Raw genomic sequence first — 113017 nt, 5'->3', positions numbered from 1 at the left:
GCGCAAGCACCGCATCCGCGTTCTCGCGGGTGACAAGGTGACGGTGGAAATGACCCCGTACGACCTGACCAAGGGTCGCATCACGTTCCGCTTCAAATAAGATCGTCCACGCCTTTGTGTGGTTTTGATCGCGAAGGAAAAGGGACGTCTGCGCCTTGATCGGTCACATTCCCTTGATTCTGGCCTCCGCTTCGCCCCGACGCGTTGAGCTTTTGGCGCAGATCGGCGTGACGCCCGACCAGATCTTGCCCGCGCATGTGGATGAGGTCGCGTTGAAAGATGAGCGCCCCATCGACATGGCGCGCCGTCTGGCCGACGCGAAAGCCCAAGAAATTCAAAAACAGCATCCCAACGCCTGCGTCATCGGCGCCGACACTGTCGTCTCGGTGGGGCGGCGCATTCTCGGCAAGGCCGAGGACGAAGCCCAGGCGCGGGCGTACCTATCATTGCTGTCGGGACGCAGCCACCGGGTGATCGGCGGCTTGGCGATCTTGGCGCCCGGCGGCGTCAAAGTGGTCAAGGCGATTACCACCAAGGTCGATTTCAAACGTCTCAGTGTGCAAGAAATCGACGGCTACATTGCGTCCGACGAGTGGCACGACAAGGCCGGCGCCTACGCCATTCAGGGCCGTGCCGGCGCGTTCGTCAAATCCATCAACGGTTCGTACGCCAACGTTGTCGGTCTGGCGATCCACGAGGTCGCCAACGCCCTCAAGGGCCTCGGCGTTCATCCTGCGGGCTTGATATAGGGGGCGGGCTTGATGGACAGCTTGATCGTTCGTGTGCGCCCCGGAGAAACGCGCATCGCACGCGCCGATGCGGACGGGCGGCTCAAGGATTTCGCCATTTACCGTGAACAAAACGCAGGCTTGGTCGGCGACGTGTTTTTGGGCCGAATAAAGAAAGTCATTCCCGCCATGGAAGCCGCATTCGTCGACATCGGCGCGGAGCGTGACGGATTTTTGGCGCTACCCGAAGCCCGGCCCCAACCCCATATGGGCGGTGGCGAAGCGCCGCGCGACCGGATTTCCGACTACGTTCACGAAGGCGAAGCCGTGCTGGTGCAGGTGCTGGCCTCGGCGCGCGACAGCAAGGGGCCGAAACTGACGCGGAGGGTGAACGTCACCGGGGCGTTTTTGGTCCTGACGCCGAATGATCCGGGCATTCGTGTATCCAAGCGCATCCGCGACGACGCGGAACGCAACCGCCTGCGTGCCGTGCTCACCGGGCTGTTGAACGGCCGTGAGGGCTGCGTGGTGCGCTCCGGCGCCGAAGGGGCGGGGCAGAAGACCTTGCAGGGCGAAATCGGCCTGCTGCGGGTGCGTTGGGCGGATATGCTGGCGCACGCCGAGCAACAGACACCGCCCGCGTTGGTCAGCGGCGACGTCCCCCCGGCGATCCAATTTCTCACCGAAAACGGCCACGGCGGTCTGAGCAAGATCGTCGTCGACGATGCGCCGACGGCAAAAAAGCTGGAAGCGGAGTTGAGTAAGCTCGAGGCGTTGCCTTCAGGCGGCGTTCAGCGCCATCCCGGCAGTGCCGACGTGTTTGAAAGCGAAGGCATTGCCGACGAGGTCGCGGGCTTGATGAACGCCCAGGTGCGCTTGCCCGGCGGCGGTTCGTTGATCATCGAAGAAACCGCGGCTGTGACCACCATCGACGTCAATGTCGGCGGCGCCGGGGGCGGCGGCGGTCGTGCGGGCGACGTCGCGCTGGCCACCAATCTGGATGCAATGAAAGAGACCGCACGGCAGATGCGTTTGCGCAATCTCGCCGGTTTGATCGTCATCGACATCGTCAGTATGACCGGTAAAGACGGGCCGGGGCGGGTGGTGACGGCATTGAAAGAGGCCTTGGCGCAAGATCCTGCCAGCCCACAGGTTTTGGGCACCACCCGGGGCGGATTGCTGGAAGTGACCCGCCCGCGCCGTCGTCCGCCGTTGTCGACGCAGTTGATGGCACCGTGCCCGGTGTGCGGAACGGGGCGTGCCGAAGCGCCGCTGTCGGTGGGCTATCGGGCGTTGGACCGGGTGTTGGCGGAAGTCTGGGCGCAGCCGTCGCTGATTCCCGCGTTGAGACTCCACCCCAGCATCGCGCGGGCATTGAAGGATGAGGGCCAAGCGGCGCTCGATGACATGGAAAACAAATTGGGCCAACCCTTGGAACTGGTCCCCGACGACAAGCTCGGTCACGGCCAATTTCGGGTCGAACCGGCCCAGAGGTGAGAGTATGAACGACGACAAGGTGGTTGAGTTGAAAGTGGTGAAAAAGGCCGCAAAGTGCCCGATTTGCACCAAACCGGCCGTGGAATCCTACCGCCCGTTTTGTTCCAAACGATGCGCCGATATCGATTTGGGCAAGTGGCTTGGCGAAGACTATCGCATCCCCACCGAGGAAGTTCCGGGCGCCGACGGCCCGTTTGGCGACGACGAGGTGTAAAAGACTGAAAAAAGGTGCATTCCAGTGCTGGACAGAGGCGTCGGAATTTCCTATAAACCGGGCCTCACCAACGCACAGGGACTTCGGCCCCGGTGACCATATGCCCAGGTAGCTCAGTTGGTAGAGCAGCGGATTGAAAATCCGCGTGTCGGTGGTTCAAATCCGCCCCTGGGCACCATTATTCTAAACCCCCGAGATTTATTTCTCGGGGGTTTTCTTTTGAAAAGATGGATGTGTGCCCAGAGGGGGCTTGATGCTCTGTTGAGGATCATGTGGCTTCGGCACGTTACGGGGAAATGTCCCCAAGCCAATTCAATTGGCGGGCAATTCAATCCAGAACGTGCTGCCTACGTTGATTTGGCTTTCAAAGCCAATGCTTCCGCCCATGGCTTCCACCAGTTGTTTGGTCACGGTGAGTCCCACCCCAGTGCCGGCAATGACGCTATTTTCCTGTCCCAGGCGCTCAAAGGGCTCGAAGACTTTATGGTGTAGCTCTTCTGCAATGCCGTGGCCATTATCGGAAACCTCGAACCGCACCATACCGCCTTTCGGGCCTGTTACTGCGATGGTCACATGGCCATCTTCACGATTGTATTTTACGGCGTTGGACATGAGGTTCAACATGACCTGTTTCAGGCGCATAGTGTCGGCGCGTACCTCTCCCGTATAGGACAGGTCGGTCGATAACGAGATTTTGCTGTGTTCGGCCTGGGGCTGAATAAACGAAACGCAGTCTTGTATCAAAAGCGGAACTTTGATGTCCGACAGGTGAAGATCAAGTCGTCCGGTTTCGATGCGCGCCAAATCCAATATCTGTTCAATAAGTTCGAGCAGATGCCGGCCACCTTTGAGAATTTGGGCCACGCCTTGCTTTTGAGAAGGAGATAATGGTGGGTTGTGGTCGAGCTCAAGGATCTGGCCGAACCCGAGGATGGAGTTCAAAGGCGTTCGCAGCTCGTGGCTCATCGAAGAGAGGAATTCAGATTTTGCGGAGTTTGCCTTTTCCGCTTCCAGGCGCGCACGTTGCAATTCAGCCGTCCTGACTTCAACGAGTTCCTGGATCAATTTTTGCCGACCTGTAACGATCATAGTCAAGACGGAGACCATTGCCGACAGCAGCACCATTGCCAGGAAAATGAACCAAGACGCCGAGGATGCGTGTTCAGCAAAAAAGTCGGAGTTGGGGCGAACGGTTAAGACCCATTTGCGCCCGGGCACGCTCAGGTCTTGGGTCCAGAGGGTAACGCCAAAGTCCTTTGATCTCTGATCCAGCTTGTGCGTTCTGAGCTTATGCTCTTCCGAAGTTTCACGGGGATACAGCAGTTCCGATCCCGGTTCGGAGCTGCTATCCGTTAAAGAGATATCGAGATGCTCGTGTCTGCCGTTGTGCAACACATCATTGACGATCGTGCCAATGCTGTAAACGCCGGTAATATATCCTAATAACCGATTTTGCCTGTCGGTTATGCCCTGTGGGGCGGGCCCTTGACCAAAAAAGGGCATGAATACCAACACACCGAATTGCTTGGCGGTCTCCTGCACCAACGTGATGCGCCCGGTTGTCATCGCTTCGCCGGTGTCTCTGGCCGTATCCAGTGCTTTTCTACGTGCCACATTCGATCCCACGTCAAATCCAAGGGCGAGGCGATTCTGTGCCAACGGCTCTATGTAGGATACGACAATATGATCCGGCCGTACGGATGCAGGAACAAGGTCGCCATTTGCGTTGCGTTCGGTAATCGCGAAACCCGGTGCCAGCGGGTCTTTCATCCTGCGCACAAAGGCGCTTACATCGTCTTCGCGTACAATTTCGTTCCACGAAATTGCGCGCAGGCCGGGGTAATCCTCCAAAATGCCCCACGTGATATTCCGGAAATCGACTCGGTTGATAATGCCAAAATTGTGGAAAATGTCCCGAACCCGATCCAATCCGGAAAGTGAGTCCTGAAGCGATCTTTCGAGTGTCTGTGTGACGGACTGGGCATGATTTTGGAAGACCAGTTCGACTCGCTTTTGCTCCAGCGACTTGGCGGTTTCGTACACTGCGACCGAAAGGGACAGCATGATGGTCGAAGTAATCAAAACCGCGATGAAGCGGTTTCTCGTGGTTTCCTTATGGGGGGACCAGAACAAGACAATGATCGGCGCAATGACCACGACGCCAAGTGTATCGCCCAACCACCAGATCGCGGCAATCCGGACAACATCGTCCTGAGAGATGATGCCGAAGCCCCATAATGCAATACTGCCGGTCGCGGCATTGATGACGCATGCAAGGGCACCGCCCAGTGCAAAAAAGCGGAAAACATCTTGTTCCCGTTCCAGGCGTGTTGGGAAACCGATAAAGCGTTTGATTAAAAACAGACCCATGAGAGCCTGTGCTGTGGCACCGAGGCCAATGGCGGCACTTAATGTATGGTTCGTGAACGCAAAGGGATCGCCAACGAGAAGGTTGTTCAAGTAAGAACCCAGAAACACCCCGACCGAGGCGACCGGTCCCCGTATCAATACGGAGCCAAGCGCCAATCCCGCAGCCGGCCAGATGGGGGATGCATACCCTGCTCCAGACGCGACGTAAAGGGCAAGACGACCGAGGATAAGATATGCTGTGCCAACAGACAGTACGACAAACAGAAGCTTTAGGACGCCAAGATTTTGCGGCGAAAATGTAGCTTGCTCAGCTTCTGATCGTTTATCAAACATTATGCCCGCTCTTTTCCGAAGTATTGCAGATCAGATTTTATCAAGGGTAGCCCATCCTAAATTCAAAGATAGTACTTTTCGACATAATTGAGCGGGTCGGTTTCAATTGGGCAAAATTGCAGTTTATGCCACCGCTTCTCGCAGGTCCTTGTATATTGGCGGCTGGGTGTTTTGTTGTCGTGTTTCCAAGGCGCACAGCGATACTCAGAATATGTTCAATAGGCGGAAGCAATTATGAATCCTGGAATTTTGGGCCTGGTGACGGCGCTCAGTTGGGGCAGTAGCGATTTTTTGGCGCGGTTGTCGGGGCGCGCGGTAGGCCCGGCTCGCACCTTGGTGGTGATTTTCGCTATCTCATCGGTTCTGCTGGCACCGTTTGCGATGGATGCGATTACGGCGATGCGCGCCGATGGCGCATTAAGCATGCTGGTGGCGGCGACCGGGCTGTGTGTTTTGCTCGGCACTTGGCTTTTGTATCTGTCGTTGACCCGCGGGCCGTTGTCGGTGGCGGTGCCGATCGTGTCCAGTTATCCGGTGCCGTTGGTGGTCTATGGTGTTGCGGTCGGCGGCTTCGTCCCTGCGCCTGCAATGTGGGCCGCGATCGGTGCGACGTTGTGCGGCGTTTGGATCGTCAGTCGCGCCGGTCACAAGGTTCAGCATAAAGACGGCCATGTTCAAGGGCGCATCGGCGTGACCATCGCCATTTGCATCGCGACCATTTTGACCTTCGATGTCGCCATCGTGCTGACCGATAAGTTGGCCGCAGAAATCGGCCTGCCCGCAGCCCTTTGGAGCACGCGCACCACCGCATTCGCCGTGCTCGCCGCGGTGTTTTTAATGCGACGTCAATCGATGAACATCGGCCTGAAATGGTGGGGTGTGCTGAGCGCCCAAGGGGCCATCGAACTGATGGGCTACATGGCGTTGTTTTCTGCCCAGACCTTGGGTGGCACCACCATCGCCAGCGTGGTCAGTTCGGCATACGGCGTGGTGACGATCTTGTTGGCGCGCACCATCCTCAAGGAAGCGATGTCGTTGCCACAATTGATGGGCATGGCGTTGGTGTTCGCCGGTGTGGTGGCGGTGACGGCCCTCAGTTAGGCACAGAACCCGCTAGGGCATTACGCTGCCACCGTTGGGGCCGATGATTTGGCCGCTGAGGTAGGTGGATCCCGGTCCGGCGAGGAACAGCGCCACCGCCGATATTTCATCGACTGTACCGATGCGTTTGAGCACGGTGAGCTCTTTTTCCTTTTCCGCCCATTCCGCGGACATGTTTTCCAGGTCCAGCATGTCGGTGTCGATAGGACCGGGGGCGATGGCGTTGACCAAGACATGCGGCGCGAATTCCCGCGCCCACGATTTGGTCAATGCGTTGATCGCGCCCTTGGAGGCGCAATAAGCCGAAAAGTCTTCGCGCCCGGTAAAGCTGAGATCGGATGAGATGTTGATCACCCGTGTGCCGTCCCGGCCAACCATACGGCGCAACGCTTCGCGCCCGACCAAAAATTGGCCGCGCAGGTTGACGTTCATCAGCCAGTCGAAATCGTCGGCGGTGGTGTCGAGCAACGGCTTTTCCAAAATGACTCCGGCGTTGTTGACCAAGATGTCGAGCGGGCCGATGGCGTCGACGGCCTCATAGAGCGCCACGATCTGTTGTTCGTTGGCAACGTCGGCGGCGATGGCGATTGCTTTGCCGCCGTGCGCTTCGATGCCGGACACCACAGCGGCCGCTTCGTCAGTGCCGGAACGATAGCTCAGCACCACGGTCGCGCCTTGGGCGGCGAAAATTTCGGCGATAGCTTTGCCGATGCCGCGCGATGCCCCCGTGACCAGGGCGATCTTGCCGTCGAGTTGTCCCGTCATCCCATCAATTCTCCACGGTCCACGTTCAAGCTTTGTCCGGTGACGTTGGCCGCCGCGTCGGACGCCAGGAATAGATACGTGTCGATCATGTCGTCCGGTTCCATCAAGCCATCCAGCGCTTGGGCCGACAGAATCTCATCGAGCAATTCGTCTTGGTCGCGGCCGGTTTCCGTCGCCATGTGCTTGAGGGAATTCATCGCCGCATCGGTTTTGACCCAACCGGGGCACACCGCGTTGACGTTGATGCCCTTGGGGCCGAGTTCTTGGGCAAGTGCGCGCATGAAGCCGATGTTGGCGTGCTTGGATGCGCAATAGGCCGACATGTCGGCCACCGCCGTCTGTCCCCAGATGGACGAGGTGATGACGATCTTTCCGCCCGGTCCCATCTTACGCACGGCCTCGCGGGTGACGTAGTAGGTACCCATCACATTGATGTCGATGATGCGGCGAAAGGTCGCCTCGACCGCGTCGCCGTCTTCCAGGATCGGCGTCGGACGTTCGAATCCCGCGTTGTTGATCAACACGTCGATGCGTGAAAAGGCGCCGATAACCTCGCGTGCGCGGGTGCGGTCCGAAATGTCGCAGATGTGTCCGGCAACGGATGCGCCGGTTTCGTCGCGCAAATTTTGGGCTGTCGTTTTGATGGCGTCGGTGGTCGCCAAGATGTGCAAGTCCGCACCCGCTTGGGCGAAGCCGCGTGCCACACCCAGGCCGATACCGCGCGATGCGCCCGTGACCAGAACCGTTTTGCCGCTGAAATCGTAAGTGACTTGAGCCATGTCGATTACACCTCGAATTCGTTCCGTATCGCGGCCGTGATATCCGCGCCAACCTGTTCAGCGATCAGGCGGCCTTTGTCCGCCGTCGCGCCTTTGGCCGAAATCAGCGCGCCGCTGTCGGGTACCCAATGGCGGTGCGGTGGCCACACATCGTACGGGCCGCTTTCGGCTGCCGGATTGTCGGGAAGTTTATCCGTGTGCACCAAGTCTGGATAGTAGTGCATCATTAAGGACGTTTCCAAAACGGCGGCGTGTTCCAGTTCGATGCCGGGGAAACCGTCGGGGAACACTTGAGCCAAGGTCCGGTCGGTCAAGAATTCCCAGTGCTGCAAGACCATCACCTTCAGGCCGCTGTCTTTCAGTTCGCGGTATGCCAGATCGACGCCTTCGTTGAGGAACCAGAGGTTTTCGTAATTGCCGTCGATGACGCAGATCTTGCGCGCGCCATGGCGCACCAGTTCGCGGATCAGATCGCGTATCACATGGGAAAAGGTCGCGCCGTCCAAGCCGATGGTGCCGGCGAAGAACGGTCCGCCACCGGACCGCGGCATGGATTTGTAGCCGAACGGGATAGGCGGCGTGACAATGCCGTCCACCGCGCGGGCAACTTCCAACGCCATGGCTTGAGGTAACTGAAAGTCGACGCCCAGCGGCAGGTGCGGGCCGTGTTGTTCGGTGGTTCCGGTGGGAATGAACACCACTGCACCGGCTTCGATGTGGGCGGCGAATTCGGGCGACGTCATTTCCGCCATCAGGTGACGATTGGCCTTGTGGGCTGACATGGGGGGCTCCTTATAAGTCGTCGGCGTGATCGGCGCCCTGTTCGCGCATCAAGCGCATGATGCGGCGTTCCATATCGGCGTAGCCTGGCAAAGTCAGCACGTCTTCTTTTTTCAGTATGCGTTGGCCGTTCTTGAATTCGGGCAGCATGTTTTCCAAAACCGTTCCGGGGTGAGAGGAAAAGAAAATGATTCGATCGCCCAAGAACAACGCCTCTTCGATGTCATGGGTGACCATGACCACGGTGGTCTCGGTGCTTTCGACGATCGACATCATCAGCTCTTGCATGTTCCAGCGGGTTTCCGCATCCAATGCGCCGAAGGGTTCGTCCATCAGCAACAAGCTGGGCGAGTTGGCCAGCGTGCGGGCAATGGCGACGCGTTGTTTCATGCCGCCGGACAGTTGCTTGGGATAGGCATCTTTGAACTTGCTGAGCTTCACCAAGTCGATGAAATGTTGTGCGCGCTCGCGCCGTTCGGCTTTGGGGATACGGTTGAGCTTCATGCCGTATTCGACGTTTTGTTGAACGGTCAACCAATCGAACGAGGTGTAGCTTTGAAACACCATGCCGCGTTCGCGGTCTGCACCGCGGATTTCGTGGCCGTCCAGTTTCATGGTGCCACCGCTGGTTTCTTCCAACCCGGCGATCATGCGCAACACCGTCGACTTGCCGCAGCCGCTTGGGCCGAGCAGGATGCAAAATTCATTGTCGAGCACGTCGAAGGTGGTATCGGTGACGGCGGTGATCTGCGCGCCGGCGCGAACCTGAAAGATCTTGGCGACGTCACGCACAGCCAGTTTTACATTGCGGGGTGAGGTGCTCATCGTCCATGGGTCTCCAGATAGGGGAACAGCTTTCTGTGTGCGACCTTGAACAGGTAGTCGAACGCAAGCCCCAGAACGCCGATGACGACGATGCCAGCGAGGATTTCGTCGGTGTGCAAGAACCGCTTGGCACGCATCATCATCGCGCCGATGCCGTTGGTGGAGGCGACGATTTCCGCAATCACCAAGTAGGTCCAGCTCATCGCCAACATCTGGCGCATGGCGGTCATCACATCGGGCATCACGGCGGGGATCATCACGGTCCAAAGAATCTGTTTGCGATTGCCGCCCAACGTCAGCGCGGTTTCAATCAGTTCGGTGCGGACATTTTTGGTGTGATCCATGATGATGGTGGTGAGGAACCACACCACGCCGATAAACAGAAGCGCAAGTTTCGGCGCTTCGCCGGTGCCGAACCACATCAACAGGATCGGAATGAAACTGGGTGCGGGCAGGTAACGCCATGCGGAAACGAAGGGATTGAAGAATGCCTCGATCGATCGAAACGAGCCCATCAAAATACCCAGCGGCACGGCGATGACGCACGCGGCGATGAAGCTGGCGAGGATACGATATATGCTGATGCCGATGTCGCCGAGAAAGCCGCGTTCGGCGATCAGGTTGTAAAGCGCGACGACAACTTTTTGCGGTCCGGGGACAAGCAGTTCGCTCACCCAGCCCATGGCCGACGACATCTCCCACAATCCAAAGAAGATCATCCATACGCTCACGCCCAAACCGATGACGGCGGGGGCGGGGATGGTTTTTTTGTAATCGAACCAACGCCAATGTTTCATGTTAGGGGGTCACATTAAAATTCGTGGGAATACCTGGGGGGGAGGTGGCGACCCGTTGCCAGGTCGCCACCCCATCTTTGCGCTTATTATTGACGCGCTTGCAGGGACTGGCTGTAGCCGCCCTTGGCCAACTCATCCATCAACGAGCAATCGATGCCCTGTGCCGGATCGTGGCTTTCTTTCAACACGCCCAACTTCACCCACCAGTCGTTGGTGATCTTGACGGCGTCCTTGAAACCGCCATTGGTGCCGAACGGCGGCTCGCCGGGAATGGAACCGCAGAACTGAGCGGCTTCGTTGAAGTCGAACATATAGATGCCGCCCAAGAAGAACTTACCGTTGGTGCCGGTGACGTATTCGATGTCGCCGACCGGCCATTGCAGGTATTCGGCCCACAGCTTGTTCACTTCGTCGGTGTGGTCGTGCCAGTACTGCACGGCGTCCCAACGGACCTTCAACATGTCCAACGCGGCTTTGCGGTTGTTCTTGATGAAGTCGGCGTTCATGTAGATGGAATCGCCGAACAGGCCGAGTTTCTTGTAGTCGTCTTGCGCGGTGTCGGCGACGATCTGGGTGCCCTTGAGCGCTTCGGTCAGTTTGGACGTCCACGGCTCGTACATGTACGCGGCGGCGATGTCGCCGGAAATCATCGGGCCCACACCTTCGTCGGCGTTGAGGTTGACCCACGTCACGTCGGACGGCTTGATGCCGTTTTTGTCGAGCCACAGCCCGACCACGATGTGACCGATGAAAGCTTCCGGTGCGGCGACCTTCTTGCCTTTGATGTCGGCGACCGAGATGCCGGGCGCGAGCACGACCTGGTCGACGCCGTATGACGGGTTGGTGAACGCCACGTTGACGATCGGCAACTTGTTTTCAACCGCTACCGGGATGTAATCCAGCGTCGAGACGTAAACGTCGATGTTGCCCGCTGCCAATTGGTTGTGGCCTGCGATGGGATCTTCGAAAATGGTGATTTCCATGTCATAGCCGGGGGCCATGTTTTTGACCCGCGCCAGTTCGTAGAAGGCGTAGCCCGGCCACGAAACGGCGACGCCGATTTTGATTTTTTCCTTGGCTGACGCTTCGGCGACGACGCCGAATGCCATCAGAGGCAGAAGCAACAGTCCTGCGATGATTTGTTTGAAGTTCATCAAACCCTCCATAAATAACGATATGACACGGCACGCGTCTAAAGACTCAGGTAAGCGGCGTCGTGGCCCAATTCAAAATAAACTTTACCTGACTTAAAACTTTAGTCCACTATAATTTTAGTCCACTACAATTTTTTCTTCGACCTCGGCGATCAAGCGACTATCCTTTGATCGATTCCTCCTCCTCCTTAAGGTGATTGCATGTCAGGACTGCGCGAACATAAAAAGGAAGGCCGCCGCCAGCGGATCTTGGATGCGGCGCGCGAGCATTTTCGCGATCGTGGGTTTGACGCCACGACCATCGAAATGATCGCCGAAAGCGCGGATGTCTCTGCCGTGACAGTCTACAACCATTACCGCACCAAAGGCGGCGTGTTGTTGGCGTTGGTAACGCGCAGCGACGACCTGTTGATCGATAAGATCGAAGCCTTGATGGACATTGCGCAGAGTGACCCGCTGGAAGCCATCGTCGGTTTTTCCAAGACCATCAACGAACATGCGTTTTCGTATCTGAACCGCGAAATCTGGCGCCACGTGATCGCCACCTCGATCTTGGAGGGTAACACCGAATTCGGTGCGGTGTATCGGCGCTTGGATCAAACCCTGATCGAACAGTTGGAACGGTTTCTAAAACGCTTTGAGACCCTGGCTCACGATTGCGACTGCGAAACCGCGGCTGAGGTTCTGTACAACGTGCACAACGCACGCTTTTTGGAGTTCATCATCGACCGCACGCGCACGCGTGAAGCCCGCGATCGCTTGACGCGGCGCGATCTGGAATTCGTTCTGGGGCGTTTGGCTTAAGTTCTCTCAGCCGCGTTTTGCGTGGGCGTCGGCCAGCACGCAGAGAATCTCGAACATCAATGTGGCACCGACCAGGGCCGTGGTGCCGGACGGATCGAACGGCGGCGCAACCTCGACGACATCGCCGCCGACCAGGTTGAGCCCTTGAAGGCCGCGGATCATGACCTGAGCGTCGTACGTGTTGTAGCCGCCGATTTCCGGCGTGCCGGTGCCCGGTGTGTAGGCGGGGTCGATGCCGTCGACATCAAAGGTGACGTAGGCTGGACCGTCGCCGATCACGCGGCGAATTTCTTCGACCACCTTGTCCGCGCCCATCTTGAAATATTCTTCGATATAAATCACGCGCATGCCGTTCTGTTCGGCGAACGCCATGTCTTCGGCGCCGTAGATGGAACCGCGAATGCCGATCTGGATGGTGCGTTTGGGATCGATCAAGCCTTCTTCGACGGCGCGGCGAAACGGCGTGCCGTGGGTGTACTTGTTGTCGCCGAAATAGGTGTCATTGGTGTCGGAATGGGCGTCGAAATGGATCAAGCCCACCGGACCGTTTTTGGCCACCGCGCGCAGCACCGGCAACGAACACAAATGATCGCCGCCCGCCGACAGCGGCACCGCGCCGGCATCAATCACGCGGTTCATGAACGCGGTGATCTGATCCATGGTGTCGATCATGTCGAACGGATTGGTTTCGACGTCGCCGAGATCCGCGACCCGGCACAGGTCGTACGGCGCGATGCGGCTGACGTGATGCACGGCGCGCATGAAGCTCGATTGGTTGCGGATTTCACGCGGACCGTGACGCGCACCGGCGCGATTGGTGGTGCCCGCATCCCAGGGAATTCCGATCAAGGCGATGTCGACCAGCGCCGGATCGGTCACATGCGGCAAGCGCATGAACGTCGGCATGCCGCCAAAGCGCGGCATGGCGCTGGCGTCGATGGGCTGGAATTTTTCGGATGAGTCGGACATCGTGGGCCTCTGTATTCGTAAGATCTGGGGAGGAGTGCGTGGGGGATCATTGCCTGAAAGCGAAGGCGCGATCAACGGCTTTTGTAATAGGGTTAAGGCCGGACCTTGGAAAAGAGGGTCCGGCCTTCAGGGCGTTACAGACGCTTTAGTTGGTCTTTTGACGGGCGGGAGTCTTGGTGCGCCAAGCTTTGTAGCCGAGCGCGACGGCACCCGCGACGGCGGCGATCAGAGCCACGTGCAGCGGATCGCTGAGCATGTGGGCAAGCTCCGCCGTCAGGGCCATTTCAGCGTGTCCGTCGGTGTGGGCGAACGCAGCTGTCGGGGCCAAGGTGGCGATGGTGATGGTCAGTGTGCGGATCATAGGTGTTCTCCTCAATGTGGATGATGATGGTGATGGCCATGGGCGTGGGCATGGTCGTGCGCCGCTTCGTCGGGGTCGCGGCCGTCGCGAACGGCCAGCAGTTGGGCGAGCGAATAGCTTTCTCTGCCGTGGGCGTGCACGTACAGGAATTCCAACAGCAGGGCGCTGGTGACCATTTCGCTGGGCAGCGGATGGTAGACCAGCTCTGTCGAGCCAAAGCCCGGCGCGGCGGTGCCGACGGTGAAGGTGTCGGACACCTTCACCTCGACCAGTTTGCTGGGCGGTTGACCGTCCAGGTTCAGTTCCATCGGCAAGCCCGCGAGGCGCATGAAACCGAGCTTGTCGGTGGCGCTGCGATAGCCTTCGACGAAGGCGTGTTCCAACAGTATGATCTCATCGGCATTCATGTAGGCGCTCCCTTAAAAGCTGACCGGCTTGTCGATGATGTGTTTGTGTGCGCCCATCTTGCCGTGCGCGACCAAGGTGCCGAGCACATCGACCACTACGCGGGTGCCGAACAGCGAGGTGATGTCGGAGGTGTCGTAAGGCGGCGAGACCTCGACCACTTCCATGCCGCAGAGTCCCTCCGCCGCGACCTTGCCGACCAGCGACAACGCTTCGCGGGGCAGGAAGCCACCCGGTTCCGGCCAGCCGGTTCCGGGAACGAAACCGCAATCGACGCAATCGACGTCAAAGCTGAGATACACCGCATCGGCGTCTTTCCACGCCAAGTCGAGTGCGACTTCGGCGACCTTATCGATGCCCATTTCCTCGACGTCGCGCATGGTTAGGATGTTGGTGTCACGCTTGCGGATTTCCTTCACTGCTTCGCGCGGAACCTGCCACCCGCCGATACCGATCTGCACCAAGTTGGTGGCGGGCACGTTGGGCATGTTGGTGGCGTGGAACCACGGCGTGGTGTGCATGCGTTCGTCCAAGTCTTTTTCCTGGATGTCGGCATGGCGGTCGAAATGGATGATGCCGATTTTCTTGGTGGTGCATTCGGCTATGCCGCGCACGGTGGGATAACCGATGGAATGATCGCCGCCCAAGATGATCGGCATGGCACCGCTTGAGAACACGTGGCTCATGGCCTTGGTGATCTGGTCGAAGGTCTTTTCGATGTTGGCGGGAATGGTGAACACGTCGCCCGCGTCGCACAGCGTCATCTGTTCACGCAGATCTACCCCCATCTCGTAGTTGTAAGGGGTGTACAGCGCGGAAATACGGCGCATGCCTTGCGGGCCGAAACGGGTGCCCGGACGATAGGTGGTGCCGCCGTCGAACGGCACCCCCATGATGGCGGCGTCGTAGCGCCCTACGTCGCGGACGTTTTCGGCGTAAGGCGCTTTCAAGAACGTGTTGATGCCGGCAAAGTGCGGCAGTTCGCCGCGCGAAAAAGTCGGGATGGAGCGATCCTCAATCGAATCCGCACCTTGCAGGCCGTTGTCCAACGCCCATTTCTGTTCCGCTTTCCAGGCGTCTTCGGGCAGTTCGGCTTCTTTAAGCGCGGACTTCCAGCCCTGGGCCTGCATCTTGGAAAAGTCGGGGTGGTGAAATCGTTTTTCCGTTCCGGTGAACGCCGCATGCGCGCGGGTGTGTTTGTCATGTTGGAAAAACATGGTGTTAGTCCTTCTTTTTGCGGTCGAGGTTTTGAATGTCTTTCAGCTCGGCTTTGGTTTTGCTTGCGAGCGGAAGGTCGTAGGTGATGGTGGCGCCGTACGCGCCGGGTTCGTCGGGATCGATGCGCACCTTGTCGAACACCAACAGGCGCGTACCCAACTTGAAGCCTTCTTCCAAATCGTGGGTGACCATGAACACGGTCATGTCGTTGTCGTTCCACAGCTTGGTGATCAGGTCGTGCATGTCGGCGCGGATGCCGGGATCTAGCGCGCCGAACGGCTCATCGAGCAACAACACCTTCGGTTTCTTCACCAGCGCCTGGGCGATGGCGAGGCGCTGTTGCATGCCGCCGGAAAGTTCTGCGGGGTATTTGTCCGCCGCGTGGTCGAGGCCGACGGCTTCCAGATACGTGCGCGCCTCGTCCAACGCGGCCTTGCGGGGCGCGCCGAACAAGCGGCCCAAGAACGGTGCGCGTTCGGTCTCCAAACCGAAGGCGACGTTTTGTGCGGCGGTCAAATGGGGAAACACCGAATAGCGCTGAAACACGATGCCGCGATCCGGCCCCGGATCGTCGGGCAGCGGTGCGCCGTCGATGGTGATCGATCCGCGCGTCTGCGCTTCCTGGCCCAGCAAGATGCGCAAAAAGGTACTCTTGCCGCAGCCAGACGCGCCGACGATGGAACAAAAGGTCTTTTCCTTGAGGTCGAGGTTGACCCGTTCCAGCACGATTTGACCGGGGTATTCCTTCCACAGGTTGACGACTGAAATTTTCGTCATCTCAGTGGCCTCCCAGTTTTGCCCAGGGGAACGCCTTGCGGCTGATCCAGCTCAAGACAAAATCCATGACGAAGGCCAGCAGGGTGATCCACACCACGTACGGCAAGATCACATCCATGGACATGTAGCGGCGCACCAAGAAGATGCGATAGCCGAGGCCTTCGGTCGAAGCGATGGCCTCGGCGGCAATCAAAAACAGCCACGCGGGACCGAGCGACAGGCGCACGCTGTCGATCAGACGCGGCATGGTTTGCGGCAGCACCACGCGTAATGCCACCTGCCACGAACTGGCGCCCAGGGTTTGCGCCTTGATCAATTGCTCTCCGGGCAGGCTTTGCACCCACAGTTGGATGTCGCGCATGAAAAACGGCATCACGCCAAACACGATGAGAACGACTTTCGCACCTTCGCCAAGGCCGAAGACGATGAACAGGATCGGCAGCACCGCCAGTGGCGGAATCATCGACAGCACCGCTATGAACGGCGATAGCGCCGCGCGCGCATAAGGAACCAAGCCCGCCGCAATGCCTATGGCGAGCCCGCCCAAGGTGGCGACGAACATACCCAGGCCTAAGCGCAAGAGACTCGCCCAGGTGTCGTCCCAAAACAGATATGCGCCGGATCGTTTATCGGGGGTGAACGCCAGACGATAAATGGTGTCGGCGATGGTGCCGAGAGACGGCAGCAACTTGTCGCTTGGGTTCGCCTCAAGACGAATATCCGAACCGATCAAGTATGCCGCCGCCACCAGCACGAAGGGCAGCGCGGCCAACCATGCCGCGCTTGCCCGACCGGGGTGTCGGTTTATGAGCCGACGGTGATGCATCAGAGCGCGCCTGCGGCCGCCATGCCGACATAAGCGTCGTCGAAACGCAGCTTGATGTTGGCGGTGTCGCCCAGCGTTTTACCGCCCGGGAACGCCATGCCGATGAAGCCCGCGTCCGCCGCGCCATCACCCAACAGGCCATGGTCGAAGGAGAACTTGGCGACCTTGTCCATGGTCGCGGGCAGGTCCGCGCTTTTGGCGAACGCTAAAGAGTCCTTGGCCATGTAGAACATCTTGGTGCTGTCGAGCTGCATTTCGTAGCCCGCCAGATCGGTGCCGGATGCTTTGCCCATGGCTTCGCGGGCGGCTTTACCTGCGGCGTCGTCTTGGCTCATCAACGCCATGGTTTCGAACCATGCGCCGACCAGGGCTTTGGCGAATTTGGGGTTGTCTTTCACCATGGAGGTGTTGGCGACCAGCATGTCGATGATTTCACCGGGAATCTGGCTGCTGTCGAACACCTTGTTCGCGCCGGGCATGGCGGTGATTTCCGCGACCAACGGGTTCCAGGTGGTCACCGCGGTGACGTCGTCGGTGGCGTAAGCGGCGACCATGTCGGCGTCCGAGGTGTTGACGACCTTGACGTCCTTTTCCGCCATGCCAACACTTTCCAGACCGCGCGCCAGTAGATAGTGCGAGACCGACAGTTCGACCAAGTTGACGTTTTGCCCCTTGATGTCGGCGAGCTTGTCTTTGCCCTTCAAGATCACCGCGTCGTTGCCGTTGGAGAAATCGCCGAGGATCAGTGCGGTGCTGTCCACGCCGCCCGCCGCAGGAATGGTTAGGGCGTCCATGTTGGTCATCACGCAAGCGTCGTATTCGCCCGCGGTGTATTGGTTGATGGATTCGATGTAGTCGTTGATCTGCACGACCTCGATGTCGATGCCGTACTTGTCGGCCCACTTTTTCACGATGCCGTGGTCGGAAGCATAGCCCCACGGCATCCAGCCGACGTAAATCGACCAGGCAACCTTGAACGAGGTTTTTTCCGCGGCCAGCGCGTCGTTGAGCGACGCCGTGCCCGCTGAAATAAGAGCCAGTGCGCCGACGAAGAGGCTGAGTGCTTTGTTCTTGGGAAACGTCATGTTGTTCTCCTTGCGTTATCGAAAACCAACAAGGAAGGAGAGGGCGGGGTACAGCCAAGAGAAACGTTACCCCGCGAATATCACCTTCGCGGCTGGCGTTCTCCCGGGCTTTTGTCCCGCCGTGTGTCCGCTGGATATGAGAGCGGATTGCATCCCTCGGACCAGACGCCCCCATATGGCAGGAGCCGGAACCCTAGATGCACCCCCAGTCTTGCAGGTCCCGTGCCAACGCATAATCCATTGATATTATTGAATGTGAATTTTCAAAGCGTCCATTTTTGCATAAAAAATAATCAGCAAATTAATGGATGATTAAAAAATATGCTCAAGAGATGGGCGTATGGAAGGTGGGGTGTGAGATCGAAGAAAGGTTGTTTGCGCCTTGGTGGTGAAAAGACCCGCGGTTAGGCGCCCAAACTGGGCTGGAATCGAAGAGCCCCCGCAGGTTTTCGCCTGCGGGGGCCGAGGCTTGTTCGGTGCAACAACGCCTCTCGGGCGGTGGAGTGACTCCATCATCCCGTGTCTGGAGCATGGGCTCGACACCTCGCCGCGTCAACACTTCTAGTCCATTCAAAACATTCGATAAATGCAGGCTGTGATTAATCCGCGTGCAGTTGTGGGCGGGTAGGTCGGGCAATTGGGTTCGTGGAGTGAGTCGAATAAATTTGTTAGTCATCTGAAATTAAACGTAAAAATATCAATTTGGCGGCTTTGTTACAATTTGGCCCGCTTCTTGCCTTTAGGGGGACGGTGCAACAATGCAGTTTCCCTATTGGAGGAGTGATTCAATGAAGAAAACCATGAAAGCCCTGGCTGGCGCCGGCGCAATCGCCATTTCGGTGATGTCCGCCACCGCCGCACAGGCCGCCGACACCATTAAAGTTGGTGTTCTGCATTCCCTGTCCGGGACCATGGCGATTTCCGAGACCACGTTGAAAGACACGGTCTTGATGATGATTGACGAGCAGAACAAAAAGGGTGGCCTGTTGGGCAAGAAACTCGAAGCCGTGGTCGTCGATCCGGCATCGAACTGGCCCCTGTTTGCTGAAAAGACCCGCGAACTGATCGAAAAAGAAAACGTCGATGTGATCTTCGGCTGCTGGACCTCGGTTTCGCGCAAATCGGTTCTGCCGGTGATCGAAGAACTCAACGGTATGCTGTTCTACCCGGTTCAGTACGAAGGTGAAGAAAGCTCGCGCAACGTGTTCTACACCGGCGCCGCGCCGAACCAGCAAGCGATCCCGGCAGTGGATTACCTGCTCAGCGAAGACGGCGGCAAAGCCGAACGCATCGTTCTGTTGGGTACCGACTACGTCTACCCGCGCACGACCAACAAAATCCTGCGTTCCTACCTGCATTCCAAAGGCATCATGGACGCCGACATCATGGAAAACTACACGCCGTTCGGTCACTCCGATTGGCAGACCATCGTCGCCGACGTGAAGAAATTCGCCTCCGCCGGTAAAAAGACGGCTGTGGTTTCCACCATCAACGGCGACGCCAACGTGCCGTTTTACAAAGAACTGGGCAACCAGGGCATCAAAGCCGAAGACATCCCCGTGGTGGCGTTCTCGGTCGGTGAAGAAGAACTCGCCGGTCTGGACACCAAGCCGCTGGTCGGTCACTTGGCTGCCTGGAACTACTTCATGAGCGTCGATGCGCCGGTAAACGCCGAATTCATCAAGACCTGGAAGACCTTCATCAAGGACGACAAGCGCGTCACCAACGATCCGATGGAAGCAACCTACATCGGCTTCAAGATGTGGACCCAGGCCGTTGAACAAGCCGGCACCGCAGACGTCGATGCCGTGCGTCAAGCCATGTACGGCCAGAAGGTTCCGAACCTGACCGGCGGCATGGCCGTTATGAACACCAACCACCACCTGTCCAAGCCGGTTCTGATCGGCGAAATCCAGGGTGATGGTCAGTTCGATATTGTTTGGAAGACCGACGGTGAAGTCAAAGGCGATGCCTGGTCCGACTTCTTGCCCGAAAGCGCCAAACTGACCGCCGATTGGACCTTCCCTTGGGTCTGCGGCAACTGTGAAAAGCCGGTCTACGCGGCGAAGTAACACTCTACGACTCTCTGTCTCATAAACTTCAAGCCGGGGCGGGTTCGGTCCGCCGACCTCGCTCCGGCTCTCTTTTCTAAAGACCGATCGTTTTTTAATTTGTACGGGCAATGTGGGGAACAGATGTATCCGAGCAAGTTTAAAGCGCGTTGGCTGATGCTGTTGACCTTGATATTGGGTCTGGGTTTGTCATCGGTTCCGTCGGCACACGCAGACGAATTTACGGATGCGGTGCAAGCGCTCAACGCCAAAAGCAACTCAGCCAAAGCCAAAGCCATCGATGCCTTGGTCGCCACCGGCGACGAGCGCGCGGCAGCGGTTTTGAGCGCGTTCTTGAACGGTAAACTGTTTTATCGCAAAGCCGATGAGCGGGTGTTCATCACGGAACAATCCGGCAGCGTCTACGTGCTCACCGATCCGGCCACCGGTAAGGAAGCCGGAGAGGCGCAAAAATCCGAAGCCAAGAAGATCCCCATCAACAACAAGCTGCGCGGTCAGTTGAAAGGCGTGCTCGGCGCCTTGACGTTGATGAGCGCAAACGTCGACAAACGCCTCAAAGCCGCCGATGAAGTATTCAAGGCCAACGACCCCAGCATGCTGCCTGTATTGGAAAAAGCATTGGCGCGTGAAGAAGACGCGGGGGTGAAGGACCGTATGATCCGGGCTCAGGCGGCCATCGTTCTCGAATACGGCGATGACATCGACGCGCGACTTCAAGCCGCGAAAACCTTGGAAGATTTCACCGATCCGGAAGTCGCCGCACTGCTGGGCAAAATGGTCGCCAATGCGACCGATCCGGTGCTGCTCGCGGCCGCAAAGGATGCCCAGGATTCGGTTGAAAGCAGCCTCGCCGCATGGGCGTTCTTGGGCAATTTGTTCCAAGGCGTGTCGCTGGGCTCGGTGCTGTTGCTGGCCGCCGTGGGGCTTGCCATCACCTTTGGTGTGATGGGTGTGATCAACATGGCGCACGGCGAAATGGTCATGTTGGGGGCTTACACCACGTTCATGGTGCAGGAAGTGTTTCGCGCCTATTTCCCTGGCGCGTTTGACTGGTCGTTGGCCGTCGCGGTGCCGGCGGCGTTTTTGGTTACCGGTGCGGTCGGCATCGCCATCGAACGGGGCATCATTCGTTGGCTCTATGGGCGCCCCCTGGAAACGCTGCTGGCGACCTGGGGCTTGAGCTTGATTTTGCAGCAATTGATTCGTTCCATTTTCGGTCCCACCAATCAGGAAGTCGGCAACCCCAGCTGGATGTCCGGCGCGATCGAAACCTCGACCGGCTTGGTGCTGACTTACAATCGCATCTGGATCATCGTCTTTGCTTTGGGTGTGTTGCTGCTGTTGGGCCTGATCGCGCGCAAGACGCTGTTCGGGCTTCAGATGCGCGCGGTGACGCAGAACCGCGCCATGGCCAGCTCCATGGGTATTCGCTCCGGCTGGGTCGATGCGTTGACCTTCGCGTTGGGTTCGGGCATCGCAGGGATGGCGGGCGTGGCGCTCAGCCAGATCGACAATGTATCGCCGAACCTCGGGCAGACTTACATCATCGACAGCTTCATGGTGGTGGTGTTCGGCGGCGTCGGCAACTTGTGGGGCACTTTGGTGGGCGCGTTCTCGCTCGGCATCGTCAACAAGTTCCTGGAACCGTACGCGGGCGCCGTGCTCGGCAAGATCTTGGTTCTGGTCGGCATCATCTTGTTCATCCAAAAACGTCCTCGTGGGTTGTTCGCCCTCAAGGGCCGTGCGGTGGAGTCCTGAGCCATGACGCACCAACCTCTTCTCATGCGCATTCTCCACGACCGTATGGCGGTCACCGTGTTGGGCACGTTGGTCGTTGCCGCATTCGCGGTCCCGGCGCTCAACATGATGGTGTCGCCGGACAGCGCCATGCACGTGCCAAGCTATGTGGTGACGTTGCTTGGTAAATACCTGACCTATGCGCTTTTGGCGCTCAGCGTCGATCTGGTGTGGGGATACTGCGGAATTCTCAGCCTCGGCCACGGCGCGTTCTTCGCGCTCGGCGGCTACGCCATGGGCATGCACATGATGCGTCAAATCGGCGATCGCGGCGTGTACGGCAATGCGGAGCTGCCGGACTTCATGGTGTTTCTCAATTGGCAGGAATTGCCGTGGTACTGGTACGGTTTCGATAACTTCGGTTTCGCCATGCTGATGGTGGTGTTGGCGCCGGGCTTGTTGGCGTTCGTGTTCGGCTGGTTCGCGTTCCGCTCGCGCGTCACCGGGGTGTATCTGTCCATCATCACCCAGGCGATGACCTACGCTTTGTTGCTGGCGTTTTTCCGCAACGACATGGGTTTCGGCGGCAACAACGGTCTGACCGATTTCAAGGACGTGCTGGGTTTCGATCTGCGCTCCGACGGCATGCGCGCGACGTTGTTTTTCTTGTCCGCGATGGCGGTGGTTGCGGGTTATCTGATCTGCCGCTTTATCGTCGATTCCCGATTGGGGCGAGTGATCATCGCCATTCGCGACGCTGAGAGCCGGGCGCGGTTTTTGGGTTATCGGGTCGAATACTACAAGCTGTTCGTCTTCACCGTGTCCGCCGTTTTGGCCGGTGTCGCGGGGGCGCTGTATGTGCCGCAAGTGGGCATCATCAACCCGTCCGAATTCTCGCCCGCCAACTCCATCGAGATCGTGATCTGGGTGGCACTGGGCGGACGCGGCACGCTGGTCGGCCCGATCATCGGCGCGTTGGCGGTGAACTATGCAAAAAGCTACTTCACCGGGGCGCTGCCGGAAGTGTGGCTGTTCATGCTGGGCGGCCTGTTTATCGTTTCCACGCTGTTTTTGCCCAAGGGCATTGTCGGCACCGAAGCCATCATTGCGGCGTTCGAAACCCAACGCCTCAGGCTGGCGAAGTTCCTCAGGCCTTATGATTATGTCGAGGGAGGAGACGGACGATGAGCACGCAAAACAGGCACGACACGATCTTGTACCTCGATGGCGTTTCGGTCAGCTTCGACGGCTTCAAGGCACTTAATGAACTGAGCCTCTATGTCAACGAAGGCGAACTACGTGCCATCATCGGCCCCAACGGCGCGGGCAAGACCACCATGATGGACGTTATCACCGGCAAGACGCGCCCCGACACCGGCGACGTGATTTTCAACGGCGGCGTCGATTTGACCCAGCTGGACGAAGCGGCGATCGCCAATCTTGGCATTGGCCGCAAGTTTCAAAAACCGACGGTGTTCGAACGCCACACGGTGTTCGACAATCTGGAACTGGCGCTGAAGGGCAATCGCCGCCCGCAAGACAGCCTGTTCTTCCGCTTGAAAACGGATCAGCTTGAACGCATCAACGAAGTTCTCAGCACCACCAACTTATCCGAAGTCCGTCACATGGAGGCCGGGTCCTTGTCGCACGGTCAAAAGCAGTGGTTGGAAATCGGCATGCTGTTGATGCAAGACCCCGATTTGTTGTTGGTGGACGAACCGGTCGCCGGCATGACCGATGCGGAAACCGAAGCCACGGCGGTGCTTTTGAAAGAGATCGCCAAGACCCGGTCCGTGGTCGTGGTCGAACACGACATGGAATTCGTCAAATCTCTCGATTGTCGTGTTAATGTGCTGCACGAAGGCTCGGTCCTGGCCGAAGGATCGCTGGAAACGGTGCAGGCCAACGAACAAGTCATCGAAGTCTATTTGGGGCGCTGATCATGTTGAACGTACAAGGTATCGATTTGCATTACGGTGCATCCCAAGCGTTGCGCGGCGTGGACTTGAACGCTGAAATCGGTCAAGTGACCTGCGTCATGGGCCGCAACGGCGTGGGCAAGACCTCGTTGATGCGCGCCATCGTCGGCCAGCAGGCCGCAAGTGCGGGCAAGGTGATGTGGGAAGGCGAAGACATCATTAAGCTGAGCCCTCACGAACGCGCCCGACGCGGCATCGCTTTCGTGCCTCAAGGGCGGGAAATTTTTCCGTTGATGAGCGTCGAAGAAAACCTGCGCACCGGCTTTGCCGCCGTGCCGCGCACGCTGCGCCATATCCAAGACGAAATTTTCGATCTGTTTCCGGTGCTCAAAGACATGTTGCATCGCCGCGGCGGCGATTTGTCCGGTGGTCAACAACAGCAGTTGGCCATCGCCCGCGCCTTGGTCACGCGTCCGCGCCTGTTGGTGTTGGACGAGCCGACCGAGGGCATCCAGCCGTCCATCATCAAAGACATTGAACGCGTGATCCGCTTGCTGGCGTCGCGCGGCGACATGGCGGTGCTGCTGGTCGAACAATATTTCGAATTTGCGCGCGATCTGGCCGACGCGTTCTGCGTCATGGATCGTGGCGAAGTGATTTTGGCCGGGACCAAGGCCGATATGGTGGAAGAAGATGTTCGTCGCCACCTCACCGTCTAAAACGGTATCAGCAGTTCTGTCCGATGTGTCTGTCGAGGGCATGCACGGACGCGTCGAATTGCGTTTTGGCGACGTAGGAGGCGGCAAGGCGCGGCTGAAGGACCTGTACCAGACCTCGCCGTTTCGGGTTTTGTTCCCGACCTTGCCGGCTGATGAATTGACCTCGGCGGTGCTGGTGACGACTTCGGGCGGCCTTGTAGGAGGGGATCGCCTGGATGTGGGGGTCACGGTCGATACCGGCGCCGCCGTTCAAGTGATGGGCCAAGCGGCGGAAAAGGTATATCGATCCAAAGGACCGGACACGCACTTCAACGCCGACCTGAACGTCGGTGGGGGCGGTTATCTGGAATGGCTGCCGCAAGAAACCATTGTCTTCGATCAATCGCGCCTGCGCCGCACGACGTCCGTCGATGTGGCGCGCGGAGGAGAATTTTGCGGGGCGGAGATGCTGGTGTTCGGCCGCACAGCCATGGGTGAACGGGTGAACACGGGTCTGATCCGCGACGTCTGGGATGTGCGCCAAGACGGCAAGCGGGTATGGGCGGATGCGCTGCATCTGGATGGCGACATTGCCGCTAAATTGGACCACCCGGCGGGTTTCGACGGCGCGCGCGCGGTGGCGACGTTCGTCCATGTTGGTCCTCTGGCGGTGGAACGTCTGGAATGGGCGCGCACCTTGTTGGGTGAAGGCGACGAAGGTTTGCGCAACGGCGCAACCGTGGTCAACGGTGTTTTGGTGGTGCGATGGCTGGCCGACGATGCCCAGCGCATGCGCGCCGCTTTTGGTGATTTCTGGGCCGCGTTTCGCGCCCACACACGAAACCTGCCGGGCAAGATGCCCCGGCTTTGGCATGTCTAACAGAGAGGTTGTGCGGTGAAACTGACACCCCGTGAAAAAGATAAGCTGCTGGTCGCCATGGCGGCCGAGGTGGCGCGCAAACGTTTGGCGCGTGGCGTCAAATTAAACCACCCCGAAGCGATCGCGCTGATCACCGATTTCGTGGTCGAGGGTGCGCGCGATGGAAAGTCGGTGGCCCAGTTGATGCGCGACGGCGCCACGGTGCTCAGCCGCGACCAAGTGATGGACGGCATCGCGGAAATGATCCACGACATCCAAGTCGAAGCGACGTTTCCCGACGGCACCAAGCTGGTCACCGTTCACGAACCCATTCGTTGAGGAGATGAAACCATGACCCCCAAAATGATTCCGGGAGAAATCATCACAGCGTCTGGCGACATCGTTTTGAATGCCGATCTTGAAACCGTGACGCTGAGCGTCGCCAATACCGGCGACCGTCCGGTGCAGGTTGGCAGTCACTATCATTTTTATGAAACCAACGAAGCGCTGTCGTTTGAGCGTGAAGCCGCGCGCGGCTTTCGCCTCGACATTCCGGCGGGCACCGCGGTGCGGTTCGAACCGGGCCAGACCCGCGACGTGCAATTGGTGGCGCTGTCGGGTGATCGCGTCGCCATCGGGTTCAACGCAAAAGTCGACGGCAAACTGGAGGGCTAAGACATGGCTTATACAATCGATCGCACGTCCTATGCCTCCATGTTCGGCCCGACGGTGGGCGACAAAGTGCGCTTGGCCGATACCGAACTGTTCATCGAGGTCGAAGAAGACCGCACCACTTACGGCGAAGAGGTCAAATTCGGCGGCGGCAAGGTCATCCGCGACGGCATGGGCCAATCCCAGGTGTCGCGCGCACAAGGCGCGGTGGACACCATCATCACCAACGCGTTGATCGTCGATCATTGGGGCATCATCAAGGCCGACATCGGCATCAAGGGTGGGCGCATCACCGCCATCGGCAAGGGCGGCAATCCCGACACCCAGCCGAACGTCGACATCATCGTCGGTCCCGGCACCGAGGTGATCGCGGGCGAAGGGCGCATCGTGACGCCCGGCGGCATCGACGCGCACATCCACTGGATCTGCCCGCAGCAGGTCGAAGACGCGCTCTATTCCGGCGTCACCACCATGTTGGGCGGCGGCACCGGCCCGGCGGAAGGCACCAACGCGACCACCTGTACGCCCGGTCCATGGCACATCGAAAAAATGATCCAGGCGGCCGAAGGTCTGCCGATGAACTTGGCGTTTTTCGGCAAGGGCAACGCGTCCCGCCCCGAAGCGCTGTTGGAACAGGTGCGTGCCGGGGCGTGCGGATTGAAGCTGCACGAAGACTGGGGCACCACGCCCAGCGCCATCGACACTTGCTTGAGCGTTGCTGAAGACACCGACATCGGCGTCGCGATCCACACCGATACGCTCAATGAAAGCGGCTTTGTCGAAAACACCATCGCCGCATTCAAGGGCCGTACCATTCACGCCTTCCACACCGAAGGCGCGGGTGGCGGTCATGCACCCGACATTATCAAGGTGTGCGGCGAGCAAAACGTGTTGCCATCGTCGACCAACCCGACGCGGCCTTACACCGTCAACACCATCGACGAACATCTCGACATGTTGATGGTCTGCCATCATCTGGACTCGCGCATTCCCGAAGACGTGGCGTTCGCCGAAAGCCGCATCCGCAAGGAAACCATCGCGGCGGAAGACATCCTTCACGACTTGGGCGCGATGTCGATGATCGCGTCTGATTCCCAAGCCATGGGCCGGGTCGGCGAAGTCGTCATCCGCACTTGGCAGACGGCCGACAAGATGAAACGCCAGCGCGGACGGTTGCCCGAAGAGACCGGGAATAACGACAACTTCCGCGTTAAACGCTACATCGCCAAATATACCATCAACCCGGCGCTCACTCACGGCATCGCCAATCATGTGGGCTCCATCGCGGTGGGCAAGATGGCCGATCTGGTGTTGTGGAAGCCGGCGTTCTTCGGCGTCAAACCGGACGTGATCGTCAAGGGCGGCGCCATTGCCGCGGCGGCGATGGGCGATCCCAACGCGTCGATCCCGACACCGCAGCCGGTGCATTACCGTCCGATGTTCGGCGCCCTGGGCCGCGCACGGATCGAGACCTCGGTGACCTTCGTCAGCCAGTTGGCGCTGTCGGAAGAAATCGACAACGTCTACGGCGTCGACAAAGCGATGGTGGCGGTGGAAGGATGCCGCACGGTGAAAAAGGCCGACATGGTGCTGAACAACTACACGCCGCACATCGAGGTCGATGCCGAAACCTACGAGGTTCGCGCCGACGGCGAGTTGCTGACGTGCGAGCCCGCCGACGTGCTGCCGATGGCGCAGCGCTATTTCTTGTTCTGAGGAGCCTTGAACATGCGCCGCGCCATCCGTGTGATCACCGAGAACGAGTGGACGCCGCAAGACGTCAAAGGCACGGTTACGCTCAGTTTCGAAGATCGCTTTCGCCGTCGGGTGCGCTTGCATGACGACGCGGGGGAAGCGTTCTTGCTGGACCTGGCCCAAGCGACCCGCTTCGAAGACGGCGATGGCTTGGTACTGGACGGCGGCGGTGTGTTGTTGGTGCGCGCGGCACTGGAAGACGTCTTGGATGTGGCGGGCACGGATACCCAGCACAGCGCACGTTTGGCATGGCACATCGGCAACCGCCACACCCCCGTCGAGGTGTTGGCCAGCGGTCATTTGCGCATTCAATACGATCACGTTTTATCGCATATGCTGGAAGGTCTGGGAGCGACGCTGGAACGTAAGAAAGCCCCGTTCGTGCCCGAACCGGGGGCCTACGACGGTCACGGTTCCAGCCATGCCGATGAGAACGAAGGAGCGGCTCATGGCCACACCCATTCCCATCACGGATAGTGGTTTGTTGCGCCTGTTGGCATGGCTATCGCCATCGTTTCCCGTTGGGGCTTACGCCTACAGCCACGGCGCGGAAGCCGGCGTGGAAAGTGGGCGTATCACCAACCGCGAAACCGCGCTGGACTGGATTGCGTTCGTGGTCGAATTCGGTACGGGCCGCGTCGATGCGGATCTGTTCGTCGGTGCGTATCTGGCGGCGGAAGAAAACAACGCAGACAAGTTCGTCAATATGGCGTCGTGGGCAGATGCGCTCAAAGGCACGGCGGAGTTGGGCTTGGAATCGCGTGCCCAAGGCCAAGCATTCTTAGACGCGGTGCAGGGCGCATGGGCGGATGAACGACTCGGCGAATTTTGCAAGGCGCTTAAGGCGGCAGATGTCTCGCCGTCTTACGCCACCTCCGTCGCGGCGGCGGCGGCGTTCGCCGGCGTCGGCTTGCAGGCGGCGCTGGGCGCGTATCTTCATGCCTTCGGCGCCAACATAGCCAGCGCCATCGTCCGTCTGGTGCCGCTGGGCCAAAGCGACGGGCAGAAAATCATCGCCGCCATGGAACCGATTATCGAACGCGCCTTAGCCAACGCTTTGGAACGCGATCCCGACGACACCGGATCGGCGGCGTTCATGGTGGACTGGTTGTCCATGAAACACGAAACTCAATATTCGAGGTTGTTCAGATCATGACCCAAACATCACCCAGCAACCCCTTGCGCGTTGGTATCGGCGGACCGGTGGGATCGGGCAAGACGGCGTTGCTCAAAACATTGTGTAAAAAAATCCGCGATACCTACGACATCGCCGCTATCACCAATGACATCTATACCCGCGAAGATGCCGAGTTCCTGACCCGCGAGGGTGCGTTGGATGCTGAACGTATCGCGGGGGTGGAAACCGGTGGCTGTCCACACACCGCCATCCGCGAGGATGCCTCGATGAACTTGGCCGCCGTGCGCGACATGGCGACAAAATTTCCGGGCCTGGAAGTGGTGTTCGTTGAATCGGGCGGCGATAACCTATCCGCCACATTCTCGCCAGAACTCGCCGACATCACCATCTATGTCATCGACGTGTGCGCGGGTGACAAGATCCCCCGTAAGGGTGGACCAGGCATCACCCGATCGGATCTGTTGGTGATTAACAAGATCGAGCTGGCGCCGCTGGTCGGGGCGTCGTTGGAGGTTATGGACCGCGACGCCAAAAAGATGCGCGGCGAGCGTCCGTTCGTGTTCGCCAATGTGCAAAAGGGTGACGGTGTGGACCAGATCATCGACTTCATCATCGAGGCGGGCGGCCTTGAGACGCGGGCCTATGCGAACGCAAGTGCGTAAGTGCGAATAACGCATTAGGGGTGCGATACCTTTATATTGCCCTCAATAGGGGCTTTATATTAATATATTCTAATGTTTGACTTGTGGGGGTGGATGGTCCGCGCCCGCGTTGAGACCGACTGTCGGACGTCTTGGAGAGATGCCGACAAGGGAGGGAGTTTGAACATGAAGAAACTATCTGTATTTCTCGCTTCAACACTTATCGCCGCTTTTGCTCTGTTCGCGGTTCCCAGCGACGCCCAGGCATGGTCTTGGCCATGGAACTGGGGCAACAACTGGGACGATGGCCCGTGGGGTGGCGGCCCGTGGGGCGGTGGTCCGTGGGGTGGTTATGGCTATCCTTACGGTGGCTACTATCCCTATGGTGGTTACTATCCTTATGGTGGGTATGGGTATCCTTACGGCGGCTACGGTTACGGCTATCCGGCTTACGGTTATGGCTACGGTTACGCGCCGTATGCGTATCCGTACGTTGCGCAGCCACAATCCCCGGCTGCGACGACGCCGGCACCCGCAAAAAAAGCCGCTCAATAGGTTGTCTGAGCCACGATCTTTGCAAACCCCGCTCCGTGGTGAGCGGGGTTTCTTTTTGCATTATTTGATTCTGATCCCATATTCCAACGCATACGAATAAGGATGGAAAATGGCTGAATTCGACATTCCTCAAGGGGCTTACACTCAACCGGGCCCCTGTCCCAAATGTGGCGGCGACGCGTTGGTGCTCACCGTGCGTTCCAAGACTGACCGCAACTGGTGGGATGAATGGAAAGGCTGCATGGAATGCGTCGATCCGGTGGTGTTTCTCACCCAGTTTATGGACCAGCACGGCGAGTACACGTTGGCGGTGCCCGGCGGCCCGTTGCCGCGTGAACTGCGGAGAAAGCGCAGCATAGAAAAACCGGACCCGAATCAGCGGTAAGGTCGTTGCGTGTCGGGGCCGCTGTGCTATTGTTTACAAGCTTTGTCGTACTTCTCAAACGGTTCTAAAAACGTTACGCCACGTGGCGTTTCGGGAATGTTTGCGGCAACGTGATCCTCGGCCAGCATGAATTGGATAACCAATTTGCGCGGTGCGTCTGCGGTTTCAACGGAGGGCCGGTGTGATCCGGCTATAGCGCTTACGTCATGTATCGTTTGGTCCGTAATTTTTCGCTCGCCAGCGCCGTGGTCATCGTGTGTTGCAGCGCCATCTTGATTTACGTCTTGCACGGCAAAATGATGGCCGAAATGGTTGTGGAGACGGAACTCAGCAACACATCGCTGGCGCGCTCACTCGCCAACACGCTGGGCGCGGACCTCGAGCGTTTTCTCGATCATGCGCAAACCGTGCCGCCTAACCAGCTGGCCGCCAGTCCTCAATATGAAAATATTGACGCTTATTTCCATAAGGCGACAAGCGGACTGGACGTTCTGAAAATCAAACTCTATCCGCTCAACGGTTTGACCGTTTATTCCTCCGATCTTTCTCAATTGGGGGATGACAAGGCCGCCAATTCCGGATTTCAACGCGCGCTGGGTGGCGACGTTGCCAGCGACCTGGTGTTCCGTTCCCAGTTCAATGCTTTCGAAGGACTGATCGAAGATCGCGACCTGGTCGCCAGTTATGTCCCGATCCGCGAAGACGGACATGTCATAGGCGTATTGGAAGTGTATTCAGACGTGACTTCGACCGTCACACGTATCCGTGCCGTGACCATGGAACTGGTGATGTTGTTGGGCGTGTTGTTCGGAGTTCTGTTTTTAGTGCTGTACGCTGTTGTGCTGCGGGCCGACCGCATTTTGAAAAAGCAATATGCCGAAAAACAGATGGAGATCGAAGAGCGCCGCCAAGTCGAAGCGGCGTTGCGGGACAGTGAAGAACGTCTACAGAGCTTTTTGGACGCGGCCTCTGAGTGGTTGTGGGAAACCGACGAGAATCACAAATTCACCTATTACAGCAATCGCGTCGAAGAAATACTTGGGGTGAAGATCGAAAACCTCATCGGCAAAACCCGTGACAGCATCTTGAACAAGGGGCTGGAGACCGACCAGGCGAAATGGGATGCCCATCTCGCCGATTTACAAGCACGGCGACCATTTCGTGATTTTATCTATGCCTTGGATGGGGCGCCGAAACTCACCTACATTCGCGTCAACGGCGTGCCTGTATTTGATGCGGATGGCATTTTTAAGGGCTATAGAGGTACCGGAAACAACGTCACCGACTGGATATTGTCCGAGCAAGACCGCGCACGATCCGAGCAGCAGTTCTCCTTGGCGTTTCGCGCCAGCCCGGCATTGGTGGCCATTTCCGGTATCAATACCGGCATTCACCACGATGTGAACGAAATGTGGCTTGAGACGCTGGGTTACAAACGTGAGGAAGTCATTGGCAAGACTGCCATAGAGTTAGGCGTGTGGGCGGACATTCAGGACCGGGCACGGGTGGTTGCGGAAATATCCGAACATGGTCGCGTCAATGCCTTTGAAGTCAAGTTTAGGACTAGATCAGGTGAAATTCGCGATTTCCTGATCAATGGCGAAGTGATCGCTTTCGATGGCGAAGATCGATTGATGTTGGTGGCCCAAGACATCACCACACGCAAACGGGAAGAGGAAACCCTGAAGGCGGCTCATGACGTGCTGGAGGTGCGCGTACGCGAACGTACACGTGACTTGGTCGTGGCTAAGGAAAGTGCAGAAATGGCCAGCCGTGCGAAATCGGAATTTCTGGCCAATATGTCCCATGAACTGCGCACGCCGTTAAATGCCATTATTGGTTTTTCCGACATCATCAAGCACGAGATGTTCGGTAAAATCGGCGCGGTCACCTATCTGGATTATGCGGAACATATCAAAACGTCCGGTGAGCACCTATTGAGCCTGATCAATGACATCCTCGACGTATCCGCCATTGAGGCGGGGAAATTCGAAATGCATGAAGAGGAAGTCAGCATTAAGTCCGTCGCCGAAGCGTGTCTACGTCTGGTCAATGAACGTGCAAAACAAAACAGCATTCGGATCGATTGCAACATTGATGAGAATTTGCCGAATTTGTTCGGTGATGAACGGCGCATTAAGCAAGTGTTGATCAACCTGTTGTCCAATTCCGTCAAGTTTACGCCTCGTGGCGGCCATGTAACGGTCTCAGCGCGCCTGGATGGGCGTGGCGGGATGATTTTGGCCGTTAAAGATACCGGCATCGGGATCGCCAAAGAGGACATCCCCAAGGTGCTCAGCCCCTTCGGACAGGTCGACAGTTCCTTGGCGCGTCAATATGAAGGCACAGGCCTGGGCTTGCACCTGTCGCGAACCTTCATCGAGCTGCACGGCGGCAAGCTGGTGATCGAAAGCGAGGTTGGAAAGGGATCTGAAGTCAGCGCCCATTTCCCGCCGGGGCGCATGGCCTATGAAAGCGCCATCGGCGCAGCTCACGAGTCCAAAAAATCGCATTAGGTCCGCAATGACTGATTAGCGGTCTCAGAGTACCCTGGGGGGTGGTAATTGTGCCCACAGGGCATTATATTCGGAAAATCTTAATTAAGGGCGGAGCCGGCGTGCGCATTAGGCCGTGCTGGCAAGGCCTCGTGATATTGTAAGGAAATGGATATGGCCACCATTGCGTTGACCGCCGATAATCTCGAAAGCACCATCGAGAACAATGACATTGTGTTGATCGATTTTTGGGCTGAATGGTGCGGACCGTGCAAAATGTTTGGGCCGATCTTCGAGGCGACTTCCGAAAAGCATGCCGACGTCACCTTTGCCAAGTGTGACACCGAAGCCGAGCAAGTTGTCGCCGCGCAATTTGGCATTCAGTCCATTCCGACGGTTGCGGCCTTTCGTGAGCAAGTCTTGGTGTTCGCTCAACCCGGCGCGTTGCCGCAAGAAGCGTTGGAAGAACTGATCAAACAGCTCAAAGCGCTGGACATGGACGACGTACGCAAGAAGATCGCCGAAGCCCAGGCTCAGGCCGAACTGAACGGCGACGACTAAGCCGACCGCTCTGATTGCGCCGCCACTTTCAGCGTGTCTGGACGCGGCGGCGCAAAGCGCGCTAGCTTAGCGTCATGAGCACGAATAAGACCGTCGAACTATCTGTCGTTATCCCCATGCGCAACGAAGGGCCCATGGTGGGTGCGTTGTTCGCCCGATTGATAGCGGTCTTGAACGCCACGGGCAAAGCGTACGAAATCGTCTGCGTCAACGACGGCAGCGACGACGACACCCAAGCGCGGTTGCTTGCGCAACAACAGCAATTTCCATCCGTACGTATTCTCGAACTGTCACGAGGCTTCGGCAAAGAGGCCGCGCTGACGGCGGGTATCGATCACGCTTGCGGCAGCGCAGTGGTGGTCATGGACGCAGACCTGCAAGATCCACCCGAATTGATTCCTGATTTGATCGCCAAGTGGCAAGACGGCTATGAGGTAGTTTATGGCGCGCGCCGCTCCCGCGATCATGACAGTTGGCTCAAGCGCACCACGGCCAAGGCGTTCTATGCCCTGTTCAACAAACTGAGCGATACCAAGCTGCCGCCCGATGCGGGAGATTTCCGGCTTATGGACCGCGCAGTGGTCGAGGCGTTGACAACTCTGCCGGAACATTCGCGTTTCATGAAGGGGATCTTTGCCTGGGTCGGTTTCAAACAGATCGGCGTGCCCTATGACCGTCCCGAACGCCAGGCGGGCGAAAGCCAATGGCCGTATTTCAAACTGTTTCGGTTCGCGTTGGACGGGTTGTTTTCGTTCAGCACCGTACCGCTGCGTTTGTGGACCTGGATCGGCATCGCCACGGCCCTGATAGCGCTTTCGTACGCCTTGTTTTTGGTCGTGCGGGTGTGGGTGTATGGCATCGACGTGCCAGGCTATGCTTCGCTGATGGTGGCGATCTTGTTCTTCGGTGGGGTACAGTTGATATCGGTTGGGGTGTTGGGCGAATACATCGGCCGGATTTTCCGCGAGACCAAAGGCCGCCCGCTTTACATCGTTAAGCGGGCCTATGGAGTGGACGAAAAAGCCAATCGATAAGAGGCCGAAAATAGATGGCGCTGCCCCTGTTGAGGGCAGCGCCATCAGTCGTCAAAACCAGACCCGCGGGAAAAGGGGGGGAAGAGGCCCAGAACTGACGATCTTCTGTAAATAGATCAGACTGTCTGAGCCTCAGTATGAGAGGCTGGACCTGAAACAAAGCTGAAGCCCTTGTTCAGGTTGCGTTCAGCTTGGCCCCATGGTGTTCAAGGTTTTTGAGTTTCCGCCATGCGTTCAAGGCGCGTGACCTGAACGCGTCGATTGATATCGCCTTCGGGGTTTTCGGGATCGAGCAGTTGGCTTTCGCCGTATCCAACCGGGTCCACGCGTGCGGGATCGATGCCGAAGGTGGTGACCAGATAATCCAAAACCGACTTGGCGCGGTGCTGGGACAGTTTCTGATTATACCCTTCGCTGCCGACCGCATCGGTGTGCCCGGCGATTTGGAAGCGATAGTTGTTTAATTCGCCATAGGTCAGCGCTTCACCCAGATTATCCAGCACGTCCATGGCTTCCGGCTTGAGGATGGCGCTGTCGAATTCGAAAAACACCTTGATGTTGATGGACGGGGCGGGGGCCTCGGGCGCCAGCTTTTCCACCATCACAGGGGCTACGGCTTCGGTGTATTGCGGGGCGGGGGCACAGGGGCCTTCGCGGTCAGTCCCCATCAGTCCCGCGGCCAGGATCATGCCGCCACTCTGCCTGAGATAATCGCTCGAGCAGCTGTCGCACAAGTCGCGGGCGTTTTGAAACAGTTTGAGATTGCGCGTGATTTTGTCGGTATGGCGGCCATGGCTGAGCGCCTCTTGGAATGTGAAAATGGCTTGATCGACATGCCCGGACAAACCTTGGGAAACGCCGAGATTGTTCATCACGGCGGAATCGTCGGGACACATTTCGAGGGCCTTTTTGTAAGCCGCTTGAGCTTCGGTGTAGCGCTGTAAATAGTCGTTGCCGATGCCGAGCGCCGAATACAAGCGCCAGTCGTCGGTGCCGTTGACGGTGGCGCGCTGCAACAGCTGAACACCGGTGGCGCTGTCGCCTTGGATCAAGCGCACCTTACCCAATTCGGCGAGGAACCGGGGCTGTGAGGCGAGCATGGGAACGGCTGCGGTTAACACCTCGGCGGCTTCGTCGATACGTCCGGCCCAGCGCAGATTGCGCGCCAACCCCAAGACCGCCTCGATTTCATCGGGGTTTTGGGCCAGTAGGGTTCTGTAGTGATCGATGGCTTCACCGAACGCGGCGATTTCCTCCGGTGTCGTCGATGTCGTAGGCTTGGGCGTGCCGGCATCGGCGCACGCGCCGAGCATGAGAACGGCTGAAAGCGCGGCAAAGGTTGGTTTGAAGCTCTTAAACATAGGATTTTTCCAATACGTTCATCGTTCCCCAAGGATATAACCGGCATGCGCACTTTGTCGCAGTGACGAGAGTCACAAAGCGGAAATAACCTTACATGTTGGTGGGTGATTGGCGTGCGCCAGTGTGCCACAATGCGGCACGTTTCATTGTGGAGTGTTCCTCTGATGTCCGCGACCCCGACCATACGCATCGAAGACCCGTTTGCCGAACAACCTGAAATCCAACCCAGTTTTGCGCTGTTCAATTACGGCTTTCGCCCGTTCTTTTTGTTGGCGGGGCTGTTTGGCGTCGTCAGCGTGCCCCTATGGGTCGGGCTTTATAGCGCCCATATCGACTTGAATTTGTTGGCGGCGCCTTATTTGTGGCACGGCCACGAAATGCTGTTTGGCTATACCGCCGCGGCAATCGCGGGTTTCTTTCTCACCGTGGTGCCGAACTGGACCAAGGTCAAGGCGCGCAAGGGCAACATTTTGATCGCATTGAGCGCCTTATGGCTGCTTGGTCGAGTGGCGTTTTGGGCCCAGGGCTATCTTCCCTACAGCTTGGTGATCGTTGCCGACATGTTGTTCTTGGTCGGTTTCACGGCGTTGGTGTTGCGGCCCTTGCTCGACCCTCAACATCGACGCCAGTTCGTATTCGTGCCGATCTTGGTGGCGTTGATCGCCGCCAACGCGATGACGCACCTTGGCATTGTCGGTTTCGATGGGTTGGGCGTGGACTGGGGCGCACATGGACTGACCCTTGGGCTCGACGCCATCATCGTGCTGATTGCGGTGATGGGGGGACGGGTGACGCCGAGTTTCACCTCGAGCTTTTTGGGCCACGGCGATCCCAACATCAAAGTGCGTCAGAACGCGCAACTGGATCGTCTGGTGATGAATGCGACGTGGGGTATGCTGGTGATCAATCAATTGGCGCCGGACCATCCGGTGGCGGGCGGGGTGACCTTGTTCGTGGCGGCGCTGCACGCGGCGCGCCTGTCGGGGTGGCAGGGCTGGCGCACGTTGTCCAATCCGATTTTGTGGGTGCTGCATCTGGGTTATGTGTGGTTGATCGTGGGCTTGGCGTTGCGCGGGCTGAGCGGGTTCGACCTGTTGGCGGCACCTGACGCCCTGCACGCCCTGACCATCGGCGCCGTGGGCACGTTCACCATGGGCGTGATGACGCGTGCCTCTCTGGGCCATACGGGCCGGGTGATCAAGGCCGCGCCGATGATCGTGGCGGCCTATGTGCTGATCTCGGTCGCAACGGTGACACGCTTGGCGGCAGCCGTGTGGCCGGAATATGCGGTGGAGTTGGTGATGGTGTCCGGGGTGGCGTGGACGGTGGCGTTTGCTGCGTTTGTCGTCATCTATGCGCCGATCCTGATGCGTCCGCGTATCGACGGCCGTCCCGGATGAGGGGCGGGGTGAAGGGTGTTTCGAACAGATGAGCTTTTACCGATCCCTGCCGAATGACCGGCCCAAATCGTGGTTCGAAGAATTTCGCGCCGAGGTGATCAGCGACCATCGCCAACTGATCGCATGCCGGACCGCGCGACAAGATCGCGGCGATTGGTCGTTCGATCATGCCGTCAAACGGACCAAGGCGTTTTATGAAGAACGCTTGAACGGTTACCACAAGGTCGATTCCATTTCGTCCGCGCAACTGGCAGAGCTGCTGGCATTGGTGGCCGCCATGGGCACGGCTGATTTTCCTGAGCAATAGCCGAATTGGCATGTCATGAATCGTACATGGAGCGCGTGTAGGTTTGTTGAAGCCAGTGGATCTGACACTGAGGCGAAGACAGGAGAGCGCAGATGGTCAACGTTCGCGATGTGCCCATAGACTATGAAGATCTGCCCACGGATCTGCGCCAAGCGGTTGATTATTGGCGGGGATTGAAAGGGGACCGGATTGCGCCGAAATGGCGCGAGGTCGATATGCTGCAACTGCCCTTGCAACTTGTTCCGACGACAGTGGTGGTTGACTGCTTCGAGGACGATAAAGGCCCCAATTTCCGATATCGCTTTTACGGTTCGGGGCTACGCTCGGTACACAACGTCGAATTGACGGGCAAAACGCCTGACGATGTGCCTGTTTCGACGTTGTCGCGATCCATCAAAGATGAATTTCTCCGCGTTGAAAAAAATAAAATACCGTTGTTTTCCGCCTACGGCACCGACACCCACAACGGCTTCGGCGCGTTCTTGAACGTCGTGCGGTTGCCGTTATCCGATGATGGCGCGCGGGTTACAAATATATTGGCGGTGATCAGCTATCGACAGCACGATATGGCGTTGGCGGACATGTTTGACCTGATGCGTGCGAACGACGTCATGATTACGCCTGTCTGATCGCCGACGTCAGAGGCTTAGAGATCCAGCAGCTTTTTGATTTTGCCGCACAAGACGTCAAAGTTGATCGGTTTATCGACGAAACCGTCGCATCCCATCTGGTGCATGTCGTCGCGCATTTGCGTCCCTCCGACTGCAGACAGGGCGATGACCGGAACCTTTGAGGTTTCAGGCGCGCCGCGCAAGGCCTGTAGCACACGGGTGCCATCCATCACCGGCATGTTGATGTCGAGGATGATTAAATCTGGGTGTGACCGTCCAGCTTGACCGATGCCGTCTTGGCCGTTTACGGCATGCGTAACGGTGTGTCCCGCATCTTCCATGTGGATGGTCAGCAGATCGCGGATAGCCGGGTCGTCATCAATGACCAGAATGTTTGCCATATGATTTTCTCGTAATGTTTGGATTTGTTACCAAGATTGTCATACCTATAGATAGGTGATCTGGGTGTTGGATTAAAGTAGGGATGGAGAAGTTAAAGTGATCAACGGCGAACGGCGTGGCCCAAACGCCCTGTTTCACGGCGATGTCAGCCTCACCAAAGCGTTCTGGTTGTGGGGCGCGCTTGGTGGTGGTGGCCAAATCGCCCTGTTTTCTGCCTTGCTTCTGGCGTTGCCCGACGCTCCCAGCAACCATATCGGTTGGGCGCTGTTGGGCTGGATCGGCTTTCTATACCTCTATTTCACCATCGTGTTTGTCGGCATCTGGCGTTCGGCGGGACGGGTTTTGACCTTGGCGGAAGGCAAGTCGTTCGCCGTGGCCGCGCGGGTGATGGTGGGGCTTGGCGTCGTGCTGAGCGTTTCGATCACGGTGCAGGTGCTGTTCATGGGGGGCTCCCCCCACTAATGGGCAACAGCCATGGCGTCAGCGCGTCGGCTGTGCTAAATGTTGATTCTCACCCTTCAAGTATGACGAGAACGCTATGAGAACCACCGAAATCGCCCGTGTGCAGGAATATCTGCGCAAAGCCTTCAGCAACAACCGCATCGCCGTGCCGCCGCCCATGAAGGCCGATGCGCCGATCGAGGTCTATATCGGCGATGAATTCATCGGCGTGTTGCATCGTGACGAAGACGAGGGTGAAGTTTCGTATTCCTTCGTCATGAGCATTTTGGAAATGGATCTTCCGCCGCTGCCGGAACTGTAAGTTCACCCAGCGCGGGAGAGACTTGCGAGTCTGCGCCATGATCTGCGTGACTGACACCATTATTTTGTCCGACGACGAGATCGAAGAGCGTTTCATCCGCGCCCCTGGTCCTGGCGGCCAAAACGTCAACAAAGTCGAAACCGCCGTTCAGCTGCGCTTTAACGCCGCGCAATCGCCGGCTTTGAGTGAGGCGGTGTTTCGCCGACTTAAAGTTTTGGCGGGGCGGCGCATGACCCAAGACGGCGTGATCGTGATTTCGGCGCGGCGCTTTCGCAATCGCGAACGAAATCGCGCCGACGCGCTGGAAAGGCTTGTGACATTGATCCGGGAGGCCGCTCAACCGCCCAAGCCACGCCGCGCAACGCGGCCGACCATGGCTGCCAAGCAGCGCCGATTGGAAGGCAAACAAAAGCGCGCCGACGTGAAGAAAACCCGCGCCCGGGTCCGCGTGCGCGATACGGATTAAGCCGTCAGGATTTTTTCGAGCCGCCTTTTTTGCCGCTGGCGGTGCCGGTCGCCGCGGCCATCGAATCCCAAAACATTTTCTGAAACTGATCCAGTCCCGGCATCGCGGTTGCTGCGGTGCCCGGCATCCACATCTTCATCAGGTTTTCCATGTCCATGGACGCCATACCGTCTTTCATCCGTTTTTGCATTTCATCCATCATCGCAGTTTGTAGCGGCTGGACATCGGGCAGCCCGAAAAAGGTTCGTGCTTCTTCGGGGGTGCATTCAACGTTGATGGTGACCTTCATGATGATTTCCTCAGTTCGAACGGGACTCCATGTCCCGATAGCCTAGGGGAGGCAGGGGCAATGCGCAATGCGGCGATGTGGCTTGTTGCCTTTCTTTTGCCCCGACCTCGTCGTAAGCTGATGAAAATGACAACAGCAAGGCCTGTATCAGATGTCTCGTTTACTTAAAGGCGCTTTCGTATGCGCATCTTCCGCCCTCGCCATTGTGGTTTTTGCAGGCGCAGTTCAGGCGGCGGACTTGGTTTCCTACCGCGCGGTCTACGATGTGCGTCTGGCGGATGCCAAACGCGGCTCGAACGTCTCAGCCGCCAGCGGTCAAATCGCTTATGGCGTCAAGCAAACCTGCGATGGATGGCTGGTCAACCAAACCGGCACCATGTACCTGCAAACCGCGACCGGTGATGTCGTGCCGCAGGGCTTGAACTTTTCATCGTGGGAATCCGTCGACGGAACCCGCTACCGTTTCTCCGTCATGGGTGACGAAACCGATAGCGACATCATTTTGGGCGCGGCGAGCATGTCGAAGACACCAAACGGCGGCGAGGCTCAGTTTTCCAAACCCGAGCCCGCGACCTTCGCCTTACCGGCGGGTACCTTGTTCCCGATGGAACACACGGTCCACATTCTCGATCAAGCCGCCCTCGGCAAGTCGCAATTTGAAAATTCGGTGTTCGAAGGCACCGACGTCGAAGGCGAGAAGCTTTTGGTGAGCTTCGTCAGCCCTTTGTCAGCACGCGCGCAAACCATGGCGGCGCGTTTCAAGGATGCAGCCTTGACGCATCCGGGGTGGAATTTTCGCTTGGCGTACTTCGATCCCGCGAGCCAGACCGGCGAGCCGCTTTATGAAATCGAGGCCGATTACCTCGATAACGGAATTCCCGTGCGCTGGATGTTGGATTACGGTGATTTCACCGTCGAAATGGGCATGACCAAGGTGGAAATTCTGCCCAAACCCGACTGCTGAACGCACGAGATCGTGGATCAAAAAAACGGCGCGGACCGCAAGGGACCGCGCCGTTTTCATTTGGATGGCAGCGATTAATTGGTCGCCTTACCGCGCGCCGCATCGACCATCTTCTTCATCGATGCAAGCGGGATCGCACCGGGTGCGATATTGTCGCCAATGATAAACGCCGGCGTTCCGGTGATGCCCAAGGCCTGAGCCTGAGCATGGGTGGCATTGACTGTTTTGCCGATTTCGGGGTCGTTCATCTGTTCGGCCAAGGCTTGCGTGTCGATACCGGCGTCCTTGGCCAGTTCCATCACCTTGTCGTTGCTGAGCGCGCCTTTGCTGGTCATCAAGGCGGTGTGAAGGGCGGGGTATTTATCACGTTGATGTAGCCATACGGCCAGTGCCGCGCGTGATGCGTAGACGCTGTCGTCGCCCAGAATGGGGAACTCTTTGAGCACATAACGGATGTTGCCGTCTTCTTTGATCAATGTCTGCACGTCGTCGAAAACGCGTTTGCAAAACCCGCAGCGATAATCGAAGAATTCCACCATCGTGACGTCGCCATTAGGATTGCCCATGACCGGATCGTTGGGACTGGCGGTCAGGTCGGCCGACATCGCCTGCATGGCGATGCGCTGTTTTTCAGCGGCAGCGGCTTCATCGCGGCGTTGCAATTCGTTGATCGCCTCGACGATGACTTCCGGATTTTTCAGAAGATAGGCGCGCACCACCTGTTCGACTTCCGTTTTTTGTGCCGCACTGAGTGTATCGGCATGGGCAGCGCCAAGCGGCGCGCCGATCGCCATGGCGGTGGCGATGATGAAGGTCCTGACAAAGGACATGTAAGTCTCCCTATGAAGATTGCGCCCCACGTGCAGGGCCATTGCGTTATGGGTAGAGAACGATCGTGGCTTCAATGTGTCAATAAAATTCCCGATATCCGACCGCGAACCGGCATGCTTGTCGGGGCCGAGGCCAAACCGATAAAGGCGATGCGGGTATACGTGCGATCGTCGTTCGGCCATGCCTTGGCGTAAAGCTCCGACAGGTCGATATGTTCCAGCCACCATTTTCGGGTGTTTTCACGCCCGCCGCGCACGGTATAGATCGGCGCCACGTAGGGTTTGTCGGCAGGTGGCAGACTCAGTGATCCGCGGCGCAGCGCGGTGTCGCCCCACACCAGCGCCAAAGCGCGATCATGAGGCGGCAGCCCCAAACCTTGAGAGGCGCGTTCGACGTTGGGGGCGGCGGCCCCGCCGTGAAATCCGACGATCAGACGTATGGGGTGGATGCCTTCGCCGTGGTTGCTGAGATGCCAGTTCCAACTGAGAAACGGGGTCGCCAGCATCATTGCGTCCACTTGGCGCACCGCAATGATGCGTTCCAGCCCGCTCTTGAGTTCCAGGGCGGGCACGCCATCGCGCATCACAGTTGAGAGAGACGATGAAGATTGCGCGCTGCCGCCGCCGGATATGATCCAATCCGCAGGGGGTGCGTCGAGGCTGAAGTTGCGCAACGATCCCATCACCGTCAAGCGGCCTTCGGGGCTGGGTTGATCGGGGACCACGGCGATTTTGGTGGGTGTCGCGCAGGCGGCGAGGCCGAGGCCAAGCGCGCTGAGAATGAGCAGATTGAAAACACCAGACGGCCTCATGACGTCACTTCTTCGCTGCGGCGCGTCGGGCCATGGCGACTTTGATGGCTTCTTCCAGGTCTTGGGCCTGAAGGTGTTCGCGTGATCCGGTTTTCAAAAGAGAAACCGCGCGTCCGGCATGATACTGGGCGTTGGCGAGCTGACCGGTACGGTATTCCGATTCCGCCAGCGCCAGAGAACTCAAGCCCATCTCGCCCTTGCGCCCATAAGCAATGCCCAATTGCCGCCACGAAAAGGCGTTGGCCGCACCGAGATGGTGGGCGATGGATAGATGCTCGATCGATTGATCGATAAGCTCGGGGGTGCCGACCTCCAACTCCACGCGGGCCAGTTCCATGATGATCAGCGGTTCGTCGGGTAACAGTTCATAGGATTTACGGTATGCTTCCAGCGCTTCTTGGGGACGAGCGTGTTCGAACAGCATCTGCCCCTTGAGTTCCAGCAAGAACGGATTGCGCGGCATTTCGTGGATCAGTTCGTCCAAGAGCGGCAGGGCGGTCTTGAGGTCGGGTTTGCGGTAATGGGCGATCACACGTGCGTAGCGGGCGGCAAAACTTTGATCCGTCTCGGGATATTTGCGCATCGTTTGGATGAACGGATTGATGAACGCAAAGAGTTTCGCCACCATAATGGCGTGGGCTTCGACGTCCTCATTGGACGGTGGTTTGTCCGAATAGGGTGATGTGGCGATATAGGCGCGCAAGGTGTCGATGCGTTCGCGGCTCAGCGGATGGGTCTGGGCATAGGGGTCTTGCAGGCGCGGGTTGAGAATTTCTTGATCGCCCAACTGGCTGAGGAAGCCTTCCAGGCCCCGAGCGGAACGCTCGGTTTCCTCCAAAAGCCGCATTGCAGCTTGGTCGGCAGCGGATTCTTGAGTTTGCGAATACTTCATGAAAATCCGTTGGCCGGCGGATTGGCTGCCCATAATCACCGCCTGACCGACGTCCGACCGGCCGCTGCCGACCGCCGCCGCCACGCCGAGCAGGGTGCCGATCAACTGCACCATCGACGCGCCTTCGATGGCGTTACGGGTGCGGCTTAGGTGGCCGCCTTCGATGTGGCCGGTTTCGTGAGCGATGACGCCGATCAACGCGTTGGGATCCTTGCTGGCCAGCAACAGGCCGGTGTGGATGAAGATGTTGCGTCCACCCGCGACGAACGCATTGAGGGTGGAGTCTTGAATAAGACGGATATTGACGCTTTTGGGGTCCAGCCCGGCGGCGACGAACAGTGGTGTCGAATAGGCTCGGATGATACCTTCGATCTCGGCATCGCGAATGATGGTTTGACCCCCTTGCGCAAAGGCGGTCGAATTGGGCATCATCCAGGCCAACGCCACGATTAAGGCGACCGAACATAAACGCCGCATTGGGGAATGAAAGCGATCGACGCGCTGCACCCCTTGAGACACCGCCTTTCGGCGGAACAAGATAACAAAGGACACCGGGGTGAGCAGTCGCTTCAACACATTCAAGACCATTTTTAAAATCTCTGAGACCGTTCGTACGAACCTGTCTTTCTGGCAGCCTAAGACCCGCAGCCTGACCCGTCAATTGAGTGTCGCGGCGCTGGCGCTTGGTGTGGCGGCCTGCGGCTCCAATGAAAAGCAGTTGCAGAAAGGCTCAGTCGGATTTGTATCAGGCTTTTTAGGCGGAGTTGTGGCAGACGAACCGCGCGCCGCGCTGGTCGGGCGGGACATTCTGTCGTCCGGCGGCACGGCGGCGGATGCGGTGTCGGCGATGTACTTCACCATGGCGGTGACCTTGCCGTCGCGTGCCGGGCTGGGCGGCGGCGGCATGTGCGTGGCTTTCGACCGCGCCAGCGGCGTGACCGAGGTTCTCGATTTCACCGCCACAGGCCCAAAAGCGATTCCCGCCGGGGCAGACCGGCCGAGCGCCGTCCCCGCGAACCCGCGCGGCTTCTTTGCTTTGCAAGCGCGCCACGGCCGGTTGTTGTGGCGTCAAGTCATCACCCCCGCGGAAAATTTCGCCCGCTTTGGCCATCCCACGTCGCGTGCGTTTGCGCGCGATTTGGCCGCCATCGGTCCGGCGGTGTTGGCCGATCCGGGTGCGCAGGCCATGTATGCGTCCAGAACGGGTTCGGGCGTTGCCGTTGAAGGCGAAAAAATCGAACAACTGGATCTGGCTGGAACCCTGGGCATGTTGCGTGCGCGGGGGGTAGGGCCGTTTTACACCGGGCCGTTCGCCACCCATTTCGTCGAAAGCACCCAACGTGCAGGTGGCTCATTGACCATCGAAGAACTGCGAGATTTCCGCCCCGAATGGCGTAAAACGGTGCGCGTTAAGGTCGGCAATGAAGTCGCCCACTTCGCCCCGCCGCCAGCCGTAGCCTCCAGCCAAGCGGCGGTGATGCTGGCGATGTTGATCGAACAGGGCCAGTTCGATGGCGGCGACGAGGGCACACGCGCCCATCTGTTGGCGGAAATCGGCGCGCATGCGTTCGCGGATCGCGAAACCTGGATTACCGCCAAAGACGTTGGGGCGCTGGCGGAATCTGGACGGATCGCGGCGCTGAGTGGCAAGGTTCAAGCGGACCGCAAAACGCCTTTGGCAAACTTGAGTCCGCGTCCGGTCAACCGTCACGAAAGCCCGGCGGCGACCTCGTTCGTGGCTGCGGATGCGCAAGGCAATGCGGTGGCGTGCTCGGTGAGCATGAACGCCAGCTTCGGCACCGGACGCGTCGTTGCGGGCACCGGCGTGTTGTTGGCCGCGGCTCCCGATGACAGCGGGCGTGGGCCGACCGGTTTGGCGCCAATGTTGCTGATCAATGAACCGACCAAGGAATTTCGTATGGCCGCAGCAGCCAGCGGTGGCGTCGTTGCACCGGGTGCGCTGGCTGGTGTGGTCGCACGCATCGCTGAAGCGGGCCAAACCGCCAAAGAGGCGGTCAATGCGCCGCGCGTGCACAACGGCGGTGACCCCGATGTGACCTATATCGAACCGACCTTGGATCCGGCCGCGCAAAGCCGTTTGGCGACGGCGGGGCACAATTTGTCGCAAATCCCGTCGCTCGGCCAAGTGAACGTGCTGTATTGTCCCGACGGGCTGCCGACCCAACCGTTGACGTGCCAGATGGCGACCGATCCGCGTGGCGCGGGGCTCGCCGCCGGGTCGATGCTGTAAAGCGGAGCAAGACGATGACCCTGAAAGCCGCCAAGCGCGGTGCGATCTCGCCGTTCATCGTGATGGACGTGATGCGTGCCGCCAACGCGCGCGAAGCTCAAGGCGAAGACATCTTGCATATGGAGGTCGGCCAACCGTCCACCGCCGCTCCGTCGAAGGTTCTGCAAGCCGCCCGCGATGCTTTGGACCGTGAACTCTTGGGCTACACCGACGCGTTCGGCGTGCCGCCCCTGAAAGACCGCATCGCGGCGCAATACCGCAACACGTATGGAGTAGATGTCGATCCAGCGCGCATCGCCGTGACCACCGGATCAAGCGGCGGATTTTTGTTGGCTTTTTTGTCTGCGTTCGATGCCGGCGACCGGGTGGCGCTGGCGAGCCCCGGCTATCCGGCGTATCGCAACATCTTGACCGCGCTCGATATCGAAGTGGTGGACATCCTCACCGGGCCTGACACGGATTTTCAGCCAACCCCGGATCTGCTCGACCAAGTGGACGGACGCTTGGACGGTCTCATCATCGCCTCGCCATCCAATCCCACAGGCACCATGATCGACCGTGATGGATTGCAGGCCTTGGCGGCGTATTGCCGCGCACGCGGCATGCGGGTGGTGTCGGACGAAATTTATCACGGCATTACCTTCGAAGAACCGGCCCACACCATGGCCGAGTTCGATGACGAGTGCTTCGTCGTCAACAGCTTTTCGAAATACTATTCGATGACAGGCTGGCGACTGGGTTGGCTGGTGTTTCCCGAAAGCTTGGCGCGCTCGGTCGAATGCTTGGCGCAAAACCTGTTTATATCTGCGCCGACCTTGTCGCAGATGGCGGCGATCAGCGCGTTCGATTGCCAAGCCGAACTCGACGCCAACGTGGCGCGCTACAAGGCCAACCGCGACCTGTTGCTGGATGAGTTGCCCAAGGCCGGCTTCGACAAGCTCAGCCATGCCCAAGGGGCCTTCTACGTCTACGCTGACGTCGCACACCTGACCGATGACAGCCAAGCCTTTTGCCAGCAGATTTTGGCCCAAACCGGCGTCGCGGTGACCCCCGGGGTCGATTTCGACCCGCAACGCGGCCACCAGTTCGTCAGGTTCTCGTTCGCCGGCAGCACCGAAGACATGGCCGAAGCGGCGAAACGGCTGAAAGTGTTTCGCCAAACCCTTTGAGCCAGCCATCGAGTATATAAATCGAGCATATAAAAAGGCGCGGACCCAGGTCCGCGCCTTTTTGTTTTCGGAAAGGTGGAAGGCGTTAGCCGCCGAGGTTCCACCAGCCTTTGCGTTTGGGTTTCTCAGCCACTTCGCCGACCACCACGGTTTCCACGCCGGGGACCGGCGCGGGGGCCAAGGGCTCTGCTGCTGCAGATTCTTCGGCGGCAGGTTCTTCAGCGGCGGGTTCCGCGACAGCGGGTTCCGGGGCTGTGACCTGCGGTTCGGTTTCGGCAGCGACTTCGGTCTCAGCTTCAGCTTCGACAACAGTTTCGGCCTCGACTGCCGGCTCGGGCTTTTTGCGGGCGCGCGAACGGCGTTTGGGTTTGTCCGTGTCATCTTCCGCCTGGGCGTCCGCTTGAACGTCGTCTGCGACGGCTTCGGTTGCATCATCGGCGACTGCGGTGTCCGCAGCGGCTTCGGCTGCGGCGGGCTTGCGGCGCGAACGACGACGGCGCTTGGGCTTTTCTTCGCCGCCTTCGGAAACTTCGCCCTCAACGGCATCACTCACAGTTTCGTCGGCAGCGATGGCCACGTCCTCAGCGGTTTCGTCGTTGCTGTTGGCGGGTTCGCCCGTCTCTGCACCAGCGGGTTTGCGGCGACGGCGGGAACGGCGGCGTTTGGGACGTTCTTCACCGCTGGCCATGGCTGCGGTCTCAAGGTTGTCTTCGTCCGCGCCGGAAACGGTTTCACTGTCGCCAGCCTCGTCCGTTGTGTCACCGGGTTCGGCACCTTCAGCGGCCTCAGTGGCGGCATCGATGGATTTGCGACGGCGACGACCACCGCGACGCGAACGGCGGCGGCGTTTGCTTTTGCCTTCTTCGCCGGTCTCGGCGGTTTCAGCGGTTTCGACCGTTTCTTCGTCGCCGGCCTCGATTTCGTCTTCGGCGGCGTCGGCGGCGTCGTATTGGGTATCCAGTCCGTCCATGTCGTCGCGTTTGCGGCCACGGCGTCGGCGTTTGCGTTTGCGTCCGGCGTCCTCAGCCACATCGGGGCGCACGTTGGCAACCATTTCGGAGATGGTTTCGCCGTTCTGATTCTTGGTGCGTTCCAAGCGCAGGTCAGGCGGGACCAGCGAATCGTCGTTGGTCAGCATCACCTGCATGCCGTATTTGGCTTCCAGTTCGGCCAAGGCATCGCGTTTGTGGTTGAGAATGTACAGCGCCACCGAAGTCGGCACGTGCACGGTCAGTTCCGCGGCGCGGCGATTGGCGCCTTCCTCGTCGATGGCGCGCAGCACCACCAGCGCGGTGCTTTCGGTGGAACGGCGAATGCCGGTGCCGCCGCAGTGCGGGCAGGGCTCGGACGAGGTTTCGATCAGGCTGGGGCGCAGGCGCTGGCGCGACATTTCCAGCAAGCCGAACGGGCTGATGCGGCCCACCTGGATGCGCGCGCGGTCATGCTTGAGCGCTTCTTTCATGCGCCGTTCGACCTGGGAATTGTTGCGGTTGACGTCCATGTCGATGAAATCGATGACCACCAGACCGGCCAAATCGCGCAGGCGCAGCTGGCGCGCGACTTCGTCGGCGGCTTCGAGGTTGGTCTTGACCGCCGTTTCCTCGATGTTGCGTTCCTTGGTGGAGCGGCCCGAGTTGACGTCGATGGAAACCAACGCCTCGGTCGGGTTGATCACCAGATAGCCGCCGGACGGCAAGTGCACGACCGGGTTGTGGATCGCATCCAACTGATTTTCGACTCCGGCGCTGCGAAACAGCGGTGCGGAGGTTTCTTTGTACAGCTTGACCCGGCGCGCGTGGCTGGGGATCAGCAGCTTCATGAATTCCTTGGCGGCACGATAGGCTTCTTCGCCTTCGACCTGGATGTCTTCGATGTCGCGCGAATACAGATCGCGGATCGAGCGGCGCACGATGTCGCCTTCTTCGTGCACCAGCGTCGGCGCGGTCGATTGCAGCGTCAAATCGCGCACGTTGTTCCACAGACGGATCAGGTATTCGAAATCGCGCTTGATTTCGGCCTTGGTGCGGCCGATGCCTGCCGTGCGCAGGATCACGGCCATGCCGTGGGGCACGTCGAGGCTCGACAAGATCGCTTTCAGCGACTTACGGTCGGCGGAGTTGGTGATTTTGCGCGAAATGCCGCCCCCGCGCGCGGTGTTGGGCATCAGCACGCAATACCGTCCGGCCAACGACATATAGGTGGTCAACGCCGCGCCCTTGTTGCCACGTTCTTCCTTGACGACCTGGATCAGCAACACCTGACGGCGTTTGATGACCTCTTGGATCTTGTATTGCTTGGCGCTGGGTTGGCGACGGTGATGGGTTTCGCCGACCTCGTCGGTTTCGTCCCCGCCCACGGTTTCGACGGAGCCGCCGTTGCCGTTTTCAGGTTCGATGTCGAGCTCGCCGTTTTCAGCGTTCTCACCCGGATCGACGTCTTCGCCATGATCGTCTTCATCGCCAGCTGGTGTGGCGTCGGCATCGACGTGTTCGGGCGCGTCCTCATGGACGGCTTCTTCGGCGGCGTGATGAGCCTCGGCCTCTTCGCGGTCGGCAACCGGAATTTGATAATAGTCGGGATGTATTTCACTAAAGGCCAGGAATCCGTGGCGGTTTCCACCATAATCGACAAAAGCCGCTTGGAGCGACGGCTCCACACGGACGACTTTAGCGAGATAGATGTTACCCTTTAATTGCCTTCTGGAAGATACCTCTACGTCGAAATCTTCAAGCTGATTTCCGTCCACGAGCGCGACCCGGGTCTCTTCCGGGTGGGTCGCATCGATAAGCATGCGTTTGGTCATTTAAATTGGAACTCCAATGGCGCCCATTAGCGCGCACGCCGAGGGCAGAGCCTGAGCGTGAGGGATTGGTGGGCGCGCTATTTTGATTGCCGCCAGGCGCGCATGCAAACACGTCCACCGTCGTCGAGACGGCAGGGAACAGTGTCATTGCGGCTTGCGCGCTGCTGGCAAGCATAGGGTTGAAACCTTCAATCAATAGCAAGCGCAGTCCTGCGGGGGTATTCCTGATAACCAAGGGAAATCGGCGTAACGTTGACAGAGCGTCAATGCACACAGGGGCCCTTTGGCGGAACCTCTTGGCGGCGAGGATTAGTAGGGAATGGCCGCCTTCCGCTTTCCGCGCTTGCGGAAAACTTTCGAAAACCGGATACATAACGGGAATTAACCCATTTATTTCCAGTCGGGGTTAAGATAACGGTAGTAAATTGATTAGACAATCATCTTATTGATTTATATTGCCGTCCAATAACGACGATCATAGGCGTTTGGGCGGGTTCAGTTTGCCCAAACGCCTAAGCGCGCACCGAGAATGACCATCGTCGCCGAGAAAATCAAACGGGAGCCGATCAAACCGATGAGCCTTCGCGCACGGATAAACGGGCCAAAACGGTGGCTGTTGACGGGCTTTGCGTTGATTGCATCGGTCTTGGCGGTGGCCAACGTCTTGGCGCCTGAGCCCGTGAACGCGGCGCAGCTTCCGACCATGCCTGCCTCGGCACAGGTGTCGGACGTGCGCATCGGCCAGCACGGCGAACGCACGCGGATCGTCTTGGATGTCGACCGTTCCTTGAAATTCGAGGTTTTTACCCTGCCCGACCCTTACCGCGTGGTGGTCAACCTGCCGGAAGTCGATTGGAAGTTCGACAATCAACACATGGCCGAAAACAAGGGCTTGCTGAGCCGCATGCGCTACGGCCTGTTTTCGCCCGGCACGTCTCGCATGGTGCTGGACGTCAAAGCGCCGGTGAACGTGCAAAACAGCTTCATGCTCAAGCCCGTCAACGGCGGTCCGTGGCGATTTGTGTTGGATTTGGCGCCGACGACCGAGACCGAATTCCTCGAGGCGCTGGCCGCGCAGCGCGCCAAGGCGCGCAAAAGTCTCGACGAATTGGTCGCCAAGGTGACGCCTGACAGCCCGCCCGCGATCGTCTTGCCCGCCGTGACGCCGCCCGCGCCGCAAACGACAGCCGCGCTGCTGCCGCCGCGCAAGCCTTCGATTCCCGGCAAGCGCATCATCGCCGTCGATGCCGGTCATGGCGGCGTCGACCCCGGCACCATCGGCATCGGCAAGACCTATGAAAAGAACGTCACGCTGGCGCTGGCGCGCGATTTACGCAAGGCCTTGGAAGCCACCGGGCGCTACAAAGTGGTGCTGACGCGCGATCGCGATATCTTTTTACGGTTGCGCGACCGGGTTCAAGTGGCCCGCGATGCTGGGGCGGAACTGTTCATTTCGATTCACGCCGACTCGGTGCCCAACCGCAAAACGCGAGGACTTTCCGTTTACACTTTGTCCGAAAACGCTTCGGATAAAGAAGCCGCGAAGCTGGCGGCCAAGGAAAACAAGGCCGATCTGATCGCCGGGATCGACCTGTCCACCGAAAGCCGGGAGGTCACCAATATCTTGTTGGACCTGGCCCAACGCGAAACCATGAACCAGTCCGCGCGGTTTGCTCAGGAACTGGTCGGCGAGCTGCGCCGCGAGGTCAAGTTGCTGCCCAACACACACCGGTTCGCGGGCTTTGCGGTGTTGAAGGCGCCGGATATGCCTTCCGTACTGGTCGAAGCGGGTTTCTTGTCCAATCGTCAGGATGAGCGCAATTTGCTCAACCGCGAGTACCGGCGCAAAATGGCCGAAGCCATGGTCAAGGGCATCGATCGTCACTTCACCGGCACGCAAGAAGCGCGCTCGCACTAATTTTTCTCGTTATTTTTGATGAACTTCCGCCTTTCGCCTTGCCGGAAGGGCGCATTGATCATCATATGGAAGCCATATTATCGGCGTATTGAGTAACAGACCGGGTTCACTTAAGTTTTGGGCACAATGAAGCGCTTGTTAAAAATCGTGTTGGTTCTGTTCGGCTTGGTCCTGTTCGGCGGTTTCGCGGCGGCAGGGGCGGGTGTGTACGTGTTTTGGCATTTCGGCAAGGGATTGCCCGATTACCAGCAACTGGCGCACTACGAACCGGCGGTGATGACCCGTGTGCACGCGGGTGATGGGCGCTTGCTGGCGGAATACGCCACCGAAAAACGCGTATTCGTGCCGATCCGCGCCATGCCCCGGCGCATCATCCATGCGGTTTTGGCGGCTGAAGACAAGCATTTCTACACCCATCCGGGTATCGATCCGTTAGGCTTGGCCCGTGCGGTGTTGACCAACATTAAAAATTACGGATCGGGGCGGCGTCCGGTGGGGGCGTCGACGATCACCCAGCAGGTGGCGAAAAATTTCCTGCTTACCAACGAAGTGTCCTATTCGCGCAAGATCAAGGAAGCGATCTTGGCGTTTCGCATCGAGCGGGCATTTACCAAGGACCGCATTTTGGAGCTGTATCTGAACGAGGTCTATCTCGGTTCGGGCTCATACGGCGTCGCGGCGGCGGCGTTGAACTATTTCAACAAATCGCTCGATGAATTGACCATCGCCGAAAGCGCTTACCTCGCGGCACTGCTTAAAGCGCCCAGCAATTACCATCCGGTGCGCAAAAAAGCCGCAGCCCTTGAACGGCGTGACTGGGTCATCGGGCGCATGGCGGAGGACGGCTACATCACCCCGGCCGAAGCACGCATCGCACAGGCCGACGATCTGGTGGTCGAAAACCGGGCTGAAGCTGAATTCGTGACCGCCAACTATTTCGCAGAAGAAGTGCGCCGCGAACTGTACGACCAATATGGCGAGCAGGCGCTCTACACCGGCGGTTTGAGCGTCCACACCACCTTGGATCCGCGCTTGCAGGAGATCGCGGAGCGCACCTTGCGCGACGGTTTGATCGCCTACGATCGCCGTCATGGCTGGCGCGGTCCCATCGCGCGTATCGAAGATGCGGCCGTGTTCGCGGTGACGCTTGAGACCATGGAGCCTCCCAAGGGCATGGGGGCGTGGCAGCTTGCGGTGGTTACGGGGTTGGATGCACAACAGGCTTTCATCATCGTTCAAGGTGTCGGGCCTGCGGTCGTGCCTTTGCGTGAGCTGAAATGGGCGCGCAAATGGATCAAGGGCGAGTATCTGGACAAGGTGGTGCACGCTCCCGCCGATGTTCTGGCCGTGGGCGATGTGGTCGCGGTGGAGCGGGTCAGCGGCTACACCTCTGGTCAAGGCAAGGAAGAGAAAACCGTCGCATATCCCGAAGGCACTTATGCACTGCGCCAAATTCCCGAAATTCAAGGCGCCATCGTGGCGCTCGACCCACATTCGGGACGGGTGTTGGCGATGTCGGGCGGGTTCGACTATGACGCCAGCGAATACAATCGCGCCACCCAAGCCAAGCGCCAGCCGGGTTCGGCGTTCAAGCCGTTTGTCTATCTGGCGGCATTGGATTCGGGGTTCACGCCCTCGACATTGATTCTCGATGCACCGTTCGTCATCGACCAGGGGCCGGGTCTGCCGAAATGGCGTCCCGCCAACTACACCAAGAAATTTTATGGCCCTTCGACGATGCGGTTGGGCATCGAAAAGTCGCGCAACCTGATGACCGTGCGCTTGGCGCAGACCGTGGGTATGGAGAAAGTCTCCGAATATGCCAGGCGTTTTGGCATTATCGATGATTTACCCGAACAGCTGTCCATGGCGTTGGGCGCGGGTGAAACGACGTTGCTCGACCTGACGGCGGCGTATGCGATGCTGGTCAACGGTGGCAAGGAAATCGCGCCGACCTTTATCGACCGCATTCAAGACCGCAACGGCCACACCGTCTACCGCCACGACAAACGCCCCTGTGTGGGCTGTGAAGCCATGGCGTGGACCAATCAGCCGGTGCCTGTGGTGCCTGACGAGCGTAAGCAACTGACCGATCCCACCAGCGCCTATCAGATGGTATCGATGCTCGAAGGCACCGTGCAACGCGGCACCGGCCGGCGGGTCAAGGAGGTCGGCAAGCCGCTTGGCGGCAAGACCGGTACCACCAACGACGCCCGTGACGCGTGGTTCATCGGCTTTTCGCCCGATTTGACGGTGGGCGTGTTTACCGGGTTTGACGAACCGCGATCCTTGGGACCGCGCGAGCAGGGGGCGTCGGTGGCGTCGCCGATTTTTCGCGATTTCATGAAAGAAGCGTTGGAAGGCCAACCCCCGGTGCCGTTCCGCCTGCCATCGGGCATCCATCTGGTTCGCGTCAATGCCACCACCGGCTTGCCGGCACATAGCGGTGACAAGGGCATCATCTTGGAAGCGTTTAAACCCGGTACCGTTCCCCGCGACACCAGCCAAGTGTTGGGTGGCGAAGGCGTCAGCGCAAACGACGGCGAAGCGCCCGCTGCGGGAACGGGCGGGCTGTATTGATGCTTGACCCGCTGACATTACTGGTTGCGTTGGTCGTCACCCATTTTATCGGCACAATCATTTTGATCATTGTCTGGCAATTCAACAGATCTCTGCCCGGCGTGGGGTGGTGGTCCGTGGGACGCGTTTGTGTTTTGATCGGCTTGATCGTGTTTTCGTTTCGTCAAATCAGTCCCCTGACGCCATCGGTACTGCTGGGCAATGCGCTTTTGTTCGTCGGAATGTTCTTCGTGTGGCGGGGTAATCTTGCCTTCATGGAACGTGCGACCCCTCGGCTTACGCCATTCGCCCTGTTTTTCGGTGTGGTCATGGCGGGGATGATCTATTGGACGATGGTCGAGTCCAATTTTGCGGCGCGGATAGCGCTTTCCTCGTTGGTCATTTTGGCATTCGACTGGTTGTCCATGCGGGCGTTGTGGCCGCGCAAGGACGAAGAAGTTTATTTTTTCGGCAAACTGATGGCGATCACCTTCGCCTTGAGTGGCGTCCTGCAGGTTGCGCGCATGGGTATTTCTCTGTGGGGGCGCAGTGGCGAGTCGTTGTTGGAGCCGTCCTTTGCCATTCAGGTGACATTGGTGGGTGGGCTCGCCATGTCGATGGCATCGGCGATGGCTTTCATGGCGATGATCATGGAGCATTTGAAGAAGGACCTCAAACGGCAAGCCGAACGCGACCCCTTGACCGGCGTCTACAATCGGCGCGCTTTCGATACCGTCGCCGGGCATGTTATGGCGCGCGGACGGCGCACTGGCCACGCGGTGTCTTTGGTGATTTTGGATTTGGATCACTTTAAGGCTGTCAACGATTCTCATGGTCATGTCGCGGGGGACATGGTGCTCAAACGGGTCGCCGATCTGGTGCAAGGGGTCTTGCGCGCCCAAGACGTTCTGGTGCGACTGGGCGGCGAGGAATTCGCGATGATGCTGCCCGCCACGACCGTGACCGAGGCCAGCCACGTTGCCGAACGCATTCGCAAGGCGGTTGAGGCGGAAGTTTTTCAGATCGGCGAGAGCGCCTTGCGCGTTACGACCAGCTTGGGCGTCATGTCCGTTGCGGCCATGAACGAAGAGCACCACATCGACGATTTGATCCGCCAAGCCGACATGGCACTGTACCGGGCCAAGGATGAGGGCCGCAATCGGGTGTGCGTGGCCACGTAAGTGAAGGGGCGTTGTAATCGGGAAACGCGGCTTGTGTCGGTCGCGGCTTTTGGTTACAAACCTCGCACCGATCCAATTACAACAAGGACCGCCGCCCCATGCGCGCCGAGATCGAAGCCGTTACTCAAGACCTCAAGCAGTCGCTGGAACTGCTGAGGAGGCATCTTTGACTACGACCAAGCTGTTTTACGCCTGGAAGAACTGAACGCGCTGGCCGAAGCCCCCGACTTGTGGAACGACGCCGCCAAGGCCCAGGCCTTGATGAAAGAGCGCACCAAGCTTGACGGGTTGATCAAGGAAATCGACGATCTTGTCGCCGAACTGGCCGACAATCTCGAACTGATCGAGATGGGCGAGATGGAAGGCGACGACGACATCATCAAGGAGGCCGAAACCGCCCTGATTGATGCGCGCGACCGCGCTGCCAAGGCCGAGTTGAAGACCTTGCTGTCGGGTGAAGCCGACGCCAACAACTGTTATTTCGAAGTCCATGCCGGCGCGGGCGGTACCGAAGCCCAGGACTGGGCGGAAATGCTGACACGCATGTATGTGCGCTGGGCCGAGCAGCACGGTTACAAAACCGAGTGGCTGGAAGAAAGCCCGGGCGAAGAAGCGGGCATTAAATCGTGCACCATTAAAATCACAGGCGAGAACGCGTACGGTTGGATGAAGACCGAAAGCGGTGTGCACCGCCTGGTGCGCATTTCGCCCTACGATTCCAGCGCACGTCGCCACACCAGCTTTACTTCGGTATGGGTCTATCCGGAAATCGATGACGACATCGAGGTCCATTACGAAGACAAAGACCTGCGTGTCGACACCTACCGCGCATCCGGTGCAGGCGGTCAGCACATCAACAAAACCGACAGCGCCGTGCGCATCACGCACATTCCCACCGGCATCGTGGTGCAGTGTCAGAACGATCGTTCACAACACAAGAACCGTGCGGCGGCATATAAGATGCTGAATGCGCGCCTGTATGAGGCCGAGCTGCAAAAGCGCGAGGAAGCTTCTCAGGCCGAACACGACGCCAAGACCGATATCGGTTGGGGACACCAGATCCGCTCTTACGTGTTGCAGCCCTACCAGATGGTCAAGGATTTGCGCACCGGGGTGGAAACGTCCAACACTTCTGCGGTTTTGGACGGCGATCTCGATCAGTTCATGGAAGCGGCCTTGGCGCACCGGGTCAAGGGCGGCGACGCGGCGGTCGAAGACATCGACTGACGGACTTTAAGCGAAGGCCTCCGACAACACCGCCACGGCGTCTTGGGCGTCGGCGTAGCTCAACGTGTAGCCGTCGATGCCTTGGATCATCGCGTGCAGATGGTCGAGCACCTCCAACGCGTTCAACGTGCGCCCGAAACTCTGCAAGATGCAGGCTTTGAGTATCGCGCTCTCGCTGGCGGGCGTCAGCGTCGGCGTTGCGCCGTCACGACGGTCCAACAATACCACCGCCTTGATAGGCGCTTTTTCACCCCGCGGCGCCATGGCATCAGCGTTTAAATCAACATAACGAAACTGGTCGCTGGTCGGCCCCGCGTGACCGCGGATGAATTCCGCCAGCTTGTCGTCTAGATCGTCGGGCAAGGGACGGCGTACACGCGGCAAAAATCCCGGCGATACTCCCAGCGTCGGTGTGCCCGGCACGATCGGCAATTGGTCGTCGGCGAACACCCGGTGCCTGGCCGCGCCCAGCGCCGTGGTGAGCAGGCTTTTGCCGCTGGCGTGGGTACTGGGAAACACCACCAACCCAGCGTCAGCACCGCCACCCATGCGCACACCGGCGGCGTGCAGGGTCAGCATCGCCTCGCCGCCGTGCTTGGCGCTGTCTTCGATGAAGGCGTGATGCAGGTCGAGCAGCAGGTCGCACACCGCGTCGACCGGATCGGGATGGACCACGGCAGTGCCGCGTTCAATCCATGGTGAACGGCGTTGATAACCCTTGGGGCCTTTGGAGAGATGGATCAGGCCCATGTCCGGGCTGGAGTCCAGTCGCGTCAGACGCCATCCCCTGAGGACGTCGTTCAAAACGTCCACCAGCTCGTCGGTCCCATCGAATCGCAGGGGCTGTTTAATACCGTCCAGTCGTAACCACATGGCTTGTTTTAGCACGACCGTGGGACGTGCCAACACCATTCAGTCTCAATTCAGGTGCTCTGTTGTAGTATGATGACAACGATACAGCGCTCAAAAAAAGAGAGGCTTCCTTTATGACGAACACACCTCAACCCCAAAAGAAAAAAATCAAATACGCCAAAGCACTGGCGATGTTAGGCGTCGCGGCGACGGTGGCCTACACCACCCCGGCCTTGACCCTGCTGGGCCAAGCGCATGCATCCGGCGGCGGCAATGGCGGCGGCTTTTTCAGCGGCGGCTTTTTCGGCATGGGTGGTGGCGGCTCCGGCGGCGGCAAGGGCGGCCTCAGCGGTTTCGGTTCCGGCGGCGGCGGTTTTGTCATCACCGATCAAATTACCGCCACCGAATGCGGCGATTGCCACATGGTTTATGGACCGGAAGCCCTGCCGCAGGGTTCGTGGCGTAAGCTCATGGGCAACCTGCCAAACCACTTCGGCGAAGACGCGACCTTGGATGAGCCGACCCGCCGGCACATCGAAAACTATCTTGTGTCCGGTGCGCAACCGGGTGACGGACCGATCCGCATCACCGAGCAAAGCTGGTTCATGAGTGAGCACCGTGGCGAGGTTTCGCGATCCTCTATGGAACGCGCAAAATCGATGGCCAATTGCAACGCCTGTCATCGCGGCGGAAGCAATCCGTGGCAACGGAAGGGCCAAAACTGAGACGTAAGATGAAGGGGCTCATCTGAGCCCTAGTCGGCTCTGATCTTGAAAAATGCGGACCTGAAAATCGGTCCGCATTTTCATTATGTCGGGGCTAGATCAGCGCACCAAAATATCTTTGTAGAACACCGAAATCGCGATTTCCGGTTCGATGATGCGGTTGATGATGGTGATGAAATCCTGACGCAAGCGTTCGGTCCCGGCTTCGCCGCTCAGTTCCGGCGCGGTGACGGTGCGCAGGTGCGCTTGCAGGGCGTCCATGATTTTGACTTCGTTGGCGATGAACGCATCCTTTGCGCTATCGCCTTGCAGTTCGGCCTGCATGGTGAGGCGGATGAATGGCCGCGCACGCCCGGGGCTGGGTTTCAAGTCCACGGTGATGCGCGGAATTTCGTGAAATACCGGCGGGCCGGGCAATGCCACGACCGTTTCGTGAAGTTTTTCGGTATGCAGAATGCCGGAAAAATAAATGCCTGCGCCACCGCCGCCAAGCAGCAGAACCACCACGCCGACGAGGATGTATTTGAGCTTGCCTGCCAGCTTTGCTTTTAGTCCCTGAGGGGCTTGCTCCTCGGTGGACTCCTCAGCTTCCTCAGTCTCCTCGGTTTCAGGGGCTTCTCTTGGCTCTTCGGGCTTTGCGTCTTCGCTCATGGGGGACTCTTTCAAGAGGGGGCGGCAGACAAAGTATCATCACATGATTACTAACGGGCTGGACGTGATGTTTCAAGCCCCACTACTGCTGCGGGTTCTTGGTGTTCAGTCAAACGCGTAATAGTGATGTCCCATGCCCGCCTGGGTTCGGGCGGCGGTGTTGAACGGTGGTTTCAGTCGGCCTTTGAAATGTTTCGCCACCAGGGCTTGAAAGGTCGGCACCGGATCGAGCCCACGCGCGGCACAGACATGTTCGAACCAGCGGACCCCGGCGGCGACGTGAGCGATTTCTTCGTCGCCGATTTGCTGCATGATGGCGGCGGTGGCGTCGTCGCCGTTGGCGCGTAGGCGTTCCACCGACGCGGGCGTGGTGTCGAGGCCGCGCGCTTCCAACACCATCGGCACCAGGCTTAAACGCGCCAGGATGTCGTCGGCGGTGTTGACGGCGGCCTCCCATAAACCGTCGTGGGCGGGCAAATCGCCGTAATGTGCGTCGAGTTCGCCAAGACGCTGTTCGAGCATTTCGAAATGGCGGGCTTCGTCTTCGGCCACTTGAACCCAGTCGTCGAAAAAGCCCTTGGGCAAATCCTCGTGGGTGAACCGCGCCACCACATCCCATGCCAGATCGATGGCGTTGAGTTCGATGTGGGCGATGGCGTGGATCAAGTTGACGCGCCGCTTGCCGCCACCGGCGGAGCGCTTGGGCATGTCGCCGGGACTGCACAGTTCCGGCTTTGCCGGGCGTGCGGGGCGTTCGGGCGGCTGGGTGTCGCCGACGGCGGCAATATCGCCGTCGCGCCACATCTGGGCAAAATCGTAGGTCAGGCGCACCTTGTCTGCGGGTGCGGCTGCATTGAGAACGGCCAAGGCGGCCTCGGTCAGGGTCGTCACAGCCATCAGGGTCGTCACAGCCATTACAGGCTTTGCACTGCTTCCAAGACGGCTTGGGCGTGACCTTTGACGCGCACCTTGCGCCATTCGTGAGCGATCTTGCCTTTGGCGTCGATGACGAAGGTCGCACGTTCGATGCCCATGTATTCGCGGCCGTAGTTCTTTTTCAAAACCCACACGCCATAGGCCTCGCACAGGGTGCCTTCTTCGTCAGACAGCAAGGTGAATGGAAAGCCCTGCTTGGCCTTGAAGTTGTCGTGACGTTTGACGCTGTCCTTGCTGGCGCCGAGGACCACCGCACCGGCCTTTTCGAACGCGTCATGCAAGGCGGCGAAGTCGTTGCCTTCGGTGGTGCAGCCCGGGGTACTGTCTTTGGGATAGAAGTACAGCACCACAGTCTTGCCTTTGAGATCGGACAGCTTCAGTCGTCCTCCCCCATCCGTGGGCAGGTCGAAGGCAGGGGCTTTGTCGCCGATGGTTACGCTCATAATCATCCTCTTAGAATTTGGCTTTATCAGATGCGGAGCTTTTTCTTCTCCGGATCGAAGTCATCCAAGGTTTCATAGAACGTATCGGCGAAACCGACAAGGCGCGGATCGGGCGTGGTGTTCACTTCGTCGTCCTTGCCGGGATAGGGCATGTTGGAGAGGAAGTTGCGCATGCAGTTGATGCGTGCGCGTTTTTTGTCGTCGGAGCGCACCACCGTCCACGGCGCATCGGCGGTGTGGGTGTAGAAAAACATGCTTTCCTTGGCCTCGGAATATTCGTCCCAGCGGTCGAGCGATTCCACGTCCACCGGGCTCAGCTTCCAGTGCTTGAGCGGGTCGTTCTGGCGCGATTGGAACCGACGCAATTGTTCTTCACGGCTGACCGAGAACCAGAATTTAAACAGCCGGATGCCGCTGCGCACCAGCATGCGTTCGAACTCCGGCACTTGGCGCATGAACTCCATGTATTCGGCGGGTGAACAAAAGCCCATCACCCGCTCGACCCCGGCGCGGTTGTACCAAGAGCGGTCGAAAAAGACCATTTCGCCCTTGGTCGGCAATTGCTCGACGTAGCGCTGGAAATACCATTGGCCGCGTTCTTCGTCGGTGGGTTTTTCCAACGCCACCACCCGTGCGCCGCGTGGGTTGAGATGCTCGGTAAAGCGCTTGATGGTGCCGCCCTTGCCGGCAGCATCGCGACCTTCGAAGATGCACAACACGCGCTGACCGGTGTCCTTGACCCAGTTCTGAACTTTGAGCAGTTCGATCTGCAGTTCCTGCTTGCGGGCCTCGTACTGAGGGCGGCGCATACGGGTTTTGTAGGGGTAGTTGTCGGGCAGGGGAAATTTTTTGTTCTGTTCGCGGTCGTGCTGCAACAGCGCGTGGCTTTTGTGAATAGCGGGGTGCAGACCGTGTGATTTAGCGGTTGCAGGCCTGGCTGCGGGCTTGGTCGCTGGCTGGGCCGATTTGGCTTTGGACTGGTCTTTCGACTTGGCTGCCGGTTTGGGTTTTGCAGCTGCTTTTTTCTCAGTTGCGATCGCTGCTTCGATTTTGGTTTCGGTTTCGCCAGCCGCCATATGCTTGTTCTCCATCCCACAGAATTACGTCAGCGTCCATTCGACGCGCAAGGTGTGAGAGTCTATACCTAAATGCAATATAACACAATAAAAACTGTAAAATAAGCGTGCTGCTTTCCATGCTATTCAAAGCGTTAGCTGAGGTCGGAACTCACATTGGGACGGGCGGCTTCCGCTGGGGCGTCGATCAGGTCGTGGAATGTTTCCAGCACCCAGGCAGCAGTGGTTTTGATGCGCTCTTCGGCGGCGGTGACGGTCTCGGTCTGTGTCACACGGCAAATTTGTCGTTCCAGGCTCTTGGGCATGACGAATTCGTGGCGGGCGCGCTGTTGTGCGGTGAAGGTCAGACGCAATAGGCCCTGAACCGACTGCCAAAGATCCAACGCCAAAATCAGCCGATTGGCGACGTCGGATTCGAGCAGCTCGGCTTTTTTGAGGTTACCCAATGCGGTGCGCGTAGTCGGCGAGAGTATTTCGGGATGGGCGTGAGCATGCCTGAGCTGAAGGTATTGAGAGATGAATTCGATATCCACCAAGCCGCCACGATAGTCTTTGATTTCCCACGGGATGTCGGTGTGGCGTTCTTGATCCATGCGCGCGCGCATATCGGACACGTCAACCACCAGCTTGTCGGGATCGCGTTTGTCCGTCAACGCATCGCGGATCACGGTTTGCACGCGGTGGTGAAACTCTTCGGGGCCGGTCAGGGCGCGGGCGCGGGTCAAGGCCATGAACTCCCACGTCCAGGCGTCGCTGGCGAGATATTGCTTGAACGCCGACAGCGAGGTGGCGATCGGACCGGCGTTGCCGCTGGGACGCAGGCGCATATCGACTTCGTACAAGTCGCCTTCCGCCGTTTGCGCCGAAAGAGCGTTGATCAGGCGCTGGCTGAGACGGGCAAAGTATTGGCTGACGGCCAGGGGTTTCTCGCCGTCGGAAGTGGTGGCGCCTTCGTCGCAATCGTAAACGAAGGTGATGTCCATGTCTGAAGTCGGAGTTTTTTCGCGTCCACCCAGCTTGCCAAAGGCGACCACGGTCATCGCGCCGCCGGGCACGACGCCGTGACGGGCGCTGAATTCGGCTTCGACGCGCGGCTGCAGAGCGCCCAGCAGGGTTTCTGCAACATCCGACAAGGCGCGCTGGCTCTCGCGTTCGTCGATGGTGCCTTTGAGGATCTGCACGCCGACCTGGAATTTGCGGTCCTTGGCCCAGCGGCGCGCCAGATCCAGAACGTCTTCCATGCAGGTGGCGTCTTGCAACACCTCGTCCAGCTCGGTACGCATCTCTTCGGCGCTGGGCGGTTCATCCAAGAAGCCCGGCGTCAGCACACCGTCCAGAAGATGCGCTTTGCGCGCCAAATGTTCGGCTAAGCGTGGCGCGGTGCCGAGAATTTCGGCGATCAGTTCCAGCATTTGCGGATTGGACTGGAACATCGAAAACAACTGCACGCCGGCAGGCAGCTTTGAGAGAAATTCGTCGAAGCGCAGCAACGCCGTGTCGGGCTCGGCAGTCGACGCCATGGCGCGCAGCACGCTCGGCATCAGCTCGGTCAAGATCGCCCGAGAGCGCGCCGAACGGGTGCTGCGATACCGTGCGTGGTGCCAACCGCGCACCGCCGCATCGACGGCTTCGGGGTTTTGATAGCCCATGTTGCGCAAGGTTTTGAGCGTTTCAGGATCGCTTTCGCCACCGGTGAAAACCAGATTGCCGCCATCGCTGCCTGCGTCGGAAAGCTGCTCGCCTTCGGGGAACAGTTCGGCGTACAGGGTTTCGACCCGTCCCAATGTCGCCAGCAGTTCCTGGGCGAAGGCATCGAGGGTGTCGTAACCTAGAAACGTGGCGATGTCCTTCAGTCCTGCTTCGTCTTCGGGCAGGGTATGGGTCTGCTCATCGTTGACCATTTGCAGGCGGTGTTCGACCCGGCGCAGATAGCGGTAGGCTTGATCCAGAATTAGGACATTGTCGGGTTGCTCATGTCCCGCCGCGACCAGGGCGTTGAGTGCGTCGAGGGTGGGGATTCTGCGCAGATTGCGATCGCGCCCGCCCCAGATCAGCTGTTGGGTCTGGGCGTAGAATTCGATTTCGCGGATGCCGCCGCGGCCCAATTTGACATTGTGGCCGTGCAGCTTGATGCGGGTTCCGCCCTTGTGCGCATTGATCTGGCGTTTGATCGATTGAATATCTTGGATGGCGGCGAAGTCCAGGCTTTTGCGCCACACGAACGGCTTCAAGTGCGCCAGGAACGCGGCACCTGCCTGTTTGTCGCCAGCGATGGGCCGGGCCTTGATCATGGCGGCGCGTTCCCAGTTTTGGCCGATGCTTTCGTAATAGACTTCCGCCGCGTGGGTGGAAATGGCCAGCGGCGTGGAACCCGGGTCCGGACGCAGGCGCAAGTCGGTGCGAAATACGTAACCGTCCGCGGTGCGTTCATCGAGCATGCTCACCAGGCCGCGCGCCAAACGAATGAAGCTCTGTTGCAACTCCATCGGCTCATCGGTCTCGATCACATCGGGATCGAACAGCAAGATCAAGTCGATGTCGGATGAATAATTGAGCTCACGCCCACCCAGCTTGCCCATGCCCAGCACCACCAGGCCTGAACCGTGTTCCGGGTCGTCGGGATTTTTGAGTTTGATTTTGCCGCGCCGTTCCAGGGTCTTGAGCTGAAACGCGCAAGCCGCCGAGGTGGCGGCGTCGGCAAAGTCCGACAGTGCGCCGGTAACGTCGAACAAGTCCCATTGACCAGAGATATCGGCCAATGCGGCGGTCAGGGCGAGGCGCTTTTTTTGCCGTCGCAAATGACTTTTCAGCGCCGCTTCGTCGAGACTCTTGCTGTCTTCGCGGGTGGCTTTGAGTACCGCGTCGCGCATTGCGTTGGGACCTCGTTCGAGTAAGTCCTTCGTGAACTGTGGATCATTGATCCAGCATGCGCTAAGAAACGGAGAGTTTCCGAATACGGATGCGGCCAGCTTGGCGCCGACCGGGTCCGTTTTCAGGTCTTGAACGAAGGCGGCGAGTTCGGCGGCATCCTCGTTTTGCTTTTGGGCGGCTTCCAAATAGCGTTCCCAGCCGGTCGTGACACGGTCCTGATGGGCGGGTTCTGGCAGGTTTTGGGGGGTGTAGTCGAAAAGCCGCATGATATTTTGAATTCTTTAAGTCTGTTGACGTCAGGATGTGTCATCAGCATGCCTTGAGGCAGAGGGAAAAGTCCACTGGTCAAACGCGTTTTCAGAGGCATGGTTCAGGTCATCGGCGGGCTCGGCGTGGGTCTGCTGGTGGCGACGCTGTTGGTCGCCTGGCGTTTGGCGTCGGGGCCCGTTTCGATCAGCTTTCTCACCCCCTACATCGAAGGGGCGCTGGCCGAGGTCCACAAAGGTTCGGTCAAGCTGGCCGTGGACGACACGATTCTCACCTGGGCGGGGTGGGAACGCACCCTGGATATTCGCATCGTCAACCTGCGCACCTCGTTGCCCAACGGCGAGGAAATCGCCACCGTTCCCGAAGTGTCGATTTCGCTGAGTGCCGAGGCATTGCTGAAGGGGGCGGTCGCGCCGCGCTCGGTCGAATTTTTCGGCCCGCGTTTTCGCGTCGTGCGCGACGCCGACGGCAGCTTCGCCCTGGGCATACAAGGCACAAAAGAAAGCTCCAACGATTTTGTCGCGTCGATGATCTTGTTGATGCTGCAAGAACCCGACCCGAAGCAGGCGATGAGTTTCCTTAAGCGTATTTCCATCGTCGCCGGTGAGATCACCTATGAGGACCGGACGCTTGGCACCACGTGGTATGCGCCCAATGCCAACGCCCAGTTCATCCGTGCGGCAGGCGGACTAAACGCCGAGTTGGATTTGGATCTGCAAGCGGGCGATAAGTTGGCGGCGGTGTCGATCCAGGGCAGCTACCTGCTGGCGGGCAAGCGGATTGATTTGGGCGTCAGCTTCGACAAGCTCACGCCTGCCGATTTCGTATCCTTATCGCCGAAAATGGACGTGTTTGGTGCGGTCGATGTGCCTCTGTCGGGCACCATCACCTTGAGCATGGAACAAAACGGACGTGTCGAAGGGGTCGGCTTCGATCTCAGCGGCGGACCGGGGGCCGTGGCCTTGCCGGTACCCTTGGCGGCCAAGCTGGATGCCCTGGCCTGGGCGCAGCGCATGGCGGTCGGTGAGCTTCACATCAACGGCCGCTACGAAGGTGGGACGGGGGCGATCGATATTGCCGAATTGGACGTGGTCTTCAAGGATGGCGAAACCTTTTACCTGCCCACCCCCATCGATCACGAAATGCCGCTGAAATCCATCTCATCCGCGCTCAGTTATTCGCGTCAGGCGGGACGAGTGGTGATCAAGGATATGCAGATCGGTCTCGGTGGCGGTCATGCGGGCGCCACGGCCGGGCCGGTCGCCACCCTCACCGCCACGATTGACGGTTTGACCGCCGATGGGGCGGGGGTGATGGGCACGGGATTGGCGGTGGACATCACCGGTTCGATTGCCGATGTGGCGTTCAACGACTTGCCATCCTATTGGCCGGAGCAACTGGGCGTGGATGCCCGCACGTGGGTGATTCCGAACTTGCGCGACGGGGTGGCGGACCGCGCTTCGATCAGTCTGGCGTTGCGTCCCGGCCGTGACGACGCATTGACCTTGGCGTCGATGGCGGGTGAAATTCACGCCCACGGCTTGAGCGTTGATTATCTGGCGCCGATGCCGCCGGTTCGAAACGCCGTGGGCAGCGCCACGTTCAATGAAAAGCGTTTCGACATCAAGGTCGAAGAAGCGGACGGCTACAAAGGCCTGAAAATCATGGGCGGCGACATCGCGCTGTTCAACTTGCAACACGATCTGCCCGAAGCCGACATCAGCATGGATGTGTTGGGGCCGGTTCCCGCGGCGCTGGAATTGATCGATCATCAGCCGCTGGGCTTCGCGTCGGATCTCGGCATAAAGCCGAAAAACGCCGACGGCACGGTGGCCGCTCATGTGCGGTTACAATTTCCGCTGAAAGCCGACCTTTTGGCCGCCGAGGTCGTGGCCGAAGCTCAGGCGCGGCTTAGCGCGGCCAGCATCAAGGGGGCGTTGTTCGACAAGGACCTGGTCAAAGGCGATTTAGACCTGGCGGTGACCAATGATGGGTTGGAGTTGAAGGGGGACGCAAGTCTCGGCAACGTGCCGGTGCAATTGGTATGGAACCACGATTTTCGCGATGGAGCGCTGTTTCGCGATCGCTATGAATTGTCGGGCACCATCAAAGATGTGCTGAATTTATCCGCCTTGGGCATCGAAGTCCCCGGGATCTTGTCGCGCTATCTGTCCGGCGGTGCCGAGGCCAACGTCAACTACACCGAATTGGCCGACGGACGCCAATCGATGTCGGCGCGTATCGATCTGGCCAACATCAGCCTTGCCGCACCGGAATTGGGTTGGAGCAAGCCGAAGGGCGTGCCGGGAACGGCGGTGTTGGAATTCCGCTTAAAAGACGGCGCGCCCCAGGAAATTCCCAAATTCGAGGTCTCTGCCCCGGATATGGACATCGCAGGTTCAGCGACGTTTTTCCCCGACGGGACTTTGGAACGGATTGATTTGAACACCATGCGTTCCGGCAGCACCGACGTGTCGGCATCGCTGACGCCGGCGCCGGGAAACACTTGGGAGTTGGTTCTGCGCGGCGAAAGCCTCGATGCGAGTTTGCTGTGGGATGAGATCCTCGGCATCCGCGACGTACCGGCGCGCCAAAATATCGACGATGACGACCTGTTGGTCAGTGTCGCGGTGGACATTCACACATTGATGATCCGCAAGGACCGGGTGTTGACGGATTTGATCGGTACGGTTTACCGCGAACAGGGCGGGTGGCGCAAAATTGACGTCACCGGCGTGGTCAGCGGCGCCAAAGGCGGCGGTAGTATCGAGTTTATGCTCGATACCGACACCGATGGACTGCGTTATCTGTCGATCACCTCTGACAACGCCGGGGCGGCGCTGAGGACGCTGGATTTGTACGACAACATCTTAGGCGGCACGCTGGACATGAAGGCCGCCTACACGAACCCGCGTCCCGACGCGCCGTTGGAAGGTGTGCTCAAGGTCGAAGACTACGCCATGAGAGACGCCCCGGCGTTCGCCGAACTGATCGGCATCATGTCGCTGACCGGGGTTTTGGACGCCCTGCAAGGGGAAGGCTTGAACTTCGACATCTTCGATGCGCCGTTTAAGCTTGATAACGGCGTGTTGACGCTGAGCGAATCCCGCGCTTCGGGCCCGACCATCGGGGTCACCGCCAGCGGCACGGTGGACATGGACAATAAGCTCATGGACATCAAAGGCACGGTGGTTCCTGCCTATGTCATCAACGCGTTGCTGGGTAAAATTCCCATTATTGGCGAATTGTTCACCGGCCCGGAAAAGGGCGGCGGACTGTTCGCCGCCACTTACACGATGAAAGGCGTCGGCGAAAACGTCGAGATCACCGTCAATCCGCTGAGCGCCTTGGCGCCCGGATTGTTGCGCGGCATCTTTACGGGCTCGGATAAGGAAAAAGAAATTCCTGAAAAAGCCGCGCCGCAAACGGTGCCGGCTCCCCAAGAGCCCCAAAAGTCTCAAGAGCCGCTCACGCCGCCGTCGCCGAAAGCTGCGCCGCGCGCGACGGTCACCCCTGCGCCGGTTCAATAAGCAAAATCAAATCGCGCGCAGCAGGGCGTGACGCTTTTTGCCAGCTGACAGCTTGGCCACGCCGTCGGCGTTCAGATCGGCGAGCGTCACGGTGTCGGTTTCAGAGCCAAAAGCCTTGTCGTTGAGCCGTCCGCCGCCGCCTTTGATCAAACGCCGGGCTTCGCCATTGGACGCGCACAAACCCGCTTTGACCAACGCGGCAAAGGCAGGGATGCCTTGTTCCAGTTCCGCTTTGGTCACTTCGATGGTCGGAAGGTCGTCGCCCAACTGACCCTGTTCGAAGGTTTTTTGCGCGGTGGCGTGGGCGGCTTTCGCGGCCTCTTCGCCATGGCACATACGGGTGGTTTCATCGGCGAGGATCTTCTTCGCTTCGTTGATCTCTTGGCCTTCAAGCTTTTCCAGGCGTTCGATTTCATCAATCGGCAGTTCGGTGAACAGGCGCAGGAAACGGCCCACATCGGCGTCTTCGGTGTTGCGCCAGTACTGCCAGTAATCGTAAGGGCTGAGCTGTTCGGCGTTGAGCCACACCGCGCCAGCGGCGGTCTTGCCCATTTTCGCCCCCGACGAGGTGGTGAGCAACGGTGTGGTGAGGCCGAACACTTCCTTGCCATCGACCCGACGCGTCAGTTCCACGCCGTTGACGATGTTGCCCCACTGGTCCGAGCCGCCCATTTGCAGCGCGCAGCCGGTGCGGCGGTTGAGCTCCAGAAAGTCGTAGGCCTGGAGGATCATGTAGTTGAATTCCAGGAACGTCAGCGGTTGTTCGCGATCCAGGCGCAGTTTCACGGAATCGTAGCTGAGCATGCGGTTGATGGTGAAATGCGGGCCGAAATCGCGCAGAAAATCGATGTAGTTGAGACCCTTGAGCCAATCGGCGTTGTTGACCATCACCGCATCGGTGGGGCCGTCGCCGAAGGTCAGGAATTTGGCGAACACTTGCTTGATGCTGTCCATATTGGCCTGAATGTCGGCCTCGGTGAGCATCTTGCGGCTTTCGTCCTTGCCTGACGGGTCGCCCACCAGCGTGGTGCCGCCGCCCATCAAAACGATCGGCTTATGCCCCGTTTTTTGCAGCGTGCGCAGCATCATGATCGGCAAAAGCGAACCCACGTGCAGGCTGGGGGCGGTGCAGTCAAAGCCGATATAGGCGGTCACTACGCCTTGTGCGGCCTGATTGTCCAATTCGGCCAAGTCGGTGCACTGGTGCATATAGCCGCGTTCGATGACGGTTTTCAAAAAATCGGATTTGTGCTCACTCATGGCCTTAACGAATTCCGTTGGGGGCTGCTCTCAAGCCTGTTGCATGTTGAGGGGGGACTTAGCACAATGACTGCAAACGCACAACGTGCGCCAACAAAAACAGGGAGGGGCTTTCGGGCCTTTGAAGGGCATGAACACAGCCAAAATCTATACGGCGGTTGGCCTGATGAGCGGTACGTCCATGGACGGCATCGATGTGGCCCTGATCATAACGGATGGCGAGGACGTGGTTGAATTCGGTCCGTCCCTGACCGTTCCCTATGAAGATGAGTTTAAGGACCGCCTTCGCCGGGTTCTCGGTCCCGCGGGTCGGGCGGCGCCCGGCGCCAAGGATGTCGAGCGCAACTTGACCATTTTGCACGCCGAAGCGGTGAAACGTCTGCTGAGCCGCGCCAATTTGGAGGCGGAAGACATCGACGTTGTTGGTTTTCATGGTCATACCGTGCATCACGATCCCAAAAACGCCATCACCGTTCAGTTGGGCGAAGGTTCCCTGTTGGCCGATTGGTTGGGCATTCCGGTGGTCAGCGATTTTCGCTCCCGCGATGTCAATGCCGGCGGCGAAGGCGCGCCGTTGGTGCCGGTGTTTCATGCGGCGTTGCTTAAAAGTGCTCCCGATATCGAGTTGCCGGCAGCCGTGCTCAACATCGGCGGCGTGTCCAACGTGACGTGGGTGGGCGACCGCGATGGTGGCCTGATCGCTTTCGATACCGGTCCCGGCAATGCGCCCTTGAACGAATGGGTGCTGCGCCACACAGGCGCAGATTTGGACAAGGACGGTACATTGGCCGCAGCGGGTACGGTGAACGAAGAGGTGCTGGCTGCAGCGCTGGCGCATGAGTTTTTCGACCGCAAACCGCCGAAGTCCTTGGATCGCCAAGAATTTTGCCACGATTGCGCCGAAGGTTTGGGGCTTGAAGATGGTGCCGCGACCATCACCGCGTTTATCGCGCGGGCCTCGGCGCGGGCTGCGGAACACTTTCCTGAGCCAGCCACCACCTGGATCGTCACCGGTGGCGGGCGGCTCAACCCGGTGTTGATGAAGCACCTGCGCGAAGCCACCGGCGCGGACGTGCGTTCCGCCGACGGTGTGGGTTGGGACGGCGACGCCATGGAAGCGCAAGCATTCGCTTATCTGGCGGTGCGTGCGCAACGTTGGCTGCCGATCACCTTCCCCGCCACCACCGGGGTGTCGGAGCCGATGAGCGGCGGCCAATTGCATCAGCCGTCATGATGACGGTTTCGCGGCGCGTTTGGCGCGCTTGGTAAAAATATACCATCCCAACCACAGTACGCCGGTCAAGCCGATGGCGGTGAAAAGGGCCGGTTTGGGATCGGCTAGGCTGCTCACCGATCCGCCATACGCGGCAATGGCGGCATAAGGCACGGAATTGATTGCCCAACCCAAGGCAAAACGCCGGAAAGGCATGCGCGTCGCACCCGCTAGGCAAGCGCTGACCTCGGCGAGGATCGGCATGGCGCGGGCCATGGACAGCACCATTAATCCGTGGCGGTTGAAGATGCTCTCCATCTCGGCAATTTTTTCGGCGTCCTTGGTGACCAGCACCAAGGCGCGCCGCCCGTAGGCGCGGCTCAGCGCATAGCCGGTGCCGCCAGCCAGCCAATAGCCGCTTAGGGCGTAGGCAAAGCCCAGTTCGAAACCCAGAAAATGGCCGCTCAGCAGTGTCACCGTCAGTGTCGGCACCGCGATGAACAAATCCGCGAACAGCAAGCCGGTGACAATCAGGCCGACCATATGCGGCGATGCGGTTTGGCCCGCTTGCAACCAGCCGCGCACGTCGTCCACCGTAATCCAGCCCATGGCTTTGATGACGATGAAGGTGGATAAAAAGGCCAGCGCCAGGGCAAGGCCAAGTTTGAGTAATGACGTCATGGCGTGACGCTCCTATACATTGCGCAAAATGCGTCTGGTGAGGGCCGGGGAGATCCGGTTGAGAATGGGCAAAATCCGCGCTTTGCCGATGTAGATTTCATCAACGTCCCGCGCCACGCCTTGAATGATTTTCTGCGCCGTGAATTCGGGGGTGAGCTTGTTCGTTCCTCGCCCTTCGGTCATGGGGGTGTCGACCAGCGGCAACAGGACCTCGCTGACGCGCACGTTGGTGCCGTCCAACTGATAGCGCAGCGCTTGCGACAGGCTGTGCAGCGCGGCCTTGCTGGCGCAATACAGCGCGGACGAAGGTTTGGGGTAAAACGCCAACCCCGACGACAGGTTAACGATCGCGCTGCCGTTGTTGTGTTCGAGCAGGCGCGGCAACAACAACGCCGTCAACCACGCCACCGCCGTGAAGTTGGTGGTGATTTCCGCCTCAATGCCGTCGAAGGAGAAGTCGTCGTCGGTGAACCGCGGGGTGAACTGTACGGCGGCGTTGTTGATCAGCACCGATACCGGAAGTTGTTCGGCTTCAATGCGCAGGGCCAATTCGATGACGGATGTTTTGGATGTCAGGTCGCAGCGCATGGTCGTTGCGTTTGGTAGTTCGTGCTGCAGCGCGCTCAGTTTGTCTGCGTCCCGACCCACGGCGACGACATGGTTGCCGTGAGCAGCCAGTTGCAAGCTGAGAGCCCTACCGATGCCGGATGTCGCGCCGGTGACGAGGATGGTTCGATCGTGAAGATGCATGGCAATTCCTTTCTGTTGCGATAGGATTGCCGAAGACCAGACGTTTGAAATTAACTCAGGTTAATGGCGATGACTTTTCAGATGACGCAGGTATTTGCCCAAGCTGGGATCGGTCCACGCACGCTCGATGCATTTGAGGTGCATATCCGAAAACGGTCGTTGGCGGTGGGGGAATACCTGATCCGTCAAGGCGAGTGCGCGCCGGATCTGTATTTCTTGACCGAAGGATTGGTGAAGATGTTCTACATCACCGCCGAGGGTAAGGAATTCGTGAAGTCGTTCATCGCCGAAGGACAGTTTACCGGTTCGCTGTCGTCTCAGGTGGAAGCGGGTGAAAGTCCGTTTTCCGTCGCTTGCCTGGAACCCGTAAAGGTCGAGGTGCTGGCGTTCGATCAAATTAAGGGAATGATCGACGAAGACCCTCATCTTTTGCGGTTTTTGTACGAATTTTTCTTTGCCCTGGCGCTGAAGAAGGAACGCCGGGAGTTTGAGTTTTTGTGTCTTACGCCGGAAATGCGCTATCGGCTGTTCGTCCAAGATAACCCGCATATCGTTCAGAGGGTCACCCAAGCGGACATCGCGCGCTATCTGGGCATCACCCCGGTTGCGTTGAGCCGCATCCGGGGGCGCGCCAGGACGTCATAGTCGTTGAAGCAAGGCGGATCAGGCCGCCGTGGTCAAAGACTTGTCGAGATAATCATCGATGATTTTGGTCAGTTGGGGCATGTGATCGCCGAAGAAGTGATCGCAGCCTTTGACCACTTCGTAGTCGATGGTGATGTTTTTCTGACTTTTCAGCTTCGCCGCAAGTTTGTCGACGCTATCGACCGGGACGATTTCATCGCGATCGCCGTGAATCAGAATGCCGGATGCCGGGCACGGCGCCAAAAAGGAAAAATCGTGCTGGCTGGCGGGCGGAGCGACGGAAATGAAGCCGGTGATTTCCGGACGGCGCATCATCAGCTGCATGGAAATCCACGCGCCGAAGGAAAAGCCGCCGATCCAGCAACTTGATGCGTTGGGATTGTGCGCTTGCATCCAATCGAGCGCCGATGCCGCGTCGCTCATTTCCCCTTGGCCGTTGTCGAATGTGCTCTGCGAGCGTCCGACTCCGCGGAAATTGAACCGCAAAGTCGAAAAACCACGCTTCACGAAGGACTTGTACATGGCGTACACGACCTTGTTGTTCATGGTTCCGCCAAACTGCGGGTGGGGGTGCAATATCAGCGCAATTGGCGCTCCGGGTTTCTTCGAGTGATGGTAACGCCCTTCGAGGCGTCCCTCGGGACCGTTGAAGATGACTTCAGGCATAGGGTTTAATTAACCATTTAATTTCAACAGGTTGCGCCAAATTGTACAATGCTGCACCGCTGCACGTTTTTTAAAAAAAATGCGGGGGTAGAATACTTGACTGCTGTAGTCGGGTATATTATATTCCTGACATGTATTGCAACATTGAGTGCGTGTGTTGCGCTAGACGCTGATTGGAACCTAATCCACTCTGCGTCCCGCGAACATTTGAACACAAACATATTGGATGAGCCATGTTTTTCAAGAGGCTTAAAGAAGATATCGATTCGTTTATTGCCCGCGACCCCGCTGCGCGGTCGCGTTTGGAAGTGGCTCTGCTGTATCCAGGCTTTCACGCAATCCAAGTTTATCGCATGTCCCACTGGCTGTGGAAACGGGAATTTCACTTTATTGCCCGTCTTTTGTCGCAAGCGGGGCGTTTTTTCACCGGCATCGAGATCCATCCCGGTGCGACCATCGGGCGTCGTTTTTTCATCGACCATGGCGATGGCGTGGTGATCGGCGAGACCAGTGAGATCGGTGATGACGTGACGCTGTATCAAATCGTCACGTTGGGGGGCATTTCCCCCAGCGTCGACAGCCACATGCAAGTCAACCAAAAGCGTCACCCGACCTTGGAAGACGGTGTCATCGTGGGTTCGGGCGCACAGGTTCTCGGCCCCATTACGGTGGGTAAGGATGCGCGTATCGGCGCCAACGCGGTGGTCACGCGCGATGTGCCGCCGGGCGTCACGGCGGTCGGCATTCCGGCCCGCGTGGTTATGCCGCGCGACAAAGAACATGCCAAGGACTTCGTCGCTTACGGCACGCCGACCGACGGCTGCCCCGACCCGGTGCTGCGCACCATCGACAATCTGCGCGCCCAAGTGGCGACGTTGATGGAACGTGTCGATGAACTGGAAAGTCAGTACGACACAGCGCAGAAACAAGACACGTCCGGCGTCGGGAAAAAGAAAAAAGTGGTGATTTCCGGGGGTGATGCCTAAGTCTGCCTTGCGGCGGGATTGGGTCGACCGACTATTTAGGAGAACGAACGTGAAATTGAGCACCAAAGGACGATACGCCGTCATGGCCATGGCGGATCTCGGTAAAATGGAAGCCGAAAAGCCGGTGGCTTTGGCCGATATTGCCGAGCGTCAGGAAATCTCTCTGTCGTACTTGGAGCAACTGTTCGGCAAGCTGCGGCGCGCCGAGTTGGTTAAAAGCGTGCGTGGTCCCGGTGGCGGTTATCTGTTGTCGCGTGCCGCCAGTGAAATTCGCATCTCCGACGTGATCGCGGCGGTGGACGAGCCCATTTCGGCGACCCGCTGTTCCGACGCCGGCGGGTGTCATTCCGACAAAGCGCGCTGCTTGACCCATGATTTGTGGCAAGCCCTGAGCTACCAGATTCATCTGTATCTCAGTTCTGTGACTTTGGCGGACGTATGCGCGCGCCGGGTTCTGGGGCCGCAACCAGCCCTGTTCGAAGACATGGTTTCGCAAATTCCCAGCGACCTGCCGTCTGACACCATCGCCGCAGAGTAACGCCGAGCGCTTAGACTTTTTATTTCATCTGTTGATCGAAAAGGCATCTGACGCCATGAGCCAGACGGTTTACATGGACCATAACGCAACGTCGCCGACCCGCCCGCAAGCGGTCGATGCGGTGGTGCGCGCCATGCAAACCGGCGGCAATCCGTCATCCGTGCACGCCATGGGCCGCAAGGCTTTGCGGGTGCTCGAAGATGCCCGTGAACACGTGCGCGCGGCGGTGAACGCGCCGAAAAGCGCTCAGGTGGTCTTTACCTCCTGCGGGACCGAGGCCAACACCTTGGCCCTGCAAGGCTGCGGGCGTAAGACCGTCTTCGTGGGCGCCACCGAACATCCGTCGGTGATGCGCGCGCGGACTGAAATCGTGCGCATTTCCGTGGACGTCAACGGCCTGATCGACCCGTTTCAGTTGGAAGAAATGTTTGCCGGCGGGGGTGACGACACCATCGTTTCGGTGATGCTGGCCAACAATGAAACCGGCGTTTTGCAACAGGTCGAAGGCATCGCGCGTATCGCGCACCGCTATCATGCCTTGGTTCACACCGATGCGGTGCAGGCTTTGGGCAAGGTGGACGTGGATTTTACGGCCTTGGGTGTCGATATGATGAGCCTTTCCGCTCACAAGATCGGCGGCCCGCTGGGTGTGGGTGCGTTGATCGTGGGCAAGGACGTTGAACTCACCGCGCTGAACGGCGGCGGTGGGCAGGAAAACGGCCTGCGCGGCGGCACCCAGAACGTGCCGGGCATTGCCGGTTTCGGCGTTGCCGCTGAACTCGCCGTGGCCGGATTGTCCGACATGGCGCGGGTCAAAGTCCTGCGCGACCGGCTCGAGGCGCGCATTCAGGAAATCGCGCCGGATGCCACGGTGATCGCGGCGATGGCTGACCGTCTGCCCAACACCAGTTTTATCAGCATGCCCGGCGTCGATGCCGAAACCCAGATCATGACCTTCGACTTGGCAAACATTTGCGTCAGCGCCGGATCGGCGTGCGCATCGGGTAAAACCAAATCCAGCGCCGTTTTGGGCGCGATGGGCCTGGGCCAAGACATTGCCAAGTCGGCGGTGCGCGTGAGCCTTGCCCATACCAATACCGAAGACGACATCGAACGCTTTATTTCCGCTTGGGGCGACTTATATCAGCGCAAAGGCGCGGCGCGCTCCGCAGCGTAAGCAACAGCTTTAACCATAGAAAAAAGAACAAGGTTGAAAAACATGACGGCCAAAACGTGGACCCAGAACAACCCCCTTTATCTGGATTATCAGGCCACCACGCCGACCGATCCCCGTGTGGTCGAGGCGATGGCCCCTTACTGGACCGAAAAGTTCGGTAACCCGCATTCGCGCAACCACCACTTCGGCTGGGAAGCCGAGGACGCGGTCGAAATCGCGCGCGGCCATGTCGCCGACATCATCGGCGCTTCGCCGAAGGAAGTGATCTTCACCTCCGGCGCGACCGAGTCCAACAACCTCGCCATCAAGGGCGTGGCCAAGTTCTATGGCGACAAGCGCAACCACATCATCACCTGCGTGACCGAGCACAAGTGTGTGCTGGAAACCTGTCGTTCCTTGCAGCAGGACGGTTTCGACGTGACCTATCTGCACGTCAAGGAAAACGGCCTGATCGATCTCGATGAGTTGAAGGCGGCGATGACCGACAAGACCTTGATCGTGTCGATCATGGCGGTGAACAACGAAATCGGCGTGATCCAGCCGCTCAAGGAAATTGGCGAACTGTGCCGCGCCAACAAGACCTTCTTCCACACCGATGCCGCTCAGGCGGTGGGCAAGATCCCCTTGGATGTGAACGAAATGAACATCGACATGCTGTCGATCTCCGGCCACAAGGTTTATGGCCCGATGGGCATCGGCGCGCTGTTCGTACGCCGCAAGCCGCGCGTGCGCTTGGTGCCGTTGATCCACGGTGGCGGCCAGGAACGCGGCATGCGTTCGGGCACCCTGCCGACCCCGCTGGTGGTGGGCCTGGGCAAGGCGTGCGAGTTGGCGAATAAGGAAATGGCAGCCGAGGCCGAGCGCCTGCACGACTTCCAGCACCGTTTGTACGAAGGTCTGCGTCAGCGTATTCCGGAAATCTTCCTCAATGGCGATCCCGAACACCGCATTCCCGGCAACCTCAACATTTCGTTCGCGTACGTCGAAGGCGAAGGCCTGATGATGGGCATTAAGGATTTGGCGGTGTCTTCAGGATCTGCGTGCACATCGGCGTCGTTGGAACCTTCCTACGTGCTGCGCGCCTTGGGCGTCGAAGACGAATTGGCGCACACCTCGTTGCGCTTGGGTCTCGGCCGTTTCACCACGGAAGAAGACATCGATTACGCGATCGAACGCATTTCCAAGGAAGTGAACCGCCTGCGCGAATTGAGCCCGCTGTGGGACATGGCGCAAGCCGGCATCGACATCAAGTCCATCAAGTGGGCTGAACACTAAGAGACACCCCCCCCAACACCGTCCCCGCGAAGAAGGGATGCAACAGGAGAAGAGACATGGCCTATAGCAAAGAACTGATCGATCATTACGAAAACCCGCGCAACGTCGGGTCCATGGAAGACAGCGACAGCAATGTCGGCAGCGGTCTGGTCGGCGCACCGGCGTGCGGCGACGTGATGAAGCTGCAAATCAAAGTCAGCCCGGACGGCATCATCGAAGACGCCAAGTTCAAGACCTTCGGCTGCGGCTCGGCCATTGCGTCCAGCTCGCTGGTCACCGAATGGGTCAAGGGCAAGACCATCGACGAAGCCGGTGCGATCAAAAACACCGACATCGCCGAAGAACTGGCTTTGCCGCCGGTGAAGATTCATTGCTCGGTTCTGGCCGAGGATGCTATCAAGGCGGCGATCGAAGATTACAAAAGCAAATCCGGCGCCTCCGACAAAGGTCAAGACGCCGCCGAATAAGCTTTTTCGTGCGAACAGAGGATAAACGAGCATGAACTTACCCGCGCCGATCAACATGACACCCGCCGCCATCAATCAGGTGAAGGCGCTGCTGGACAGTCGCGGTAAGCCGTCGGTGGGCATTCGCATCGGCGTGCGCACCAAGGGCTGTTCGGGATTGTCCTATACCCTTGAGTTCGCGGATGAAAAGAACGAGTTCGATGAAAGCATGGAAGTCGACGGGATCACCATCCTGATCGACCCCAAGGCCACCATGTTCATCATCGGAACCGAAATGGACTATGTGGAAGACACGCTGGAAAGCGGTTTTGTCTTTACCAACCCCAACGAAAAGGGCCGCTGCGGTTGCGGCGAGTCTTTTCACGTTTGAGGGGCTTTCTCCTGTGCACGCCGCGCAACCGCCCTTCGGGGCGGTTGCGTTTTGTGGCCCTAGGGTTTGACCGCCATATTGACGGGTAGACGATGATCGAAGTGAACGCACATACGACGGAAACCACACTCAAGCCGTGCTGGTCATGCAAGGGTCCGACCTCGGTGACGTCGTTGTTTTGTCCGACCTGCAAGGCCGTGCAGCCCCCGGCGCCAGTCGATTTGTTCGCCCGGATGGGCGTCGCGCAGGGCTTCGACGTCGATGTTCCGGCGCTGGACCGTCTCTATTTCGATCTGCAACGCCAGTTGCATCCCGACCGCTTTGCCACCAAATCGCCCAAGGAAAAAGCGCTCAGCCAACAGCAGGCGACGGCTTTGAACGACGCTTACGAAACCCTCAAGGATCCGTTGAAGCGTGCCGATTATCTGGTGCATCTTTTGGGCGTGGACGTGTTGCCCGAAGGCTGCAACCTAGTGCGCGATCAGTCGATCCTGATGGAAGCGATGGAAATGCGCGAGCGTCTTGCGTCGGCCGACACCATGGAAGCGCTGAACGCCATTCAACGTGAAACCAAGGCTGAAATCGACGACGTGTTGACGGGCCTTTCCCTGGCGTTCAAGGGCGGCGATATCGAAGGGGCGTGTCAGCTCACCACGCGTTTGAAATATTTGGACAAAATGATGGGTGAGGTGCGCCAAGGCCGCGCCCGCCTGCTTTCATAAATAATTAGAACCAGGACGACCCCGATTATGGCTCAGTTGCTGCAAATTCACGAACCCGGACAATCGCCCGAACCTCATCAGGACGAGGCGCAGATCGCGGTGGGCATTGATCTGGGTACCACCAATTCGGTGGTCGCCATCAGTTCCGAGGGCGCAATCGAGGTTCTCAAGGATGACGACGGCAAAGCGCTGGTTCCGTCCATCGTCGCTTATGCGCCGGATGGCTCGGCCATCGTCGGTGAACTGGCCAAGCGTTTGTTGCTGAGCCGCCCCGATAGCGTGGTGAGCTCCATCAAGCGGCTGATGGGCCGAGGCGCGGAAGACGTCAAAAGCCTCGGCGGGCAATTGCCGTTCGACATCGAACCGCAACACGAAGGCGAAAGCCAATTGGTGCGCTTGAACATCGGCGGGCACACCTTGACGCCGATCGAAATTTCCGCCGACATCCTGCGTGCGCTGAAAGATCGCGCCGAGGGCAAACTGGGCGCCAAGGTCGACAAAGCCGTCATCACCGTGCCTGCCTATTTCGACGACGCCCAGCGCACCGCCACCAAGGACGCCGCGCGTCTGGCGGGACTGGAGGTTCTGCGCTTGGTCAATGAACCCACCGCCGCCGCGCTGGCCTACGGCCTGGATAAGGGCGCGGAAGGCTTGTTCGCGGTGTTCGATCTGGGCGGCGGCACCTTCGACGTGTCGCTGTTGCGCATGGAAAAGGGCGTGTTTCAGGTGTTGGCGACCGGCGGCGACGCGGCCCTGGGCGGCGACGATTTCGACCACGCCATCGCCGATTATTTCCTCAAGGAACGTCAACAGCTGCTGGGCGAAAGCGAGCTCAGCGCCGGCGAAGTCAAAGTCGCGTTGATGACCGGGCGCTTGGCGAAAGAATGCTTGAGCACGGAAGACAGCGGCGAATGGGTGCTGACGGCGGGCGACAAGCAAACCAAGCATAAGCTCGACCGTGCGACCTTCGACGACCTGATCAAAGCCGACGTGAACCGCACCATCAAGATTTGTCATGAGGTTCTGACCGAGGCGGGTTACGACCCGCTCGACGTCAAGGGCGTGGTGCTGGTCGGCGGTTCGACCCGCGTGCCCCAGGTGCGCGCGGCGGTGGCGTCGTATTTCGGCACCGAACCGTTGGCCGACATCGACCCCGACCAAGTGGTCGCGGTGGGCGCGGCGTTGCAGGCCGAAGCCTTGACGGTGGGCTCAGACACCTTGTTGTTGGACGTCACGCCGTTGTCTCTGGGGCTGGAAACCATGGGCGGTCTGGTCGAAAAAGTGATTCCGCGCAACACCCCCATTCCGGTTGCCAAGGCCCAGGAATTCACCACCTTCCAAGACGGCCAGACCGCGATGGCGATCCATGTGGTGCAGGGCGAACGCGAAATGGTCGATCAAAACCGCTCGTTGGCGCGCTTTACCCTCAAGGGCATTCCGCCGATGGCGGCAGGCGCGGCGCACATTCGCGTGACCTTTCAGGTCGACGCCGACGGTTTGCTGACGGTGTCGGCAGGCGAAGAAACGTCCGGCATCGAAGCGCAGATCGAGGTCAAGCCGTCCTACGGGCTCAGCGAAGACGAAATGTCGACGATGCTCTACGACAGCATGAAAAACGCCAAGGACGACATGGAGTTGCGCTTGCTCACCGAAGCGCGGGTCGAAGCCGAACGCGCCATGTTGGCGGTGCGCGCGGCCCTGCAGGCAGACTGTTCGTTGTTGTCGGTCGAAGAACGCGAAGCCATCGGCGAACGGATGGACGGCGTCATCGACGCCATCAAGGGCACCGACCGCGACGCCATCAACAAGGCCGCCGAGGCGCTTGACGAGGCCACCCGGGTGTTTGCCGAAAAACGCATGGACAAGGGGATCCGCGATGCGCTGACCGGGGTCAGCATGGATAAACTGGCGTCGAGCATCGGCGACGGTGAAAACGCTTAGACCTTGTCGAAACACACGAGTCACTGTACATACAGGCCAATGTAGGCCAGAGCCTAAATCAGATTTTGCTTTCGAGGAGACGACGACACATGCCGAAAATGACTTTCATTGATGCGGACGGCAACCGCAAAGAGGTGGATGCCCCGGTTGGCCTTTCGGTCCTGGAAATCGCCCACAAAAACGGCCTCGACCTCGAGGGCGCATGCGAAGGCTCGCTGGCGTGTTCGACCTGTCACGTCGTCGTCGATGAGGAATGGTTCGGCAAGCTCGACGAAGCGAGCGAGGAAGAAGAAGACATGCTGGATCTGGCCTTTGGCCTGACCCACACCTCGCGCCTCGGCTGCCAGATCAAAATGACGGATGAACTGGATGGCCTGGAAGTGTCCATTCCGTCCGGCACCCGGAACATGCTTCTGGACTGACATTTCCGCTTTTTTGCGAACGAAATACCCGATAGCCCTGTGTGGTTATCGGGTATTTTTGTGTGCAAATTGCAAAGCCCGATGCGTATGATTTTGCAAAAAATATTCCAGAAAATTGTGGAAAATTCGCGATATTAGGGCGTGTGTATGGTTATCCATATGTTTTGTTGCATGAAATTACCTGAGTAAAATAATACAGAATATGGCCTGCTCCTTGCTTATATGAATAGACAGGTGTCCTCGGGCGATCTGACGAGATGCTGGGTGTTCGTACGCATATGCGCATACACGGCACGGGTATTCAAATAGCAGGTGTAGGAGACTCCATATGCGCGGTACTCTCTTGAAAGCGATCATTGCGGTTGGCGTGCTATTCGGCTCCAGCTTTGGTGTGTTTGCAGCGGAAAAAACGTACGTTATCGGTTTCGCGCAAGACAACATGGCCAATGACTGGCGTGCGGCGCAGGTGCATGCCGTGCAAAAGGCGCTCGCAAAATACGACAACGTTCGCTTCATTTATACGGATGCGGGTGGCAGCGTCGCCCAAAACATTCAAGACATCGAGGATTTAGGCGATCGAGGCATTGATCTGCTGATCATGAGCCCGCGTAGTCCTCAAGCCATGACCCCAGTGATCTCGGCGCTTTATGATCGAGGCATCCCCGTCGTGCTGTTGACGCGCACGATGACCAACGACAAATTCACCACCTTTATCGGTCCAAACGATACTGCGATCGCATCACAGGCCGCCGATCAAATCGCGGCGGCGCGCGATGGCAAAGGCGACGTGCTCGTGCTTCAAGGTGTTCCCACCGCCAGCACAGCCATCGCACGCACGGCGGGTTTCGTGAACCGCATAAAGAATCATCGCGGACTGAACATCATCGACATCATCCCCGCCAATTACCAGCGGGCGGAGGCCATCAAGGCCGTGCAACAGGTGATCGAAAACGGAACTAAGTTCGACGCGATTTACGCCCAAAGCGACAGCATGGCCGCTGGCGCGCGTTTGGCGCTGAAAGAATCCGGACTGGATCCAAAGACCATTCCTATCGTGGGCATCGATTACATTCGCGAAGCGCGCGAAGCCATCCAATCCGGTGAACAGTTCGCCAGTTTCACATATCCCACCTGCGGCGACGTTGGGGCGGATGTCGCTATGCGTATTCTTCGCGGCGAGCAGGTTCCTCGCCATATCGAAGTGCCGTCACAGATGGTTACCGGTGAAAACGTCGATCAAATCGAAACGATTTTTTGATTTCCGGCGGGGGTGACATGAAAGCCAAATTCTCGATTGCAAGAAAGATCCTGCTATTTTGGGGCATTTCCACTTTGATGGTGATTGCCTTGATCGGCGGAATCTTCTTGTTCTCGTTGAACGGCTACCATGAAGATCTTGCTCGTCAGAAGATCGAGGATGCACACGGAGCCTTTCTGACTTTCATACGTCAGCGCGAAGAGCACCTCAAACGGATTAGCAACGAGTTCGCTTCGCGCAGCAACGTGATCTCGATACTGAATCTTCTGAGCAAGTATCAAGATCCCAATACCTATCAAGCTCTGGTTTACGATCCTGAAAAGCGCAAGCTTGCATATACGCTTGAAACTCTGACAGGCATATCTGCGCATCACTACATGGCTGTATATGACAGCCAACAGCGTCTGGCCGCATTCCACGGCCATGATACGGTTGAAGACCGCGTGAATGAAAGCACCGCCATAGTCAGTTACGTCGATGCCCGTCCCGTTTATTACGAGGCGCACCAAGCCCAAGCCGCCACCACATCCATCGCCGTCTTGCCGCATGAGCTAAAGGTGCCGATGGACAGTTTCGATCCTGGCACTTTCCTCTACGTCAGTCGCGAAGGTCTTGGCATCGTCGTGCGCACACCGATCGAACGCAAGCGCGTGAACGGCGACGTTGAATTCTTGGGGACCATGGTTCTCATAGATATGTTGGATGCATCGGTATTGGCTGGATTGATGCGCCAGACGGGCTTGCAGATCGGGTATTTCTATAGATTCGATACGGCGCTCGAAATTGTCGGGAGTACGGAAGGGATAATTCCCGCGGGACTGAAACTGCCGTCCGCGTTAGAAGGCGACAGCGCCCACACCCTGGTCAAAGATAGAAACGGGTATGTCGGTTTGACGAGCTTGTCGCCCGTCAATGGTGCGCAGGTGGTGTTGTCGTTTCAGTTGCCTGACGCATCTTATGCTACAGGGGTATCCGTGTTTCGAGATTCGGCGCTTTGGGGTATCGCCATTTTCTTGCTGGGCATGACCCCGGTTGGACTTATTTTTATCAACCGAGTGGTGCAGAGACCCCTTGCGTCGTTGATAGCCGGCGTCGAGAGCATCGTCGACGGTCGTTACGGCGACGCCATCGCGCTCGACAGCAACGACGAGCTTGGCATTGTCGCTAAGTCATTTAACGACATGTCTCGCGTCATCAAGGAGCGCGCGGACGGCTTGGAAGACACGGTTCGGGAACGCACTCAAGCTCTGCGTGCGGAAATTGCGGAGCGTCGCCTTGTGGAAGACGCGCTGAAGGAAACGGAAGCGAAAACGCGCCAGATCGTAAATTCTGCCGTAGACGGCATTATTACCACGGATCAGGATGGCAAAATCCTCAGCTTCAATACCTCGGCCGAAAAGATATTCGGTTACTCGGTCATCGAAGTCATCGGCCAGAATATTTCGATTTTGATGCCCCGCCATATAGCCGAGAAGCACCACGAATATGTGAAGGACTATCTCGAAACAGGCAAGAGCAAGGTGATCGGCGTGGGGCGTGAGCTGATTGCGCGGCGCAAAGACGGCAGCACCTTTCTTGCGGATTTTTCTATCAGTGATTTCCATCACGGCGATGACGTGACCTTCGTCGGAATCATTCGCGACATCACGGAACGCAAGCAAGAAGAATACAGGCTGCAGGCGACGCTGGAAGAGCTGCAAAATACTCAAAACGAGTTGGTTCAGGCGGAAAAGATGGCGTCGTTGGGCGGATTGGTCGCAGGGGTAGCGCATGAGATCAACACCCCCATTGGCGTCGGTGTGACAGCCGTTTCACATTTGAAAGAAAGTGCAGACCGCATCGCGCAATTGTACGCAAGCGGCGGCTTGCGCAAAAGTGATTTTGCCGCGTTCGTCGAAACAGCCACCGCATCGACAGGGATCATTCAGGCCAATTTGAACCGCGCATCGGAACTGATCAAAAGTTTCAAGCAGGTCGCCGTCGACCGGACCAGTGAAGCGCGGCGCGAAGTCAATGTCTTGGCCTACGTCGAGGAGGTTCTGGAAAGTTTGAAGCCGACTCTGCGCCGCACCAAGCATGAGATATCCATTTCGGGTAAGCGTGACGTGGTGATTGACACGCACCCCGGGGCGCTATCGCAAATCATCACCAATCTGGTGATGAATTCCGTCATTCACGCTTACGACGAAGATGATGCCGGACACATTCAAATCAGCGTCGAAGACAACGGCGGCACCGTTTCCCTGTTTTATGCCGATGACGGCAAGGGGATGGACGAAGATGTGCGTAGCAAAATATTCGAACCGTTTTTCACCACCAAACGCGGTTCCGGCGGCAGTGGTTTAGGGATGCATATCCTTTTCAACCAAGTGACGCAAACCCTGGGGGGCACGATCGAACTGCACAGTACGCCGGGACGGGGGACGGCGTTTGAAATCAGCATTCCATATAAAGCGAACGAACTTCGCGCGGGAGAATAACCATGAGTATGGCAATGGAAGCAACTGACGACCTGATGTTCGCCGACGATGTTGACGATACCCTAGCACCCACCCAAACCGCCAAATGGAAAGTGATGCTGGTCGACGACGAACCGGACATTCACGAAGTCACGAAAATGGCCTTGGATGGTTTTGTGTTTGACGGTCGGGGTGTGGAATTCATCAGTGCGTTTTCCGCCGCCGAGGCCAAAGACCAGATCATGGAGCACCCCGACACGGCCGTGATGTTGTTGGATGTGGTGATGGAAACCGATCATGCGGGTTTGGAGTTTGCGCGTTTCGTTCGTGAAAGTGCGGAAAACAAAACCGTGCGGATCATCTTGCGCACGGGCCAGCCGGGGCAAGCCCCTGAACGCCAAGTGATCACGGAATTCGACATCAACGACTATAAGGAAAAGACCGAACTGACGTCGCAAAAGCTGTTCACCCTGATGTATGCGTCGTTGCGTTCGTACCGCGACATCATCGCGTTGGAAGCGAACAAGCGGGGGTTGGAGCACGTCATCGAAGCATCCTCGAACATCTTCGAACTGCAAAGCTTGCAGCAATTTACCAAAGGCGTGTTGGAACAGATCACCTCTTTGCTGCACCTGGATCACGACGCCGCGTACCTCAAGGCGAACGGCTTGGCGGCGGCGCACGAAGGTGACGATCTGCGCGTGATTGCGGGGATCGGTGCCTTTGAAAGGTTGGTCGGTCAAAACGGTATCCAGAACCTGGACCCCGAGGTCGTTTCAGATTTGCTCGGTGCGATCGAGAACGGACGGAACCTGTACAAGGATGGACGCTTCACAGGATTTTTCAAAAGTTCGCGCGGTACGGAAAATCTCGTGCATATGTCGGGGCTCGGCGATCTCAGCGAATTGGACCGTTCGCTTTTGGACGTGTTCGCCAACAACGTCGGCGTGGCGTTCGAAAACATCGAACTGCACCAAGATATCGAAGAGACCCAGCGTGAAATCGTCTACATGCTGGGCGAGGCGGTGGAAACGCGTTCCAAGGAAACCGGAAACCATGTCAAGCGGGTGGCCGAAATCAGCAAACTGTTGGCGTTGAAAATCGGCCTGGATAACGACGAGGCTGAGATCTTGCGTCTGGCGTCGCCGATGCACGATGTCGGCAAGATCGGCATTCCCGACGCCATTCTCAACAAACCCGGCAAACATACGCCGGAAGAATGGGAAATCATGAAAACGCACGCCCAGTTGGGCTACGACATGCTCAAAAATTCCAAACGGCGGATTTTGCGTGCAGGGGCGATCATCGCCCGCGACCATCACGAAAAGTGGGCGGGTGGGGGCTATCCGCGCAATCTCAAGGGCGAAGAGATCCATATTTATGGCCGCATCTCGGCGGTCGCGGACGTGTTCGACGCCTTGGGTTCCGATCGCTGCTACAAAAAAGCCTGGCCGATGGACAAGATCATCGATCTGTTCAAGGCAGAACGCGGGCGGCATTTCGATCCACAATTGGTCGACATCTTGCTGAGCAACATCGACAGCGTCATCGCCATTCGCGACCACTACGCGGACTGACAAAACCGTGTTAGATTGCGTGCATCGACCACAAGACTAAGGACAACACCGACCATGCGCTGGATCGACGTTCACGATATCGCCATCGAATTGGAAGAAGCCCACCCCGACGCGGACATTTTGCACGTGCGCTTCACGGATTTGTGGAAATGGGTGCAAGAGCTTCCGGGCTTTGACGACGACCCGGAAAAGTCGAGCGAAAAGATCCTCGAAGCCATCCAAATGGCGTGGCTGGACGAGCGCGACTAATCGTCGTCGTCGCGTTCCCCGCCGCCGTTCCAACCGCCCCAGTTGTCGCCTTCGTTTTCACCGCCCATGGAATAGCCGCCGCCTTGGCCGACGGTGTTGACCGAACCGGGACGGAACGCCAGCGCCATGAAGGCGATGATGGCGAGAAATATGGTGGCGATGGCGATGTTTTTGCCGACGATCATGGCGGCTCCCTGATGTGGTGGGCGTTTTTATGCGGGTTTCTTGTGTTCCGATAGACTAAAGTCGGCTATCTGAACCTGTGCTGAATTCTTGAACTTTGGACTTTGAGGGCATGCCCGAGATATCGAACATCGATCTGGCCGCGTTGGCGTGGTTTTTGTTGATGTGGAACGGCTACAACATCTTCGCCGACCGCCTCAAGAAAGGCGGGCTGTCGCTGCTGACGGTGATGAAAAAACACCGCGCGGGCTGGATGCGCCAGATGTTGCTGCGCGAAAACCGCATCGTCGACGCCACCATCATGAGCACCCTGATGCGCAGCGTGTCGCTGTTTTCCAGCACCACGCTGTTGATCCTCGCCGGTCTGCTGGCGATTTTGGGATCGGTGGACAAGGTTCAGGCGTTGGTCAAAGCGATCCCGTTCGTGGTCGAGGCATCGAAAGCGGCGTGGGAGCTTAAGATCCTCACCCTGATCTTGATCTTCATCTACACGTTCTTCAAGTTCGCCTGGTCGCTGCGCCAGTTCAACTACTCGGTCATTCTCATCGGTGCGGCACCGCCGCCGGCGGATGCCGACACGCCCGATGCCCAAGCCTTCGCCCAAGGCGCGGCCGAGGTGATCGCGCTGGCGGTGTCCAACTTCAATCGCGGCATGCGCGCCTATTACTTCGGTCTGGCGGCGCTGAGCTGGTTCCTGCACCCGCTGCTGTTCGCGGCCACCACCTTGTGGGTGGTCGGCGTGGTCTATCGCCGCGAATTCCGCTCCCAGACCTTGGGCTTCCTCGAAGGCATTCCCGGCACGGCGGATAAAAAGGGCGCGGCGCAATGAAACTCGACCTGCCCGCAAGCGCGTTTGCAAAGCCCGCGTCCGAAACCCGCGTGGTGGTCGCCATGTCCGGCGGGGTGGACAGCTCCGTCACCGCGGCGCTGCTGAAAGAGGCGGGCTTCGACGTCGTCGGCATCACCTTGCAGCTTTATGACCACGGGGTCGCCATCGACAAGCCCGGCACCTGCTGCGCGGGCCGCGACATTCACGACGCGCGCCGCGTCGCCGACCACATCGGCATCCCGCACTACGTGCTCGATTTCGAACAGCGCTTCAAGGAACAGGTGATGGAGGTGTTCGCCGACACCTACCTCAAAGGCGAAACGCCGATCCCGTGCGTGCATTGCAACGACACGGTCAAGTTCAAGGACCTGCTCGACAAGGCCAAGGACCTGGGCGCCGATGCGCTGGTCACCGGGCATTACGTGCGCCGCCTCGACGGTCCCGACAACACGGGCGGGCGGGCCGAACTGCATCGCGGCCAGGACCACAACCGCGACCAAAGCTATTTTCTGTTCACCACCCCGCAAGCCGCGCTCGACATGCTGTGGTTTCCGCTCGGCGCGTGCACTAAGGACGAGGCCCGCGCCGAAGCCAAGCGCCTCGGCCTCGACATCGCCGCCAAGCCCGACAGCCAAGACATCTGCTTCGTGCCCCAGGGCAAGTATCTCGATGTGGTCGAAAAGCTGCGCCCCGGCGCGCTCGATCCCGGCGACATCGTCGACCTCGACGGCAACGTCTTGGGCACGCATGACGGCGTGATCAAATACACCGTTGGCCAACGCAAGGGCCTTGGCATCTCCGCCCCGGAACCGATCTACGTGTTGGAAATCGACGCCGACAACAACCGCGTGGTGGTCGGCGCGAAGGAAGAGCTGCTCAAGCGCGCCCTGACCATCCGCGAGGTCAACTGGCTCGGCGACGGTGACGCCATGCCCCAAGACGGGTTCGACTGCACCGTCAAACTCCGCTCCACCAGCCCCCTGGTCCCGGCCCGCGTCAGCCCAACAGAAAACGGCCGCGCCACGGTCACCCTAAAAGAACCCTTCGCCGGGATCGCGCCGGGACAAGCTTGCGTGTTCTATGATGGAGAGCGGTTGTTGGGCGGGGGATGGATTGAGAAGGGGTAGCTCGTGGCGATACCACCAGATATTCCTCAAATTTCGATTGATGAAATTCCATCCGATGCGAGCAATAAAGATGAAATTATTTCTGAATTTGTCTCGAAACATATATTGCCCATACTGCCATCTAAAGTAAAAATAATCACATTGGATGGGTTTAATGGTGTTGGTAAGTCTGAAATATCCGGTCATATTTCTCGCATGCTGTCTGTTTCTCATATTAATATTGATGATTACTTGGTGAGAGAACAGGGTCGTTTCGTGGGTAGTGTGAGAGTTGAAGCCTTGAAGGAAGAAGTGGAGCAGTCGCTCATAAAAAAGGGGGGTGTTGTCATTGAAGGCTGTATGGCTGATGACGTGCTTGAAAAAATAGGTAAGGAATCTCAATTTCGAATTTATGTAATGGAAACAACACGTCAGCATTCTGAAACTGATTCTGAAGGCATCGAAGAGTATGAAGTTCTGTATGGGGATGAAACTTGTTCATACCTTCTTGATAGACGTGAAAAAATGTTGCTGGGGGGGAGTGGTGAGGAACCAGGTCGCCTAGATAAAGAACTAATTATGTATCATCGAAATAAGCGGCCTCATGATCGAGCAAATCTTATAATTAAAAGAGTCCGTTAAATGTGACAGTGTAGGTGCTGTTCTATTCCGCCACTTCTACTGCTAGCGCGTCTCGCGCTTCCCCCGTCCGCTCCAACGTCTCCATCGCTTCCGCCGCCTCTTATTGGCGTTGCCGCACGGTGACAAATAAGCCGCGTATGTCCTGACGATGGGCACACGCGGGATAATCACGTGAATTGATACATGTCCATCGCCAAAACCCCATAATCCATGCTGTGGTGCATCCGCAGGGCCGTGGCATCGGGGCTTGCCGCGCCTAACGCGACAAACAGGGGCAGGAAGTGTTCCGGTGTCGGGTGGTTTTGTGCGCCATGGGGGGCCGTTTCCATATAGTTGACAAGATCCTCAACGCGCCCTTGCACCAGCGCGTCGTGAACCCAATCGACGAAGTCCATGACCCATGGGGGCGGGGTGTCGTGATCGTGGCGAAACGCCGCCGGGAGATTATGGGTCAGGGCCCCCGAGCCGAGGATCAAAATACCCTGTTGCCTGAGTGGGGCCAGGGCTTGACCCAGCTTAAAATGAAACAGGGGAGGGCGATCCGGCTGGACCGAAAGTTGGGCGGTGGGGATGTCCGCATCTGGATAAGCCAGCGCCAGCGGCGTCCAGGTGCCATGGTCGAACCCGCGCGTGTCTGTCACGTCGGCGTCTATGTCGGCATCGCGTAGAAGCTGCGCCGCATTGTCGGCCACGGCGGGTGCGCCGGGCGCGGGATAGGTGATGTCGTATAAGTGTTTGGGAAATCCGTAAAAATCGTAAACCGTTTCCGGATTTGGATCTCTAGATAGCGTCGGATTGGTGGTTTCCCAATGTGCCGAAACCGAAAGAATGGCGTGCGGTTTAGGCAGCCGATCGGCCAAGGTGGTGAGGAAGTCATGCGCTGCAATGGGTTCCGTGACAATCGATGGAGCGCCATGAGAGATAAAGAGGGACGGCAATGGTGTCATGTCGGCATCCTTAGAATCTCGATTTCGTTCGTCTAAGATATAGCCATCCTGGTCTTCCAAATAAGCGGTTACAGCGGAACAAGAGTGTTTCCCGTTTCGAAACAAGCTGAGCGTTATTGAGCGGCCCCAAGAACCTCCTTGCCTTCCCCGGTCCGCTCTAACGTCTCCATCGCTTCCGACGCTTCTTGCTGGCGTTGCCACATGGTGGCATACAAGCCGCCTTTTTCCAGCAGTTGGGCGTGGGCGCCGCGCTCGACGATTTCGCCTTGGTCGAGGACCAGGATTTCGTCTGAATCGACCACGGTCGACAGGCGGTGCGCGATGGCCAGCGTGGTGCGGCCCGCGGCGACTTCGCTGAGCGAGGTTTGGATTTCTTTTTCCGTGTGGGTGTCGAGCGCCGAGGTGGCTTCGTCGAACAGCAAGATCTGCGGCGCTTTCAAGATCGTGCGGGCGATGGCGACGCGTTGCTTTTCGCCGCCCGACAGTTTCAGCCCGCGTTCGCCGACCACGGTGTCGTAGCCGTCGGGAAGGGTTTGCACGAAGTCGTGGATCTTGGCGAGCTTGGCGGCGTGCTCGATCTCGTCCGCTGTCGCGCCGGGGCGGCCGTAGGCGACGTTGTAGCGGATGGTGTCGTTGAACAGCACCGTGTCTTGCGGCACGATGCCGATGGCGGCGCGCAGGCTGCTTTGCGCCACGTCGCGGATGTCTTGGCCGTCGATCAGGATGCGTCCGGCGCTGACGTCGTAAAAGCGAAACAGCAACCGCGAGATGGTCGATTTGCCCGCGCCCGACGCGCCGACGATGGCCACCGACTTTCCGGGTGGCACGGTGAAGCTGACGTTTTTCAGCACCGGGCGGCGCGGATCATACGCGAACGTGACGTTTTCAAAGCTGACCTCGCCCCTGGATGCGTCGAGCCGGGGCGCGCCGGGCGCGTCCTCGACCTCGGCATTGGCGTCCATCAGGGTGAACATGTCTTCCATGTCGGTCAGCGAGTGCTTGATTTCGCGGTACGCGGAACCGAGGAAGTTCAGCGGCAGGTACAGCTGCAACAGGTAGGTGTTGACCAACACGAAGTCGCCGACCGTCAACTCGCCCGCTTGCACGCCGAAGCCCGCCATCAGCATGACGATGGTCACGCCCACCGCGATGATCGCGCCCTGGCCGGTGTTGAGCAGCGCCAGCGAGGTCTTGGACTTGATCGCGGCCTTTTCATAGCCCGCCAACGCAACGTCGAAACGCTTGGCCTCGTGCGCTTCGTTGCCGAAGTATTTGACGGTTTCATAATTCAGCAGGCTGTCGATGGCCTTGGTGTGGGCACTGGAATCGTTGTCGTTCATTTGGCGGCGAAAGCGCGTGCGCCAGTTGGTCAACACCAGCGTCCACGCCACGTAAGCCGCGATGGTGCCCAGCGTCGCCATCGCGAACAGCGGGCTCAACATGGTCCACAACAGCACCCCGACCAGGGCGATTTCGACCATGGTGGGAATGATGTTGAACAGCATCATGCGCAGCAGGAATTCGATGCCCATGGTGCCGCGTTCGATCGCGCGGCTGAGGCCGCCGGTCTGGCGCTCCAAATGAAAGCGCAAAGACAGTTTGTGCAGGTGTTTGAACGTCCGCAACGCCACTTCGCGGATCGCGTGGTGGGTGACCTTGGCGAACACCGCGGCCTGCATCTCCTTGAACGTCAACGAGATGATCCGCGCCGCGCCGTAGGCCAACAGCAACGCCACCGGCACGGCGGCGAGCCCGGCGGCCAGGCTCGGCGCGCTGAGCTGGTCGACCGCGTGCTTCAAGATCACCGGCACCACCACGGTCGCGCCCTTGGCCGCCAGCAGCAACGCCATCGCCATCGCCACACGCATGCGCAAGTCCAAGCGCGCTGCGGGCCACAGATACGGCAGCAGCGCGCGGATGGTCTGCCATTCGCTGCGCTGGGTGTGTTTGGGGCCGGGATTGACCGGCTGTGCGGACGGGCGGGCCATGCCTCTCATCGGGGAGGAGGATCCTTGGGCAGTTGAAGAATCAGTGCCTTAGATAATAGGCACGATGCGCCCGCGATACCATGGCCGGATGAGAAAAAATAACCGCGAGGGGAGGGTCAGGTGGCGGTGGAATTGTTGTGGAAATCGGGGTCGGCCAGCAACACGATGGCTTCCAACGCAAGCTGGGCTTGGTTGAGGTTACGCGCCAGCTGCTCTTGCGACAGGCTCAGTTCGGTGGTCATCGCGGCTTTGGCGATGCGTGCTTGGGTGAGGATGAGGTCAAGACGGCTTTGATCGTCCATGGATGGGGTCCACTCTCATATTGGCTAGGCTGTGCGTGTGGTTTTTATCGCACGAATCGATATAGACAAGAGCACCTAAACGTATATCGGCTCAGTGTCCGCATGACCATATGACGGACGGATTATTCCCGCTGTGAAACGCGTCATACGTGCATGAAAAAGCCCCCGCAGCCAAGCGGCCGAGGGGGCTTCGTCGCGTCGCGTGTGACGGCTCAGCCGGTGCGCTGGATCAGGTGATAACCGAAAGCGGTTTCCACAACGTCGCTGACCGCGCCGACTTCCATGGCGAAGGTGGTGTCTTCGAATTCCTTGACCATTTGGCCTTTGCCGAACGAACCCAGCGAGCCGCCATCGGCGCCGGACGGGCAATCGGAGTGCTGTTTGGCCAGTTCGGCGAAGTCCGCACCGCCGTCGATTTCGGCTTTAAGGGCTTCGATCTGCGCCTTGGCGTCATCTTTCGAACGGGTGGCGGAAGAACGCATCGAACCTGCGTACATCAACAGGATGTGAGAGGCGGAAACGGTGTCGGACATGGGATCTGCTCCTGAATTATCTCAAATGTGGGCCCCGGTATACACTGTGGGGGCGTGTTTGGCTAACGCCAATCGGGTTCTGTTGTCATGGCGGGCGAAGGTGTAGAATTAAAGTTTGCACACTTAATCAACCTGAATGCGAAAATTTTAAGTATTACAATTGCAATAAATTTAGTAAAAGACACCGAATGTACGGGGGTGCAGATCGCGTTGGACTGCTGGTCAAACTTGGCGGAGCCGTTTAGCGAAATGAGGGGGAGAAGGACAATCATGGCTATCCGAATTAATCGGGCGCAAACATGATCGTTCGCATACAAAACACCACGATTTTGATTGCAGGCTTCGCCGTGATCCTTTTGGGCATGGCTGGGCTGGTGGGGCTGTTCTTCTTTCATATCAGCACGATCCAAGAAAACGACCGGATCAACGCCGAACTGCTGGAAAAGAACTTTGCTCTTTATCAAATGAGAGACTCTGCGGACAAGCACACCCTCAGCCTGTTTCGCGTCATGGCGCTGGACGACTATTTCGATCGCGATCAGTTGCGTCTGGAAATGAACCTGCACGCGGCAAATTTCATCGTTGCGCATCAGCGTATGAACATGCTCAGCCTCAGCCCACGTGAGCGCACAGCCTTCGATCGCATCTTGAGCGCGGCGCGTATTTCCCAACCCAGTTCCGAAGCCGCCATGGACTTGGCCGTGGAGAACCAATCGAGCGCGGACACGCAGGCTCACATCGCTCAGGCGCTTGCGGATTATGGGAAGGTCCACGATGCGCTCAACACCTTTATCGCCGAGGTGGAGGATGAAACCGGCAAGCAACGCGTAAACTTGGAAAAACTCCGCACCAAGGAAATGCAGGTTATTCCTGTTTTGGGGGTGTTTCTGTTTGCTTTGTCGTCCGTCATCGGGGTGTTCGTGGTGCGGCGGGAACTCGCCCATACCAAGGAACTGGAACAGCGGGTGGTCGAGCGCACCAATCAGCTGGGCGAGCGCGACACCTACTATCGCACCATCATCGAAACGGCGGCGGACGGCATCGTCACCACCGATGGGCGTGGCCGGATCGAGAGCTTCAATCCCGCGTGCGAGCGTATCTTCGGGCACGTGGCCGAAGAAATCATCGGGCGTAACGTCAGCGTCTTGATGCCCGGCCATGATGCCCGCCATCACGATGGTTATATGGAAAACTACCTGGAAGGCGGTCATCCGAAAATCATTGGCATCGGGCGGGAACTGGTGGGGGTGCGCAAAGACGGTAGTCAGTTCCCCATTTGGTTGGCGATCAGCCGCATGCAGGTCGGTGACCTGACCAAGTTCGTCGGTGTGATCAGCGATATCTCCGCGCAAAAGCGCGCCGAGCATGAGGCCCGGCTGTTGGCGGACGACAATGCGATCGTATCTTCGATCTTGCGCCTGTCTTTGAACTCGGACGATCTCGACCACATCTTGCAGGCGGCGTTGGAGATGATTTTGGATCGTCACAACCTCGCTTCCTTGGGCAAGGGCTGCATTTTCTTGACGGATCGGAAACGAGGGCGTCTCAAAATGCGTGCGCAATCCAACCTTGCCGAAGGCGTCCAGTCGATGTGCAGCGAGGTGGGGTTGGGGCAGTGCCTGTGCGGACGTGCGGCGCAAACCATGCAGGACGTCGAGAAGTCGTGCGTCGACGACGATCACGAACGACGCCTGAGCAGTTCAAACGATCATGGTCATTTTTGTGTGCCGATCAATTATGCCAACGACAATTTGGGCGTGTTGAACCTGTATATTCCCTTGGCGCATAAAGTCACCGACCACGAGCGCCGTTTGGTATGGTCCGTCGCCGATACGCTGGCGGGCGTTATTCACCGCCATTACAAAGACGACGAGTTGCGCCAAGAAAAAGAACGTGCGGAAATGGCCAATCGGACCAAAACGGAATTCCTGGCCAACATGTCCCATGAACTGCGCACGCCCTTGAACGCGATCATCGGCTATTCCGAAATGATGGAAAAAGAATTGTACGGACCGGTGGGGGCCGATCGTTACAAGGATTATCTGAAACACATTTCTGGGTCAGGTCATCACCTCTATGGCTTGATCAACGATTTGCTGGACGTTTCGCGCATCGAGACGGACGAATTTGCGTTGGATGAGGAAGAGTTCGAGGTCGGCGAGCTGATCGAGGAGTGCTTGGGCGTATGTCAAATACGCGCTACGGAATCAGGCATCGATCTAAGCTCAAGCGCTACCGGCACGTTACCGGCTTTGAAAGGGGATCATCGCCGCATTAAGCAGGTGTTGTTGAATTTGCTGCACAATGCCATCAAGTTCACGAACTCAGGTGGAACCGTCCAGGTGCGGACCGAAGGTGAACCGGGCGGTGAGTTTCGGATCGTGGTCGCCGACAATGGCATTGGCATCGCAACGCCAGACCTGGAAACGGTTTTCGAAATGTTCGGCCAAGTCGACAGTTCCCTAGCACGCAAGTACGATGGTGCCGGTTTGGGCTTGCCGTTGAGCCGTAAACTGATCCAAAAACACGGCGGCACGTTGGTGTTGCAGAGCGCGCCGGGCAAAGGTACCGACGCCATTGTCACGTTCCCCCCTGAACGCGTCGTGTGGCGTTGACGCATACAAGCCTTTTCAAGTGAAATAGAAATGCATAATCTGCAAAAAAAATATGCAAGGGGACATTATGAGGAATGTATTGCCGCAGCAACGCTTGTTGCTTGAACTGATTGTACAATCCGGTGATATAGCCGTTCCGTCAGAAGATAACGGCACCGTTTTGTACCGCACGCTAAAGGAATGCGAGTCGGCGGGGTGGTTGAACGTCAAGCCGTTCGGCGCTGGGTTCAATAAGGCCAGCGTGACCGACCTTGGGCGTGTTGCCAGCCAAGAGACCGCGCTTTAGCACCATTTGCGGTTAATGCTTTTGCACCCTCGACATCTTAGGTTGTGACTGATTTAATGCGCCCCTAATCATGGAGCACATGAGGCGCCGTACACTTCCGGGGGGGAGCGTGCATATTTTTCGACACACAACCGCTGCCTTATCTCTTGGCTTTGCCGCCATTCTCGCCTGTATGCTTGGCAGCATTTACATTGGGTTCCAACATTTGGAGCAAACTCGTGGCGCTTGGCAGCGCGACGCGTTGTTTCGCGAAAAGGTGCGGGCGGCGTTCTTGATGCGCGAGGCGGTGCGCGAGCGTTCTTTCCATCTGACCTTCGCGACCACCATGGACGATTTTTTCGATCGTGATGCACAACGCGAAACCTACAATGCCAAGGCTGTCAGCTTTTTATTGGCCCGCGACAGACTGATTGATTTGCATGTCACCCCGCGGGAACAAAAAGCCATGGATAGGGTGATTAAGCGAATTTCTCAATTGCGCCCCTCCATCGACAACGCCATGGCCCTGGTGGTCGAAAGCGGTAACAACAATCAAGCGCTGCATCAAATGCGCGTTGCGCTCGACGGGCAGGTCGGCGTTATTGACGAGATCAACAAGTTCATCAAAGTGGTCGAGGCTGAGACGAAGCTCGAGGCTGAGGCTGCCACCCGTGAAATTGCGCAAACCCAACGCAACATGCTGATTTTAAGCGGGTGTGCGGTGGCGTTGGCGGCGATCATCGGGGTGATGGTGATCATCCGTGAGGCGCGCAATATTCGAAGATTGCGCGCCCATCGCGATGAATTGGCGGCGCTATCGACCACCGATGCTTTGACCGATCTTGCCAACCGGCGGCGCTTTGATGAATTTTTGGCCATGGAATGGGCCTGGGCGATGCGACTGAAAGCGCCGATCTCTCTGATTTTGATCGACATCGATCACTTCAAAAACTTCAACGATGAATATGGCCACGCGGCAGGCGATGCGTGTCTAAGTGCTGTGGCGAATGCCATGAGTGTGGTGGTCGTTCGCTCGACGGATTTGCTGGCGCGCTACGGTGGGGAAGAGTTTGCGTGTATCTTGCCGGCCACTGGCGCTGAGCAGGCGCGCATAATCGCGGAGAAATTTCGCGCGGCGGTGTCGTGCCTGAAATGCAAACATGAAAAGTCATCAGTCGCCGATCACGTGACCGTCAGCATCGGCGTCGCCACATTGACGCCGCAGCCCGATGACGATGTTGCGGAGTTGTTCGAGATTGCCGACGCCATGCTTTATCAAGCCAAGGAACATGGGCGCAATCAAGTGATTGCGGATGTGCCGGACGATCAGAGCGAGGCCTCAGCCTATGCCCGCTCGATGGTTCCGGGCGGATTGGAAGTGATATCGTAGCTCACCCGGTTGACGCCCTTGATCTCGTTGATGATACGGGAAACGGCGACGACCTGGTGTCGGCGTTTCGGCGCTTTATCAACCAGCGTCGTCCCCGTTTTGTCTGATGCGCCGGTGATGGCAACTTTCATGTTCATGCCTGACGGAATGACTTGGTCTCTTTTGAGATGAGAAACACGAGCAGGCCAAGCGTGCCGAGGATGATTTCCGCGCCCGTTGCAGCAACTAGGGAATGGTCGGGAACGCCATCCATTACCATACTGAGGATTCTGGAAGCACCGTAGGACAGATAGATCAAGCTCGATAGCACGACCGATGCTTGTGCCATTGCTGTTTTAAACGCCCCTAGTACGACGACGAAACCTGCTGAGAACAACAAACCGCCTGTGGCTCTGGTTTCACTTAGCAGGTTGATGTTGCCTCCAAGGTCGATGCCGGACGACGCTTGAAACGCCTCAGGGGCGAACAACAAAGCCCCACCGATGCCAATCAGAATGATGCCCGAGATGGCCAAAAACGTTTTGGTGGCGATTGACTTGTTCATGACGATTTCCTTTCGACAGTTGCTGTTAAACCCAAAGTTTCGAGGGCTGATGACGATTTCCGGGTTCTTGTGATCCCGCATCGCGTGACCCCATTCAAACTAGACACAGTGTCAATTGACAATGTGTCAACCTAATGTAATGTTTACACGGTGTCAATTAGAAAGTTTACATTATGTCAAGTCACAAATCGGATACCCGTTCCCGCATTCTCGAAGCGGCGTGTCGGCTACTGGAACAAAGCAGCGGCAAGGCCGTGCGCATGAGCGACATTGCCAAGGCTGCCGGCGTTTCACGACAAGCGGTCTATCTCCACTTTGAATCGCGCGACGATCTGATGATTGCGACGCGCAAGTATGTGGATGAAGTAAAAGGGCTGGAGGAACGGCTAGAGGTTCTGCAGTCTGCGACGACCGGGACGAAGTTGCTTGAGGCGATCGTGGATGTATGGGGCAATTATATTGCGGACATACACGCCATCGACAAGGCCATGATGAATACGCTGGAAACGGACGAGGCTAAGGCTGCGGTTTGGAATGACTGTATGCGTGGATTGAATGACACCTGCCGGGAAGCCATCAATGCCCTGAAAGGTGAGAAGCATCTTGCGCCGGGGTGGTCTCGAAAAGAAGCCGTCGAGATATGTTTGACGACATTATCGATTCACAACTGGGAGCAGTTGACGCTCGAATACGGTTGGTCGACGCCCCAGTATGTTTCAAGAATGAAGACGCTATTGAAACGCGCCCTTATCGTAGACGACGGGTAGAGAGTTTATTATTGGCTGAGCCCTAAAAAATATAGATTTTGTGGTCAGCAAGGTCGATGTCGAATTGTGCGGACGCCATCCTTGAAGGGCACATGGCGTCGCCGAAATGGTGTGTCTTCGACGCATTCTGGTTCGCTGATCCGGTCCATTCGAAAGTGTCGAAAGTCTTTTCGCGCAGGATCCCATGCCACCAAATACCAAAGTGGCGGCAAGATCAGCATGGCTTGCGGTTCGACATGTCGGCTGGTTACGACCCCTTTTGCATCGCGGTACTGAAACCGCAGGTGTAGCCGTTGGAGAAAAGCGGTCTCGAATGCGGTCATCAGCGTGGGATCCATCGCGCCCATATCGGATATGTCTACCTGTGGCGCGAGCTGCCCGACGTATAAACAATCCAGAAAACGGCGCAAGTCGCGTACTTTGTCCGGCGGCAGGGCTTTTTCGATCTTGGCAAGTCCGGCGTCAGCGAGATCTGAAAAGGGCAAATTTCCCGCGGCACGCACGGACGCAACGCTGATGAGAAGCGCAAAGACCTCGGCCACCGAGAGCCGCGCCGTGGTCTGCACCGATTGGGGATCAAGTTGCAGGCCGCCCCCACGTCCTGGTTCGGAATGAATGACAAAGCCCTCATCGCGCAATGCGCAAATGTCGCGCAGGATTGTACGCCGGGACGCGCCAACCTCTTCCGCCAAGTCGGAGACTGTCGAAGTGCCGTTGCGGCGAAGGCTGCGCACGATGGCGTCGTGTCGGAGGCGAACATTCATTTTGTGAGGCTACCATTTAATGGTGTCAGTATTTGTCACCATTAGGTTTTAGTCAACGATTGTGCGTGTCTGTACGGAGATTGTGAAAGTGCAACGTACATCCGTAAACCTCTGGGACTGGAAAGAGCGCCATCCGAAACAGAAGGCCTCGCCGGATCACCCCGAAAATATAAGGAACGACAATGTCCAAACTCGTCGATTTTCCCAAGCCCACTTTAATTCCAGTCAACGGCGTGGAACTTGAAGTCTTTGAAGCGGGACAGCAGAATTCAGGAAAACCTATTGTCCTGTGTCACGGTTGGCCAGAACATGCCTTTTCTTGGCGCCATCAGGTGCCTGCCCTTGTTGCTGCGGGATACCATGTCATCGTCCCAAACCAACGCGGTTATGGCAACTCATCCCGCCCGCGTGAAGTAACAGACTATGACATTGAACACTTGTCGGGCGATCTCGTCGCACTTCTGGATCACTACGGGTACAAAGATGCCACCTTTGTTGGTCATGATTGGGGTGCAGCGGTGGTTTGGGGGCTGACCTTATTGCATCCAGAGCGTGTCAATAAACTGATAAACCTGAGCGTTCCATACCAGGAGCGCTGGGATAAGCCCTGGATAGAGATGATGGAAGTGATGTTTGGCGGCGATTTTTATTTTGTCCATTTCAATCGGCAACCAGGCGTCGCAGATGCCGTCTTGGACGAAAATACATTCCAGTTCCTGCGCAACATGTACCGTAAGAACCTGCCGCCCGTAGAGCCCGCGCCAGGTATGATGATGATCAATCTCGCCAAAACGGAAAGCCCTCTTGGTGAGCCAGTCATGAGCGACCGCGAGCTGGCTGTTTTCGTCTCCGCCTTCACAGCATCTGGATTCACAGGCGGTATCAATTGGTACAGAAACCTTGACCGAAATTGGCACTTGCTGGCGGATGTGGATCCAATCATCCAACACCCCGCGCTCATGATCTATGGTGACCGGGATCTGGTCGCGAAGTCTGAAAATCTAGCGGACTTCGTGCCTAATGTGGACGTGGTCAATCTGGATTGCGGGCATTGGATCCAGCAAGAAAAGCCACAAGAAACGAATCAAGCAATATTAAAATGGCTGGAACGGCAGGAGGCCGTTTAGTCCCTACCTGCTTGACCGCTAATGATGTTGGAGAAGGAGCCAATCCACGTCAGTCAATTGAGACAACAAGTTCTACTCACAACAACTTGCTTACAGCCCGCGCGGCATTGCTGCGTAATGGCATAGCCGCAAGTCTTCCCGGTGCAATAGGCACTTGACTGATAAATGAATTGATCAACCTGTCTATTCCCACTCAATCGTGCCCGGCGGCTTCGAGGTGATGTCGTAGGTCACGCGGTTGATGCCCTTGACCTCGTTGATGATGCGGTTGCTGACGCGGGCCAGGAATTCCATGTCGAAGTGATAGAAGTCCGCGGTCATGCCATCGGTCGAGGTCACGGCGCGCAGCGCGCAGACGTAATCGTAGGTGCGTGCGTCGCCCATCACGCCGACGGATTGCACCGGCAGCAACACGGCAAAGGCTTGCCAGATGGCATCGTAGAGGCCGGCGTTGCGGATTTCTTCCAGATACACCGCGTCGGCGTTGCGCAGGATTTCCAGTTTCTCCGCCGAAATGCCCCCGGGCAGACGGATGGCGAGGCCCGGTCCGGGGAACGGGTGGCGGCCGACGAAGCGTTCCGGCAAACCCAGTTCGCGGCCCAGCACGCGGACTTCGTCCTTGAACAGTTCGCGCAGCGGTTCGACCAACTGCATGTTCATGCGCTCGGGCAGACCGCCGACGTTGTGATGCGATTTGATGGTCACGGACGGACCGCCGGTGAACGACACGCTTTCGATCACATCGGGATAAAGCGTGCCTTGGGCCAGGAAGTTTGCGCCGCCGATGTTTTTGGCTTCTTCTTCGAACACGTCGATGAAGGTCGCGCCGATGATCTTGCGTTTGGTTTCCGGGTCCGACACCCCGGTGAGCTTACCGATGAACAGATCGGACGCGTCGCGGTGTACCAGCTTAATTTTGTATTGGTCGCGGAACATGGTCACGACCTCTTCGGCTTCGCCCTTGCGCATCAGGCCGGTGTCGACGAACACACAGGTGAGCTGATCGCCGATGGCTTCGTGCAGCAGCACCGCCACCACCGAGCTGTCGACCCCGCCGGACAGCCCGCAAATCACGTTGCCGTCGCCGACTTGGGCGCGGATCTTGGCGATTTTCTCTTCGCGGAACTTACCCATGGTCCAGTCGCCGGTGCAACCGCAGACCCGGTGGGTGAAGTTCTCGATCAGCTTTGCGCCGTGCGGCGTGTGCACCACTTCGGGGTGGAACTGCACGCCGTAAAAGCGCTTTTCGTCGTTGGCGATGGCGGCGAAGGGCGAACCGTCGGTCACCGCCACGGGGCGGAAACCCTCGGGGATGGCGTTGATTTTGTCGCCGTGGCTCATCCACACCTGTTCCTTGGCGCCGACGGACCACACGCCGTGGAACAGTTCGCAGTCCTCGATCACCTCGACGAAGGCGCGGCCGAATTCGCGATGGTCGGATTCTTCGACGCTGCCGCCCAATTGCGCGCACATGGTCTGTTCGCCGTAGCAAATGCCGAAAATGGGCAGGCCAAGGTCGAACAGGCCTTCGGGCGCGCGGGGCGTGTCGATGCCCGTGACAGATGCCGGTCCACCCGAAAGAATCACCCCCTTGGGGTTGAATTCTTTAATGGTTTCAAGGGTTACGGCGTTGAACGGCTGAATTTCGGAGTAGACCCCGGATTCACGGACGCGCCGCGCGATCAACTGGGTGACTTGGGAACCGAAATCGATGATGAGAATGCGCTCATGCATGGGCGTACCGTCCGCTGTTCGGGTGAGAGAATAAGTTGGCCGGACATTAGCCGAAAGCTTGGCGATTCGCTAGAAACTTTCCCACCCAGGCTCAGTTCTGGCGGGCGTCCAAATAGGCCTTCACCGCCTGCAAGATGGCTTCGGCGCTGGTGTCGAGGCCCTGTGGGTCGATCGCAATGGCGTCGTGGCCGGTGGCTTGGCCCAGGGTCTTGGCGGCGCTGCCCAGCAGGCCATCGGGCTCCATATAGTGGGCGGCGTTTTCAACCGTCAACACCACGCCCATCACCTGGGGGCGCTGGCGTTCGTCCTCGTCGCCGCGGCGGTTGAACTTGGCGTTGGAAATGTCCTTAATTTCGGCACCGCCAATGGCCGTCCACGGGATCGCCGTCGCGCCGATGCGCCGGTCCAAAACACCGGCCTCGTCGATGCGCACGATCGGGCCGCTTCGCCCCTGGTCATAGGTGCGGTAGGATTTGAACGACACCGTGGCCATGACGAAAAACACCGCCACACCGATGCCCAGCGGCACCAAGGTTTCGCTACTCCACCCGGCATTTTGCGCATTGCCCCGCGCGTTCCAGGCGAACACCAACCCGCCCAGTGCGATCAATGCGGTGAGTACGATGGCGACCAAGGTCTTGGTGGCGTCCACGTGGGCGAGGAATGGCGGCGGCGTCATCGCGCGGTCCTTATGATGGGAACAATATAGGGGATTGTAACGCGCTGGTTTGTGCTGACAACACCTGACCGGCGTCAAGGCGCTTTACGCTGGGCGCGGCTTAAGCTGAACCTTGCATTCAGGACAAGGACTTCGTGTATGGAACACTTCCTGCCCATCATGGCTGCGCACCTGGGCACCACCGCGCTTGGTGGGCTGTACGTCTACAAGCGCGGTGCGACCCCGGTGCGTGTCGTTGCCGTGGCGGTGTGGGCGGTGTTGTTTTTTCCCGTGGCCTACAACGTGGTGAAGTTTCTTTAAGCCAGCAGAACCTGGACCACCGCCAAGCCGGACAAAACGGTCAAGATGATCGTCGTAAACAACGCGCCCATCGAACGGGGGGCGATGGCGGCGTTCATAATGCCGTAAATATGCGCCAACCGGGCGACGGTGAAGGCGGCGCCAAGGGCATGCAACTGCCATGCGGGCAGGCCATTCCATTCCACCAACGCCAGCAGCAGCAAGGCGAACGGCGCATTTTCCGAAAGATTGCCATGGGCGCGAATGGCGCGGCCCAGTTCCGTGTGGCCGCCGTCGCCGAGCGGAACTTGATTTTGAATGCGGTGGTGCACGACCACATAGGTCAGTCCCACGGCCAGCATGATGTTCAATGCGGCGTAAATCGGTGTGATCGTCAGCATGTCGGTGTCTCCCCTAGTTTTAAATATGATAGCCATCATATTTTGAGATATGATGGCTATCATATAGAATGAGGTCAAGCCGAAATTGGAGACCTCAATATGGGTTACCCCCCCGAACACAAGCCGCAAACCCGCCAGCGGATCGTCGAATCGGCGCGTTATTTGTGGAAAGCCCACGGTTACGCCAACGTCACCATCAATCAGATCATGAAAGACGCAGGGCTCACCCGCGGCGGTTTTTACGCCCATTTCAAATCCAAGGACGACCTGTTCGCGGAGGCTGCGTTGGACACAGGCGTGATGGAACGTTACCGCGCTCTGGCGTCGGACCCGAACGTTTCGACGCGCGAAGTGTTTGAAGGTGTCTTGGACTATTATCTGTCGGCCGCGCACCGCGACAATCCGGCCGAAGGCTGCCCGCTGGTGGCGTTGTCGGAGGACGCATGGCGCTTGGGCGACGGTGTGCAGGACGCCTACAGCAAATTGACCGGACTGGCGGTGGAACAACTGAGCCAGGTTCTGGGCGGCGACCAAGCCTTGGCGCGTATGACGTTGTCGGCCATGGTCGGGGCGGTGCAACTGGCGCGTGGCGTACGGGACGAGGCGCAAAGCCTGGAGATATTGCACGCCACCAAAACAACATTGCTGAAATGCTGTGAACAGGCTTTGTCTTAAGCCAGCAGATCAACGACCAACTTGTGAATGAAGTTGTCGGGATCGTCGTACACCAGCTTGGTGGTGATCACCAACGACACCGTGACCAACAGCGGTTTGATCACCCGGGTGCCGTGCTTCATGGCGGTGTTGGCCCCCAGGCGGGCACCCAGCAATTGACCCACCGCCATCACCGCGGTGGGCACCCACACCACGTGCCCGGCAAAGGCGAAAAACAGGAACGACGAGAAGTTGGAGGTGAAGTTCACCACCTTGGTGTGCGCGGTGGCCTTGAGCATGTTGAAGCCCAGCACCGCGACGAACGCCAAGGCCCACAAACTGCCGGTACCGGGGCCGAAAAAGCCGTCGTAAAAACCCAGGCTGAGGCCGAAGATGAAATAAAACGGTTTTTGTTCCAGGTAGTGATGGCGGTCGACCTCGCCGATTTTGGGGCCGAACAGGAAATACATCGCCGCCGCGATGAGCAGGAACGGGATCACCTGGGTCATGATGTCCGACGCCAAAATCTGCACCGCCAACGTGCCGATGGCCGATCCGGTAAAGGTGAACGCGATGGCCCACTTCATATCGCGCAGATTGACGTGGCCTTTGCGGGCATAGGTCAGTGTGGCGGTGAACGACCCGAACATAGACGAGGCTTTGTTGGTGGCCAGCGCCGCGACCGGGTTGAGACCCGCCATCAACAACGCCGGTACGGTGATCAAACCACCGCCGCCGGCGATGGAATCGACGAACCCGCCCGCGAGGCCCGCCAAAAACAGCCAGCCCAAAATCTCAATCGTTAGGTTTTCCATGCAGCGCCTGCACATTTGATACCTGGGGAGGGCAGCAGCATAGGCGGCTTTTCGGCGCTGTGTATATACGCAAAAACAACCAGGGCCGCTTCGATCGCGAAGCGGCCCTGATGTGCGTGAATGCGTGACGCGTTACTCGGCCGCTTCGGTCTTCTGATAAATTTCGTGACCTTTTTCAGCGAACTCGGCGGATTTTTCGGCCATGCCTTTTTCCGCCGCGTCTTTCAGTTCGTGACTGATTTTCATCGAACAGAACTTCGGCCCGCACATGGAACAGAAGTGCGATTGCTTTGCACCTTCGGACGGCAGGGTTTCATCGTGGTATTCCATCGCCGTGTCGGGATCGAGGCCGAGGTGGAACTGGTCCTTCCAACGGAATTCGAACCGCGCGCGGCTGATGGCGTCGTCGCGCACGGCGGCACCGGGATGCCCCTTGGCCAGATCGGCAGCATGTGCGGCGAGCTTGTAGGTCACCACGCCGACTTTGACATCGTCGCGGTTGGGCAGGCCCAAGTGTTCTTTCGGCGTCACGTAACACAGCATTGCACAGCCGTACCAGCCGATCATCGCCGCGCCGATGGCGGATGTGATGTGATCGTAGCCCGGGGCAATGTCGGTCACCAACGGGCCAAGCGTGTAGAACGGGGCTTCGCCGCAGACTTCCAACTGCTTGTCCATGTTCTCTTTGATCTTGTGCATCGCCACGTGGCCGGGGCCTTCGATGAAGCACTGCACGTCTTTTGCGAAGCAGACTTTTTGCAACTCGCCCAAGGTTTCCAGTTCGGCAAACTGCGCGGCGTCGTTGGCATCAGCGGTCGATCCGGGGCGCAAGCCGTCGCCCAAGCTCAAACCAACGTCATATTGCGCACAGATGTCGCAGATTTCCTCGAAATGCTCATAAAGGAAGCTTTCCTTATGATAGGTCAGGCACCACTTGGCCATGATCGAACCGCCGCGCGAAACGATGCCGGTGGTGCGGTTGGCGGTCAGCGGAATGTGCGCCAAACGCACGCCCGCGTGGATGGTCCAGTAATCGACGCCTTGTTCAGCTTGCTCAATGAGGGTGTCGCGGAACATTTCCCACGTCAGGTCTTCGGCGACGCCGTTGGCTTTTTCCAGCGCTTGGTAAATTGGCACGGTGCCGATGGGCACGGGCGAATTGCGGATGATCCATTCCCGGATGTTGTGGATGTCGTTGCCGGTGCTGAGGTCCATCACGGTGTCGGCGCCCCAACGGGTCGACCACACCATTTTGTCGACCTCTTCACCGACCGAGCTGGTCACGGCGGAGTTGCCGATGTTGGCGTTGATCTTGGTCAGGAAGTTCCGGCCCAAGATCATCGGTTCCGATTCCGGATGGTTGATGTTGGCGGGCAGCACCGCGCGCCCGCGGGCAATCTCGTCGCGCACGAATTCAGGGGTGACGAAATCGGGCACTGATGCGCCGAAATCTTCACCGTCGCGGGCTTTGCCGGTGGCGGCTTTGCGGCCTTCGTTTTCACGAACGGCGACGTATTCCATTTCCGGGGTGATGATGCCGCGTTTGGCATAAGCCAGCTGAGACACGTTCTGTCCCGCTTTGGCGCGCAGCGGGCGGTGGTTGACGGCGGGGCATTCGGGCACGGTGGCTTTCTTGCCGTTGTCTTCCGGTTTCACTTCGCGCCCGTCATAAGCTTCGACGTCGCCGCGGGCCAAGATCCAATCTGCGCGCAGCGGGGCAAGGCCTTTGTTGATGTCGATGTCGACATTGGGGTCGGTGTAGGGACCGGACGGATCGTACACGATCACCGGTACCTCGCCGGACGACGGCTCCAACGGAATGGCGCGCATGGCGACCTTGAGGCCGCTTTCGGTCTCGACGTAGTGCTTGTGGGACCCTTGAATCGGTCCGGTGGTGACATTGATGGAACTGGTGTCGACTTTGGCGTCCATGACGGCCTCCGTTAAGATTTTGGAGATGCCGGTGGGAACAGAAGCTGGATGGGAAAAGTCGGCTTCCGTCCCTACGCCGGCATCACCCGGATCAGGTTCAAAGGGTGCTTCTCAGGCCTGCCATCGAAACAAAGCAGGCCGCCCCTCGGATGAGCTGAATCTGGGGTAGTCGAGCGCAAAGGTCAAGCATTGCTTCGGGGGGCGATGAAAAAAGCACGTACCAACCTGATTCGGAATTAAATAAAAAATATACACCCCGAGAACCTACCTTTGGTAGAGTTGGTCGGTTAACTACAGTCAAGTGGAGGTTGGCGTATGCCCGTAAGTATCGGAAACATCACGCTGTATATGGGGCCGCACACGTTGGGTGCGCCGGATGATCTGGAAGCAGCCATCGTTGGGTTTATAGGCGCGGCGAAAAACACCCTCGACATTGCGGTGCAGGAATTGGAATCGCGCCCCATCGCCGAAGCCGTGGTCGAGGCCCGTCGCCGCGGCGTCAAGGTTCGGATCGTCTTGGAAGGCGATTATCTGGTTGCCGACACGTTCAAGGCCGACCCCTTCAGTCCCGGCGGCAAACACGAACCCAACCGCGACTTGCATGCAGCCTTGTTGCGGGCCAGTTGCGAAGTCCGCACGGATTATAACGCCAACATCTTTCACCAGAAATTCATCGTGCGCGATCGCGCGGGCGGCCGTCGCGCACTGTTGACCGGGTCGACCAACTTCACCCCCACGGGCACTCACGCCAACCTCAACCATCTGGTCGAGGTCAAATCCGCACGGGTGCTGGAACAGTACGGCTTGGAATTCGACGAGATTTGGGATGGCACGTTCGGCAAGAACCGCCAACGCCATGACCCCAAACCGGGCTTGTTCACGGTGTCGAAGGTGAAGGTCAAGCCGCTGTTCGCCCCCGATCATTCCCCGGAAATGGAAATCATGAAACAGATGCTTAAGGCACGAAAACGCATCGATTTCGCCATTTTTACGTTTTCCAAATCATCGGGGATCGACGATGTCATGGCGGCATTGATTCGTACCGGCATGCCGGTGCGAGGGATCTTCGACCACGGCCAAGCCAAGGACTGGTCGCCGCTTAAGGATCTCAAGGCGATGGGCGGCGATTTATGGACCGCGCCGAAAAAGGCGGGTTTGAACAAGCTCCATCACAAGCTGATGGTTCTGGACGAGCAGGTCATGGTCGTCGGCAGCTTCAACTACACCGACCCGGCCAACAGGCTCAACGACGAAAACATCATCGTCATCGGCGATTTCGAGGAGCAGAATCCCGACGCCGTAAAGGAACAGAAAAAGCTGGCGAAATACGCGCTGAAGGAAATCGACCGCATGATCGAAGTTCACGGACAGCAGGCGTAATCACCCTTTAGGAGTTGCGCGCCATCACGGCGACGAAAAAGCCGTCGGTGCCATGACGATAGGGGGTCAGGCGCAGGTAAGGGCTCTCACCCATATCCGGGCATTCGACCTTTTTGAGGGTCTCCGCCCAGACGGTTTGGATGGGCAGCAGCTGGAAATTCGGATGACTTTCGAGGAAAGCCTCGACGCGCTGCTCATTTTCTTCCGCGAGCAACGAACAGGTGGCGTAAATCAGCCGTCCACCGGGTTTGACCAGCGGTGCGGCGTTGTTCAGAACGTCGCTTTGCATCGCCATCAGTTCGCTCAGGCGCTCTGAGGTCAGGCGCTTTTTTTGTTCCGGGTGGCGGCGCCACGTACCCGCGCCGGTGCACGGCGCGTCAACCAACACGCGGTCGAAGGTCCCCGCATGGTCCACGGCCCAGGTGTCGGTGTCGCTTAAGACGTGACGTTCGATTTTATCGCCTAGTTTTGCGCGGGCGAGACGCTTGTCCATACGTTCCAAGCGGGCGGCTTCGACGTCGGTTGCGACCAGCTTGCCGGAAGATTGGCCGTCGGTCAGGCCCAAGCGATCGGCGATTGCCAAAGTCTTGCCCCCCGCACCCGCGCAGTAGTCGAGCACATGCATGTTGGCTTTCGCGCCCACCAACAGGCTGAGAATTTGCGAGCCTTCGTCCTGAACTTCGACGAAGCCTTTGCGAAACGCGGTGGTGCGTCCGATGTCGGTATGCGCTTCAAGGCGCAGGCCCATTGGGGACAAGGGCGTTAGATCGGTTTTGATACCGCCCTTGGCGAGGGCCTGTTTCGCCTGATCGCGCGACACCCGGCCGAGCGCGACGCGCAGGTCCATCGGTGCGGGTTGGTTCAGCGCGGTCATTTCCGCCATGAAGGTTTCGCCAAACACCGGCTTGAGCTTGTCGGCCAGCCATTCGGGCAGTTCGACCTGGACGTGGCCGGGCATGGCCGGATCGTTGATCTGCTTGCCGGTGAGAACGTCGACCAGCAGCTGTTCGCTGTCGTTCAAGGGCGCGGGGCCGTGGGGAGAACCATCGAAGTTCGCCGCCGCGTCGCCGCCTTCGAGCACGATGGCGGCAAGCACACGGGTGCGCGCAGACTTCTCCGCATCGCCCAGATGCCAATCCAGGCGGTTGAGGGCGCGCAACACCCCATAGACCCGCTCGCGGATGGCGCGGCGGTCCTTGGAGCCGACGAAGCGGCGCGCCTGGAACCAGGCGCGCACGATATCGTCGGCGGGACGGCGTTCGTCGGTGATTTTGCCCAACAGGTAAATGGCGGCTTCGGTGCGAGCAGCAGGCAGCATGAGTGTTCTCCGGCGCTCGCAATCCGAGCCCATAAGGGTGAGTAAGCGCGACCGCCCGGCGCCTGAGGGGCTTTTTAAGATTCCGAGCGGTAGTTCGGGGCTTCGCGGGTGATGGTCACGTCATGCACATGGCTTTCGCGCAGACCGGCACCGGTGATGCGGCGGAACACGGCGCGGGCTTGCAGATCGGCAATGGTGCGCGATCCCGTGTAGCCCATGGAGGCGCGCAATCCGCCGACCATCTGGTGCACCACGGCGCCCACCGGGCCCTTGTACGCCACTCGGCCTTCGATGCCTTCGGGCACCAGCTTCAGGTTGTCCTGAACGTCGCCTTGGAAGTAACGATCTGCGGAACCCTTGGCCATCGCGCCCATGGAACCCATGCCGCGATAGGATTTATAGGAACGGCCTTGGTACAGGAATACCTCGCCGGGGCTTTCTTCGGTGCCCGCGAAGACAGAACCCATCATCACGCAGTTGGCGCCAGCGGCGAGAGCCTTGGCGATGTCGCCGGAATACTTGATGCCGCCGTCGGCGACCAGCGGGATGTTGTGCTTCCTGCACGCCTGAGCCGTTTCCATGATGGCGGACAGCTGCGGCACGCCGACACCCGCGACCATGCGCGTGGTGCAGATGGTGCCTGGGCCGATACCGACTTTGACCACGTCCGCACCGGCGGCGATCAACGCCTCGGCGGCTTCGGGCGTGGCGATGTTGCCGGCCATGACTTGGACGACGTTGGATGCGGACTTGATCGCGCGCACCGCATCGGCAACGCCTTTGGAATGGCCGTGCGCGGTGTCGATGACCAACAGGTCGACGCCCGCCGCGATCAGCGCTTCGGCGCGTTCGATGCCGGCCGGGCCAACGCCGGTTGCGGCGGCGACGCGCAAGCGGCCTTCGCCGTCCTTGCAGGCGTTGGGGTGTTCTTGTTCTTTTTGAATGTCGTTGACGGTGATGAGGCCGACGCAGCGGTCGTTATCGTCGACCACCAACAGCTTTTCGATACGGTGCTGGTGCAGCAGGCGCATGGCTTCGGCGCGTTCGACGCCGCCTTTGACCGTGACCAGTTCGCGGGTCATCAGTTCGCCGACCTTTTGCGAAGGATCCTGGGCGAAGCGCACGTCGCGGTTGGTGATGATGCCGAGCAATTTTTTGCTGCCGTCTTCGACCACCGGAATGCCGGAATAGCCGAACTGGTCTTTCAGCGCCATGACTTCGGCCAAGGTGGCGTCGGGCGAAATGGTCACGGGGTTGGCGACCATGCCGGCTTCGAAGGTTTTGACCTTGCGCACCTGCGCGGCCTGTTCGGCCACGTCGAGGTTTTTGTGGATCACGCCGATGCCGCCCAATTGCGCCATGGTGATCGCCATTTGGGTTTCCGTCACGGTGTCCATGGCTGCGGACAGCAGGGGAATGCCCATTTCAATGGTGTTGGTGAGCCGCGTGCGGGTGTCCGTTTGCGCGGGCAAAACGTCGGATTCCGCCGGGGTCAGCAGAACATCATCAAACGTTAGGGCTTCTTGAATTTGCATGCCACCTCCGGGTCACGAGTTGGCGCGTAATCATACAGATTAGCGCCCGCTTGCCAACCCTGATTCCGCACTGCGACATGGGTAAAAATTCAGGTCTATTTCAACGGCTGGATTTCAAACAACGGCCGATGAGTGTATAATAGGTAATCATGGAAACGGATCGCAGCTTTCTTTGAGAATTTTGCGAAGCAAGCTGACCGGATCTTGTAAGGAGAAAGGTCATGAAAGCGCGCAAAACCTGGATCCTGGTTGCGGATGGCGCCCGTGCCCGTATCGTCCAATGCGACGGTCCCGGCAAGGGGTTGGCATTGGCAATGAGCCATGACTTCGCGGCATCCCACGCCCCCACGCGCGACTTCGGCACCGATAAGCCGGGGCGCAGCCAGGGCGGTGGCGTTGGCGCACACCATGCCGTGGAGCCCAAGGTGGACTGGCATACTTATGAGAAGCACCTCTTCGCCGCCGAAATGGCGAAGACGTTGGAACAAGCGCATAGTCACCGCGCATTCGACGATTTGGTGCTTGTCGCACCGCCAAAGACCCTGGGCGATTTGCGTAAGGCGCTCGACGGTAAACTGGAGGGTTCTATCACCGCAGAGCTTGGTAAAGATCTTACGCATCTGACCATTCACGAGCTTGGCGACCACCTGGAAGACGTCGTGCGCCTATAAGCACGTGCGACGCCGCATCTCAGGCGAAAACGGGCCCCGCCTTCGGACGGGGCCTCGTTTTGTCCGCAGTTCTGTCGGCGGCCGCCATTGTCTGAGTCGGTGTTTGGCGCTATATCAGGACTAACGAACCCCGACACTGTTCAGGATAATAACGATGATCGCAAAACTTTTTCGCAGCGGCTTTGCCGCATTGGCCGTAGTGGCGCTGCTTGGCGTCAACGCGATGGGCGCCCACGCCGCAGATACGGTTGAGACCAAGGACCTGGTCGTGGGCACGGGGGATGCCGCTACCCTGCACTCCCAAGTTAAAGTGCACTACACCGGTTGGACCATGGACGGCAAAAAGTTCGATTCCAGTAAGGATCGCGGCGATCCGTTTTATTTCTATCTCGGCAATCGCGAAGTCATTCCCGGTTGGGAAATTGGCGTCGAGGGCATGAAGGTCGGCGGCAAGCGCGAGTTGATCATCCCGCCCGCGCTGGCTTACGGTGAGCGCGGTGTGCCCGGCGCGATTCCGCCCAATGCGACGCTGAAATTCGAAGTCGAACTGTTGGGTGTCAAAGCCCCCAACTACACCAGCATCGACAATACCAAGCTGAAAGAACTCATCGCGCGTGGCGTGCCGGTGGTGGATATCCGCCGTCCCGACGAATGGAAAGAAACCGGCGTCATCAAGGGCGCGCACCTGATCACCGCGTTCGGCGCGCGAGGCAACTTTGAAAAACCCTTCATTCCGGCCTTTAAGGAAGTCGCGGGTTTGGAAGACGAAGTGATCTTGATTTGCCGCACCGGCAGCCGCACCTCGGTTCTGTCGCAGGCCTTGGCCGATCAGATCGGCTACAAAAAGGTCTATAATGTGACCGACGGCATCACCAAATGGATCAAGGACGGCAACGCCGTCGTCAAACCGTGAGATAGGCCATGAGCGGTTGGGGCTGCCCCCACGAACTGCGGGGGCGATGCAAGCGGGTCAAGATGCGCGCCGTAATCGGCGAAGACGTCGATGAGGACGGGAACACCATGCCTGTGTGCGATCCGGGGATGAAGGGCTGCACGCTTTATGGTCGATACCGGTTCAGCAACGACGACAAGAAC

At 58.4% G+C, this 113017-nt stretch carries 112 protein-coding genes, 1 tRNA gene, 1 pseudogene and 2 riboswitches (2 of these 116 running past the window's edge); of the genes and pseudogenes, 68 read left to right on the top strand and 46 right to left on the bottom strand.

Annotated elements, in window-relative coordinates; genetic code table 11:
- The 5 genes from infA to VIN96_RS14030 form a co-directional block, all read left to right on the top strand.
- A protein-coding gene (infA, locus tag VIN96_RS14050) for a translation initiation factor IF-1 (protein WP_331896949.1) crosses the window boundary here: on the top strand, positions 1 to 100 show its 3' end. 119 nt of this gene lie to the left of the window's left edge; 100 of the gene's 219 nt are visible here — the last part of the coding sequence; the start codon falls outside the window, past its left edge; the stop codon is at positions 98 to 100.
- Positions 101 to 155: 55 nt separating this feature from the next.
- Complete coding sequence (locus VIN96_RS14045; RefSeq protein ID WP_331896947.1) at positions 156 to 749, top strand: Maf family protein; 594 nt, start codon at positions 156 to 158, stop codon at positions 747 to 749.
- A gap of 12 nt (positions 750 to 761) precedes the next feature.
- Positions 762 to 2225 carry a ribonuclease E/G gene (locus VIN96_RS14040; RefSeq protein WP_331896945.1) on the top strand — a complete coding sequence of 488 codons (1464 nt, stop codon included), beginning with the start codon at positions 762 to 764 and terminating at the stop codon, positions 2223 to 2225.
- A 4-nt stretch (positions 2226 to 2229) separates the two neighbouring features.
- Positions 2230 to 2439 carry a DNA gyrase inhibitor YacG gene (locus VIN96_RS14035; protein WP_414675616.1) on the top strand — a complete coding sequence of 70 codons (210 nt, stop codon included), beginning with the start codon at positions 2230 to 2232 and terminating at the stop codon, positions 2437 to 2439.
- A 102-nt stretch (positions 2440 to 2541) separates the two neighbouring features.
- Positions 2542 to 2617: transfer RNA gene (locus VIN96_RS14030), tRNA-Phe, on the top strand.
- A gap of 134 nt (positions 2618 to 2751) precedes the next feature.
- Here the strand turns inward: VIN96_RS14030 and VIN96_RS14025 are convergent.
- A complete protein-coding gene (locus VIN96_RS14025; RefSeq protein WP_331896943.1) occupies positions 2752 to 5142 on the bottom strand; it encodes a CHASE domain-containing protein in 2391 nt (796 codons plus the stop codon).
- A 234-nt stretch (positions 5143 to 5376) separates the two neighbouring features.
- On the opposite strand from VIN96_RS14025, the gene VIN96_RS14020 reads away from it, so the two are divergent.
- Positions 5377 to 6243: a DMT family transporter gene (locus VIN96_RS14020; RefSeq protein WP_331896941.1), complete on the top strand. Its 867-nt coding sequence runs from the start codon at positions 5377 to 5379 to the stop codon at positions 6241 to 6243.
- A gap of 12 nt (positions 6244 to 6255) precedes the next feature.
- Here the strand turns inward: VIN96_RS14020 and VIN96_RS14015 are convergent, their stop codons facing one another.
- The 6 genes from VIN96_RS14015 to VIN96_RS13990 form a co-directional block, all read right to left on the bottom strand.
- Positions 6256 to 7008 (bottom strand): SDR family NAD(P)-dependent oxidoreductase, encoded by a 753-nt coding sequence (locus VIN96_RS14015; RefSeq protein ID WP_331896939.1) that lies wholly within the window; start codon positions 7006 to 7008, stop codon positions 6256 to 6258.
- Positions 7005 to 7787, bottom strand: coding sequence for an SDR family oxidoreductase (locus tag VIN96_RS14010; protein ID WP_331896938.1), 783 nt, complete (start codon positions 7785 to 7787; stop codon positions 7005 to 7007). The genes VIN96_RS14015 and VIN96_RS14010 overlap by 4 nt, the downstream gene beginning before the upstream one ends.
- 5 nt (positions 7788 to 7792) lie before the next feature.
- Positions 7793 to 8569, bottom strand: coding sequence for a creatininase (locus tag VIN96_RS14005; protein ID WP_331896937.1), 777 nt, complete (start codon positions 8567 to 8569; stop codon positions 7793 to 7795).
- A 10-nt stretch (positions 8570 to 8579) separates the two neighbouring features.
- A complete protein-coding gene (locus VIN96_RS14000) occupies positions 8580 to 9392 on the bottom strand; it encodes an ABC transporter ATP-binding protein (RefSeq protein ID WP_331896935.1) in 813 nt (270 codons plus the stop codon).
- Positions 9389 to 10189 carry an ABC transporter permease gene (locus VIN96_RS13995; RefSeq protein WP_331896933.1) on the bottom strand — a complete coding sequence of 267 codons (801 nt, stop codon included), beginning with the start codon at positions 10187 to 10189 and terminating at the stop codon, positions 9389 to 9391. The genes VIN96_RS14000 and VIN96_RS13995 overlap by 4 nt, the downstream gene beginning before the upstream one ends.
- An 86-nt stretch (positions 10190 to 10275) precedes the next feature.
- Positions 10276 to 11343 carry an ABC transporter substrate-binding protein gene (locus VIN96_RS13990; RefSeq protein ID WP_331896931.1) on the bottom strand — a complete coding sequence of 356 codons (1068 nt, stop codon included), beginning with the start codon at positions 11341 to 11343 and terminating at the stop codon, positions 10276 to 10278.
- Positions 11344 to 11544: 201 nt separating this feature from the next.
- Here VIN96_RS13990 and VIN96_RS13985 point away from each other — a divergent pair, with 201 nt between their 5' ends.
- Entirely contained in the window at positions 11545 to 12147 is a 603-nt protein-coding gene (locus tag VIN96_RS13985) for a TetR/AcrR family transcriptional regulator (RefSeq protein WP_331896929.1), read from the top strand.
- A gap of 6 nt (positions 12148 to 12153) precedes the next feature.
- Here VIN96_RS13985 and speB read toward each other — a convergent pair whose 3' ends face one another.
- The 7 genes from speB to VIN96_RS13950 form a co-directional block, all read right to left on the bottom strand.
- A complete protein-coding gene (speB, locus tag VIN96_RS13980) occupies positions 12154 to 13116 on the bottom strand; it encodes an agmatinase (protein WP_331896928.1) in 963 nt (320 codons plus the stop codon).
- 145 nt (positions 13117 to 13261) lie between these two features.
- Positions 13262 to 13477, bottom strand: a complete 216-nt coding sequence (locus VIN96_RS13975; RefSeq protein WP_331896926.1) for a hypothetical protein — start codon at positions 13475 to 13477, stop codon at positions 13262 to 13264.
- Between the two features lie 11 nt (positions 13478 to 13488).
- Positions 13489 to 13884, bottom strand: coding sequence for a hypothetical protein (locus VIN96_RS13970; protein WP_331896924.1), 396 nt, complete (start codon positions 13882 to 13884; stop codon positions 13489 to 13491).
- Between the two features lie 12 nt (positions 13885 to 13896).
- The gene (locus VIN96_RS13965) at positions 13897 to 15099 is read right to left on the bottom strand and encodes an agmatinase family protein (RefSeq protein ID WP_331896922.1); all 1203 of its coding nucleotides are present in this window, start codon (positions 15097 to 15099) and stop codon (positions 13897 to 13899) included.
- 4 nt (positions 15100 to 15103) lie between these two features.
- Positions 15104 to 15877, bottom strand: coding sequence for an ABC transporter ATP-binding protein (locus tag VIN96_RS13960; protein ID WP_331896920.1), 774 nt, complete (start codon positions 15875 to 15877; stop codon positions 15104 to 15106).
- Position 15878: 1 nt separating this feature from the next.
- The gene (locus VIN96_RS13955) at positions 15879 to 16649 is read right to left on the bottom strand and encodes an ABC transporter permease (protein ID WP_331896918.1); all 771 of its coding nucleotides are present in this window, start codon (positions 16647 to 16649) and stop codon (positions 15879 to 15881) included.
- Between the two features lie 53 nt (positions 16650 to 16702).
- Positions 16703 to 17788 carry a putative urea ABC transporter substrate-binding protein gene (locus VIN96_RS13950; RefSeq protein ID WP_331896916.1) on the bottom strand — a complete coding sequence of 362 codons (1086 nt, stop codon included), beginning with the start codon at positions 17786 to 17788 and terminating at the stop codon, positions 16703 to 16705.
- Between the two features lie 98 nt (positions 17789 to 17886).
- A riboswitch (guanidine-I (ykkC/yxkD leader) is annotated at positions 17887 to 17996 on the bottom strand.
- Between the two features lie 580 nt (positions 17997 to 18576).
- Between VIN96_RS13950 and urtA the strand changes: the two genes are divergently transcribed.
- The 17 genes from urtA to VIN96_RS13865 all read left to right on the top strand — a co-directional run bounded on the left by urtA (position 18577) and on the right by VIN96_RS13865 (position 34309).
- A complete protein-coding gene (gene urtA / locus VIN96_RS13945) occupies positions 18577 to 19860 on the top strand; it encodes an urea ABC transporter substrate-binding protein (protein WP_331896914.1) in 1284 nt (427 codons plus the stop codon).
- A 123-nt stretch (positions 19861 to 19983) separates the two neighbouring features.
- Complete coding sequence (gene urtB, locus VIN96_RS13940) at positions 19984 to 21618, top strand: urea ABC transporter permease subunit UrtB (RefSeq protein WP_331896912.1); 1635 nt, start codon at positions 19984 to 19986, stop codon at positions 21616 to 21618.
- Between the two features lie 3 nt (positions 21619 to 21621).
- Positions 21622 to 22785 (top strand): urea ABC transporter permease subunit UrtC, encoded by a 1164-nt coding sequence (urtC, locus tag VIN96_RS13935; protein WP_331896910.1) that lies wholly within the window; start codon positions 21622 to 21624, stop codon positions 22783 to 22785.
- Positions 22782 to 23537 carry an urea ABC transporter ATP-binding protein UrtD gene (gene urtD, locus VIN96_RS13930; RefSeq protein ID WP_331896908.1) on the top strand — a complete coding sequence of 252 codons (756 nt, stop codon included), beginning with the start codon at positions 22782 to 22784 and terminating at the stop codon, positions 23535 to 23537. Before urtC ends, urtD begins: the two co-directional genes overlap by 4 nt.
- 2 nt (positions 23538 to 23539) lie before the next feature.
- On the top strand, positions 23540 to 24235 hold the full coding sequence (gene urtE / locus VIN96_RS13925; protein ID WP_331896906.1) for an urea ABC transporter ATP-binding subunit UrtE: 696 nt from the start codon (positions 23540 to 23542) through the stop codon (positions 24233 to 24235).
- The gene (locus tag VIN96_RS13920; RefSeq protein ID WP_331896905.1) at positions 24210 to 25094 is read left to right on the top strand and encodes an urease accessory protein UreD; all 885 of its coding nucleotides are present in this window, start codon (positions 24210 to 24212) and stop codon (positions 25092 to 25094) included. The genes urtE and VIN96_RS13920 overlap by 26 nt, the downstream gene beginning before the upstream one ends.
- Before the next feature lie 15 nt (positions 25095 to 25109).
- Positions 25110 to 25412, top strand: coding sequence for an urease subunit gamma (locus VIN96_RS13915; RefSeq protein ID WP_331896904.1), 303 nt, complete (start codon positions 25110 to 25112; stop codon positions 25410 to 25412).
- A 24-nt stretch (positions 25413 to 25436) separates the two neighbouring features.
- Positions 25437 to 25748: an urease subunit beta gene (locus tag VIN96_RS13910; RefSeq protein WP_331896986.1), complete on the top strand. Its 312-nt coding sequence runs from the start codon at positions 25437 to 25439 to the stop codon at positions 25746 to 25748.
- A 3-nt stretch (positions 25749 to 25751) separates the two neighbouring features.
- Positions 25752 to 27461 carry an urease subunit alpha gene (gene ureC / locus VIN96_RS13905; RefSeq protein WP_331896903.1) on the top strand — a complete coding sequence of 570 codons (1710 nt, stop codon included), beginning with the start codon at positions 25752 to 25754 and terminating at the stop codon, positions 27459 to 27461.
- A 12-nt stretch (positions 27462 to 27473) separates the two neighbouring features.
- Positions 27474 to 27977, top strand: a complete 504-nt coding sequence (locus VIN96_RS13900; protein WP_331896901.1) for an urease accessory protein UreE — start codon at positions 27474 to 27476, stop codon at positions 27975 to 27977.
- Entirely contained in the window at positions 27949 to 28656 is a 708-nt protein-coding gene (locus VIN96_RS13895) for an urease accessory protein UreF (protein WP_331896900.1), read from the top strand. Before VIN96_RS13900 ends, VIN96_RS13895 begins: the two co-directional genes overlap by 29 nt.
- Positions 28653 to 29300: an urease accessory protein UreG gene (gene ureG / locus VIN96_RS13890; protein WP_331896898.1), complete on the top strand. Its 648-nt coding sequence runs from the start codon at positions 28653 to 28655 to the stop codon at positions 29298 to 29300. Before VIN96_RS13895 ends, ureG begins: the two co-directional genes overlap by 4 nt.
- 165 nt (positions 29301 to 29465) lie before the next feature.
- Complete coding sequence (locus tag VIN96_RS13885) at positions 29466 to 29834, top strand: hypothetical protein (RefSeq protein ID WP_331896896.1); 369 nt, start codon at positions 29466 to 29468, stop codon at positions 29832 to 29834.
- Positions 29835 to 29943: 109 nt separating this feature from the next.
- Complete coding sequence (locus tag VIN96_RS13880) at positions 29944 to 30219, top strand: hypothetical protein (protein ID WP_331896895.1); 276 nt, start codon at positions 29944 to 29946, stop codon at positions 30217 to 30219.
- A 206-nt stretch (positions 30220 to 30425) separates the two neighbouring features.
- Positions 30426 to 32735, top strand: coding sequence for an ATP-binding protein (locus tag VIN96_RS13875; RefSeq protein ID WP_331896893.1), 2310 nt, complete (start codon positions 30426 to 30428; stop codon positions 32733 to 32735).
- 153 nt (positions 32736 to 32888) lie between these two features.
- A complete protein-coding gene (gene trxA / locus VIN96_RS13870) occupies positions 32889 to 33275 on the top strand; it encodes a thioredoxin (protein ID WP_331896891.1) in 387 nt (128 codons plus the stop codon).
- A gap of 74 nt (positions 33276 to 33349) precedes the next feature.
- Entirely contained in the window at positions 33350 to 34309 is a 960-nt protein-coding gene (locus tag VIN96_RS13865) for a glycosyltransferase family 2 protein (protein WP_331896890.1), read from the top strand.
- Positions 34310 to 34515: 206 nt separating this feature from the next.
- On the opposite strand, the gene VIN96_RS13860 is transcribed toward VIN96_RS13865, so the two are convergent.
- The gene (locus VIN96_RS13860; protein ID WP_331896889.1) at positions 34516 to 35670 is read right to left on the bottom strand and encodes an OmpA family protein; all 1155 of its coding nucleotides are present in this window, start codon (positions 35668 to 35670) and stop codon (positions 34516 to 34518) included.
- A 165-nt stretch (positions 35671 to 35835) separates the two neighbouring features.
- On the opposite strand from VIN96_RS13860, the gene VIN96_RS13855 reads away from it, so the two are divergent.
- The 3 genes from VIN96_RS13855 (at position 35836) to VIN96_RS13845 (ending at position 38007) form a co-directional block, all read left to right on the top strand.
- Entirely contained in the window at positions 35836 to 37071 is a 1236-nt protein-coding gene (locus tag VIN96_RS13855; RefSeq protein ID WP_331896888.1) for an NnrS family protein, read from the top strand.
- Positions 37072 to 37099: 28 nt separating this feature from the next.
- Positions 37100 to 37378 carry a hypothetical protein gene (locus VIN96_RS13850; RefSeq protein ID WP_331896886.1) on the top strand — a complete coding sequence of 93 codons (279 nt, stop codon included), beginning with the start codon at positions 37100 to 37102 and terminating at the stop codon, positions 37376 to 37378.
- A 92-nt stretch (positions 37379 to 37470) separates the two neighbouring features.
- A complete protein-coding gene (locus VIN96_RS13845; RefSeq protein ID WP_331896884.1) occupies positions 37471 to 38007 on the top strand; it encodes a hypothetical protein in 537 nt (178 codons plus the stop codon).
- A 17-nt stretch (positions 38008 to 38024) separates the two neighbouring features.
- Here the strand turns inward: VIN96_RS13845 and VIN96_RS13840 are convergent, their stop codons facing one another.
- Complete coding sequence (locus VIN96_RS13840; RefSeq protein ID WP_331896883.1) at positions 38025 to 38390, bottom strand: response regulator transcription factor; 366 nt, start codon at positions 38388 to 38390, stop codon at positions 38025 to 38027.
- 97 nt (positions 38391 to 38487) lie between these two features.
- On the opposite strand from VIN96_RS13840, the gene VIN96_RS13835 reads away from it, so the two are divergent.
- From VIN96_RS13835 to arfB, 3 genes are all read left to right on the top strand, one after another.
- Positions 38488 to 38853, top strand: a complete 366-nt coding sequence (locus tag VIN96_RS13835; protein ID WP_331896881.1) for a hypothetical protein — start codon at positions 38488 to 38490, stop codon at positions 38851 to 38853.
- Between the two features lie 76 nt (positions 38854 to 38929).
- Positions 38930 to 39154 (top strand): DUF3126 family protein, encoded by a 225-nt coding sequence (locus VIN96_RS13830; protein ID WP_331896879.1) that lies wholly within the window; start codon positions 38930 to 38932, stop codon positions 39152 to 39154.
- 37 nt (positions 39155 to 39191) lie between these two features.
- The gene (arfB, locus tag VIN96_RS13825) at positions 39192 to 39620 is read left to right on the top strand and encodes an alternative ribosome rescue aminoacyl-tRNA hydrolase ArfB (RefSeq protein WP_331896878.1); all 429 of its coding nucleotides are present in this window, start codon (positions 39192 to 39194) and stop codon (positions 39618 to 39620) included.
- Positions 39621 to 39624: 4 nt separating this feature from the next.
- Here arfB and VIN96_RS13820 read toward each other — a convergent pair whose 3' ends face one another.
- Positions 39625 to 39909: a DUF6489 family protein gene (locus VIN96_RS13820; RefSeq protein WP_331896877.1), complete on the bottom strand. Its 285-nt coding sequence runs from the start codon at positions 39907 to 39909 to the stop codon at positions 39625 to 39627.
- Between the two features lie 151 nt (positions 39910 to 40060).
- Between VIN96_RS13820 and VIN96_RS13815 the strand changes: the two genes are divergently transcribed.
- Complete coding sequence (locus tag VIN96_RS13815; protein WP_331896876.1) at positions 40061 to 40873, top strand: EipB family protein; 813 nt, start codon at positions 40061 to 40063, stop codon at positions 40871 to 40873.
- A gap of 74 nt (positions 40874 to 40947) precedes the next feature.
- Here the strand turns inward: VIN96_RS13815 and VIN96_RS13810 are convergent, their stop codons facing one another.
- The 3 genes from VIN96_RS13810 to VIN96_RS13800 all read right to left on the bottom strand — a co-directional run bounded on the left by VIN96_RS13810 (position 40948) and on the right by VIN96_RS13800 (position 43995).
- Entirely contained in the window at positions 40948 to 41703 is a 756-nt protein-coding gene (locus VIN96_RS13810) for a DsbA family protein (protein ID WP_331896874.1), read from the bottom strand.
- A 71-nt stretch (positions 41704 to 41774) separates the two neighbouring features.
- Positions 41775 to 42515 carry a hypothetical protein gene (locus tag VIN96_RS13805; RefSeq protein ID WP_331896872.1) on the bottom strand — a complete coding sequence of 247 codons (741 nt, stop codon included), beginning with the start codon at positions 42513 to 42515 and terminating at the stop codon, positions 41775 to 41777.
- 4 nt (positions 42516 to 42519) lie between these two features.
- Positions 42520 to 43995, bottom strand: a complete 1476-nt coding sequence (locus tag VIN96_RS13800; protein ID WP_331896870.1) for a M48 family metalloprotease — start codon at positions 43993 to 43995, stop codon at positions 42520 to 42522.
- Between VIN96_RS13800 and VIN96_RS13795 the strand changes: the two genes are divergently transcribed.
- Positions 43964 to 45658: a gamma-glutamyltransferase gene (locus tag VIN96_RS13795; protein WP_331896868.1), complete on the top strand. Its 1695-nt coding sequence runs from the start codon at positions 43964 to 43966 to the stop codon at positions 45656 to 45658. The two genes, VIN96_RS13800 and VIN96_RS13795, sit on opposite strands and share 32 nt — an antisense overlap.
- Before the next feature lie 14 nt (positions 45659 to 45672).
- Complete coding sequence (locus VIN96_RS13790; RefSeq protein WP_331896866.1) at positions 45673 to 46827, top strand: pyridoxal phosphate-dependent aminotransferase; 1155 nt, start codon at positions 45673 to 45675, stop codon at positions 46825 to 46827.
- An 85-nt stretch (positions 46828 to 46912) separates the two neighbouring features.
- Here VIN96_RS13790 and VIN96_RS13785 read toward each other — a convergent pair whose 3' ends face one another.
- Positions 46913 to 49630, bottom strand: coding sequence for a ribonuclease E/G (locus tag VIN96_RS13785; RefSeq protein WP_331896864.1), 2718 nt, complete (start codon positions 49628 to 49630; stop codon positions 46913 to 46915).
- Between the two features lie 529 nt (positions 49631 to 50159).
- Between VIN96_RS13785 and VIN96_RS13780 the strand changes: the two genes are divergently transcribed.
- From VIN96_RS13780 to prfB, 4 genes are all read left to right on the top strand, one after another.
- The gene (locus VIN96_RS13780) at positions 50160 to 51548 is read left to right on the top strand and encodes an N-acetylmuramoyl-L-alanine amidase (protein ID WP_331896862.1); all 1389 of its coding nucleotides are present in this window, start codon (positions 50160 to 50162) and stop codon (positions 51546 to 51548) included.
- A 126-nt stretch (positions 51549 to 51674) separates the two neighbouring features.
- Positions 51675 to 54128 carry a penicillin-binding protein 1A gene (locus VIN96_RS13775; protein ID WP_331896860.1) on the top strand — a complete coding sequence of 818 codons (2454 nt, stop codon included), beginning with the start codon at positions 51675 to 51677 and terminating at the stop codon, positions 54126 to 54128.
- Positions 54128 to 55288 (top strand): GGDEF domain-containing protein, encoded by a 1161-nt coding sequence (locus tag VIN96_RS13770; RefSeq protein WP_331896859.1) that lies wholly within the window; start codon positions 54128 to 54130, stop codon positions 55286 to 55288. The genes VIN96_RS13775 and VIN96_RS13770 overlap by 1 nt, the downstream gene beginning before the upstream one ends.
- Before the next feature lie 98 nt (positions 55289 to 55386).
- A protein-coding gene (gene prfB / locus VIN96_RS13765) for a peptide chain release factor 2 (protein WP_331896857.1) occupies positions 55387 to 56515 on the top strand; the annotation gives its coding sequence in 2 pieces (ribosomal slippage) (positions 55387 to 55455 and positions 55457 to 56515; 1128 coding nt in all).
- 6 nt (positions 56516 to 56521) lie between these two features.
- Here the strand turns inward: prfB and VIN96_RS13760 are convergent.
- Positions 56522 to 57427 carry a hypothetical protein gene (locus VIN96_RS13760; RefSeq protein ID WP_331896855.1) on the bottom strand — a complete coding sequence of 302 codons (906 nt, stop codon included), beginning with the start codon at positions 57425 to 57427 and terminating at the stop codon, positions 56522 to 56524.
- Between the two features lie 74 nt (positions 57428 to 57501).
- Here VIN96_RS13760 and VIN96_RS13755 point away from each other — a divergent pair, with 74 nt between their 5' ends.
- Entirely contained in the window at positions 57502 to 58092 is a 591-nt protein-coding gene (locus VIN96_RS13755) for a hypothetical protein (RefSeq protein WP_331896853.1), read from the top strand.
- Between the two features lie 99 nt (positions 58093 to 58191).
- On the opposite strand, the gene VIN96_RS13750 is transcribed toward VIN96_RS13755, so the two are convergent.
- From VIN96_RS13750 to VIN96_RS13730, 5 genes are all read right to left on the bottom strand, one after another.
- Positions 58192 to 58743: a flagellar basal body-associated FliL family protein gene (locus VIN96_RS13750; RefSeq protein WP_331896851.1), complete on the bottom strand. Its 552-nt coding sequence runs from the start codon at positions 58741 to 58743 to the stop codon at positions 58192 to 58194.
- Between the two features lie 105 nt (positions 58744 to 58848).
- A complete protein-coding gene (locus VIN96_RS13745) occupies positions 58849 to 59640 on the bottom strand; it encodes a ferritin-like domain-containing protein (RefSeq protein WP_331896850.1) in 792 nt (263 codons plus the stop codon).
- A gap of 17 nt (positions 59641 to 59657) precedes the next feature.
- Positions 59658 to 60122 (bottom strand): thioredoxin-dependent thiol peroxidase, encoded by a 465-nt coding sequence (gene bcp, locus VIN96_RS13740; protein WP_331896848.1) that lies wholly within the window; start codon positions 60120 to 60122, stop codon positions 59658 to 59660.
- Positions 60123 to 60148: 26 nt separating this feature from the next.
- Complete coding sequence (ppk2, locus tag VIN96_RS13735) at positions 60149 to 61198, bottom strand: polyphosphate kinase 2 (RefSeq protein ID WP_331896846.1); 1050 nt, start codon at positions 61196 to 61198, stop codon at positions 60149 to 60151.
- A 134-nt stretch (positions 61199 to 61332) separates the two neighbouring features.
- Positions 61333 to 64335, bottom strand: coding sequence for a bifunctional [glutamine synthetase] adenylyltransferase/[glutamine synthetase]-adenylyl-L-tyrosine phosphorylase (locus tag VIN96_RS13730; RefSeq protein ID WP_331896844.1), 3003 nt, complete (start codon positions 64333 to 64335; stop codon positions 61333 to 61335).
- Positions 64336 to 64434: 99 nt separating this feature from the next.
- Between VIN96_RS13730 and VIN96_RS13725 the strand changes: the two genes are divergently transcribed.
- Entirely contained in the window at positions 64435 to 67866 is a 3432-nt protein-coding gene (locus tag VIN96_RS13725; protein WP_331896842.1) for an AsmA-like C-terminal region-containing protein, read from the top strand.
- Between the two features lie 6 nt (positions 67867 to 67872).
- Here the strand turns inward: VIN96_RS13725 and tyrS are convergent, their stop codons facing one another.
- Positions 67873 to 69126 (bottom strand): tyrosine--tRNA ligase, encoded by a 1254-nt coding sequence (gene tyrS / locus VIN96_RS13720; RefSeq protein ID WP_331896840.1) that lies wholly within the window; start codon positions 69124 to 69126, stop codon positions 67873 to 67875.
- Positions 69127 to 69256: 130 nt separating this feature from the next.
- On the opposite strand from tyrS, the gene VIN96_RS13715 reads away from it, so the two are divergent.
- A complete protein-coding gene (locus VIN96_RS13715; protein WP_331896839.1) occupies positions 69257 to 70360 on the top strand; it encodes an anhydro-N-acetylmuramic acid kinase in 1104 nt (367 codons plus the stop codon).
- Here VIN96_RS13715 and VIN96_RS13710 read toward each other — a convergent pair.
- Both VIN96_RS13710 and VIN96_RS13705 read right to left on the bottom strand, forming a co-directional pair.
- Positions 70355 to 71020 (bottom strand): VTT domain-containing protein, encoded by a 666-nt coding sequence (locus VIN96_RS13710; RefSeq protein ID WP_331896838.1) that lies wholly within the window; start codon positions 71018 to 71020, stop codon positions 70355 to 70357. The two genes, VIN96_RS13715 and VIN96_RS13710, sit on opposite strands and share 6 nt — an antisense overlap.
- 12 nt (positions 71021 to 71032) lie before the next feature.
- A complete protein-coding gene (locus VIN96_RS13705; protein WP_331896836.1) occupies positions 71033 to 71770 on the bottom strand; it encodes an SDR family oxidoreductase in 738 nt (245 codons plus the stop codon).
- An 81-nt stretch (positions 71771 to 71851) separates the two neighbouring features.
- On the opposite strand from VIN96_RS13705, the gene VIN96_RS13700 reads away from it, so the two are divergent.
- Positions 71852 to 72415 carry a Crp/Fnr family transcriptional regulator gene (locus VIN96_RS13700; protein ID WP_331896834.1) on the top strand — a complete coding sequence of 188 codons (564 nt, stop codon included), beginning with the start codon at positions 71852 to 71854 and terminating at the stop codon, positions 72413 to 72415.
- 18 nt (positions 72416 to 72433) lie between these two features.
- Here the strand turns inward: VIN96_RS13700 and VIN96_RS13695 are convergent, their stop codons facing one another.
- Positions 72434 to 73081 carry an alpha/beta hydrolase gene (locus tag VIN96_RS13695; protein WP_331896833.1) on the bottom strand — a complete coding sequence of 216 codons (648 nt, stop codon included), beginning with the start codon at positions 73079 to 73081 and terminating at the stop codon, positions 72434 to 72436.
- Between the two features lie 233 nt (positions 73082 to 73314).
- Here VIN96_RS13695 and epsC point away from each other — a divergent pair, with 233 nt between their 5' ends.
- The 13 genes from epsC to iscX all read left to right on the top strand — a co-directional run bounded on the left by epsC (position 73315) and on the right by iscX (position 86522).
- The gene (gene epsC, locus VIN96_RS13690) at positions 73315 to 74067 is read left to right on the top strand and encodes a serine O-acetyltransferase EpsC (protein WP_331896832.1); all 753 of its coding nucleotides are present in this window, start codon (positions 73315 to 73317) and stop codon (positions 74065 to 74067) included.
- A 49-nt stretch (positions 74068 to 74116) separates the two neighbouring features.
- The gene (locus tag VIN96_RS13685; RefSeq protein WP_331896831.1) at positions 74117 to 74605 is read left to right on the top strand and encodes an Rrf2 family transcriptional regulator; all 489 of its coding nucleotides are present in this window, start codon (positions 74117 to 74119) and stop codon (positions 74603 to 74605) included.
- A 55-nt stretch (positions 74606 to 74660) separates the two neighbouring features.
- Positions 74661 to 75782 carry a cysteine desulfurase family protein gene (locus VIN96_RS13680; protein ID WP_331896829.1) on the top strand — a complete coding sequence of 374 codons (1122 nt, stop codon included), beginning with the start codon at positions 74661 to 74663 and terminating at the stop codon, positions 75780 to 75782.
- A gap of 42 nt (positions 75783 to 75824) precedes the next feature.
- Positions 75825 to 77057, top strand: a complete 1233-nt coding sequence (locus tag VIN96_RS13675) for an IscS subfamily cysteine desulfurase (protein ID WP_331896828.1) — start codon at positions 75825 to 75827, stop codon at positions 77055 to 77057.
- A gap of 56 nt (positions 77058 to 77113) precedes the next feature.
- Complete coding sequence (gene iscU, locus VIN96_RS13670) at positions 77114 to 77524, top strand: Fe-S cluster assembly scaffold IscU (RefSeq protein ID WP_331896827.1); 411 nt, start codon at positions 77114 to 77116, stop codon at positions 77522 to 77524.
- A 31-nt stretch (positions 77525 to 77555) separates the two neighbouring features.
- Positions 77556 to 77894 (top strand): iron-sulfur cluster assembly accessory protein, encoded by a 339-nt coding sequence (locus VIN96_RS13665; RefSeq protein WP_331896826.1) that lies wholly within the window; start codon positions 77556 to 77558, stop codon positions 77892 to 77894.
- A gap of 92 nt (positions 77895 to 77986) precedes the next feature.
- Complete coding sequence (hscB, locus tag VIN96_RS13660) at positions 77987 to 78616, top strand: Fe-S protein assembly co-chaperone HscB (RefSeq protein ID WP_331896825.1); 630 nt, start codon at positions 77987 to 77989, stop codon at positions 78614 to 78616.
- Positions 78617 to 78643: 27 nt separating this feature from the next.
- Entirely contained in the window at positions 78644 to 80557 is a 1914-nt protein-coding gene (gene hscA, locus VIN96_RS13655) for a Fe-S protein assembly chaperone HscA (protein WP_331896824.1), read from the top strand.
- Positions 80558 to 80646: 89 nt separating this feature from the next.
- Positions 80647 to 80979, top strand: coding sequence for a ferredoxin family 2Fe-2S iron-sulfur cluster binding protein (locus VIN96_RS13650; RefSeq protein ID WP_331896823.1), 333 nt, complete (start codon positions 80647 to 80649; stop codon positions 80977 to 80979).
- A 328-nt stretch (positions 80980 to 81307) separates the two neighbouring features.
- Positions 81308 to 82237: a substrate-binding domain-containing protein gene (locus tag VIN96_RS13645; protein WP_331896822.1), complete on the top strand. Its 930-nt coding sequence runs from the start codon at positions 81308 to 81310 to the stop codon at positions 82235 to 82237.
- Positions 82238 to 82254: 17 nt separating this feature from the next.
- Positions 82255 to 84717 (top strand): PAS domain S-box protein, encoded by a 2463-nt coding sequence (locus VIN96_RS13640; protein ID WP_331896820.1) that lies wholly within the window; start codon positions 82255 to 82257, stop codon positions 84715 to 84717.
- Positions 84718 to 84719: 2 nt separating this feature from the next.
- On the top strand, positions 84720 to 86273 hold the full coding sequence (locus tag VIN96_RS13635) for a DUF3369 domain-containing protein (protein ID WP_331896818.1): 1554 nt from the start codon (positions 84720 to 84722) through the stop codon (positions 86271 to 86273).
- A gap of 54 nt (positions 86274 to 86327) precedes the next feature.
- The gene (gene iscX, locus VIN96_RS13630) at positions 86328 to 86522 is read left to right on the top strand and encodes a Fe-S cluster assembly protein IscX (protein WP_331896816.1); all 195 of its coding nucleotides are present in this window, start codon (positions 86328 to 86330) and stop codon (positions 86520 to 86522) included.
- Here the strand turns inward: iscX and VIN96_RS13625 are convergent.
- Positions 86519 to 86707 carry a hypothetical protein gene (locus tag VIN96_RS13625; protein ID WP_331896814.1) on the bottom strand — a complete coding sequence of 63 codons (189 nt, stop codon included), beginning with the start codon at positions 86705 to 86707 and terminating at the stop codon, positions 86519 to 86521. The genes iscX and VIN96_RS13625 overlap by 4 nt on opposite strands.
- Before the next feature lie 110 nt (positions 86708 to 86817).
- Between VIN96_RS13625 and VIN96_RS13620 the strand changes: the two genes are divergently transcribed.
- The 3 genes from VIN96_RS13620 to VIN96_RS13610 are packed head-to-tail and all read left to right on the top strand — an operon-like array spanning position 86818 to position 89282.
- A complete protein-coding gene (locus VIN96_RS13620) occupies positions 86818 to 87534 on the top strand; it encodes a DUF599 domain-containing protein (RefSeq protein ID WP_331896812.1) in 717 nt (238 codons plus the stop codon).
- Positions 87531 to 88661, top strand: a complete 1131-nt coding sequence (gene mnmA / locus VIN96_RS13615; protein WP_331896811.1) for a tRNA 2-thiouridine(34) synthase MnmA — start codon at positions 87531 to 87533, stop codon at positions 88659 to 88661. Before VIN96_RS13620 ends, mnmA begins: the two co-directional genes overlap by 4 nt.
- Before the next feature lie 3 nt (positions 88662 to 88664).
- Positions 88665 to 89282, top strand: a complete 618-nt coding sequence (locus VIN96_RS13610; RefSeq protein WP_331896810.1) for a hypothetical protein — start codon at positions 88665 to 88667, stop codon at positions 89280 to 89282.
- 167 nt (positions 89283 to 89449) lie between these two features.
- Here VIN96_RS13610 and VIN96_RS13605 read toward each other — a convergent pair whose 3' ends face one another.
- The 4 genes from VIN96_RS13605 to VIN96_RS13590 all read right to left on the bottom strand — a co-directional run bounded on the left by VIN96_RS13605 (position 89450) and on the right by VIN96_RS13590 (position 93052).
- A complete protein-coding gene (locus VIN96_RS13605) occupies positions 89450 to 90229 on the bottom strand; it encodes a class III extradiol ring-cleavage dioxygenase (RefSeq protein WP_331896809.1) in 780 nt (259 codons plus the stop codon).
- A gap of 113 nt (positions 90230 to 90342) precedes the next feature.
- A complete protein-coding gene (locus tag VIN96_RS13600) occupies positions 90343 to 92217 on the bottom strand; it encodes an ABC transporter ATP-binding protein/permease (protein WP_331896984.1) in 1875 nt (624 codons plus the stop codon).
- Positions 92218 to 92333: 116 nt separating this feature from the next.
- Positions 92334 to 92519 (bottom strand): hypothetical protein, encoded by a 186-nt coding sequence (locus VIN96_RS13595; RefSeq protein WP_331896807.1) that lies wholly within the window; start codon positions 92517 to 92519, stop codon positions 92334 to 92336.
- A 212-nt stretch (positions 92520 to 92731) separates the two neighbouring features.
- Positions 92732 to 93052, bottom strand: coding sequence for a peptidylprolyl isomerase (locus tag VIN96_RS13590; protein WP_331896805.1), 321 nt, complete (start codon positions 93050 to 93052; stop codon positions 92732 to 92734).
- 299 nt (positions 93053 to 93351) lie between these two features.
- On the opposite strand from VIN96_RS13590, the gene VIN96_RS13585 reads away from it, so the two are divergent.
- The 3 genes from VIN96_RS13585 (at position 93352) to VIN96_RS13575 (ending at position 97322) form a co-directional block, all read left to right on the top strand.
- Positions 93352 to 95667: a PAS domain S-box protein gene (locus VIN96_RS13585; RefSeq protein WP_331896804.1), complete on the top strand. Its 2316-nt coding sequence runs from the start codon at positions 93352 to 93354 to the stop codon at positions 95665 to 95667.
- Positions 95668 to 95734: 67 nt separating this feature from the next.
- The gene (locus tag VIN96_RS13580; protein WP_331896803.1) at positions 95735 to 95953 is read left to right on the top strand and encodes a hypothetical protein; all 219 of its coding nucleotides are present in this window, start codon (positions 95735 to 95737) and stop codon (positions 95951 to 95953) included.
- 70 nt (positions 95954 to 96023) lie between these two features.
- On the top strand, positions 96024 to 97322 hold the full coding sequence (locus tag VIN96_RS13575) for a GGDEF domain-containing protein (RefSeq protein WP_414675611.1): 1299 nt from the start codon (positions 96024 to 96026) through the stop codon (positions 97320 to 97322).
- Here the strand turns inward: VIN96_RS13575 and VIN96_RS16710 are convergent.
- Positions 97286 to 97363, bottom strand: a pseudogene (locus VIN96_RS16710) (hypothetical protein); the annotation flags it as partial. The gene VIN96_RS13575 and the pseudogene VIN96_RS16710 overlap by 37 nt on opposite strands.
- Before the next feature lie 92 nt (positions 97364 to 97455).
- Positions 97456 to 97866 (bottom strand): DUF4345 domain-containing protein, encoded by a 411-nt coding sequence (locus tag VIN96_RS13565; protein WP_331896797.1) that lies wholly within the window; start codon positions 97864 to 97866, stop codon positions 97456 to 97458.
- 173 nt (positions 97867 to 98039) lie between these two features.
- Here VIN96_RS13565 and VIN96_RS13560 point away from each other — a divergent pair, with 173 nt between their 5' ends.
- Positions 98040 to 98633: a TetR/AcrR family transcriptional regulator gene (locus VIN96_RS13560; protein WP_331896796.1), complete on the top strand. Its 594-nt coding sequence runs from the start codon at positions 98040 to 98042 to the stop codon at positions 98631 to 98633.
- A gap of 44 nt (positions 98634 to 98677) precedes the next feature.
- Here VIN96_RS13560 and VIN96_RS13555 read toward each other — a convergent pair whose 3' ends face one another.
- Positions 98678 to 99397 (bottom strand): helix-turn-helix transcriptional regulator, encoded by a 720-nt coding sequence (locus VIN96_RS13555; protein ID WP_331896795.1) that lies wholly within the window; start codon positions 99395 to 99397, stop codon positions 98678 to 98680.
- 182 nt (positions 99398 to 99579) lie between these two features.
- Here VIN96_RS13555 and VIN96_RS13550 point away from each other — a divergent pair, with 182 nt between their 5' ends.
- Positions 99580 to 100524: an alpha/beta hydrolase gene (locus tag VIN96_RS13550; RefSeq protein WP_331896794.1), complete on the top strand. Its 945-nt coding sequence runs from the start codon at positions 99580 to 99582 to the stop codon at positions 100522 to 100524.
- Between the two features lie 183 nt (positions 100525 to 100707).
- On the opposite strand, the gene guaA is transcribed toward VIN96_RS13550, so the two are convergent.
- Entirely contained in the window at positions 100708 to 102258 is a 1551-nt protein-coding gene (guaA, locus tag VIN96_RS13545) for a glutamine-hydrolyzing GMP synthase (RefSeq protein WP_331896793.1), read from the bottom strand.
- Between the two features lie 91 nt (positions 102259 to 102349).
- Positions 102350 to 102937, bottom strand: a complete 588-nt coding sequence (locus VIN96_RS13540) for a hypothetical protein (RefSeq protein ID WP_331896792.1) — start codon at positions 102935 to 102937, stop codon at positions 102350 to 102352.
- 138 nt (positions 102938 to 103075) lie between these two features.
- On the opposite strand from VIN96_RS13540, the gene VIN96_RS13535 reads away from it, so the two are divergent.
- A complete protein-coding gene (locus tag VIN96_RS13535) occupies positions 103076 to 103237 on the top strand; it encodes a hypothetical protein (RefSeq protein ID WP_331896791.1) in 162 nt (53 codons plus the stop codon).
- Here VIN96_RS13535 and VIN96_RS13530 read toward each other — a convergent pair.
- Positions 103234 to 103617, bottom strand: a complete 384-nt coding sequence (locus VIN96_RS13530; protein WP_331896789.1) for an MAPEG family protein — start codon at positions 103615 to 103617, stop codon at positions 103234 to 103236. The genes VIN96_RS13535 and VIN96_RS13530 overlap by 4 nt on opposite strands.
- Positions 103618 to 103716: 99 nt before the next feature.
- Here VIN96_RS13530 and VIN96_RS13525 point away from each other — a divergent pair, with 99 nt between their 5' ends.
- Complete coding sequence (locus tag VIN96_RS13525) at positions 103717 to 104292, top strand: TetR/AcrR family transcriptional regulator (RefSeq protein WP_331896787.1); 576 nt, start codon at positions 103717 to 103719, stop codon at positions 104290 to 104292.
- Here the strand turns inward: VIN96_RS13525 and VIN96_RS13520 are convergent.
- Both VIN96_RS13520 and thiC read right to left on the bottom strand, forming a co-directional pair.
- On the bottom strand, positions 104289 to 105086 hold the full coding sequence (locus VIN96_RS13520) for a TSUP family transporter (RefSeq protein ID WP_331896785.1): 798 nt from the start codon (positions 105084 to 105086) through the stop codon (positions 104289 to 104291). The genes VIN96_RS13525 and VIN96_RS13520 overlap by 4 nt on opposite strands.
- A 132-nt stretch (positions 105087 to 105218) precedes the next feature.
- Entirely contained in the window at positions 105219 to 107018 is a 1800-nt protein-coding gene (gene thiC / locus VIN96_RS13515; protein ID WP_331896783.1) for a phosphomethylpyrimidine synthase ThiC, read from the bottom strand.
- A 51-nt stretch (positions 107019 to 107069) separates the two neighbouring features.
- A riboswitch (TPP riboswitch) is annotated at positions 107070 to 107174 on the bottom strand.
- Positions 107175 to 107333: 159 nt separating this feature from the next.
- On the opposite strand from thiC, the gene VIN96_RS13510 reads away from it, so the two are divergent.
- Complete coding sequence (locus VIN96_RS13510) at positions 107334 to 108398, top strand: phospholipase D-like domain-containing protein (protein ID WP_331896782.1); 1065 nt, start codon at positions 107334 to 107336, stop codon at positions 108396 to 108398.
- 7 nt (positions 108399 to 108405) lie between these two features.
- Here the strand turns inward: VIN96_RS13510 and VIN96_RS13505 are convergent, their stop codons facing one another.
- Positions 108406 to 109716: an RsmB/NOP family class I SAM-dependent RNA methyltransferase gene (locus tag VIN96_RS13505; protein WP_331896781.1), complete on the bottom strand. Its 1311-nt coding sequence runs from the start codon at positions 109714 to 109716 to the stop codon at positions 108406 to 108408.
- 74 nt (positions 109717 to 109790) lie between these two features.
- Positions 109791 to 111251, bottom strand: a complete 1461-nt coding sequence (gene guaB / locus VIN96_RS13500; protein WP_331896779.1) for an IMP dehydrogenase — start codon at positions 111249 to 111251, stop codon at positions 109791 to 109793.
- A 221-nt stretch (positions 111252 to 111472) separates the two neighbouring features.
- On the opposite strand from guaB, the gene VIN96_RS13495 reads away from it, so the two are divergent.
- The 3 genes from VIN96_RS13495 to VIN96_RS13485 all read left to right on the top strand — a co-directional run.
- A complete protein-coding gene (locus tag VIN96_RS13495; protein ID WP_331896777.1) occupies positions 111473 to 111922 on the top strand; it encodes a host attachment protein in 450 nt (149 codons plus the stop codon).
- A gap of 154 nt (positions 111923 to 112076) precedes the next feature.
- Positions 112077 to 112835, top strand: a complete 759-nt coding sequence (locus tag VIN96_RS13490; protein WP_331896775.1) for an FKBP-type peptidyl-prolyl cis-trans isomerase — start codon at positions 112077 to 112079, stop codon at positions 112833 to 112835.
- An 8-nt stretch (positions 112836 to 112843) separates the two neighbouring features.
- A protein-coding gene (locus VIN96_RS13485; RefSeq protein ID WP_331896773.1) for a hypothetical protein crosses the window boundary here: on the top strand, positions 112844 to 113017 show its 5' portion. The gene runs 36 nt beyond the window's last position; only the first 174 of its 210 coding nucleotides appear in the window; it begins with the start codon at positions 112844 to 112846; the stop codon falls past the right edge of the window.

Source organism: Magnetovibrio sp., assembly GCF_036568125.1.
Lineage (GTDB): Bacteria > Pseudomonadota > Alphaproteobacteria > Rhodospirillales > Magnetovibrionaceae > Magnetovibrio.
Note: the sequence above shows the minus strand (reverse complement) of the source record. Positions and strands in the feature narration are given on the sequence as shown.

Coding starts and splice junctions, on each gene's coding strand:
- VIN96_RS14040 (WP_331896945.1), top strand. CDS start 762: ATGGACAGCTTGATCGTTCGTGTGCGCCCCGGAGAAACGCGCATCGCA.
- VIN96_RS14035 (WP_414675616.1), top strand. CDS start 2,230: ATGAACGACGACAAGGTGGTTGAGTTGAAAGTGGTGAAAAAGGCCGCA.
- VIN96_RS14025 (WP_331896943.1), bottom strand. CDS start 5,142: ATGTTTGATAAACGATCAGAAGCTGAGCAAGCTACATTTTCGCCGCAA.
- VIN96_RS14020 (WP_331896941.1), top strand. CDS start 5,377: ATGAATCCTGGAATTTTGGGCCTGGTGACGGCGCTCAGTTGGGGCAGT.
- VIN96_RS14015 (WP_331896939.1), bottom strand. CDS start 7,008: ATGACGGGACAACTCGACGGCAAGATCGCCCTGGTCACGGGGGCATCG.
- VIN96_RS14010 (WP_331896938.1), bottom strand. CDS start 7,787: ATGGCTCAAGTCACTTACGATTTCAGCGGCAAAACGGTTCTGGTCACG.
- VIN96_RS14005 (WP_331896937.1), bottom strand. CDS start 8,569: ATGTCAGCCCACAAGGCCAATCGTCACCTGATGGCGGAAATGACGTCG.
- VIN96_RS14000 (WP_331896935.1), bottom strand. CDS start 9,392: ATGAGCACCTCACCCCGCAATGTAAAACTGGCTGTGCGTGACGTCGCC.
- VIN96_RS13995 (WP_331896933.1), bottom strand. CDS start 10,189: ATGAAACATTGGCGTTGGTTCGATTACAAAAAAACCATCCCCGCCCCC.
- VIN96_RS13990 (WP_331896931.1), bottom strand. CDS start 11,343: ATGAACTTCAAACAAATCATCGCAGGACTGTTGCTTCTGCCTCTGATG.
- VIN96_RS13985 (WP_331896929.1), top strand. CDS start 11,545: ATGTCAGGACTGCGCGAACATAAAAAGGAAGGCCGCCGCCAGCGGATC.
- speB (WP_331896928.1), bottom strand. CDS start 13,116: ATGTCCGACTCATCCGAAAAATTCCAGCCCATCGACGCCAGCGCCATG.
- VIN96_RS13975 (WP_331896926.1), bottom strand. CDS start 13,477: ATGATCCGCACACTGACCATCACCATCGCCACCTTGGCCCCGACAGCT.
- VIN96_RS13970 (WP_331896924.1), bottom strand. CDS start 13,884: ATGAATGCCGATGAGATCATACTGTTGGAACACGCCTTCGTCGAAGGC.
- VIN96_RS13965 (WP_331896922.1), bottom strand. CDS start 15,099: ATGTTTTTCCAACATGACAAACACACCCGCGCGCATGCGGCGTTCACC.
- VIN96_RS13960 (WP_331896920.1), bottom strand. CDS start 15,877: ATGACGAAAATTTCAGTCGTCAACCTGTGGAAGGAATACCCCGGTCAA.
- VIN96_RS13950 (WP_331896916.1), bottom strand. CDS start 17,788: ATGACGTTTCCCAAGAACAAAGCACTCAGCCTCTTCGTCGGCGCACTG.
- urtA (WP_331896914.1), top strand. CDS start 18,577: ATGAAGAAAACCATGAAAGCCCTGGCTGGCGCCGGCGCAATCGCCATT.
- urtB (WP_331896912.1), top strand. CDS start 19,984: ATGTATCCGAGCAAGTTTAAAGCGCGTTGGCTGATGCTGTTGACCTTG.
- urtC (WP_331896910.1), top strand. CDS start 21,622: ATGACGCACCAACCTCTTCTCATGCGCATTCTCCACGACCGTATGGCG.
- urtD (WP_331896908.1), top strand. CDS start 22,782: ATGAGCACGCAAAACAGGCACGACACGATCTTGTACCTCGATGGCGTT.
- urtE (WP_331896906.1), top strand. CDS start 23,540: ATGTTGAACGTACAAGGTATCGATTTGCATTACGGTGCATCCCAAGCG.
- VIN96_RS13920 (WP_331896905.1), top strand. CDS start 24,210: ATGTTCGTCGCCACCTCACCGTCTAAAACGGTATCAGCAGTTCTGTCC.
- VIN96_RS13910 (WP_331896986.1), top strand. CDS start 25,437: ATGATTCCGGGAGAAATCATCACAGCGTCTGGCGACATCGTTTTGAAT.
- ureC (WP_331896903.1), top strand. CDS start 25,752: ATGGCTTATACAATCGATCGCACGTCCTATGCCTCCATGTTCGGCCCG.
- VIN96_RS13900 (WP_331896901.1), top strand. CDS start 27,474: ATGCGCCGCGCCATCCGTGTGATCACCGAGAACGAGTGGACGCCGCAA.
- VIN96_RS13895 (WP_331896900.1), top strand. CDS start 27,949: ATGGCCACACCCATTCCCATCACGGATAGTGGTTTGTTGCGCCTGTTG.
- ureG (WP_331896898.1), top strand. CDS start 28,653: ATGACCCAAACATCACCCAGCAACCCCTTGCGCGTTGGTATCGGCGGA.
- VIN96_RS13885 (WP_331896896.1), top strand. CDS start 29,466: ATGAAGAAACTATCTGTATTTCTCGCTTCAACACTTATCGCCGCTTTT.
- VIN96_RS13880 (WP_331896895.1), top strand. CDS start 29,944: ATGGCTGAATTCGACATTCCTCAAGGGGCTTACACTCAACCGGGCCCC.
- VIN96_RS13875 (WP_331896893.1), top strand. CDS start 30,426: ATGTATCGTTTGGTCCGTAATTTTTCGCTCGCCAGCGCCGTGGTCATC.
- trxA (WP_331896891.1), top strand. CDS start 32,889: ATGGCCACCATTGCGTTGACCGCCGATAATCTCGAAAGCACCATCGAG.
- VIN96_RS13865 (WP_331896890.1), top strand. CDS start 33,350: ATGAGCACGAATAAGACCGTCGAACTATCTGTCGTTATCCCCATGCGC.
- VIN96_RS13860 (WP_331896889.1), bottom strand. CDS start 35,670: ATGTTTAAGAGCTTCAAACCAACCTTTGCCGCGCTTTCAGCCGTTCTC.
- VIN96_RS13855 (WP_331896888.1), top strand. CDS start 35,836: ATGTCCGCGACCCCGACCATACGCATCGAAGACCCGTTTGCCGAACAA.
- VIN96_RS13850 (WP_331896886.1), top strand. CDS start 37,100: ATGAGCTTTTACCGATCCCTGCCGAATGACCGGCCCAAATCGTGGTTC.
- VIN96_RS13845 (WP_331896884.1), top strand. CDS start 37,471: ATGGTCAACGTTCGCGATGTGCCCATAGACTATGAAGATCTGCCCACG.
- VIN96_RS13840 (WP_331896883.1), bottom strand. CDS start 38,390: ATGGCAAACATTCTGGTCATTGATGACGACCCGGCTATCCGCGATCTG.
- VIN96_RS13830 (WP_331896879.1), top strand. CDS start 38,930: ATGAGAACCACCGAAATCGCCCGTGTGCAGGAATATCTGCGCAAAGCC.
- arfB (WP_331896878.1), top strand. CDS start 39,192: ATGATCTGCGTGACTGACACCATTATTTTGTCCGACGACGAGATCGAA.
- VIN96_RS13820 (WP_331896877.1), bottom strand. CDS start 39,909: ATGAAGGTCACCATCAACGTTGAATGCACCCCCGAAGAAGCACGAACC.
- VIN96_RS13815 (WP_331896876.1), top strand. CDS start 40,061: ATGTCTCGTTTACTTAAAGGCGCTTTCGTATGCGCATCTTCCGCCCTC.
- VIN96_RS13810 (WP_331896874.1), bottom strand. CDS start 41,703: ATGTCCTTTGTCAGGACCTTCATCATCGCCACCGCCATGGCGATCGGC.
- VIN96_RS13805 (WP_331896872.1), bottom strand. CDS start 42,515: ATGAGGCCGTCTGGTGTTTTCAATCTGCTCATTCTCAGCGCGCTTGGC.
- VIN96_RS13800 (WP_331896870.1), bottom strand. CDS start 43,995: ATGGTCTTGAATGTGTTGAAGCGACTGCTCACCCCGGTGTCCTTTGTT.
- VIN96_RS13790 (WP_331896866.1), top strand. CDS start 45,673: ATGACCCTGAAAGCCGCCAAGCGCGGTGCGATCTCGCCGTTCATCGTG.
- VIN96_RS13785 (WP_331896864.1), bottom strand. CDS start 49,630: ATGACCAAACGCATGCTTATCGATGCGACCCACCCGGAAGAGACCCGG.
- VIN96_RS13780 (WP_331896862.1), top strand. CDS start 50,160: ATGACCATCGTCGCCGAGAAAATCAAACGGGAGCCGATCAAACCGATG.
- VIN96_RS13775 (WP_331896860.1), top strand. CDS start 51,675: ATGAAGCGCTTGTTAAAAATCGTGTTGGTTCTGTTCGGCTTGGTCCTG.
- VIN96_RS13770 (WP_331896859.1), top strand. CDS start 54,128: ATGCTTGACCCGCTGACATTACTGGTTGCGTTGGTCGTCACCCATTTT.
- VIN96_RS13760 (WP_331896855.1), bottom strand. CDS start 57,427: ATGGTGTTGGCACGTCCCACGGTCGTGCTAAAACAAGCCATGTGGTTA.
- VIN96_RS13755 (WP_331896853.1), top strand. CDS start 57,502: ATGACGAACACACCTCAACCCCAAAAGAAAAAAATCAAATACGCCAAA.
- VIN96_RS13750 (WP_331896851.1), bottom strand. CDS start 58,743: ATGAGCGAAGACGCAAAGCCCGAAGAGCCAAGAGAAGCCCCTGAAACC.
- VIN96_RS13745 (WP_331896850.1), bottom strand. CDS start 59,640: ATGGCTGTGACGACCCTGACCGAGGCCGCCTTGGCCGTTCTCAATGCA.
- bcp (WP_331896848.1), bottom strand. CDS start 60,122: ATGAGCGTAACCATCGGCGACAAAGCCCCTGCCTTCGACCTGCCCACG.
- ppk2 (WP_331896846.1), bottom strand. CDS start 61,198: ATGGCGGCTGGCGAAACCGAAACCAAAATCGAAGCAGCGATCGCAACT.
- VIN96_RS13730 (WP_331896844.1), bottom strand. CDS start 64,335: ATGCGGCTTTTCGACTACACCCCCCAAAACCTGCCAGAACCCGCCCAT.
- VIN96_RS13725 (WP_331896842.1), top strand. CDS start 64,435: ATGGTTCAGGTCATCGGCGGGCTCGGCGTGGGTCTGCTGGTGGCGACG.
- tyrS (WP_331896840.1), bottom strand. CDS start 69,126: ATGAGTGAGCACAAATCCGATTTTTTGAAAACCGTCATCGAACGCGGC.
- VIN96_RS13715 (WP_331896839.1), top strand. CDS start 69,257: ATGAACACAGCCAAAATCTATACGGCGGTTGGCCTGATGAGCGGTACG.
- VIN96_RS13710 (WP_331896838.1), bottom strand. CDS start 71,020: ATGACGTCATTACTCAAACTTGGCCTTGCCCTGGCGCTGGCCTTTTTA.
- VIN96_RS13705 (WP_331896836.1), bottom strand. CDS start 71,770: ATGCATCTTCACGATCGAACCATCCTCGTCACCGGCGCGACATCCGGC.
- VIN96_RS13700 (WP_331896834.1), top strand. CDS start 71,852: ATGACGCAGGTATTTGCCCAAGCTGGGATCGGTCCACGCACGCTCGAT.
- VIN96_RS13695 (WP_331896833.1), bottom strand. CDS start 73,081: ATGCCTGAAGTCATCTTCAACGGTCCCGAGGGACGCCTCGAAGGGCGT.
- epsC (WP_331896832.1), top strand. CDS start 73,315: ATGTTTTTCAAGAGGCTTAAAGAAGATATCGATTCGTTTATTGCCCGC.
- VIN96_RS13680 (WP_331896829.1), top strand. CDS start 74,661: ATGAGCCAGACGGTTTACATGGACCATAACGCAACGTCGCCGACCCGC.
- VIN96_RS13675 (WP_331896828.1), top strand. CDS start 75,825: ATGACGGCCAAAACGTGGACCCAGAACAACCCCCTTTATCTGGATTAT.
- iscU (WP_331896827.1), top strand. CDS start 77,114: ATGGCCTATAGCAAAGAACTGATCGATCATTACGAAAACCCGCGCAAC.
- VIN96_RS13665 (WP_331896826.1), top strand. CDS start 77,556: ATGAACTTACCCGCGCCGATCAACATGACACCCGCCGCCATCAATCAG.
- hscB (WP_331896825.1), top strand. CDS start 77,987: ATGATCGAAGTGAACGCACATACGACGGAAACCACACTCAAGCCGTGC.
- hscA (WP_331896824.1), top strand. CDS start 78,644: ATGGCTCAGTTGCTGCAAATTCACGAACCCGGACAATCGCCCGAACCT.
- VIN96_RS13650 (WP_331896823.1), top strand. CDS start 80,647: ATGCCGAAAATGACTTTCATTGATGCGGACGGCAACCGCAAAGAGGTG.
- VIN96_RS13645 (WP_331896822.1), top strand. CDS start 81,308: ATGCGCGGTACTCTCTTGAAAGCGATCATTGCGGTTGGCGTGCTATTC.
- VIN96_RS13640 (WP_331896820.1), top strand. CDS start 82,255: ATGAAAGCCAAATTCTCGATTGCAAGAAAGATCCTGCTATTTTGGGGC.
- VIN96_RS13635 (WP_331896818.1), top strand. CDS start 84,720: ATGAGTATGGCAATGGAAGCAACTGACGACCTGATGTTCGCCGACGAT.
- iscX (WP_331896816.1), top strand. CDS start 86,328: ATGCGCTGGATCGACGTTCACGATATCGCCATCGAATTGGAAGAAGCC.
- VIN96_RS13625 (WP_331896814.1), bottom strand. CDS start 86,707: ATGATCGTCGGCAAAAACATCGCCATCGCCACCATATTTCTCGCCATC.
- VIN96_RS13620 (WP_331896812.1), top strand. CDS start 86,818: ATGCCCGAGATATCGAACATCGATCTGGCCGCGTTGGCGTGGTTTTTG.
- mnmA (WP_331896811.1), top strand. CDS start 87,531: ATGAAACTCGACCTGCCCGCAAGCGCGTTTGCAAAGCCCGCGTCCGAA.
- VIN96_RS13605 (WP_331896809.1), bottom strand. CDS start 90,229: ATGACACCATTGCCGTCCCTCTTTATCTCTCATGGCGCTCCATCGATT.
- VIN96_RS13600 (WP_331896984.1), bottom strand. CDS start 92,217: ATGGCCCGCCCGTCCGCACAGCCGGTCAATCCCGGCCCCAAACACACC.
- VIN96_RS13595 (WP_331896807.1), bottom strand. CDS start 92,519: ATGGACGATCAAAGCCGTCTTGACCTCATCCTCACCCAAGCACGCATC.
- VIN96_RS13590 (WP_331896805.1), bottom strand. CDS start 93,052: ATGTCCGACACCGTTTCCGCCTCTCACATCCTGTTGATGTACGCAGGT.
- VIN96_RS13585 (WP_331896804.1), top strand. CDS start 93,352: ATGATCGTTCGCATACAAAACACCACGATTTTGATTGCAGGCTTCGCC.
- VIN96_RS13580 (WP_331896803.1), top strand. CDS start 95,735: ATGAGGAATGTATTGCCGCAGCAACGCTTGTTGCTTGAACTGATTGTA.
- VIN96_RS13575 (WP_414675611.1), top strand. CDS start 96,024: ATGGAGCACATGAGGCGCCGTACACTTCCGGGGGGGAGCGTGCATATT.
- VIN96_RS13565 (WP_331896797.1), bottom strand. CDS start 97,866: ATGAACAAGTCAATCGCCACCAAAACGTTTTTGGCCATCTCGGGCATC.
- VIN96_RS13560 (WP_331896796.1), top strand. CDS start 98,040: ATGTCAAGTCACAAATCGGATACCCGTTCCCGCATTCTCGAAGCGGCG.
- VIN96_RS13555 (WP_331896795.1), bottom strand. CDS start 99,397: ATGAATGTTCGCCTCCGACACGACGCCATCGTGCGCAGCCTTCGCCGC.
- VIN96_RS13550 (WP_331896794.1), top strand. CDS start 99,580: ATGTCCAAACTCGTCGATTTTCCCAAGCCCACTTTAATTCCAGTCAAC.
- guaA (WP_331896793.1), bottom strand. CDS start 102,258: ATGCATGAGCGCATTCTCATCATCGATTTCGGTTCCCAAGTCACCCAG.
- VIN96_RS13540 (WP_331896792.1), bottom strand. CDS start 102,937: ATGACGCCGCCGCCATTCCTCGCCCACGTGGACGCCACCAAGACCTTG.
- VIN96_RS13535 (WP_331896791.1), top strand. CDS start 103,076: ATGGAACACTTCCTGCCCATCATGGCTGCGCACCTGGGCACCACCGCG.
- VIN96_RS13530 (WP_331896789.1), bottom strand. CDS start 103,617: ATGCTGACGATCACACCGATTTACGCCGCATTGAACATCATGCTGGCC.
- VIN96_RS13525 (WP_331896787.1), top strand. CDS start 103,717: ATGGGTTACCCCCCCGAACACAAGCCGCAAACCCGCCAGCGGATCGTC.
- VIN96_RS13520 (WP_331896785.1), bottom strand. CDS start 105,086: ATGGAAAACCTAACGATTGAGATTTTGGGCTGGCTGTTTTTGGCGGGC.
- thiC (WP_331896783.1), bottom strand. CDS start 107,018: ATGGACGCCAAAGTCGACACCAGTTCCATCAATGTCACCACCGGACCG.
- VIN96_RS13510 (WP_331896782.1), top strand. CDS start 107,334: ATGCCCGTAAGTATCGGAAACATCACGCTGTATATGGGGCCGCACACG.
- VIN96_RS13505 (WP_331896781.1), bottom strand. CDS start 109,716: ATGCTGCCTGCTGCTCGCACCGAAGCCGCCATTTACCTGTTGGGCAAA.
- guaB (WP_331896779.1), bottom strand. CDS start 111,251: ATGCAAATTCAAGAAGCCCTAACGTTTGATGATGTTCTGCTGACCCCG.
- VIN96_RS13495 (WP_331896777.1), top strand. CDS start 111,473: ATGAAAGCGCGCAAAACCTGGATCCTGGTTGCGGATGGCGCCCGTGCC.
- VIN96_RS13490 (WP_331896775.1), top strand. CDS start 112,077: ATGATCGCAAAACTTTTTCGCAGCGGCTTTGCCGCATTGGCCGTAGTG.